The organism is Kribbella sp. NPDC020701 (genome assembly GCF_055562215.1).
In genome coordinates, this window is the sequence record NZ_JBVHFT010000012.1 from 75,625 (window position 1) to 187,282 (window position 111,658).

At 68.2% G+C, this 111,658-nt stretch carries 109 protein-coding genes, 2 tRNA genes and 1 riboswitch (1 of these 112 cut by a window edge); of the genes, 50 read left to right on the forward strand and 61 right to left on the reverse strand.

What is annotated here, in order from left to right:
* The 4 genes from ACZ3HV_RS27230 to ACZ3HV_RS27245 all read right to left on the reverse strand — a co-directional run.
* Positions 1–2,931: ATP-binding protein (locus tag ACZ3HV_RS27230; RefSeq protein WP_465687985.1), on the reverse strand; the 2,931-nt coding region annotated here is incomplete at its 3' end.
* The gene (locus ACZ3HV_RS27235; RefSeq protein ID WP_360369321.1) at positions 2,928–3,503 is read right to left on the reverse strand and encodes a hypothetical protein; all 576 of its coding nucleotides are present in this window, start codon (positions 3,501–3,503) and stop codon (positions 2,928–2,930) included. The genes ACZ3HV_RS27230 and ACZ3HV_RS27235, both read right to left, overlap by 4 nt.
* Positions 3,503–3,790, reverse strand: coding sequence for a hypothetical protein (locus ACZ3HV_RS27240; RefSeq protein WP_465687987.1), 288 nt, complete (start codon positions 3,788–3,790; stop codon positions 3,503–3,505). The genes ACZ3HV_RS27235 and ACZ3HV_RS27240 overlap by 1 nt, the downstream gene beginning before the upstream one ends.
* A gap of 49 nt (positions 3,791–3,839) precedes the next feature.
* On the reverse strand, positions 3,840–4,739 hold the full coding sequence (locus ACZ3HV_RS27245) for a conjugal transfer protein (RefSeq protein WP_465687989.1): 900 nt from the start codon (positions 4,737–4,739) through the stop codon (positions 3,840–3,842).
* Positions 4,740–5,522: 783 nt separating this feature from the next.
* Here ACZ3HV_RS27245 and ACZ3HV_RS27250 point away from each other — a divergent pair.
* Together ACZ3HV_RS27250 and trxA are read left to right on the forward strand one after the other, a co-directional pair.
* Positions 5,523–6,398: an aldo/keto reductase gene (locus ACZ3HV_RS27250; protein ID WP_465687991.1), complete on the forward strand. Its 876-nt coding sequence runs from the start codon at positions 5,523–5,525 to the stop codon at positions 6,396–6,398.
* A gap of 150 nt (positions 6,399–6,548) precedes the next feature.
* Positions 6,549–6,938, forward strand: coding sequence for a thioredoxin (gene trxA / locus ACZ3HV_RS27255; protein ID WP_360369333.1), 390 nt, complete (start codon positions 6,549–6,551; stop codon positions 6,936–6,938).
* Positions 6,939–6,971: 33 nt separating this feature from the next.
* Here the strand turns inward: trxA and ACZ3HV_RS27260 are convergent, their stop codons facing one another.
* From ACZ3HV_RS27260 to ACZ3HV_RS27270, 3 genes are all read right to left on the reverse strand, one after another.
* Positions 6,972–7,655, reverse strand: coding sequence for a hypothetical protein (locus ACZ3HV_RS27260; protein ID WP_465687993.1), 684 nt, complete (start codon positions 7,653–7,655; stop codon positions 6,972–6,974).
* Between the two features lie 297 nt (positions 7,656–7,952).
* Positions 7,953–8,354 carry a VOC family protein gene (locus ACZ3HV_RS27265; RefSeq protein WP_360369339.1) on the reverse strand — a complete coding sequence of 134 codons (402 nt, stop codon included), beginning with the start codon at positions 8,352–8,354 and terminating at the stop codon, positions 7,953–7,955.
* Between the two features lie 374 nt (positions 8,355–8,728).
* A complete protein-coding gene (locus ACZ3HV_RS27270; protein WP_465687995.1) occupies positions 8,729–9,994 on the reverse strand; it encodes an NAD(P)/FAD-dependent oxidoreductase in 1,266 nt (421 codons plus the stop codon).
* A 90-nt stretch (positions 9,995–10,084) separates the two neighbouring features.
* Here ACZ3HV_RS27270 and ACZ3HV_RS27275 point away from each other — a divergent pair, with 90 nt between their 5' ends.
* Complete coding sequence (locus tag ACZ3HV_RS27275) at positions 10,085–11,632, forward strand: helix-turn-helix domain-containing protein (RefSeq protein ID WP_465687997.1); 1,548 nt, start codon at positions 10,085–10,087, stop codon at positions 11,630–11,632.
* 353 nt (positions 11,633–11,985) lie between these two features.
* Here the strand turns inward: ACZ3HV_RS27275 and ACZ3HV_RS27280 are convergent, their stop codons facing one another.
* From ACZ3HV_RS27280 to ACZ3HV_RS27290, 3 genes are read right to left on the reverse strand one after another with little or no spacing between them, the layout of a single operon-like run.
* Positions 11,986–13,035 carry an NAD(P)/FAD-dependent oxidoreductase gene (locus ACZ3HV_RS27280; protein WP_465687999.1) on the reverse strand — a complete coding sequence of 350 codons (1,050 nt, stop codon included), beginning with the start codon at positions 13,033–13,035 and terminating at the stop codon, positions 11,986–11,988.
* Positions 13,032–13,550 (reverse strand): isoprenylcysteine carboxyl methyltransferase family protein, encoded by a 519-nt coding sequence (locus ACZ3HV_RS27285; RefSeq protein WP_360369350.1) that lies wholly within the window; start codon positions 13,548–13,550, stop codon positions 13,032–13,034. Before ACZ3HV_RS27285 ends, ACZ3HV_RS27280 begins: the two co-directional genes overlap by 4 nt.
* Positions 13,550–14,596: a type III polyketide synthase gene (locus ACZ3HV_RS27290; RefSeq protein ID WP_465688001.1), complete on the reverse strand. Its 1,047-nt coding sequence runs from the start codon at positions 14,594–14,596 to the stop codon at positions 13,550–13,552. The genes ACZ3HV_RS27285 and ACZ3HV_RS27290 overlap by 1 nt, the downstream gene beginning before the upstream one ends.
* A gap of 18 nt (positions 14,597–14,614) precedes the next feature.
* Between ACZ3HV_RS27290 and ACZ3HV_RS27295 the strand changes: the two genes are divergently transcribed.
* Positions 14,615–15,427 (forward strand): UbiA family prenyltransferase, encoded by an 813-nt coding sequence (locus ACZ3HV_RS27295; protein ID WP_360369356.1) that lies wholly within the window; start codon positions 14,615–14,617, stop codon positions 15,425–15,427.
* A gap of 84 nt (positions 15,428–15,511) precedes the next feature.
* Here the strand turns inward: ACZ3HV_RS27295 and ACZ3HV_RS27300 are convergent, their stop codons facing one another.
* The gene (locus tag ACZ3HV_RS27300; protein ID WP_465688003.1) at positions 15,512–16,381 is read right to left on the reverse strand and encodes a LysR substrate-binding domain-containing protein; all 870 of its coding nucleotides are present in this window, start codon (positions 16,379–16,381) and stop codon (positions 15,512–15,514) included.
* Between the two features lie 123 nt (positions 16,382–16,504).
* Here ACZ3HV_RS27300 and ACZ3HV_RS27305 point away from each other — a divergent pair, with 123 nt between their 5' ends.
* Complete coding sequence (locus ACZ3HV_RS27305) at positions 16,505–18,025, forward strand: MFS transporter (protein ID WP_465688005.1); 1,521 nt, start codon at positions 16,505–16,507, stop codon at positions 18,023–18,025.
* Between the two features lie 118 nt (positions 18,026–18,143).
* Here ACZ3HV_RS27305 and ACZ3HV_RS27310 read toward each other — a convergent pair whose 3' ends face one another.
* Positions 18,144–19,496: a lysyl oxidase family protein gene (locus ACZ3HV_RS27310; protein ID WP_465688007.1), complete on the reverse strand. Its 1,353-nt coding sequence runs from the start codon at positions 19,494–19,496 to the stop codon at positions 18,144–18,146.
* Positions 19,497–19,874: 378 nt separating this feature from the next.
* On the opposite strand from ACZ3HV_RS27310, the gene ACZ3HV_RS27315 reads away from it, so the two are divergent.
* Together ACZ3HV_RS27315 and ACZ3HV_RS27320 are read left to right on the forward strand one after the other, a co-directional pair.
* A complete protein-coding gene (locus ACZ3HV_RS27315; RefSeq protein WP_465688009.1) occupies positions 19,875–21,935 on the forward strand; it encodes a fibronectin type III domain-containing protein in 2,061 nt (686 codons plus the stop codon).
* Positions 21,936–21,998: 63 nt separating this feature from the next.
* A complete protein-coding gene (locus tag ACZ3HV_RS27320; protein WP_465688011.1) occupies positions 21,999–22,754 on the forward strand; it encodes a DUF427 domain-containing protein in 756 nt (251 codons plus the stop codon).
* Position 22,755: 1 nt separating this feature from the next.
* Here the strand turns inward: ACZ3HV_RS27320 and ACZ3HV_RS27325 are convergent, their stop codons facing one another.
* Together ACZ3HV_RS27325 and ACZ3HV_RS27330 are read right to left on the reverse strand one after the other, a co-directional pair.
* A complete protein-coding gene (locus tag ACZ3HV_RS27325; RefSeq protein ID WP_465688013.1) occupies positions 22,756–23,529 on the reverse strand; it encodes an SDR family NAD(P)-dependent oxidoreductase in 774 nt (257 codons plus the stop codon).
* 23 nt (positions 23,530–23,552) lie between these two features.
* The gene (locus ACZ3HV_RS27330; protein ID WP_465688014.1) at positions 23,553–23,933 is read right to left on the reverse strand and encodes a winged helix-turn-helix transcriptional regulator; all 381 of its coding nucleotides are present in this window, start codon (positions 23,931–23,933) and stop codon (positions 23,553–23,555) included.
* Positions 23,934–24,025: 92 nt separating this feature from the next.
* Between ACZ3HV_RS27330 and ACZ3HV_RS27335 the strand changes: the two genes are divergently transcribed.
* Positions 24,026–25,354, forward strand: a complete 1,329-nt coding sequence (locus ACZ3HV_RS27335) for a nuclear transport factor 2 family protein (RefSeq protein WP_465688016.1) — start codon at positions 24,026–24,028, stop codon at positions 25,352–25,354.
* A gap of 149 nt (positions 25,355–25,503) precedes the next feature.
* Entirely contained in the window at positions 25,504–27,693 is a 2,190-nt protein-coding gene (locus tag ACZ3HV_RS27340) for a bifunctional SulP family inorganic anion transporter/carbonic anhydrase (protein WP_465688018.1), read from the forward strand.
* On the opposite strand, the gene ACZ3HV_RS27345 is transcribed toward ACZ3HV_RS27340, so the two are convergent.
* Positions 27,645–28,457: a phosphatase PAP2 family protein gene (locus ACZ3HV_RS27345; protein WP_465688020.1), complete on the reverse strand. Its 813-nt coding sequence runs from the start codon at positions 28,455–28,457 to the stop codon at positions 27,645–27,647. The genes ACZ3HV_RS27340 and ACZ3HV_RS27345 overlap by 49 nt on opposite strands.
* 257 nt (positions 28,458–28,714) lie before the next feature.
* Here ACZ3HV_RS27345 and ACZ3HV_RS27350 point away from each other — a divergent pair, with 257 nt between their 5' ends.
* Complete coding sequence (locus tag ACZ3HV_RS27350) at positions 28,715–29,902, forward strand: MFS transporter (RefSeq protein WP_465688022.1); 1,188 nt, start codon at positions 28,715–28,717, stop codon at positions 29,900–29,902.
* Here the strand turns inward: ACZ3HV_RS27350 and ACZ3HV_RS27355 are convergent.
* The 3 genes from ACZ3HV_RS27355 to ACZ3HV_RS27365 are packed head-to-tail and all read right to left on the reverse strand — an operon-like array spanning position 29,865 to position 33,691.
* The gene (locus tag ACZ3HV_RS27355) at positions 29,865–30,335 is read right to left on the reverse strand and encodes an aconitase X swivel domain-containing protein (protein WP_465688024.1); all 471 of its coding nucleotides are present in this window, start codon (positions 30,333–30,335) and stop codon (positions 29,865–29,867) included. The genes ACZ3HV_RS27350 and ACZ3HV_RS27355 overlap by 38 nt on opposite strands.
* A complete protein-coding gene (locus ACZ3HV_RS27360; RefSeq protein ID WP_465688026.1) occupies positions 30,332–31,558 on the reverse strand; it encodes an aconitase X in 1,227 nt (408 codons plus the stop codon). Before ACZ3HV_RS27360 ends, ACZ3HV_RS27355 begins: the two co-directional genes overlap by 4 nt.
* 9 nt (positions 31,559–31,567) lie before the next feature.
* On the reverse strand, positions 31,568–33,691 hold the full coding sequence (locus ACZ3HV_RS27365; protein WP_465688028.1) for a S41 family peptidase: 2,124 nt from the start codon (positions 33,689–33,691) through the stop codon (positions 31,568–31,570).
* A 128-nt stretch (positions 33,692–33,819) separates the two neighbouring features.
* Here ACZ3HV_RS27365 and ACZ3HV_RS27370 point away from each other — a divergent pair, with 128 nt between their 5' ends.
* Positions 33,820–34,524, forward strand: coding sequence for a M50 family metallopeptidase (locus ACZ3HV_RS27370; protein WP_465688030.1), 705 nt, complete (start codon positions 33,820–33,822; stop codon positions 34,522–34,524).
* Here ACZ3HV_RS27370 and ACZ3HV_RS27375 read toward each other — a convergent pair.
* Positions 34,521–35,261, reverse strand: coding sequence for a DUF5995 family protein (locus tag ACZ3HV_RS27375; RefSeq protein ID WP_465688031.1), 741 nt, complete (start codon positions 35,259–35,261; stop codon positions 34,521–34,523). The two genes, ACZ3HV_RS27370 and ACZ3HV_RS27375, sit on opposite strands and share 4 nt — an antisense overlap.
* Before the next feature lie 24 nt (positions 35,262–35,285).
* Here ACZ3HV_RS27375 and ACZ3HV_RS27380 point away from each other — a divergent pair, with 24 nt between their 5' ends.
* Positions 35,286–35,900 (forward strand): hypothetical protein, encoded by a 615-nt coding sequence (locus ACZ3HV_RS27380; protein WP_465688032.1) that lies wholly within the window; start codon positions 35,286–35,288, stop codon positions 35,898–35,900.
* Here ACZ3HV_RS27380 and ACZ3HV_RS27385 read toward each other — a convergent pair.
* Positions 35,881–36,912 (reverse strand): aldo/keto reductase, encoded by a 1,032-nt coding sequence (locus ACZ3HV_RS27385; RefSeq protein WP_465688034.1) that lies wholly within the window; start codon positions 36,910–36,912, stop codon positions 35,881–35,883. The genes ACZ3HV_RS27380 and ACZ3HV_RS27385 overlap by 20 nt on opposite strands.
* 50 nt (positions 36,913–36,962) lie before the next feature.
* Between ACZ3HV_RS27385 and ACZ3HV_RS27390 the strand changes: the two genes are divergently transcribed.
* A complete protein-coding gene (locus ACZ3HV_RS27390; RefSeq protein WP_465688036.1) occupies positions 36,963–37,463 on the forward strand; it encodes a mycothiol transferase in 501 nt (166 codons plus the stop codon).
* Here ACZ3HV_RS27390 and ACZ3HV_RS27395 read toward each other — a convergent pair.
* Genes ACZ3HV_RS27395 through ACZ3HV_RS27405 form a run of 3 tightly spaced genes read right to left on the reverse strand, consistent with a single transcriptional unit; the run spans position 37,460 to position 40,255 of the window.
* On the reverse strand, positions 37,460–38,578 hold the full coding sequence (locus ACZ3HV_RS27395; RefSeq protein ID WP_465688038.1) for a hypothetical protein: 1,119 nt from the start codon (positions 38,576–38,578) through the stop codon (positions 37,460–37,462). The genes ACZ3HV_RS27390 and ACZ3HV_RS27395 overlap by 4 nt on opposite strands.
* Complete coding sequence (locus tag ACZ3HV_RS27400; protein WP_465688040.1) at positions 38,578–39,447, reverse strand: exodeoxyribonuclease III; 870 nt, start codon at positions 39,445–39,447, stop codon at positions 38,578–38,580. Before ACZ3HV_RS27400 ends, ACZ3HV_RS27395 begins: the two co-directional genes overlap by 1 nt.
* 31 nt (positions 39,448–39,478) lie before the next feature.
* Positions 39,479–40,255: a uracil-DNA glycosylase family protein gene (locus ACZ3HV_RS27405; protein ID WP_465688042.1), complete on the reverse strand. Its 777-nt coding sequence runs from the start codon at positions 40,253–40,255 to the stop codon at positions 39,479–39,481.
* A 79-nt stretch (positions 40,256–40,334) separates the two neighbouring features.
* On the opposite strand from ACZ3HV_RS27405, the gene ACZ3HV_RS27410 reads away from it, so the two are divergent.
* The 7 genes from ACZ3HV_RS27410 to ACZ3HV_RS27440 all read left to right on the forward strand — a co-directional run bounded on the left by ACZ3HV_RS27410 (position 40,335) and on the right by ACZ3HV_RS27440 (position 45,427).
* Positions 40,335–41,906: an amidohydrolase family protein gene (locus tag ACZ3HV_RS27410; protein ID WP_465688044.1), complete on the forward strand. Its 1,572-nt coding sequence runs from the start codon at positions 40,335–40,337 to the stop codon at positions 41,904–41,906.
* A gap of 47 nt (positions 41,907–41,953) precedes the next feature.
* A complete protein-coding gene (locus tag ACZ3HV_RS27415; RefSeq protein WP_465688046.1) occupies positions 41,954–42,268 on the forward strand; it encodes an ArsR/SmtB family transcription factor in 315 nt (104 codons plus the stop codon).
* Positions 42,265–42,771 (forward strand): SRPBCC family protein, encoded by a 507-nt coding sequence (locus ACZ3HV_RS27420; RefSeq protein WP_465688048.1) that lies wholly within the window; start codon positions 42,265–42,267, stop codon positions 42,769–42,771. Before ACZ3HV_RS27415 ends, ACZ3HV_RS27420 begins: the two co-directional genes overlap by 4 nt.
* 93 nt (positions 42,772–42,864) lie before the next feature.
* Entirely contained in the window at positions 42,865–43,749 is an 885-nt protein-coding gene (locus ACZ3HV_RS27425; RefSeq protein ID WP_465688050.1) for a sigma-70 family RNA polymerase sigma factor, read from the forward strand.
* A gap of 210 nt (positions 43,750–43,959) precedes the next feature.
* Complete coding sequence (locus ACZ3HV_RS27430; protein WP_465688052.1) at positions 43,960–44,499, forward strand: hypothetical protein; 540 nt, start codon at positions 43,960–43,962, stop codon at positions 44,497–44,499.
* A gap of 105 nt (positions 44,500–44,604) precedes the next feature.
* Positions 44,605–44,677: transfer RNA gene (locus ACZ3HV_RS27435), tRNA-Asn, on the forward strand.
* Between the two features lie 183 nt (positions 44,678–44,860).
* Positions 44,861–45,427: a DUF4232 domain-containing protein gene (locus tag ACZ3HV_RS27440; RefSeq protein WP_465688054.1), complete on the forward strand. Its 567-nt coding sequence runs from the start codon at positions 44,861–44,863 to the stop codon at positions 45,425–45,427.
* 81 nt (positions 45,428–45,508) lie between these two features.
* Here the strand turns inward: ACZ3HV_RS27440 and ACZ3HV_RS27445 are convergent, their stop codons facing one another.
* Complete coding sequence (locus ACZ3HV_RS27445) at positions 45,509–45,646, reverse strand: hypothetical protein (protein WP_360379713.1); 138 nt, start codon at positions 45,644–45,646, stop codon at positions 45,509–45,511.
* Between the two features lie 118 nt (positions 45,647–45,764).
* On the opposite strand from ACZ3HV_RS27445, the gene ACZ3HV_RS27450 reads away from it, so the two are divergent.
* From ACZ3HV_RS27450 to ACZ3HV_RS27460, 3 genes are all read left to right on the forward strand, one after another.
* Positions 45,765–45,838: transfer RNA gene (locus ACZ3HV_RS27450), tRNA-Ile, on the forward strand.
* 240 nt (positions 45,839–46,078) lie between these two features.
* Positions 46,079–46,258: a hypothetical protein gene (locus tag ACZ3HV_RS27455; RefSeq protein ID WP_465688057.1), complete on the forward strand. Its 180-nt coding sequence runs from the start codon at positions 46,079–46,081 to the stop codon at positions 46,256–46,258.
* Positions 46,255–47,259 (forward strand): GntR family transcriptional regulator, encoded by a 1,005-nt coding sequence (locus ACZ3HV_RS27460; protein ID WP_465688059.1) that lies wholly within the window; start codon positions 46,255–46,257, stop codon positions 47,257–47,259. The genes ACZ3HV_RS27455 and ACZ3HV_RS27460 overlap by 4 nt, the downstream gene beginning before the upstream one ends.
* A 491-nt stretch (positions 47,260–47,750) precedes the next feature.
* Here the strand turns inward: ACZ3HV_RS27460 and ACZ3HV_RS27465 are convergent, their stop codons facing one another.
* The gene (locus ACZ3HV_RS27465; protein ID WP_465688060.1) at positions 47,751–48,380 is read right to left on the reverse strand and encodes a hypothetical protein; all 630 of its coding nucleotides are present in this window, start codon (positions 48,378–48,380) and stop codon (positions 47,751–47,753) included.
* Between the two features lie 436 nt (positions 48,381–48,816).
* A complete protein-coding gene (locus ACZ3HV_RS27470) occupies positions 48,817–49,902 on the reverse strand; it encodes an ATP-dependent DNA ligase (protein ID WP_465688062.1) in 1,086 nt (361 codons plus the stop codon).
* Positions 49,903–50,029: 127 nt separating this feature from the next.
* Here ACZ3HV_RS27470 and ACZ3HV_RS27475 point away from each other — a divergent pair, with 127 nt between their 5' ends.
* The 3 genes from ACZ3HV_RS27475 (at position 50,030) to ACZ3HV_RS27485 (ending at position 52,407) form a co-directional block, all read left to right on the forward strand.
* Positions 50,030–50,536 carry a SigE family RNA polymerase sigma factor gene (locus tag ACZ3HV_RS27475; protein WP_465688064.1) on the forward strand — a complete coding sequence of 169 codons (507 nt, stop codon included), beginning with the start codon at positions 50,030–50,032 and terminating at the stop codon, positions 50,534–50,536.
* An 11-nt stretch (positions 50,537–50,547) separates the two neighbouring features.
* A complete protein-coding gene (locus tag ACZ3HV_RS27480) occupies positions 50,548–51,621 on the forward strand; it encodes a hypothetical protein (RefSeq protein ID WP_465688066.1) in 1,074 nt (357 codons plus the stop codon).
* A gap of 348 nt (positions 51,622–51,969) precedes the next feature.
* Positions 51,970–52,407, forward strand: coding sequence for an SgcJ/EcaC family oxidoreductase (locus ACZ3HV_RS27485; protein WP_465688068.1), 438 nt, complete (start codon positions 51,970–51,972; stop codon positions 52,405–52,407).
* A 121-nt stretch (positions 52,408–52,528) separates the two neighbouring features.
* Here ACZ3HV_RS27485 and ACZ3HV_RS27490 read toward each other — a convergent pair whose 3' ends face one another.
* Together ACZ3HV_RS27490 and ACZ3HV_RS27495 are read right to left on the reverse strand one after the other, a co-directional pair.
* Entirely contained in the window at positions 52,529–52,696 is a 168-nt protein-coding gene (locus ACZ3HV_RS27490; protein WP_465688070.1) for a hypothetical protein, read from the reverse strand.
* A 170-nt stretch (positions 52,697–52,866) separates the two neighbouring features.
* The gene (locus tag ACZ3HV_RS27495) at positions 52,867–53,076 is read right to left on the reverse strand and encodes a hypothetical protein (RefSeq protein WP_465688072.1); all 210 of its coding nucleotides are present in this window, start codon (positions 53,074–53,076) and stop codon (positions 52,867–52,869) included.
* A gap of 146 nt (positions 53,077–53,222) precedes the next feature.
* Here ACZ3HV_RS27495 and ACZ3HV_RS27500 point away from each other — a divergent pair, with 146 nt between their 5' ends.
* Complete coding sequence (locus ACZ3HV_RS27500; RefSeq protein ID WP_465688074.1) at positions 53,223–53,510, forward strand: SOS response-associated peptidase family protein; 288 nt, start codon at positions 53,223–53,225, stop codon at positions 53,508–53,510.
* A gap of 74 nt (positions 53,511–53,584) precedes the next feature.
* Here ACZ3HV_RS27500 and ACZ3HV_RS27505 read toward each other — a convergent pair whose 3' ends face one another.
* The 3 genes from ACZ3HV_RS27505 to nadA form a co-directional block, all read right to left on the reverse strand.
* A complete protein-coding gene (locus ACZ3HV_RS27505; protein WP_465688076.1) occupies positions 53,585–53,878 on the reverse strand; it encodes a DUF1330 domain-containing protein in 294 nt (97 codons plus the stop codon).
* A gap of 208 nt (positions 53,879–54,086) precedes the next feature.
* A complete protein-coding gene (gene nadB, locus ACZ3HV_RS27510) occupies positions 54,087–55,598 on the reverse strand; it encodes an L-aspartate oxidase (protein WP_465688078.1) in 1,512 nt (503 codons plus the stop codon).
* On the reverse strand, positions 55,595–56,575 hold the full coding sequence (nadA, locus tag ACZ3HV_RS27515) for a quinolinate synthase NadA (RefSeq protein ID WP_465688080.1): 981 nt from the start codon (positions 56,573–56,575) through the stop codon (positions 55,595–55,597). Before nadA ends, nadB begins: the two co-directional genes overlap by 4 nt.
* Before the next feature lie 70 nt (positions 56,576–56,645).
* Here nadA and ACZ3HV_RS27520 point away from each other — a divergent pair, with 70 nt between their 5' ends.
* Positions 56,646–57,350, forward strand: coding sequence for an NUDIX hydrolase (locus ACZ3HV_RS27520; RefSeq protein ID WP_465688082.1), 705 nt, complete (start codon positions 56,646–56,648; stop codon positions 57,348–57,350).
* A gap of 6 nt (positions 57,351–57,356) precedes the next feature.
* Here ACZ3HV_RS27520 and ACZ3HV_RS27525 read toward each other — a convergent pair whose 3' ends face one another.
* On the reverse strand, positions 57,357–57,731 hold the full coding sequence (locus ACZ3HV_RS27525) for a nicotinate-nucleotide diphosphorylase (protein WP_465688084.1): 375 nt from the start codon (positions 57,729–57,731) through the stop codon (positions 57,357–57,359).
* Positions 57,732–58,367: 636 nt separating this feature from the next.
* On the opposite strand from ACZ3HV_RS27525, the gene ACZ3HV_RS27530 reads away from it, so the two are divergent.
* Together ACZ3HV_RS27530 and ACZ3HV_RS27535 are read left to right on the forward strand one after the other, a co-directional pair.
* Positions 58,368–58,778: a ricin-type beta-trefoil lectin domain protein gene (locus tag ACZ3HV_RS27530; protein ID WP_465688085.1), complete on the forward strand. Its 411-nt coding sequence runs from the start codon at positions 58,368–58,370 to the stop codon at positions 58,776–58,778.
* Positions 58,768–59,547, forward strand: a complete 780-nt coding sequence (locus ACZ3HV_RS27535) for a class I SAM-dependent methyltransferase (RefSeq protein ID WP_465688087.1) — start codon at positions 58,768–58,770, stop codon at positions 59,545–59,547. The genes ACZ3HV_RS27530 and ACZ3HV_RS27535 overlap by 11 nt, the downstream gene beginning before the upstream one ends.
* A gap of 52 nt (positions 59,548–59,599) precedes the next feature.
* Here the strand turns inward: ACZ3HV_RS27535 and ACZ3HV_RS27540 are convergent, their stop codons facing one another.
* Together ACZ3HV_RS27540 and ACZ3HV_RS27545 are read right to left on the reverse strand one after the other, a co-directional pair.
* The gene (locus ACZ3HV_RS27540; RefSeq protein ID WP_465688088.1) at positions 59,600–59,827 is read right to left on the reverse strand and encodes a hypothetical protein; all 228 of its coding nucleotides are present in this window, start codon (positions 59,825–59,827) and stop codon (positions 59,600–59,602) included.
* 113 nt (positions 59,828–59,940) lie between these two features.
* A complete protein-coding gene (locus tag ACZ3HV_RS27545; protein ID WP_465688090.1) occupies positions 59,941–60,111 on the reverse strand; it encodes a hypothetical protein in 171 nt (56 codons plus the stop codon).
* A gap of 304 nt (positions 60,112–60,415) precedes the next feature.
* On the opposite strand from ACZ3HV_RS27545, the gene ACZ3HV_RS27550 reads away from it, so the two are divergent.
* Positions 60,416–61,708 carry a chloride channel protein gene (locus ACZ3HV_RS27550; protein ID WP_465688092.1) on the forward strand — a complete coding sequence of 431 codons (1,293 nt, stop codon included), beginning with the start codon at positions 60,416–60,418 and terminating at the stop codon, positions 61,706–61,708.
* A 186-nt stretch (positions 61,709–61,894) separates the two neighbouring features.
* The gene (locus ACZ3HV_RS27555; protein ID WP_465688094.1) at positions 61,895–62,470 is read left to right on the forward strand and encodes a hypothetical protein; all 576 of its coding nucleotides are present in this window, start codon (positions 61,895–61,897) and stop codon (positions 62,468–62,470) included.
* Positions 62,471–62,701: 231 nt separating this feature from the next.
* Here ACZ3HV_RS27555 and ACZ3HV_RS27560 read toward each other — a convergent pair whose 3' ends face one another.
* The 3 genes from ACZ3HV_RS27560 to ACZ3HV_RS27570 are packed head-to-tail and all read right to left on the reverse strand — an operon-like array spanning position 62,702 to position 64,279.
* Entirely contained in the window at positions 62,702–63,079 is a 378-nt protein-coding gene (locus ACZ3HV_RS27560) for a hypothetical protein (RefSeq protein WP_465688096.1), read from the reverse strand.
* Positions 63,079–63,468 carry a VOC family protein gene (locus ACZ3HV_RS27565; RefSeq protein WP_465688098.1) on the reverse strand — a complete coding sequence of 130 codons (390 nt, stop codon included), beginning with the start codon at positions 63,466–63,468 and terminating at the stop codon, positions 63,079–63,081. Before ACZ3HV_RS27565 ends, ACZ3HV_RS27560 begins: the two co-directional genes overlap by 1 nt.
* 22 nt (positions 63,469–63,490) lie before the next feature.
* Positions 63,491–64,279: a helix-turn-helix transcriptional regulator gene (locus tag ACZ3HV_RS27570; protein ID WP_465688100.1), complete on the reverse strand. Its 789-nt coding sequence runs from the start codon at positions 64,277–64,279 to the stop codon at positions 63,491–63,493.
* Between the two features lie 418 nt (positions 64,280–64,697).
* Here ACZ3HV_RS27570 and ACZ3HV_RS27575 point away from each other — a divergent pair, with 418 nt between their 5' ends.
* Positions 64,698–65,225, forward strand: coding sequence for a DinB family protein (locus ACZ3HV_RS27575; RefSeq protein ID WP_465688102.1), 528 nt, complete (start codon positions 64,698–64,700; stop codon positions 65,223–65,225).
* A 285-nt stretch (positions 65,226–65,510) separates the two neighbouring features.
* Here the strand turns inward: ACZ3HV_RS27575 and ACZ3HV_RS27580 are convergent, their stop codons facing one another.
* The 3 genes from ACZ3HV_RS27580 to ACZ3HV_RS27590 form a co-directional block, all read right to left on the reverse strand.
* Positions 65,511–66,674, reverse strand: coding sequence for a phosphotransferase family protein (locus tag ACZ3HV_RS27580; RefSeq protein WP_465688104.1), 1,164 nt, complete (start codon positions 66,672–66,674; stop codon positions 65,511–65,513).
* 119 nt (positions 66,675–66,793) lie between these two features.
* The gene (locus ACZ3HV_RS27585; protein WP_465688106.1) at positions 66,794–67,120 is read right to left on the reverse strand and encodes a hypothetical protein; all 327 of its coding nucleotides are present in this window, start codon (positions 67,118–67,120) and stop codon (positions 66,794–66,796) included.
* Positions 67,121–67,154: 34 nt separating this feature from the next.
* Entirely contained in the window at positions 67,155–67,484 is a 330-nt protein-coding gene (locus tag ACZ3HV_RS27590; RefSeq protein WP_465688108.1) for a hypothetical protein, read from the reverse strand.
* A gap of 390 nt (positions 67,485–67,874) precedes the next feature.
* Between ACZ3HV_RS27590 and ACZ3HV_RS27595 the strand changes: the two genes are divergently transcribed.
* From ACZ3HV_RS27595 to ACZ3HV_RS27605, 3 genes are all read left to right on the forward strand, one after another.
* Entirely contained in the window at positions 67,875–68,069 is a 195-nt protein-coding gene (locus ACZ3HV_RS27595) for a hypothetical protein (protein WP_465688110.1), read from the forward strand.
* A gap of 102 nt (positions 68,070–68,171) precedes the next feature.
* Positions 68,172–68,726, forward strand: coding sequence for a hypothetical protein (locus ACZ3HV_RS27600; RefSeq protein ID WP_465688112.1), 555 nt, complete (start codon positions 68,172–68,174; stop codon positions 68,724–68,726).
* 149 nt (positions 68,727–68,875) lie between these two features.
* Positions 68,876–69,058 (forward strand): hypothetical protein, encoded by a 183-nt coding sequence (locus ACZ3HV_RS27605; RefSeq protein ID WP_465688114.1) that lies wholly within the window; start codon positions 68,876–68,878, stop codon positions 69,056–69,058.
* 18 nt (positions 69,059–69,076) lie between these two features.
* Here ACZ3HV_RS27605 and ACZ3HV_RS27610 read toward each other — a convergent pair whose 3' ends face one another.
* Complete coding sequence (locus ACZ3HV_RS27610; RefSeq protein ID WP_465688116.1) at positions 69,077–70,543, reverse strand: MFS transporter; 1,467 nt, start codon at positions 70,541–70,543, stop codon at positions 69,077–69,079.
* Positions 70,544–70,629: 86 nt separating this feature from the next.
* Here ACZ3HV_RS27610 and ACZ3HV_RS27615 point away from each other — a divergent pair, with 86 nt between their 5' ends.
* Both ACZ3HV_RS27615 and ACZ3HV_RS27620 read left to right on the forward strand, forming a co-directional pair.
* Complete coding sequence (locus tag ACZ3HV_RS27615) at positions 70,630–71,265, forward strand: TetR/AcrR family transcriptional regulator (RefSeq protein WP_465688118.1); 636 nt, start codon at positions 70,630–70,632, stop codon at positions 71,263–71,265.
* A gap of 38 nt (positions 71,266–71,303) precedes the next feature.
* Positions 71,304–71,705, forward strand: a complete 402-nt coding sequence (locus tag ACZ3HV_RS27620) for a sodium:calcium antiporter (RefSeq protein WP_465688120.1) — start codon at positions 71,304–71,306, stop codon at positions 71,703–71,705.
* A gap of 41 nt (positions 71,706–71,746) precedes the next feature.
* Here ACZ3HV_RS27620 and ACZ3HV_RS27625 read toward each other — a convergent pair whose 3' ends face one another.
* From ACZ3HV_RS27625 to dnaG, 4 genes are all read right to left on the reverse strand, one after another.
* Positions 71,747–75,031 (reverse strand): S8 family serine peptidase, encoded by a 3,285-nt coding sequence (locus tag ACZ3HV_RS27625; RefSeq protein ID WP_465688122.1) that lies wholly within the window; start codon positions 75,029–75,031, stop codon positions 71,747–71,749.
* A gap of 163 nt (positions 75,032–75,194) precedes the next feature.
* On the reverse strand, positions 75,195–75,881 hold the full coding sequence (locus ACZ3HV_RS27630; protein WP_465688124.1) for a peptidoglycan-binding domain-containing protein: 687 nt from the start codon (positions 75,879–75,881) through the stop codon (positions 75,195–75,197).
* A 1-nt stretch (position 75,882) separates the two neighbouring features.
* Entirely contained in the window at positions 75,883–76,125 is a 243-nt protein-coding gene (locus tag ACZ3HV_RS27635) for a hypothetical protein (RefSeq protein WP_465688126.1), read from the reverse strand.
* A gap of 174 nt (positions 76,126–76,299) precedes the next feature.
* Positions 76,300–78,213 (reverse strand): DNA primase, encoded by a 1,914-nt coding sequence (gene dnaG, locus ACZ3HV_RS27640; protein ID WP_465688128.1) that lies wholly within the window; start codon positions 78,211–78,213, stop codon positions 76,300–76,302.
* Positions 78,214–78,258: 45 nt separating this feature from the next.
* Between dnaG and ACZ3HV_RS27645 the strand changes: the two genes are divergently transcribed.
* Positions 78,259–79,119 (forward strand): TolB family protein, encoded by an 861-nt coding sequence (locus ACZ3HV_RS27645; RefSeq protein WP_465688130.1) that lies wholly within the window; start codon positions 78,259–78,261, stop codon positions 79,117–79,119.
* Positions 79,120–79,123: 4 nt separating this feature from the next.
* Here the strand turns inward: ACZ3HV_RS27645 and ACZ3HV_RS27650 are convergent, their stop codons facing one another.
* Positions 79,124–80,371, reverse strand: coding sequence for an NAD(P)/FAD-dependent oxidoreductase (locus ACZ3HV_RS27650; protein ID WP_465688132.1), 1,248 nt, complete (start codon positions 80,369–80,371; stop codon positions 79,124–79,126).
* Between the two features lie 76 nt (positions 80,372–80,447).
* Between ACZ3HV_RS27650 and ACZ3HV_RS27655 the strand changes: the two genes are divergently transcribed.
* The gene (locus tag ACZ3HV_RS27655) at positions 80,448–82,382 is read left to right on the forward strand and encodes an exo-alpha-sialidase (protein WP_465688134.1); all 1,935 of its coding nucleotides are present in this window, start codon (positions 80,448–80,450) and stop codon (positions 82,380–82,382) included.
* Here ACZ3HV_RS27655 and ACZ3HV_RS27660 read toward each other — a convergent pair.
* On the reverse strand, positions 82,366–83,601 hold the full coding sequence (locus tag ACZ3HV_RS27660; RefSeq protein ID WP_465688136.1) for a deoxyguanosinetriphosphate triphosphohydrolase: 1,236 nt from the start codon (positions 83,599–83,601) through the stop codon (positions 82,366–82,368). The two genes, ACZ3HV_RS27655 and ACZ3HV_RS27660, sit on opposite strands and share 17 nt — an antisense overlap.
* A 109-nt stretch (positions 83,602–83,710) precedes the next feature.
* Between ACZ3HV_RS27660 and ACZ3HV_RS27665 the strand changes: the two genes are divergently transcribed.
* Complete coding sequence (locus ACZ3HV_RS27665) at positions 83,711–84,436, forward strand: DUF899 family protein (protein ID WP_465688138.1); 726 nt, start codon at positions 83,711–83,713, stop codon at positions 84,434–84,436.
* A gap of 35 nt (positions 84,437–84,471) precedes the next feature.
* On the opposite strand, the gene ACZ3HV_RS27670 is transcribed toward ACZ3HV_RS27665, so the two are convergent.
* Together ACZ3HV_RS27670 and ACZ3HV_RS27675 are read right to left on the reverse strand one after the other, a co-directional pair.
* Positions 84,472–85,077, reverse strand: coding sequence for a dihydrofolate reductase family protein (locus ACZ3HV_RS27670; RefSeq protein WP_465688140.1), 606 nt, complete (start codon positions 85,075–85,077; stop codon positions 84,472–84,474).
* Positions 85,078–85,108: 31 nt separating this feature from the next.
* On the reverse strand, positions 85,109–85,735 hold the full coding sequence (locus ACZ3HV_RS27675) for a TetR/AcrR family transcriptional regulator (protein ID WP_465688142.1): 627 nt from the start codon (positions 85,733–85,735) through the stop codon (positions 85,109–85,111).
* A 103-nt stretch (positions 85,736–85,838) separates the two neighbouring features.
* Here ACZ3HV_RS27675 and ACZ3HV_RS27680 point away from each other — a divergent pair, with 103 nt between their 5' ends.
* Positions 85,839–86,699, forward strand: coding sequence for an alpha/beta hydrolase (locus ACZ3HV_RS27680; RefSeq protein ID WP_465688144.1), 861 nt, complete (start codon positions 85,839–85,841; stop codon positions 86,697–86,699).
* On the opposite strand, the gene ACZ3HV_RS27685 is transcribed toward ACZ3HV_RS27680, so the two are convergent.
* Positions 86,664–88,190, reverse strand: a complete 1,527-nt coding sequence (locus tag ACZ3HV_RS27685; protein ID WP_465688146.1) for a helix-turn-helix domain-containing protein — start codon at positions 88,188–88,190, stop codon at positions 86,664–86,666. The two genes, ACZ3HV_RS27680 and ACZ3HV_RS27685, sit on opposite strands and share 36 nt — an antisense overlap.
* A 170-nt stretch (positions 88,191–88,360) precedes the next feature.
* Here ACZ3HV_RS27685 and ACZ3HV_RS27690 point away from each other — a divergent pair, with 170 nt between their 5' ends.
* Both ACZ3HV_RS27690 and ACZ3HV_RS27695 read left to right on the forward strand, forming a co-directional pair.
* Positions 88,361–89,581, forward strand: coding sequence for a hypothetical protein (locus ACZ3HV_RS27690; protein WP_465688148.1), 1,221 nt, complete (start codon positions 88,361–88,363; stop codon positions 89,579–89,581).
* Positions 89,582–89,608: 27 nt separating this feature from the next.
* Entirely contained in the window at positions 89,609–90,859 is a 1,251-nt protein-coding gene (locus ACZ3HV_RS27695) for an acyl-CoA thioesterase/bile acid-CoA:amino acid N-acyltransferase family protein (protein ID WP_465688150.1), read from the forward strand.
* 5 nt (positions 90,860–90,864) lie between these two features.
* Here the strand turns inward: ACZ3HV_RS27695 and ACZ3HV_RS27700 are convergent, their stop codons facing one another.
* Both ACZ3HV_RS27700 and ppdK read right to left on the reverse strand, forming a co-directional pair.
* Entirely contained in the window at positions 90,865–91,143 is a 279-nt protein-coding gene (locus ACZ3HV_RS27700) for a YciI family protein (RefSeq protein ID WP_465688152.1), read from the reverse strand.
* Positions 91,144–92,017: 874 nt separating this feature from the next.
* Positions 92,018–94,672, reverse strand: coding sequence for a pyruvate, phosphate dikinase (ppdK, locus tag ACZ3HV_RS27705; RefSeq protein WP_465688154.1), 2,655 nt, complete (start codon positions 94,670–94,672; stop codon positions 92,018–92,020).
* A 384-nt stretch (positions 94,673–95,056) separates the two neighbouring features.
* Here ppdK and ACZ3HV_RS27710 point away from each other — a divergent pair, with 384 nt between their 5' ends.
* Together ACZ3HV_RS27710 and metE are read left to right on the forward strand one after the other, a co-directional pair.
* Positions 95,057–95,923: an ABC transporter substrate-binding protein gene (locus tag ACZ3HV_RS27710; RefSeq protein ID WP_465688156.1), complete on the forward strand. Its 867-nt coding sequence runs from the start codon at positions 95,057–95,059 to the stop codon at positions 95,921–95,923.
* 43 nt (positions 95,924–95,966) lie between these two features.
* A riboswitch (cobalamin riboswitch) is annotated at positions 95,967–96,188 on the forward strand.
* Between the two features lie 126 nt (positions 96,189–96,314).
* Positions 96,315–98,555, forward strand: a complete 2,241-nt coding sequence (metE, locus tag ACZ3HV_RS27715) for a 5-methyltetrahydropteroyltriglutamate--homocysteine S-methyltransferase (RefSeq protein WP_465688158.1) — start codon at positions 96,315–96,317, stop codon at positions 98,553–98,555.
* Between the two features lie 42 nt (positions 98,556–98,597).
* On the opposite strand, the gene ACZ3HV_RS27720 is transcribed toward metE, so the two are convergent.
* The 4 genes from ACZ3HV_RS27720 to ACZ3HV_RS27735 all read right to left on the reverse strand — a co-directional run bounded on the left by ACZ3HV_RS27720 (position 98,598) and on the right by ACZ3HV_RS27735 (position 104,122).
* Entirely contained in the window at positions 98,598–100,556 is a 1,959-nt protein-coding gene (locus ACZ3HV_RS27720) for a vWA domain-containing protein (RefSeq protein WP_465688160.1), read from the reverse strand.
* A gap of 120 nt (positions 100,557–100,676) precedes the next feature.
* A complete protein-coding gene (locus ACZ3HV_RS27725) occupies positions 100,677–102,074 on the reverse strand; it encodes an ATP-binding protein (protein WP_465688162.1) in 1,398 nt (465 codons plus the stop codon).
* A gap of 44 nt (positions 102,075–102,118) precedes the next feature.
* Positions 102,119–103,396 (reverse strand): serine hydrolase domain-containing protein, encoded by a 1,278-nt coding sequence (locus ACZ3HV_RS27730; protein WP_465688164.1) that lies wholly within the window; start codon positions 103,394–103,396, stop codon positions 102,119–102,121.
* Between the two features lie 9 nt (positions 103,397–103,405).
* Positions 103,406–104,122, reverse strand: a complete 717-nt coding sequence (locus tag ACZ3HV_RS27735) for a Clp protease N-terminal domain-containing protein (RefSeq protein ID WP_465688166.1) — start codon at positions 104,120–104,122, stop codon at positions 103,406–103,408.
* A 133-nt stretch (positions 104,123–104,255) separates the two neighbouring features.
* On the opposite strand from ACZ3HV_RS27735, the gene mug reads away from it, so the two are divergent.
* Positions 104,256–104,810: a G/U mismatch-specific DNA glycosylase gene (gene mug, locus ACZ3HV_RS27740; protein ID WP_465688168.1), complete on the forward strand. Its 555-nt coding sequence runs from the start codon at positions 104,256–104,258 to the stop codon at positions 104,808–104,810.
* On the opposite strand, the gene ACZ3HV_RS27745 is transcribed toward mug, so the two are convergent.
* The gene (locus ACZ3HV_RS27745) at positions 104,803–105,732 is read right to left on the reverse strand and encodes an alpha/beta hydrolase (protein ID WP_465688170.1); all 930 of its coding nucleotides are present in this window, start codon (positions 105,730–105,732) and stop codon (positions 104,803–104,805) included. The genes mug and ACZ3HV_RS27745 overlap by 8 nt on opposite strands.
* 118 nt (positions 105,733–105,850) lie before the next feature.
* Here ACZ3HV_RS27745 and ACZ3HV_RS27750 point away from each other — a divergent pair, with 118 nt between their 5' ends.
* Entirely contained in the window at positions 105,851–106,423 is a 573-nt protein-coding gene (locus ACZ3HV_RS27750; protein ID WP_465688172.1) for a TetR/AcrR family transcriptional regulator, read from the forward strand.
* 45 nt (positions 106,424–106,468) lie between these two features.
* Here the strand turns inward: ACZ3HV_RS27750 and ACZ3HV_RS27755 are convergent, their stop codons facing one another.
* Positions 106,469–106,828 (reverse strand): hypothetical protein, encoded by a 360-nt coding sequence (locus ACZ3HV_RS27755; RefSeq protein ID WP_465688174.1) that lies wholly within the window; start codon positions 106,826–106,828, stop codon positions 106,469–106,471.
* Positions 106,829–106,929: 101 nt separating this feature from the next.
* Between ACZ3HV_RS27755 and ACZ3HV_RS27760 the strand changes: the two genes are divergently transcribed.
* Positions 106,930–107,286 carry a hypothetical protein gene (locus tag ACZ3HV_RS27760; RefSeq protein WP_465688176.1) on the forward strand — a complete coding sequence of 119 codons (357 nt, stop codon included), beginning with the start codon at positions 106,930–106,932 and terminating at the stop codon, positions 107,284–107,286.
* 72 nt (positions 107,287–107,358) lie between these two features.
* Entirely contained in the window at positions 107,359–109,239 is a 1,881-nt protein-coding gene (locus tag ACZ3HV_RS27765; protein WP_465688178.1) for a hypothetical protein, read from the forward strand.
* Positions 109,240–109,242: 3 nt separating this feature from the next.
* Here the strand turns inward: ACZ3HV_RS27765 and ligD are convergent, their stop codons facing one another.
* The 3 genes from ligD to ACZ3HV_RS27780 all read right to left on the reverse strand — a co-directional run.
* On the reverse strand, positions 109,243–110,223 hold the full coding sequence (ligD, locus tag ACZ3HV_RS27770) for a non-homologous end-joining DNA ligase (RefSeq protein ID WP_465688180.1): 981 nt from the start codon (positions 110,221–110,223) through the stop codon (positions 109,243–109,245).
* A 24-nt stretch (positions 110,224–110,247) separates the two neighbouring features.
* Positions 110,248–111,402: a hypothetical protein gene (locus ACZ3HV_RS27775; protein WP_465688182.1), complete on the reverse strand. Its 1,155-nt coding sequence runs from the start codon at positions 111,400–111,402 to the stop codon at positions 110,248–110,250.
* Positions 111,403–111,545: 143 nt separating this feature from the next.
* On the reverse strand, positions 111,546–111,658 hold the final stretch of the coding sequence (locus ACZ3HV_RS27780; RefSeq protein ID WP_465688184.1) for an acetylxylan esterase. Its footprint extends 736 nt past the window's final position; 113 of the gene's 849 nt are visible here — the last part of the coding sequence; the start codon falls outside the window, past its right edge — the gene reads right to left on this strand; it ends in the stop codon at positions 111,546–111,548.

Genomic DNA, 111,658 nt, shown 5'->3' on the forward strand with positions numbered 1-111,658 from the left:
GGAGTGGCCGTTCGCGGTAGCGGGCTGGCCGTTCGCAGGGGCGGAGTGGCCGTTCGCGGTAGCGGGCTGGCCGTTCGCAGGGGCGGAGTGGCCGTTCGCGGTAGCGGGCTGGCCGTTCGCAGGGGCGGAGTGGCCGTTTGCAGTGGTGGCCTGGCCGTTTGTGGCAGCGGGGTGACCGTTGGCTGTGGCGGGGTGGCCGTTTTGTTGGGCTACGGGGGCGGGTGGGGTTGCCGGCTCGGCTGGGGCCGTCTGGGCGGGCTGAGGTTCCGCGGTTGGAGGCGTCGGTGTTGACGCCGTGGGTGCCGGGGTGGGGGTGGGTGGCGCCATTGGGGCCGGAGGTTCGGGGGTTTGGGTGTGGGCTTCGGCTTGGGCTGTGGCGGTGGCGGCTGGTTCCAGGAGTTCGTCGAAGGCGTCTTCGGCGAAGGGGTCCTCGGGCTCGGGTGCCGTGAGGATGGGCTGGGTGGGCTCGTTCGCGTGTTCGGACTCGGGGGTGGTGCGGAGGAGGGCTGCCACCTGCTGGCTGGGGATGTCGATCTGGACGGTGGCTACTTCGTCCCAGCGGTCGCGCATGATGCAGTGGCCGTGGCGGATGGACTTGCCGTTCGCGGCGGTGTTGATGCCGCGGACCAGGGTTTGGTACGGCGCTGTCTGCGGCCGGCCGAGTAGCTCGAGCAGGGAGTCGACCTGCTCGCGGGAGCGCAGGCTGAAGGCGAACAGGGTGGTGATCTGCTCGACCAGACCGGGCAGCTTCAGGATCGACGCCGGATCCTGGGTGTCCAGGACGAGGGAGGCGCCCAGGGCACGGCCGACACGGGCGATGTAGTCCAGGAAGGACGCACCATCGGGGGTCTTGGTGAGCAGGTGGACCTCGGGGACGATGACGACCTTCGAGCGACCGCGGAACTCGCGGCGGCCCGTCGTACGGATCATCCAGGCGAGGCAGCCGCGCAGGCAGGCCATGCCGACGCGTTCGATCGGGGACCAGGATTCCGGTGCCGACTCGGGCGAGGGCAGGGTGAGGCCTGGCATCTGGACGACCCAGAGACCCGGGTTCGTGGTCAGCGAGGACAGGCCGGACGGCGGACCGGCGACGACCGAACCGAGGCCTGTCTCAGTCAGGTCCCGTAGGGCGAAACCGACCGTACGCGTCGTCTCCGACTCGGAGGCACACAGCCGCTGGATCACACCCCACGACGACGGATCGGGTGACTGGATCTCCGCACGCGTCGCGGCCATGACCGGAGCCTCAGCAGCACCACGCAGATGCGGCGGCAGCAACAGCATCAGCTGCGACGGAGCCTGCAGCAAAGCGTCGTCCACAGGCAGCACACGCAGCAGGTCAGCAGCACCCGAGAACTGCGCCGTGATCTCGATGACAGCAGTGGGCACGCCGTACTCCGCGGCGACCGCGGACACACCGGCCGCGTCACCCTTGAGGTCGAGAAGCGGCACCCAAGCACCGGCGAACGCGGAGTCGAGACCACCCATCATCGCGGCGGTCGTCTTACCTCGACCGGACCGCCCCAAGAACAACGTGGTCGTCGCGTCGCCGAGTGCAGAACCGGCGGCCGCGTCGAAACGCACCAGACCGGGCGTGGACCCGGTCAGATACCCGATCGCGGGACCGGTCGCGTCACCGATCGACGCACCGCCCCAGAACCAGGACCCGAAGAACGCGGTCGACTCCCGGACGTGCCCGAGGTCGGGGACGCGCAACTGGTCACCTGGCAAGGATTCCAGCCAGAGATCACGCTGCTCGTCCGCACCGGCAGCCACGGTGATGCCGCGGTCGGCGTAGTGCGCGATGACGGCGTCGACGTACGCCTCGAGGTCCTCGCGGGTGTCCGCGCTGACCAGTAGACGTGGATGATCCTCGACCAGGGTCAGACCGCTGCGGTTGATGTCGCGCTTGACCTCACGCATCACGCGCTCGGTCTCGACGATCTCGTCGGCGGTCTCCTCCGCGGTGCCCTTGGCTGCGGACCTACGTTGTTCCTTCGCGCTCTTCCGGGTCTCGTCGACCAGGTGCCGCGCGGTCTTCTTGGTCAGTACGCGGAAGCGCACGGACGCCTCGACGGTGACGTCGATCTCCTCGCCGTCGTCATCGATCGCCTTGATCTCCGACAGCGTGCGCAGCCACTCCCCCGCGCCCGGAGTCTCGAGCTCCTCGGGGAAGTCGGTCATCGCCAGCACGGTCGTGTACGCCGCGATCTGGCCACGCGCATCGTAGATCCGCAGGTGATCGGTGTATGGCACCACTCGACCCGACGTCAGCCGGGCCAGCGAGGCGCCGGTGATCAGACCGCGACGAGGCGCGGCCACGGCACCACGGTGCATCTCGCGGCTGATCAGCCAGGAGATCACCTCGGCCGGCGCGGTGTGCGCCCGCCAGACCGTGGAGCCGAGCTGCCGGCCGAGCTTGCGGACGCGTTCGTCCAGGTGGGCGAGCTCACGGGCGCTCACCCGCCACGACGTCGTACCGAGGGCGTCGCTGATCGAGCCCCGAACCTGCGCGGTGGCCCGCGGGTCGCGGTCGCTCAGATGTACGCCGAGGGCGACGTACCGCTCCGGCATCCGCATCTCGTCGATGCGGTCGGCCCGGGTCTGTGCCCACGCGTCGTGGTCGCCGAGGCGGTAGTGACCGCCGACGCTGTCGATGTAGTCCTGGCCGGTGGAGCGGCCCCAGACGACCTTCAGGTGGCTGAGCCGGTCGCCGAGGATGGTCGCGGCGGCGCTCACCGCGGCGTCCAGGGCGGCATCCTGCTCGGCCTCGGTGGCCAGGTCGGTGTTCGCCACGGAGATCAGGAACCACGCCTCGGCACTGCGCTCGGTGACCAGCAGGCCGTCGGCGATGGCGACCAGGCGGGGTGGCGGCAGACCGCGTTCGCGGCCGACCCCCACCAGGTTCAGGAGTTTGTCAGCGATCTTCATCGTTGCCCCTGTCTCTCCGATCGGCCGGACGAGTTCCTGCGACTGACCCGTTGCACGTGGTCCGCCCCGAGGAGGCGGGCACGCTGGTTCACGCTGATGTCCGCGCCGGCGCGGACCATCGGATCCAGCTCCACCACAGCGTCGCGTTCCCATTCCGGGGTCACTCTGGCCTTGGCCAGGTTCGCCACCTTGTGGGTCGCGACGCGCTCACGCCATGGCAGGTACTCCGTCTTGTCGGCGGCCCTGGCGCCGAGACCGATGATCGGGCGGTGGGCGCGCAACGCGTAGCGGACGGCCAGCGCCCACTCGGTCACGCGGCGGCGGCGTTCATGGAACTTGCCGGGCCGCCACCCGAACGCGGTGATCACGAACGGCGGAACGACGTACAGACTCACGGTGCCCTTCTGCGGTACGCCGATGAACGGGAAGAGGATCGCGATCCAGAGCAGGATGATCACCGCGCCGAAGATGATCATCCGGCGCCGGGCGCCTTCTCCGAGGTCGATTCCGAGCAGGTCGTACTGCCGGGTCTCGATCTCGAAGTGGTGGGTCAGGGTACGGCCGACGCGCATCAATTACCTCCGGACAGCAATCCCCAGAAGCCCTTGAGCACATTGATGGTCTGGTTGTTGGCGTAGATCAGCCCACCGACCAGCACTCCGGCCGCGAGGTGGCCGAACAGCTCGCCCCACTCGCGCTTGAAGTAGTGCCCGATGGCGCGCAGCACCAAGATGGCGATGAAGATGTTCCCCGCGATGACCAGGACCCAGTCTTTGAAATCCGCGCCCGTCGGAACGTTGCTGTCGGCCATGGGCACGGCGAGCTGAACCACGCTCGCAGCCAGTTCGTGCGTCATCATTGCGGTGTCTCCCTTGTTGCCTCGGTCATCCGACGGCTGGTCGCTGATGTCATCCGACGGCAGCCACTTGCCATCGTTGTGCTCCGTCCGTGGCGACAGTACGCCTCAACGTGAGCGTGTAGGTCTGGTCGAGGGTGGTCTCTCCCACCCCGTCCCAGGTGACGGCAGCGGTCGCCCGCCGCTCGTCGTCGTTGCCGGTGAAGACCTGCCAGTCCTTCAGCTCGCCGAACTTCACCGCGCCGTTGAGACTGCGGATGGTCGAACCCGGCGCGGTCACCGCCGACACCTTGTTGTCCGACTCTGCGTACGCACCGAAGAACGCCTCCGCGTCCTTCTGCGTCGCCGCGGTCAGATCGTCATCCGGTACGCCGGCCTCCGGCATGTTGTCGGGCAGCGCCGCGCGCTCGTCCGGTACGAACGTCGGCGGCCCGCTGGCCACCACCCGCGACGCGGTCTTGACGACCGGCACCGACAAGCGCTCCCACGAAACCGGGCCGGAAGCCCAGGCGTTGCCCTTCTTCACAAAGGAATGGACTTGCACGCGGACGTCGACGACCGCGGTGAGGCCGTTGGAGTCGGCCTTGACCTCACCCGGGTACGCGACGCCGGCGGTCTGCTTGCCGCGACCGTTCCACCCGCCCCGGGTGTCGAGGCCCGCGGCCAGGTCGAGGCCGATCTGGGCCGGGCGGGCGTCCGCGTTGTTCTCGTCCCACGTGAGGTATGAGACGGCGTACCGGGTCGCGACCGCGCGGGCCTCGTTGGACGGGAAGCTGCTCTGCCCGCTGACCACCGTCTCCGGGGTCCGGTTCGGGCTGATCCACGAACGGATACCGCTGATCGCCGCCAGCAGGAGAACTACGACGACCAGGCCGCGGAAGAACCGGCGGGCCCAGGTGGAGAACGACGATTCGGGCTCGGTCGACCAGGGCGCCTGGCCGGGCTCGAGCACGTCGCGGGTCGGGACGGGCGCCGCGTGCGAGCTGTGTGGAGAGCGCTGTTTCAAACGTTCGGGTGGCCGGTGCCCGGGCTCCGAGCTCTCCGGCGGGCGAGCCGAGGGACGACGAGGTGGCGCCATCACACCACCGGCGGGCGGAGGCTTCTGGGGTGCCGAATACTGCGCCGCTACACCCTGTGCCTGGCGAGGGGTCGGTGACACCGGTCCATCGGGGTGGGACCACCACTCCGGTGCGGTGCTCTGCGAGCGACCCTTACCAGGCTTCTTCGTACGACGTTGGTCCGACCAGTGCTCACCTTTTGGCGGCAGATTCAGTACCGTTCGCCACCAACTCATCGCTACCTGCCCCTCAGACAGCAGTTACGCGGACAGTAGCCGGGACGATACGGCAAGCAACTGTCCTCCGGGAGACCTGAGACCAGGATCCGGATGCTCCATCGCTCCCCGCAGCCATACTGTTACTCCGCTCGCGGGCCGTGTCACGTTCATCGGGCAAGCGTGACACCTTCGGTACCGTCCTCATAGCTCCTCTCCTTTACCCACTCCGGTCCACGGGCAGCGCACACCATGCCACACGCCGCAGACAGGTTCGAAAACCCGTGCAGAACATGGTAAGAGCACAGACCAACAACTGATCACTCATAGTAACCGATCCGTGGCGTTGCCTGTGGAAAACTCTCGCGTGGCGAGGGGTCAACATCGCCTGTGGACAACCGCTTGCCAGCGCCGTACCTGGGCATAGGGTCGAGGTACCCCTGCTACCCCTGGAGGACCAGGATGGAAACTCGCCGACTGGGCAGACTCGGCCACGAGAGCTCGGTACTGATCTATGGCGCCGCGTCGCTCGGCGGGGTCGACCAGGATCGGGCCGACGCCTCGATCCAGGAAGCCCTCGACGCCGGTATCAACCACTTCGACGTAGCCGCGGACTACGGCGACGCCGAGCTCCGGCTCGGTCCGCGGATGCCGGAGATCCGGGACCGCATCTTCCTCGCCACCAAGACCGGCCGCCGGACCTTCGAGGAGGCCTGGAGTGAGATCAACCGATCTTTGGAGCGTTTGCAGACCGATCACGTCGATCTGATCCAGATGCACGCGGTCTGCGATCTGGAGAACCTCGATCTCGTCACCGGCAAGGGCGGATCGCTCGAGGCCGCAATTCGAGCCAAGGACGAAGGAATGGTCCGGGCGATCGGTATCACCGGGCACACCGAGCAGGCACCGTCGGTGCACACCGAGGGTCTGCGCCGGTTCGATTTCGACAGCGTGCTGACGCCGCTGAATTACCGGCTTTCGACGGATCCGCAGTACGCCGCCGATTATGCGGGCCTGGTCGAAGCGGTGAAAGCTTCCGATGCCGCCCTGATGACGATCAAGATGATTGCCCGGCGCAATTGGCGTGAGGGCGAGAACAAGGCGTACGACACGTGGTACCGGCCGTTCGACGAGCAGCGCTACATCACCGCCGCGACAGCCTGGCTGCTGAACGGGCACCCGGAGATCACCGGCCTGGCGACGGCCGGCGAGACCCGGCTGCTGCAGCAGATGATCGTGGCGGAACGTGAGCGGGCCGACCTCACCCCGGAGGCCGCTGCCTCGATCCTCGAGGAGGTGCAGGACTACACGTCACCCTTCGTGGACAGTCCGATCTGAGGGCGTGGCCCAGGTCACAGCCCCGGCTCCGCATTCCGGTCATTTCAAACGGACGTACGACGTGATGCGGCCGCTCCGCCGTACGCCGGGGAACACTCGGGGGCGGTGCGGTGTTGAGATCGCTGTAGTCGTCTATTTTCGGAGGTCGTAGTGGCAACGGTCGAGCTGACCCAGGAGAACTTCAACGAGGTGGTCGGTAAAGACGGCCTCATCCTGGTTGATTTCTGGGCAGAGTGGTGTGGCCCGTGCAAGATGTTCGGACCTGTGTTCGAGAAGTCGTCCGAGGAGCACGGCGACATCACGTTCGGCAAGGTCGACACGGAGGCCCAGGTCGAATTGGCCCAGGCGTTCGACATCCGGTCGATTCCGACTCTGATGGCGGTGCGCGACGGCGTCGTCCTCTACTCCCAGCCCGGCGCCCTTCCGGCCGCCAACCTGGAAGACCTGATCGGCCAGCTCAAGGCGGTCGACATGGAAGAGGTCCGCGCCCAGATTGCCGCCCACGAGGCGGAGCACGGCGCCGAGCCGCACACGCACTGATTCACACACACAGTTCAAGGAATCCGGGGGCTCTCAGCGAGCCCCCGGATTTCTTGTTGCCGGGCGCGGCCAGGTGATCGGGACCCCGGCGAGCTCGCCGATTGCTTCGGCCATGGCGCGCCGGTCGGGAGCGCGCTCGATCTGCGGGTTCGACGCGATCGCCGTGAGCAGCTGGTTGCGTTCGGCGGGCGTGAGGCGCCCCCAACCGTTCCGGACGATCCTCAGGGCGTGGTACTGCTCGTTGCCGGTGAGCGACCGGTTGACCGCGTCGAGCAGCACCCCGCTGTCGATCAGCGAGAGGTCGCCTTCCATCAGGCCGAGGGCAAGCACCCGGACGACAGGCGAGCCGTGCAGGAAGAGGTCTTTGACTTCTTGCTCGTCGAACTTCTCGACCGCGGCGGCCTGTGACACCCGCTGGACGATGCGATCGAGAACCTGTCCGCGGACGGCCTTCAGTTCGGGGCTGTTCAGCTCGGTGTAGATGGTCGCGTAGGCGTCGAGCTCCGGGCCCATCCCGAGCCGCCGCAGCGACTCGGCGGTCTTCCGCGCGCTGTCAGCGATCTGGCGGAGGAGCTCCACCTCGAACGCGCCGAGCTTCAACCTGCGAATCCGATCCACGATCGACGGCATGATCAGGAGCAGCAGGCCGGCCGCGAGCACTGTGATCAGAGCGCCGTCACCGACGTCGGTGAAGAGCCCGACGATTCCGGCAACCACCAACGCACCTCCGAGCAGCAGGCAGAGGATGCGAGCGGCGATGTCGACGACGGGCCGCGCTCTCCCAGTCCAGCGCGGCGCATCTCCCGGTCGGCTCCGGCGTCGTGGCGCCGGCGCAGGACCGGGTTGGGGAGCAGGCCGTGTGGCTTGGCCGGCTTGCGGGCCCGGGGCCGCGGCCGGCGGGCGTTCGTTCACCTCGGGCATCGGCTGCCTCCGTACGTCGTACCGCGTTGTGCCGATGCTCTCCCGGAGAGCCCCGCTCGGCAACAGCTCGTCAGCCCGACCGCGGGAAGGTAGTCAGGAGTCGCGGGAGCTGAGGACGCAGAACTCGTTGCCTTCGGGGTCGGCGAGAACCGTGAAGGAGCCGTCTTTGGGCTGGCCGACGTCGACGTGGGTAGCGCCGAGGGCCTCCAGCCGGGCGATCTCGGCGTCGCGGTCCTGGCTGGTGTGCGGGGCGAAGTCGAAGTGCAGGCGGTTCTTCACGGTCTTGCCCTCCGGCACCGGCACGAACACCATGCCCGGGCCGATCCGCTCCCACGGGGTGTCGCGCATCGCCGCCTCGTCGACCCAGCCGGGGATGTTCACGCACTCGTCGTCGGTCTCGTAGATCGTCTTCCAGCCGAGCGCCTCGGCCCACCAGGCGGCCTGCTTCCGCACGTCGCGGCAATCGACCACCACCGTGTACCACCGCAGCACCATGAGCGCCCCTCCTCGTCGTCGAGGAAACACCATGTCATCCAGCACCGACAGAAAACGCGAAGCGGGCCCTGGGCAGGAGATTTCAGCCAGGGCCCGCTTCGGGGCTGACCAGAGCGGCAGGGGTGAACCGGAGAGACGCGGGCAGGTGAGGCTGGGCCGCCCGGTGGGGATCACCGAGAAATGTGCCGCTCGAGGCGTGGTCAGCGCAGGGTGGAGGGCCTGTGGTCCCTCCGTCGACGTCAGCGCAGGGGATCTCAGTGCAGGAGACGTCAGTGCAGGAGATGTCAGCGCAGGAGACGTCAGTGCAGGAGATGTCAGCGCAGGAGACGTCAGTGCAGGAGATGTCAGCGCAGGAGACGTCAGTGCAGGAGATGTCAGCGCAGCGGATTGAAGGGCCGCAGCTCCTCCGGGGTCGTTCCGGTGGTGATGGTTTCGGCCAGCAGCTGGCCGGTGATCGGGCCGAGGGTGATGCCCCACATTCCGTGACCGCCGGCGGCAAAGACGCGGGGTGACGCGGTCGCGCCGATCAGCGGCAGGCCGTCCGGGGTGCACGGCCGCGGGCCGACCCACTCGAAGGTCCGCGCGTCCAGGTCGGCGTCCCGCAGCAACGGGCGGGCGGCGTCGACGATCGCGTCGATTCGGCGCGGGTCGAGCTTCGCCTCGGGCTTGCGGAACTCCATCATCCCGGCGACCCGGAGCCGGTCGCCCAGCGGCGTGCAGGCGATCCGCTGCGCCGGGAAGTACACCGGGCCGGCCGGCACGTGCGCGATCGGGACGCTGAAGCTGTATCCACGCCCAGCCTGCACAACCGTGCGTACGCCGAAGTCCCGAGCCAGATCGTTCAGCCAGGCACCCGTCGCCATCACGACGGCGTCGAACGGGTCGGTCTCGCCGTCGCCGGTGATCAGGCGGACGCCGCGGATCTCGTCAACGATGTCCAACACGTCGACCCCGCTGATGATCTGCCCGCCGCGCGCGGTCACCGAGTCGGCCAGCAGCTGGACGTACTCGCCCGGGTTGATGAACCGCTGCCCGTGCAACCGGATCGCAGCACCGATCTCGTCGGACAGCGACGGCTCGATCTCGCGGGCGTCGTCACCGGTGATCGCCTCGAACTCGATGCCCTGGCCGGCCGCGTGGATCTGCTCGATCTCCTCGAGCAGCACGCTCCGCTCGGCCGCTGTCCGGTACGCGGCCAGGAAGGACTTGGCCTCGTACGTCTCCGCCTCGACGCCGGCCTTGGCCAGCAGATCGAAGGCGGTCAGCGCCTGCCGGTTGATCGGGACCAGCGACTCCATCGCGGTCTTCCAGCGTCCGGCGGTGCTGTTGCGAGCGAAGCGGGTCAGGAAGTTAAGGAGCCGCGGGCTCGCGGTCGGCGGGACGTACACCGGTGCGGACGGGCTCAGCACCGCACGGACGCCGTACTTGAGGACGGCCGGTTCCGGCAGCGGGGTGGCCAGGCCGGGCGTGAGCCAGCCGGCGTTGCCCCAGGACGCGCCGGCGGCGACGCCTTCGCGATCGAGCACGGTGACCTCGACGCCGGCCTCCTGGAGGAACCAGGCGGTGGCGAGTCCGACCATGCCCGCGCCGACGACTGCGACGCGATCGGGAACAATGTGAGTGGAACCAACAGCGACCATGTATCGATGGTGCGTCGACAATCAGCGGCTGTCATGGTGCGATCACACCATTGAGGGGACAAATGACTGTGCTCAGAGCACAATAACCTCATGATCACCGCGTCTGACCTGGTTGTCGCCGTTGGACCTGCCCTGTTCGAGGTGGTGGTGCCGGGCAAGGGCGATGGCGAGGTCCGTGACGTCTTCCTGGCCGACCCCCAGGAGGCTGCGACCGGTCAGCCGGGCGATCTGGTGCTGGGACTCGGCCTGCGTGATGCAGAGGACGCTGTGGAGCTGGTGGAGCGCTGTGCGGCCGGCAACGCCTCAGGAGTGGTTCTGCGTACGGCGCTCGCCCACGAGCCGACCGTGGTCGCCGCAGCCGAGCGATCGCCGCTCACCCTCGTCGCACTGCAGCCGAGCGTCACCTGGGCGCATGTGGTCTGGCTGCTGCGCGGCGTCATCGACAGAGCCGCCGCACCGGACTCCCCCGCCGCCGGAGACGCCGGAGTACACCAGGAGCTGTTCGCACTGGCAGACGCCGCCGCCGCGATCGTCGATGCGCCAGTGACCATCGAGGACAACCAGTCGCGCGTACTGGCGTACTCCTCCGGCCAGGACTTCACCGACCCCACCCGTGTCTCGACCATCGTCGGCCGGCGAGTGCCCGCCGAGGTGATCGCGCATTTCCGGGCCCGTGGCATCTTTCGCCGGCTGGCCCGGTCGAGCGATCCGTTCCTGGTGCCGGAAGGGGCGAACGGCATCCGCCCGCGCCTCGTCGTACCGGTGCGGGCCGGTGGTGAGTGGCTGGGGTCCATCTGGGCCGTTGTGGACGGTCCGGTGAGTGATGAGGTCACTGCGGAGCTCAGCAACGCTGCATCCGTACTCGCACTCCACCTGCTCCGGCTGCGCGCTCAGGCGGACGTGGCGCGGCGGAGTGCGATCGACCGGCTGCGGACGATCCTTCGGCAGTTCTCCCCCGACAACCCGGTCGACGTACGACTCCCGCCGCAACCATGGCGCGTGGTCGCACTCGGTTCGCCGGAGGGGTACGACGTACCGCAGCAACTCGACCTATGGGAGTCGATCGGTCGTCGGTACGGCTGGAGTGAGCCGCAGTTGGCCGATCTCGACGGGACTGTGCTGGCGGTGGTCACGGACACCGATGGCCCTGGTTCGTGGAACTGGTTGCGCAAGCTCGTCGTGGAGCAGGCCAAGACCACACCGGGCACCTTCGCCGCGGCGGGTGGTCCGGCGCGCGGTCCGGCCGACCTGCCGAGCTCCCGCGCCGAAGCGGTCGAGCTACTCAACCTCGTACGACGGGGTGCCGCACCCGGACCGGCGTTACGCGTGGAAGAGGCGTGGCACGTACTGACTGTTCACCGAGCGGTCACCTCACTCGATACGACGAAGCTGGACGGCCCGCTCGCAACGCTGCTGCGGCACGACATCGAGCACGACACCGGATTCGTGGACACGTTGCAGGCGTGGCTCGACTATCCGGGTCAGCCGCAGCGGGCGGCGCGGGCGCTGCATCTGCACACGAACACCTTGCGGCACCGGATGAAGCGGATCGGCGAGATCGCGGACCTCGATCTGTCGGATCCGCGGGAGCGTCTGGCGTTGCAACTGCAGATCGCGGCGGCGCGGACGGAGCACTGAAATCCCACGCCTCGGAACGCTTCTCGCGAGTTCCCAACAGCGCTGAGATCTATGCCACAGCGCTGCGTAACAAGGCTTCATATTCCGGCAACGGTTGGGCAACATCCGACTGATTAAGTCTTCCTCAGAAACACCGAGCACCACCCCAAGGACTGTCCCAGCTTTTCACCAGGAAGCTGGGGCACCGGTCCAGCCTTTCACCAGGAGGCTGGAACGGCTGGTCCGAGCTTTTCACCAGGAAGCTCGGGCTGCTCGTGGGCCCGGCGATTGTCTGAGCGATCGCCGGGCCCCAAGCATTTCCCCGGCCGGCCGAGCTTCCCAGGCCGGCCGGTTCTTCCCAGGCCGGCTGCTGATCAGGCCAGCCGGTTGACGATGGTCGCGTACACGCCGGGCAGGCGTGCGGCCGCGGGAACGATGCGGGGAGCAAGCAACGATCTGTTGCGAGCCCAGAGCAACGAACCGGTCAGCAGCCGGCACTCCCAGGAGACGCTGCGCCAGGCTGCTTCATAGTCGTCCGGGCGATCGTCCCGAACGCAGTCCACCAACTCGGCCGAGGTCCGGAGCGCCACCGCGATCCCCTCGCCGGTCAGGGCATCGACGTACCCGGCGGCGTCTCCGACCAGCAGGACGCGTCCGGCGACTCGGCCGCTGACGCGCTGGCGGAGCGGGCCGGCGCCCATGACGGTACTCGCCGGCGGGGCGCCGTACAGGCGGCGCTTGAGGGCGGGGAACGCGTCGAGGTGGGAGTCGAAGGTGCCGCGGGCCGAGGTGAGGACGGCGACGCCGACGAGGTCATCCGCCACCGGGGTCACGTACGCCTCCCCGAGCTTGGACCAATAGACCTCGACGAGGTCGGTCCACGGCGCCACCGAGAAGTGCTGCCGAAGCCCGCGCCGAACGTCGGTTGAGCCCGGTCGGCCGAGACCAAGTTGGCGGCGGATCGGTGAATGGAGGCCGTCGGCGGCGGCAAGGTACCGGGCGGTGTGGCCGGCTGCGGTGACCGAGGTGGTGTTCTGGGTGATCGCTCCGACTCGCGCCTGAACCACCGGTACGCCGAGCTCGGCAAGGCGGTCGGTCAGCGCTTGGTGAAGCGTCGTACGGCGAACGCCCAGGCCAGGGCCGGCCCGGAAGCGAGCGTCAACTTGATGCCCGTCGTCGAGATAACGGATGCCGCGGAACGGTCGTCCGGTGAGCTTGACGCCAAGCCGGGTGAAGTAGTCGACGGCGCTGTGCGCGATGCCTTCACCGCAGGCCTTGTCGATGGGAGCTGAGCGAGGCTCGACGACCACGACCGACAGGCCGGCGAGCGCCGCGCGGATCGCCGTGGCCGCGCCGGCGGGTCCGGCGCCGGCCACGAGCAGATCGACCGCAGGCCGCGCCGAGCCGGCGCCGGGTCCGGTCACTTGACCAGGGCGGAGTTCAGGGCAGATTCCTCTGTGCGGATGCGGATGGCGAGCAGAGGGATGTTGAGGACCGTGAAGACCAGGGCGGTGATCCACGCGGTGTGGACCAAGGGCAGGGCGATGCCCTCGGCGACGACGGCCACGTAGTTCGGGTGGCGGATCCATCGATACGGGCCGCGGGCAACCAGCTTGAGTCCGGGGACGACGATCACGCGGGTGTTCCACTGGTGGCCGAGTACGGTGATGCACCACCATCGCAGACCCTGCGCCAGGATCACGACCGCGACCATCGTCCACCCGAGCGCGGGGATGAACGGCCGGTGCAAGGCCTCCACGATGCACGCGCCGAGCAACGCGGTGTGCAGGGCGACCATGAACGGGTAGTGCCTGCGGCCATACTCCACACCGCCTTGCGCGAAGCTCCATTTGGCGTTCCGCACGGAGACCACCAGTTCGGCGACGCGCTCGGCACAGACCAGCAGGATCAGAACCAGATACCAGCCGAATGACGTCATCACCACTCCAGCAGCACGAGCTCGGAACAGAAACCCGGGCCCATCGCGAGCAACAGACCCATACCGGAAGGATCCAGCCGCAGGGTGTCACCGAGCACGTGCAGCACCGAGGAGGACGACAGGTTGCCGACCGCATCGAGTGACTTCCAGGTCAGATCGAGCGCTCCCGGCCGCAGCTCCAGCGTCTCCGCCACCGCCTCCAGCACCTTCGGCCCGCCCGGATGACTCACCCACGTCCCGATCTCCGGCACGGTCAGCCCCTGAGTCGCCAGAAACCCCCGCACGTCATCACCGAGATAGGTCCGCACCACCTCCGGCACATCCGCCCCGAGCACGATCCGGAACCCACCCGATCCGACGTCCCACCCCATCACCCGCTCGGAGTCCGGATACAACCGGCTCCGCGTCGCCACCACGGATGGTCCTGACGCCGACGGATGCTCCGAGCCGGTCAGCACCACCGCCGCCGCGCCGTCGCCGAACAACGCCCCGCCGACAAGATTCGGCAACGACGAGTCGTCCTGCTGCAACGTCAACGAGCACAGCTCCACCGACAGCAGTACGGCGACGTGCGTCGGCCACGCGAGCAGATAGTCGTGCAACCGGGCAATCCCCGCAGCCCCACCCACACACCCGAGCCCGAACAGCGGCAGCCGCTTGACGTCCTCCCGCAACCCGAGCCGCATCGCTACCCGCGCGTCGATCGACGGCGCCGCCACCCCGGTCACCGTGGTGAACATCAGTACGTCGACATCGTCCAGCGTCAGCCCGGCATCCTTGACCGCTCCCGCGACCGCCTCCGCCCCGAGATCCACGGCCGCCGCGATCCACGCGTCGTTCGCGTCCCCGAAGTCCTTGAGTACGGCGTACTGCTCGAGTGGCAATGCGAGATGCCGGAACGACACCCCGGCGTTCGCGTGCAGGCGACGAAGCAGTGCCGTCCCTTTGCCGTCCGGCAGACAGATGTCGGCGAAAGCGGCGGTCAACGCGGATTGCGGATAGCGGTTCGGTGGCAACGCGGGCCGGACCGCTGCGATCCGCGTCATCGTGGCATCGTTACTTCGGTGAGCATCCTGCGGACCGTGCGTGGTCTCGCACTGGCTTGCCACCCGGGACCCACGATCGCCGTCACAGCGCTGGTCACGGCCGTGGCCTGGTCGGCCGGACGAAGTCCGGCCGGGTGTCTCCTCGTCGCAGCAACGATCTTCACCGGCCACCTCTCGATCGGCTGGAGCAATGACGCGATTGATGCCGCCCGCGACACCATTGTGAACCGCCAGGACAAGCCCGTGGTGCGTGGACTGGTGAGTCGTCGTACTCTCGCCATCGGCGCGGGCATCATGCTCGTCGTCACCATCCCGGTCTCGCTGGCCAACGGAATCGCGGCCGGACTGGTGCATCTGCTCTTCGTCGCCTGCGCCTGGGCGTACAACCTCGGGCTCAAGTCGACCGCGATCTCCTGGCTCCCGTACGCCGTCGCGTTCGGCGCACTGCCCTCGTTCGTCACGCTCGGCACCGCCGGGGTCTGGGCTCCGTGGTGGGCGACCGCGGCCGGCGCCCTGCTCGGGATCGGTGCCCATCTGGCGAACGTCGTACCCGACCTGGACGACGACCTCGCGACCGGTGTGCGGGGCTGGCCGCAGCGGCTGGGGCCGTACGCCCGACTGCTCGCGCCGGTGCCGCTGGCGGCAGCGACCGGGCTGCTGGTGATCGCGCCGCCGGGGCCGATCGGAGTGGTCGGCTGGATCGCGCTGGCTGTCGTCGCGGGCTTGCTCGTGGTGATCGTCGCGTGGCGGGACGCGCCGTTCCTGGTCACGATCGCGATCGCCGCCGTCAGCATCCTCGCCCTCGTCCTCCGGGGCGACGCGCTGATCTAGGCGACGCGCCGGCCGACCGCAATGCGCTGGTCGGAGCGATGCGCTGGTCGGAGCGATGCGCTGGTCGACGGCGATTGCGCTGGTCTAGGCGGCGTCCGGCTTGAGCGGTGCGTTGCTGCCGAGGATCGCCGCCGTCAGCGCCTCGGCCGGCTCCTTCGCGGCGCGCGGGTTGGTGATCAGGACCAGGTCGATCGGCGGCAACTCCGGCAACCCTGCGCTCGGCGGCGGCTCGACCAGGTCCGCGGGCATCAGCGACCGCGCGAAGATCGCGATCCCCAGCCCGGCCCGGACCGCCGCGAGTACGCCGTTCACTCCGCGGACGATGCACGTGATCCGGCAGGACCGGCCGGCCTGCTCGAGCGACTGCACCCCGAGCGAGCGGCTGAGGGACGGTGCTTGGTAAGCGACCAGCGGGACCGGACCGTCGGGGGCGATCCGCGTCCCGGCGATCCCGGCCCAGACCAGCGGGTCCCGTCGTACCAGACGTCCGTTCGGCTCGTAGCCGCCGCCACCGTGCTTCACGTAGGCGAGGTCGAGGTGTCCGGACTCGACCCGGCGAAGCAGGTTGGGGCTCTGGGCCACGGTCAGCTCGAGGTCGATCCGCGGGTACAGCTGGCGGAAGTCGCGCAGGATCCGCGGCAGCGGGGTCAGCGCGAGGTCGTCGGTCACTCCGAACCGCAAGCGGCCGCGCAGCTCCGAGCCGGTGAAGTACCCGGCGGCTTCCTCGTGCGCGGCCAGGATGGTCCGGGCGAACCCGGCCATCGCCTCGCCGTCCGCGGTCAGCGTCACCGTCCGGGTGTCCCGCACGAACAGCGGCCGCCCGACGGCCACCTCGAGTTTGCGGACATGTTGGCTCACCGTCGGCTGCCGGATACCCAGCCGCTCGGCCGCCTGGGTGAAGCTGAGCGACTGCGCCACCGCCAGGAACGTCCGCAGCTGGTCCGGGTCGTACATCGATGCACCTCTCATTACGCGACGCAATAAGACTAATACGAGTAATTCGCTGTCGGAATTCAGGACCGAACCGTGAGGATGGAGGTGTCCTCCCCTGACAGTCCACTCCCGTAGGGAACACTCTTGACCACCCGGGCCACCGGTTCTGTTCCGTCCGTCTCCGATTTCCACACCCACCGCACCACCACCCCCGCCGGCCTCCGCGAGACCCAGCGGCGCCCCGGCTTCAAGGACACCTTCAGCGCACTGCAGGTCCGCAACTTCCGCCTCCTGGTCAGCGGGTTGCTGGTCAGTTCGACCGGCGGCTGGATCCAGCGCATCGCCCAGGACTGGCTGGTGCTGACGATCACCGGCAGCGCCACCGCGGTCGGCATCACCACCGCACTGCAGTTCCTCCCCACCCTCCTGCTCGGCCTGTACGGCGGGGTGATCGCGGACCGCTTCCCGAAGCGGAAGATCCTGCTCGTCACCCAGTCCATGATGGGCGCGGCGGCCGGGACCCTGGCCGTGCTCGCGTTCACCGGCCAGGTGCAGGTCTGGCAGGTCTACACGATGGCCCTGTTCCTCGGGCTCGCGACAGCGGTCGACAATCCGACCCGGCAGTCCTTCGTCACCGAACTGGTCGGCAAGGACCGGGTCCGCAACGCGATCAGCATGGTGTCGTCGACGTTCCAGCTCGGCAGCCTGATCGGGCCCGCGCTCGGTGGTGTGCTGCTCGGCTCGATCGGTACCGGCTGGGCGTTCGCACTGAACTCGTGCACGTTCTTCGCCTCGATCAGCGCGCTGCTGCGGATGCGCGAGAGTGAGATGCCCGGGCTGCACGCGGCGCGCAAGGCCAGTGCGGGACTCCGGATCCGGGACGGGCTGCGCGACGGCGTGCGGTACGCGTTCCACGAGCCGGCGGTGCGGTGGGCGATCGCTCTGGTCGGCATCTACGGGATGTTCTGCATCAGCCTGCCGGTGACGCTGACCGCGTTCGCCGACCGGGTCTTCCACACCGGCGCGACCGGGTACGGCGTACTCAACTCGGTGGTCGCGGTCGGGGCGCTGACCGGCGCACTGCTGTCCGCACGGCGGGTGCGCCCGACCCGGCTGCGGAACCTGGTCGGGATCGCGACGCTGCTCACGCTGACCCAGGTCCTGGCCGCGATCCAGCCCTCGTTGTGGACCTTCATTCCGGTGCTCGCCTCGATGGGTATGGCGACGCTGATGTTCCTGACCGCCGCCCAGTCGATGGTCCAGCTGACCACGCCGGACGGGCTCCGCGGGCGGGTGTCGGGGATCTACAACCTGGTGTTCATCGGCGGCGGTGCGATCGGTGGACCGACGGTCGGCTACCTGGCCCAGCACTTCGGCGCGCGGACCGCCCTGCTGCTCGCCGGCCTGATCCCGGCCGTCGCCACCGTGGCGATCGGCCTCCGTCTCCGGCGCGACGGCCGGTTCCGGCTGGTGCTGGTCCGTAGCCGCTCACCCTGGCACCGGGCTCCGCTCCGCCTCGAGCAGACCACGATCCAGCTCGCGGCCCCGACGAGCATCCCGGCGCCGCGCACGTCCCGCCCGTTCGTGCTCGGCCGCCGCCAGCACGCTCGTACCGATTCCCACGCCCGCCCCCTGCGCGCCCGGCGCCGTCCCCAGCACCACTGAGCTCCCGGGGCGGGGCGAGAAGCTGCCTCCCGCCCTGCCCCGGGCCACCTTGAGCACCCACCAACCACTTCCGACCCGGATTCGTGGTTGATCGGTGCTCAAGGTGTCAGCCGAAGGCTCATGGGACGTTGATCACGCCGACCGGCGGGACCTTGACCGTGCGGTGGTGCTTGGTGCCGCCGAGGACGACCTCGCGCAGCGCCACGTTGTTCTTCGTGCTGTACTCGAACAGGCGGTTCTCCGGGTTGGCAACCACCTGGACGTAGTACGTGCCGTTCGGCAGGTCCGTGACGTCGAAGGATTGGCCGGGCAGGGACTGTACGTAGGTGTCGCCGGAACCGACGTCGAGGACCTCGCGGACGGAAAGGGATCCGTGGTTACCGCAGGCCGTGTGCAGGTCGGTGTTCGACGGGTGCCAGTTGGCGTTCTTCACCGTGTAGTCGATGGAGTCCGTCGCGGCCAGGCAGAAGGCCTCCTTCTGGCTGCGGACCACCTCGCTCTGCTTCGAGTTCAGCAGGCTGTAGCGGGCGAAGTCGGTGAAGTGCCAGTGGTTGTGGCCCTCCCGTGCGTCCCACTCCATCGTGCCGGTGTTCTGGTACCCGACCTGCTTACCATTCGCGTCGTAGAAGTACTGATAGGCGTCCATCAGGTCCTTGCCCTGCTGCCGGAAGCCGTCCAGCACGAGCGGCGACGGACCCGCGTTCCACACGGTAGCCGAGAACTGCAGGAAGTCCTTGGCAGCGTCCGGCGTACCCTCCTCGCCGGGCGTGACCTCGATCCCCCACGCGGGCACCGGCCGTAGGTCCGGCTTCGGCCCCTTCGGCACGCTCGCCTTGCCGGTCGGGCGCGCCGCGTTCGGCTTCGGCGCCACCGAGCTCGCCGCGGCCGCAGTCTTCTTCCCGGCGAAGCAACCACGGACGCCATGCCCGCAGTCTTCGCTCTGCCGCACGGTCACGTTCAGCTTCACGGCGCCGTCGTACGCGCCGATCTTGAAGAAGTCCCGGTAGGCCATGTGCACCGTGACCATGGCCTTGTACTTGCCGACGGCAAGCTTCACCGGAGCGCCGTACCCGGTGAACGTGTTCGACGACCAGCCGGTCTGCAGGCCCCACACCGCGCCCTGCGTGAACGGGTTCGCCGAACAGCCTTCCGGGTACGGCGAAGTCGCCGGCGCATCGGGTCGGGTGCGCGACCCGTCACCGTTCAGGCAGAGCGACTGGTCCTGATCCACGACCTTCTTGCCGGATGCATCGGTCAGGGTGATGTGCAGGAACTTCCCCAGTCCGGAGAAGTCCGTGACGAGGCCCTTCGGCAGTACGCGCGTCGCCTTCCCGTTCACGTACTGCTTCGCAACCACCGGTGACTTGTACGACGCCCGCGTCGCGCGCACCTCGATCGGTGCGTTCCCGGCCACCACGTGGGTGCCGAGATCCAGATCGACGCCATAATCCTCGATACTGTCCAGCGTCACGTCGGTACTCCCGGCAACCAGCTTCAACGCCGGCCGCGCGGTCGCGGTGCCCGACGTCGTACTCGATGACGCCGCCGACGCTCCGGCGGCCGCGAGCGCGACCAGTCCGGCCGCACCGGCCGCGGCGATCGCCGTCCGGCCGAACCTCCTTGAAGTATTGATGATGGAACCCCCTCTTGCTCTCGGACCGGGTCCTCACGAGCCGGTCTTCTCGCTCGTACGACGCCCCCGCCGCGGGCCGAAGTTGATGAAGGTTCGATGGCAGTCTCGTCACAGGAAGTCATGAGCGTTGAATACTTGACCAGGTAAATTAAGCCTCCTAGGCTCGGCCGGGTCCGCTCACTCCCCGGTCATCCGGAGGAACACACCGTGTTGAACATGAGACGCCGTACTGCCGCCGCAGCGCTCGCCGCCGTCGCCCTGGTGTCGACGGCCGCCGCGATCGCCCCGGCTGGTGCGGTCCAAACCCCAGCTGTCTCCACTGCTGTCCAGGCCGAGAATCCCGTGCCGGCGAAGTACCCGCAGGTCGCGGCCAAGCCCTACATGGGCTGGAGCAGCTGGAGCCTGCAGTCCACCAACTACCCGGGCGTGAACCCCGACGGTCCCGGCAGCTTCATCAGCGAGAAGAACATCCTCACCCAGGCCCAGGCGCTGGCGACCAAGCTGAAGCCGTACGGCTACGAGTACATCAACGTCGACGCCGGCTGGCAGGACGGCGGCGACGAGTACGGCCGCCCGGTCGCGAGCGCGAAGCGCTTCCCGCGCGGAATGAAGGCGGTCGGCGACGACATCCACAAGCTCGGCCTGAAGTTCGGCATCTACACCGTGGTCGGCCTCGGCATCGACGTCTACCGCGACGGCAACACGCCGATCTACGACGCGCCCGGCTGCTTCACCCGCGACATCGTCTACCCGGACCTGCGCAAGACCAACGGCTGGGACGCGGCGTACAAGATCAACTACGAGAGCCCTTGCGCACAGAAGTACGCCGACTCGATCGCGAAGCTGTTCGCCAGCTGGGGCGTCGATTTCATCAAGATGGACGGCGTCGGCCCGGGCTCCTGGAAGGGCGCACCGGACGACCCGAACCACAACAACACCGAGGACGTCGAGGCGTGGTGGCGCGCGGTGCAGGACGCCGGCCGCCCGATGCAGTACACGCTGTCCTGGTCGCTCAGCCACCGCTACGCCGACACCTGGAAGCAGAACTCGAACGGCTGGCGGATCGATACCGACGTGGAGTGCTACTGCGACACGATCGTCCGCTGGGACGGCTCGGTGAAGCAGCGCTGGTGGGACCTGCCGCAATGGATCGACGACGCCGGACCGGGTCACTGGAACAACCTGGACGCGCTCAACGTCGGCGTCGGCGAGATGGACGGCATCAACGAGGCCGAGCGGCAGAGCTACATGACGTTCTGGGCGATCAACGCCGCGCCGCTGTTCGCCGGTGACGACCTGACCAAGCTGGACGCGTATGGCCTCAAGCTGCTGACCAACCGCGAGGTCATCGCGATCAACCAGTCCGGAAACCCGGCCCGCCCGCTGAACCAGGATCAGCTGCAGCAGACCTGGTACGCCAGGAACGCCGACGGCAGCGTCACGGTCGGACTGTTCAACCTGGCCGAGACCCCGGCCACCGTGACCGGCGACTTCGCCCAGCTCGGCATCGACGGCGAGGCCACCGTCCGCGATATCTGGGCGAACCAGAACACTCGCAACGTCTCCGGCTCGGTCAGCGCAGCTCTGCCCGCGCACGGGTCGAAGCTGTACAAGATCACGCCGAACAGCCGGCCGTCGGTCAGCATCCCGGCCGACGTGACGGCGACCGACGTGAGCCGCACCACGGTGTCGCTGAACTGGCGGCCGAGCACCGGCGCCACGTCGTACAAGGTGTTTGCCAATGGCAAACAGGTGGCGACCAGCACGACCACGAGCGCCGTGGTGACCGGGCTGCTGCCGCAGACGCAGTACACCTTCACCGTGAAGGGTGTGAAGGGCGGCGGTACGTCGGACGGGGGCGCACCGGTAACCATGTTCACCGCGAAGTCGGGTGGCCCGGTCCGGTACGAGGCGGAGGCCGCGAACAGCACGCTGACCGGCAACGCCAGCGCCAACGGGTGCACGCTGTGCTCGGGCGGCAAGAAGATCGGCAACATCGGGTACGACGCCTCGGTGACGCTGAACGACATCACCGTCCCGGCCACCGGCACCTACCTGGTCAAGATCGCCTACACAGACGGCGACACCAGCCGGCAGAGCATGCTCACGGTCAACGACGCCGACACCTACTGGGTCAATTACCACGGCCTCGGCGACAACGACTGGGGTACGCCGCAGGTGACCTACCTCCCGCTGAAGCTGACCGCCGGAGCCAACTCCATCAAGGTCAGCAACCCGTCCGGCTACATCGCCGACATCGACTGGATCACCGTCTGAGGTGTTCAGGAACCGTTCGTCCGATGTCTGCCGTAGTGCCGAGGTATGACGGACGATGGATTCATGAGCGCCTATCCAGAAGCACTCGTGCCTCCCGGCGGAACCGCTCCGGTCCCCCGCCGGGTGCGCGCGACCCTTGACGACCGCGTCGTACTCGACACGAAGGACGCGATCTACCTGTGGGAGTTCCCGCCGTACCCGCAGTACTACCTGCCACTCGCCGACGTGGCGGACGGGGTGCTGACCGACACGGGCGAGACGAAGGAGTTCGCCCACGGTGTCGCCCGGGTGCACACCGCCGGCCGCGGTAAGGCCTGGGTGTACGACGATGGCGTCGCGAAGGACCGGGTCCGGTTTCAGTGGGACGCGCTCGACAGTTGGTTCGAGGAGGACGAGGAGGTCTTCGTCCACCCACGGAACCCGTATGCGCGGTGTGATGCGATCAGATCAACGCGTCACTTCCAGGTGGGGATCGACGGCGAGGTCGTCGCGGACTCCGAGTCGGTCGTGATCGTGTTCGAGACCGGCCTGCCGCCGCGCTACTACTTCCCGCGGACGAGCGTGAACTTCGAGCACCTCACCCCGGTCGACACCGTGACGGCGTGCCCGTACAAGGGCAAGACCTCCGCCTACTGGTCCGCCGCAGGCGTCCCCGACGTCGCGTGGTCCTACGACTTCCCGACCGCACCCCTGCTCCCGATCGCCAACCAGGTCGCGTTCTTCAACGAACACGTCGACATCACGATCGACGACGTACCGCAGGCACGCCCGATCACGCCGTTCACGAACGTCAACCTGCGGAGCGGTCCGCCGAACTGAATCAGATGCCGGCGGTGGTGCCGCCGTCCATGGTGATGATCGAGGCGGTGACGTAGCTGGCGCGTGGGGAGGCGAGGAAGACGGCGACATTGGCGACCTCTTCCGGTTCGCCGGCGCGGCCCATGGGGATCTCCGCGACCAGCTCCTCGAGGAGCTCCTCCTTCGGGCGTCCGGTCGCGCGCACCGCGGCCTCGAGGCCTTCGTCGACGCGACCTGTGCGGGTCGTGCCGGGGTTGATCACGTTGACCCGGACGCCACGTCCGGCGTACGCCTTGGCATAGCCGGCCGACGCCAGCATCAGCGCCGCGTTGGCCGCGCCGCCGCCGATGTGCAGCGGGTTCGCCGCGCGGCCGCCCTGGCCGACCACGTTCACGATCACGCCGCTGCCCCGCGCGGCCATGGCGCCGATGACCGCTTCGGTCGCGTGCATGTAGGTGAAGTACTTCGCGTCCATCGCGGCGTGCAGCGCATTGCTGTCCAGCTCGTCGACCGGAGTACGCCGGGCCGCTCCCGCGCAGTTGATCAGGATGTCCGGTACGCCGATCCGCTCGAAGGCAGCCCTGGTCGCGTCGGGGTCGGTGAGGTCGACCGCCTCGACGTCGTAGCTCAGCCCCTTGGCCGCCAGCGCTTCCTGCGCCTTCGCGAGGTTGCCCGGGTCACGGGAGATCCCGGTCACCTTCACACCCTCCCAGGCCAGCGCCTCGGCGCACGCGAGACCGATTCCTTTGCTCGCTCCGGTGACGACCGCGGTCTTGCCGGACAGTTGCAGATCCACGTGACTCCTCAGGTGCTGGCGTCTCAGCTATTGGCGTCGTACTCGTCGCGGGCGGCGGCGATCTCGTCCATGTGGTCGTAGGCCCAGGTCCGCATCGTCGCGACGGCGGCGGCCAGGCTCAGGCCGAGCGGTGTCAGCGTATAGCTCACGGTCACCGGCACCGTGGCGACGACCGTACGCCGGACGACGCCGTCGCGCTCGAGGTGGCGCAGGGTCTGGGTGAGCATCTTCTGGGTGATGCCCTCGATGATCGACTTGAGCTGGCCGGAGCGCAGCGTGCCGTTCTTCTCCAGCGTGCTGATCACCAGCATCGTCCAGGTGTCGCCGATCCGGCCCAGCACCTGACGTGTCGGGCAGGCGCCTTTGGTGGCGTCCCACTGACCTCTGACCTGGTCGGTATCCATTTGGTACCTAGCGCAGTAATTAGTGCTGTCTTCCGCCGCCACGACGGGGTTCGTAGCGTCATTGGCGAGTCTAAGCGTGAGAGGCAAGGCACATGAGAGCAGTGGTACCCGTCGGACCGGGCGAGGTTGCGGTAGCCGAGGTGGACGAGGTCGAGCCCGCCCCGGGCGAGGTGGTGATCGAGGTGGCCGCGTTCTCGATCAATCGCGGTGAGACCTTCCAGCTGGAGCGGCCGCGGGACGGCTGGCGACCGGGCAAGGACATCGCCGGCGTCGTCGTCGAATCTCCCGCCGACGGGCCGCCGATCGGGTCCAGGGTGGTCGCTCATCTGCCGCATTCGGGGTGGGCCGAGCGCGTGACCGCACCGACCACGCAGGTCGCCGTACTGCCGGACAACGTCTCGTTCCAGCAGGCCGCCGCCCTTCCGCTCGCTGGGCTGACCGCGTTGCGCTTGTTGCGTACGGCGGGCAGCGTGATCGGCCGACGCATCCTGCTCACCGGTGCGTCCGGCGGAGTCGGCCACTACGTCACCGAACTCGCCGCCGCGGCCGGCGCATCCCTCACGGCGGTCGTCTCGTCCCCCGCCCGCGGCGAGCGACTGCTCGAACTCGGCGCCGAAGATCTCGTCTACGACGTGTCGGACGCCCGCGGACCGTTCGACCTGGTGCTCGAATCCGTCGGCGGCGCGAGCCTGCCGATCGCCCTGTCCAAACTCGCGTACGGCGGTCAGCTGATCTGGTTCGGCCAGGCGAGCCGGCAACCGATCGAGCTGGACTTCTTCAGCCTGTTCGACGGACCGGAGAACGCGACCATCCGGCACTTCCACTACACCGACGGCCGCGACGACGAGGACCTCGCGACCCTGGTGCGCCTGGTCGCGACGGGTCGGCTCCACCCGGAGCTCGGCCGGATCGAGGACTGGTCGCAGACGGACGCCGTACTCGATGCCCTACGCAACCGCCGGATCCGCGGCAACGCCGTACTGACTCTGCGGGAGGAGACACCCCGGATGGACCCCAAGACCGTTGTGACCCGGTACGTCGAGGCGGTCGCGGCCGGCGATCTGCCGACGATCCGGAACAGCTTCGCGCCGGACGTCGTCTGGACGTACCCGGGCGATCTCCCGCTGTCCGGCGAGTGGAAGGGCCGGGACACCGTCGTCGACGAGTTCCTCGGTGCGGCCGCGGGCGGTCTGTTCGCCCCCGGTACGCCGGTGATGATCAAGCTGACCAATGTCATCGCGGACGGCGAGCAGGTGTTCGCCGAGTGGACGGCACAGGCGACCGCGCTGGGCGGTGGTGCCTATGACAACAACTGTGGAGCGGTCTTCTCTGTTCGGGACGGTCTGATCGTCGCGGTCCGGGAGTACACCGACACCGACCACGCGCGCCGGGTGCTGTTCCCCGGCAACTCGATGCCCTGAGCAATCGTCATCTTCTGGGCCGTCGGCAACGAATTGGAATTGCCGCTGTTCGGGCCTTGAACGGATCAGTACGATGGGTAATCAGATCGACACTCTTTGTTTCGACGCCTGATGCCCAGAGCACCGACGCCGGAGGACCCGTGCCGACCATGTCAACCTCCCATTCCCCGCCTTCTTCCGATCCTGCTGAGTCCAGGTGGAAGTCGGTCCTTCACCACGACCTCCCGGCCTCGCTGGTGGTCTTCCTGATCGCAGTACCCCTCTCCCTGGGGATCGCCGCCGCCTCCGGCGCCCCGCTGATCGCCGGTCTGGTGGCCGCGGTGGTCGGTGGTGTCGTCGCCGGAGTGCTCGGCGGCTCCCCCTTGCAGGTCAGCGGTCCGGCCGCCGGCCTGACCGTTGTCGTCGCCGGTCTCGTCAGCCAGTTCGGCTGGGCCGCGACCGCCGGCATCACCTGCGCCGCCGGCCTCGTCCAGATCCTGCTGGGCGTCACCCGGATCGGGCGGCTCGCCCTGTCCCTGTCCCCCGCCGTCGTGCACGGCATGCTCGCGGGCATCGGCGTCACGATCGCCGTCCAGCAGTTGCATGTGGTGCTCGGCGGCAAGGCGCAGAGTTCCTTGATCGCCAACGTGGCCGCGCTCCCCGCGGAGCTCATCGCCCACCACGGTCACTCGGTCGTGGTCGGCGTACTGACCGTCGCCATCGTTCTGGTGTGGCCCAGACTGCCCAAGGTCACGGTGATTCCGGCGCCACTGGTCGCCGTGGTCGCGGTGACCGCACTGGCTGCGGTGTTCATGGTCGACGTCACCCGGGTCGACCTGCCGGACCAGCCCCTGAAGGAGCTGATCCTGCCCACGATCCCCGACGGCACCCCGGTCGAGATCCTGACCGCGGTGCTGACCGTTGCCCTGGTCGCCAGTGTCGAGTCGCTGCTGTCGGCCGTTGCCGTGGACAAGCTTCATCGCGGCAAACGCAGCAACCTGGATCGTGAGCTGATCGGCCAGGGCGCCGCGAACGCGGTGTCCGGCGCACTCGGTGGCATGCCGGTGACCGGCGTGATCGTGCGCAGCTCCACCAATGTCGCGGCCGGCGCGCGGACCCGCGCTTCCGCGATCCTGCATGGCATCTGGATCGCCGCGTTCGTCCTCGCGGCCGGCTCGATGCTCGAACAGATCCCGATGGCCGCACTGGCCGGCGTCCTACTCGTCACCGGGTTGCGTCTGGTGCAACTCGCACACATCCGGACGCTGCGCCGGCACGACGAGTTGCTCGTCTACGTCGTGACCGCGGCGGGCGTCGCCGTACTCGGACTGGCCGAAGGTGTCCTGACCGGTCTGGTGCTCGCGATCGCGCGCGTGCTCTACCGGCTGGCCCGAGCCACCGTCATCGCGACCGAAGAGGACGGGCTATGGACCGTGCGGATCCGCGGCACGCTCGTGTTCCTCGGCGTCGCGTCATTGGTACGCGCACTGCGGTCGATTCCGACCGGTGCGCGGGTCCGGGTCGACCTGCACGTCGACCATCTCGACCATGCGGCGTACGAAGCGATCGAGGACTGGCGACGGGGACACATCGCGCGCGGCGGCTCGGTCGAGCTCAACCGCGCGGCGTTCCGGGCCGTGATGCACTCCGACCCGGCCCGGCGGATGCTGCCCTGGCAACCCCAGGTCATCCCCGCGCCCGACCACCGGGTCTCGATGCTCGACGGCATCCGCGCGTTCGAGGCCGCGGCCGACGAGATCCGGCCGATGCTGGCCAAGCTCGCGGCGGACGGGCAGCGGCCGGCCCACCTGTTCATCACCTGTGCGGACTCGCGGATCGTGCCGACGATGATCACCACCAGCGGTCCGGGCGATCAGTTCTGCGTGCGGAACATCGGGAATCTCGTTCCGCCGAAGGGCTCGAACAGCAACTCCGTCGACGCTGCGATCGAGTACGCCGTCGAGGTGCTCGGCGTGCGGTCGATCGTGGTCTGCGGACACTCGCACTGCGGCGCCGCGGCGGCCGCACTGGAGGCCAACGTGCCCGCGGGGTCAGGCCTGCAGAACTGGCTGCGCCACCTCGAACCGTCGGTCCGGCGAGCGGTCGGGCTGCCGGACATCGTCGACCCGGCGACCGGGGTGAAACTCTCCCCGGCCGACAAGCTGTCCGTCGCGAACGTCGGCGTACAACTGGCGAACCTGCGCAGCTTCGCGTGTGTTCGCCAGGCCGAGGCCGAAGGCCGGCTCGAGCTGATCGGGTTGTGGTTCGACATCGGCGCGGCGGCGGCGCGGCTGGTGCTCGAGCGCGAGCCCTACCTGGTCCGCGCCGACGAGGAACTCGCCGCCTCAGGCACACGCTGATCCAACCCACGGACGTCGGCGGGGCCCGGCATTCTTAGTTTGGGCACCCGCCGTACGTCAAAGATCAGGAGCAGCGGTAGCGCGAGGCTGATCGCGACCAGGCCGTCGAGCCAGTAATGGTTGGCGGTCACGACGACGACCGTGAACGTGAGCAGTGGGTGCGCGATCCACAGCCACCGCCAGCGTGAGTGGGTCGCCCGGATCAGGAACACCGCGACCATGAACGCCCAGCCGACGTGCAGACTCGGCATCGCGGCGAACTGGTTCGCCACTCCTGAGTCGGTGCTCGGTCCGTACACGGACTGCCCGAGCAGTACGCCGGTGTCCACCCAGCCCGGCATCATCCGCGGCGGTGCGAGCGGGAAGAACATGTGCCCGATCAACGCCAGCCCGGTCAGCGACGCGAGCGCCCAGCGCGCCTTTCCGTACTCGGCCGGGCGCCGGATCATCAACCAGAGCAGTACGGCCGCGGTCAGCGGGAAGTGCACGCTGGCGTAGAACACGTTGGCGATGTCAGCCAAACCGTGGATCCGCAACGCCTGCCGCTGCACGGTCGCCTCGCTCGGCAGGCCCAGCCAGTTCTCCCACCGGATCAGCTCGTCGGCGTGTCTGTACGCCGATCCCGTGTGATCCGCGGACAGGAACCGGCCGAGGTTGTAGGCCCCGAACAGCACTGCCAGCAATGCAATCTCGCGCACGATCCGCCAGATCCCGCGATGAGTTGTGGCCGCCGGGAGCGGCTGTCCCACGCGCTCCAGAGTCATCTGCGCCACGTCGACCCCCACATCAAACCGAACGCTCGTTCTCTGAACATCCACCCTGCGCCGCGGACCGTCCCGAAATCAAGAACGGTCATTCGTTTTCCACTGTGATCCTTGGCACTCTTTCAAATTATCGCAACCTGCTGATAGTTGCGAACCATATGAACCAACTCACACAAAGGAAAGAACCCCCCTCGCTTCGCTCGGGGCGGCGGGGGTTTCGGAGGACGGTGGTGGTGTGGGGCCGGGAGGCTGCCTGAATGGTGACGGTGTTCATCCGGTGGACGTGGATGCGGGCGGTCCTGCACAACGGGTGGTGGTTGGTCACCAGCGTTTATCTGGTGGCGGATGCCGGCCTCTCGCCTGCCGAGCTCGTGCTGATCGGGTCGGTGCAGGGGGTGTTCGCGCTGGTTTGCGAGATCCCGGCGGGCGTCTTCGCCGATACCGTCAGCCGGAAGTGGTCCCTGGTGATCTCGCAGCTCCTGATGGGTACGGCGATGCTCACCACCGGACTGTTCGAGTCGTTCCCCGCCCTCGTCGCGACCCAGGTGCTGTGGGGGATCTCGTGGACGTTCGCGAGTGGTTCGGACGTCGCCTGGATCACCGACGAACTCGACCAGCCGGACCAGATCACGGCCGTTCTCGCCCGTGCCGCCCGCGCTCAGCTGACCGGCGCCGCGACCGGGCTGATCGTTCTCGGCCTGCTCGCCTGGGCGACCCGCCGCGACCTCACCATCGTCATCGCCGGCGCCGCGATGATGTCACTCGCGCTCTACGTCGCTCTCCGCTTCACCGAGCACAACTTCGTCCCGATCCGGACCGCCCGCTGGTCGGCGTCCTGGACCACGTTCCGCCGCGGTCTCACGCTCGTACGGCGGAGTCGCGCGATCCTCCTCATCTTCGCGGCCACGTTCCTGGTCAACGGCGCCTCGGACGCGGCCGGCCGGCTCACCCAGAAGCAGCTCCTCGACCTCGGGCTGCCCAGCGATCCCGATCCGATCGTGTGGTTCACCGCCCTCGGCGTGATCGGCCTGATCGTCGGCGCGATCGCGCTTCGCCTGGTGACCCACCGGATCGACGGCGCCCACGCCCGGACGGACTACGCGCTGGCGGCCGTGGCCGGCGTACTCAGCATGCTCATGCTCGCCTTCGCCCGCGACCCGGTCGTCGGCGCGATCGCCGTCGTACTGCTCGCCGGCATCGTCACCCCACTCACGCGAGTGATCAGCACGATCTGGGTCAACGCGCGGACGACCGCGGATGTCCGCGCCACCACGCACTCGTTCCTGGCCCAACTCGAGTATCTCGGCGAAATCATCTGCGGCCTCACCATCGCCGCCATCGCCCGCCTGACCACGCTTCCGCTGGCCCTCACCGCCTGCGCGGCCCTCTTCGCGGCAACCGCCGTACTCATGCGTCAGCCGACCAAGGCCGAGTCCGCCGTGTAGGTATTGCAGGCACCGGGCCCGGCCAGCTGATGGTGGCTTGGGTGGGGCCGGCCTCGACCTGCAGGATTGCGTTGGTCGGCAGAGCGTCGTACGTCGGTTGGTCGACGACGATCACGGGAGTCGCCAGGTCGTAGAGCTCGCGGGCGATCAGGGCGCCGAGGGGGATGATCGGGTCGGGGCGGGCCAGGATGACGGCGGCGGGGGCGGTGCGTGCGCGGATCTGCTCGGCGAGGACGCTGGACGACGAGCTGGAGCCGCGCCCGGATTCCATCATCAGGATTCGGCCGGCCAGGATCGCACCGCATTGCGGGTGATGCGCGTCGACGATGCGGCCGTGCTCGTCGGTGCCGCCCCAGAAGGACAGCGGCGCGGTGAGGCGGATCGGGTCGCCGGATGCCGTGCCGGGGTGAAGAGTGCGGGCCGAAACGATCATGCGTCGAGCACCACCTGTCCGGCCCGGGCGGACGCGACGCATTCCTCGAGCGACCCCAGAACGGCCGACACGTTGATGTTGCCGGGGGCATAGTGCGCCCACTTGCCCGAGTTCGTCATCACGTTCTTCCAACCGGGCGACAGGATCGACGTCACGTAGGTGCAGGTGTCGACCACCACAGTCACCCCCGCGGCCTCGAGGACCTGCAGTATGCCGGTCTCCTCCGCGCGTGCTCGCGTCACCCGGCCAGTCGACAGGTAGAACGGCACCTTCAACGCAGGCCCGCTTCCAACGAGTTCCGCCAGTCGGGCACATTCGGCGTACGACGCATGCGGCGTACCGACGCTGATCGCATCGAGCTCGCCCGAGGAGAACGTCGACAACGACCGTCGCACCTCGCGCAGTGTGGTGAGGTCGACCTCGCGGACCGGCAGGCCGGACACCTCCGTCGGCGCCTCCGGCGTGACCCCCACAGCGTGGAACAGCGCGACTCCTCCAGCCGAAGCAGCCGCCGCCCCGAGAGCCTTCAGCCTGTCCTCGCTCACGTCCGCCGGAATCCCCAGCAGCACAGGGATTCCGGCACCGACCACCGAGCCGACGTGATGCCCGAGCAGCGGGTACGCCAGCTCCGACTCCAGGAACCTGCCCAACGGACGGCAGTCGAACACCACGGTCCCCCGCCGTGCCTCGGTCGTCTGGAGTCCGGCGTACGGCGCTCGCCCGGTGATGGCGGCGCAGATGTCGAGGAAGTCGCCGTACCGGTCGGTCCGCGCGCCGAGCACGGAGTTCGCGAACACGATCGCGTTCGACTCCGCCCACGCGACGTGCTCACCGAGCCCGGGACGGTTCGGCAGCTGGTACGGCGCACACGTGAAGCTCGGCGTACACCCGAGCGCGACGTAGGCCGACATCAGCTCACGACCCGCGTCCGCGAGGTCACGGTCACGGACCAGCTCGGGATGCAGGAGATCCAGCGAGCCGACGTTGAGCGTGGTCGGGACGCGCACCTTGGCGCCGAGGTCGACCAGCCGGTGCGCGAAGTCGAGGCTGACCTGACCGTGGTACAGGCACGAGTCGACGTGCGCGGAGGTGATCTCGACCAGCCGGGGTGCCTCGGAGATCTGCGCCAGGCTGACGATCACGCGCATCGCGAGCGCGACGCCGTCTCCCTCCTGACCGCCGAGCATCGCTTCTTCCTCGGCGGTCAGGTGGAGGCTTTGCATGCCTTGAAACTAGACCTTCATTCGGCGAGAGGAGACGAGGGCCCCGGACTCGAAGCCGTCGGCACGCAGGAGCTGGCCGGGGGTGACCTCGAGGATGTCGATGCTGAGCGGCACCCCGGTCAGGTCCTCGGAGCTGATCGGCCGGTCGTCGAGGTAGATGTCGACCCGATCGATGCCCTGGACATCGATCTCGACGATGAGCGTCGTACCGCTGAAGGACGTCTTCAGGTCGAGCCGGCGGACCGGCATCGCCGCGAGCAGCGCACCAGCCCGGTTCAGCAGGTCGACGTTGCCGTCGAGCAGGTCGGCACGGGTGATCCGGTGGGTCTCCGTCGGCTTGACCCCGAGGTCCTCGACCGGCGTGCCGGACAGGTCGCCGACGCGCAAGGTGCGCCGGATCGCGACCCGCATGTTCGCCCCGTTCGGCAGGGCGACGTACGGCGAGGTCTCGTCGGGTGGCGGTGGTTCGTTCAGCAACGCGGCGAGCAACCCGTGGGTCCACACGTTCGCGCCGCCCGCGCCGGTGTTGTCGTCGACGCCGAGGATCGTGCCGATGGCGTGGTCGGCGAACCCGGCGGCGAAGATGTCGGTCGCCGAGTACACCCGGGCGTCGGTGATCAGCACCACCGGGCCGTGGTACGTCTGACCGATGTCGTTCGCGCCGTCCTCCGGAGTGATCGCCTTCGCGGCCGAGTACGGTGATCCGGTCTCGGTGGCCAGGTCGAGCGAGCCGAACCACGGACCGAGGTCGATGCCGGCCGGGTTGTCCTGGTGCCGGCGGCAGATCCTGAGGTTGAGCGGCGTACTGATGAACTGCACCGGCTCCGGCGAGATGTGCCGCGGCGTCATCGTCTGCAGGGTGAACTCGCTGGCGTAGATGTGCCCGCCGCCGTTGTCGCGGACATCCACGATCAGGCCGTTCTGCGGCAGCAGGCCGGCCAGCCGGATGAACTCGTCCCGGAACGCGACCGGGTCCTGCACGCTGAACGTGAAGATGCGCAGATGCCCGAAGGTCCCGGACGGGGTGCTGACCTGGCGGGCCCGGAAGACGCCGGGCATCGTGGTCGGGACGTCGGCCCCGCTGACCGCGGCCGGGGTGCTCAGCTCGGCGGAGCTCTGGCCGCGTTCCAGGTCGACGACGTCGCGGACGTACAGCGCCTTCTTCGCGCGCGCCTTCTCGTCGGAGTCCAGGTCCAGACCCATCAACGCGGACGCCTCGCTGATCGCGTCCAGGTCCGTCATCGGCGGGAGGTTGGTGGTGACCTTCCACTGCTCACGCAGTTCCTGCTTTGAGCCGTCGAGACCGATGTAGGACAGCGTCACCCAGTCCTCGTCCGGCGGTGCCTGGATCACCAGCGGGCGCAGCGTGAGCGACTCCAGGCCGCGGGCCAGGTTGGCCGCGTCGTTGCTGCCGGCGAACACGGCGCCGTTCAACGCGACAGCGCGAGCGATCGGCGTACCGTTCCAGTGCGTCACCTCGGCCCCCGGTCCGAACTGCGGCGCCGAGTAGCCGGTGATGGTCCGGGTGATCAGGTAGTGCTCGTCACCGGAATCGTCGGAGCACTTCTCGATCATGAACGGCAGGAACGCGATCTTCCCGGCGAACGGCACCGGCAGCAGGTAATTGGTGTGCAGGTCGCGGACCGAGTGGAAGATGCTCGACATCGCGCGGTGGAAGATCCACTCGGCTTCCATCGTGGCGGGGGTCTGGCGTTCCATCCGGGCCCGCATCACGCGCAGGCGCTGCAACGGATTGACCGCGTGCATCGCGACCTTCAGCGGCAGATGCACGTAGTTCTCGCTGAGCAGCAGGAGTGCCTGGTCGACCAGGAGCTTGCGCTGATCGAGGGTCAAGGTGCCCGCCGATTCCAGGAAGTCGGTCAGCGGCACGAGGGCGGCCTGTTCCGTCACGGCCGTCGACGTAGGGGTTCTGGTCGTACTCGCGACGGATGCGCGGGCGGCGCGTTTCGTCCCCGTCGCCGTCTTCGCCGGCTCCCGCCGGGCGGTGGTCTTCTTCGCTGCGGATGTCTTCTTCGCGGCGGTGGTCTTCTTCGCTGTGGTGGTTTTCTTGACTGCGGTCTTCCTTGGTGCGGCGGTCTTCTTCGCCGCGGTCGTCTTCCCCGTGCCCTTCATGCTGCGTGGCTGAGACATGACTCCCCCAATACAGCGCCCCTCCCCGGGTCGCGATCTCTCAACCGTCGTCCGCGCACCCGGTGATGTCAACGGTCAGTGGTTGACCGCCCGGCTGCAAGGATGGGCGGGTGAGTGAGTTCTGGGACAGCATCACGTCGGCACAGGCGGATCCATCGCTGCGGGTGGTGATCGGTACGGGCGTCGTCGCCCTGCTGCTGATCGCGTGGCGACCGTTCTGGCGGTTGACACGGCAGGTCGTGACGATCGCCCACGAAGGCGCGCACGGTCTGATCGCCGCACTGGTCGGACGCAAGCTGGCCGGGATTCGCTTGCATTCGGACACGTCCGGAGTCACCGTGTCGCGCGGCCATCCGACCGGTCCGGGGATGATCGCCGTACTGCTCGCCGGCTATCCCGGTCCCGCCCTCTTCGGCCTCGCCGCCGCGTTCGTACTGAGCCGTGGGTACCCCGTTGCCTTGCTCTGGGGACTGTTGGTCGCGCTGGTGATCCTGCTGCTCCAGATCCGCAATCTCTACGGGCTTTGGTCGGTCGTGGTCTTCGGTGCGGTGGTCTTCGGGGTGACGTGGTGGGGTTCACCGTCGGTCCAGTCCGCGTTCGCTCAACTGCTTACGTGGTTCCTTCTGCTGGCTGCGCCGCGCGCCGTACTGGAGTTGCAGCACTCACGGCGTGGTGGGCAGGGGCGGAGTTCGGACGCGGATCAGCTTCGGCGGCTTACCGGCGTACCGGCGGTGATGTGGGTCGGCGTGTTCGGACTGGTAACGCTTGGGTGTTTGGCGCTTGGCGTGGTGTGGTCCGGGGTGCTGCCGGGCTAGACCGGTGGTGGCAGGGTCACACCGAAGCCGGTGAGTGCCAGGCGGAGCAGGACTTGTCCTGGCCTGAGCAGGTCGGCAACCTTCGCGGCGCTCAACAACTCCAGCTCCGCCAGACGTTGTGCGTAGGTGCCTTGCACACGTGCCTTCTGCAGTTCGATGGTGTTGTGCCAGACCTTCTGCCGGGACTCGCGCAAGAACCGTCGTGAGGACAAGCGGTTGAGCGGCGTCAGCACCTGATCGAGCAGACTCTTCGGCCCGGTGGCCGCAAGCTCGCCGTCCTCCGCACCCACCCGCTCGGCCAGGACACCGTCGATCCGCTCATGGTCTCGTCGCCGCCGATCCATCAGGAACGGATCCAGGAAGTCGTCGTCGCTGATGACGGCCAGCAGCGCCTGCGGCAGGTCGTAGTTGACGTGCGCATTGATGCCGAGCAGCACATGCGCCAGCCCGGGCAGGTCCGCCGACGCATCGAACGCCAACCGCCAGGGCCGGGGGACACCGCCTCCGTTGAGGTCCGCATCATGGGCGTGCAGGTACAGCTCGGCGAACTTCACGTCCCAGTCCTCGACCCAGTCCGGGTCCTCGAAGCGGGCCCGGTCGATCGCTGCCCCGACCGCCTGCGTCGTCCGCAGGTAGGTCCCGAGGAAGACCCGGCGGTGCGCGAGTCCGTCCGGCAGATCGTCCATTCGCTGCCGCATCCGCGCGACCACACCGGCTATCGGACTACCATCGTTCATCGGATCTCCTCAGGGGGAGGGATCATGCGGGGCACCAGAACAAGTCCACTGTCCTTCGACCCAGTGGTCGTCGGCAACCGTGAAACCGACGCCTGGGCGTCCTACTACCGGCACGAGTGGCGGCGGTTCATGGTCGCATCAGTCGGAATGGTCGCGGCCGGATTCGGGATGTCACCGCGCCGGACCCTGGCCGGAGCCTGGTACGTGCTGCGGGCCAACCAGATGTGGTCGCCGTTCCCGGACAACCAGCCGGATGCGGCCCGCGCGTACATGCGCCGCTTCTACGAGCTCGTCCGAGACTCGGATGGACTCCTGTTCGACCCGGCGCGGGCCGCCTGGCTGGAGGTCGAGTGGTGGCGGGTCCATCGGGCCAACCAGCACGACGAGTCGGTCACCGAGGAGCAGCTCGAGAACGCGCTGATCGATCTGTACGCGTATGTGTACGACGGCGGCGATCGCGAGGCGATGCGCTCGGCGGCGCGCAAACGGGTCGAGGCGATGTTGCTGTCCGACCGCTGGGTCCAGGCCGGGCGCCGGCTCGACGATCCGCTGCTCGCGGAGGAGCGGCGCGCACTGGTCGCGTCGTACGCCGCCCTCCGCGCTGCGGTGGAGCCAGTGGTCAGCCGCGACCCCCGATGATCGGGCGGTCGCGCTGCGCGACGCCGGGGCCGCCGTACGGGTAGTCCGCCGCACCGGGATCGCTGGCCCGGTCGAGCTTGTCGGTCTCGTCCGCGGTCAGGTGCAGGTCCGCGGCGGCGAGGTTGTCGTCGAGCTGTTCCAGCGTGCGGGCGCCGAGGATCACCGACGTCATCGCCGGGCGGTCGACGAGCCAGGCGAGAGCGACCTGCGCCATCGAGATGCCACGAGCTTCCGCGATCTCCCGGACCGCGCCGACCACGTCGCGCACGCGCTGGTTCTGGCTGCGGCGATGCCACGACTCGACACCGCGATCCGGGTTCTCGCCGAGCCGGGTGGCGCCGGTCGGCAGCTCGTCGAAGGAGTACTTCCCGGTCAGCCAGCCGCCGCCGAGCGGCGACCACGGCAACAGGCCTAGTCCGTTCTCCTGCGCGGCCGGGACGATCTCCCACTCGATCTCACGGACCAGCAGGTTGTACTGCGGCTGCAGCGTGACGAGCGGCGACCAGCCACGGTGGGCGATCAGGTCGCACGCCTTCTGCAGCTGCCACCCGGTGAAGTTCGACAGGCCGCCGTACGAGATCTTCCCGGCGCGGACGGCGTCCTCCAGGAAGCTGAGCGTCTCCTCGAGCGGCGTGACCGGATCCCACGCGTGCAGCTGGTAGAGGTCGATGTGATCGACGCCGAGGCGGCTCAGCGACGCCTCCAGAGCGCGGCGGAGGTGGCGGCGCGACGTACCGACGTCGTTGGGTCCGTCGCCGGTCGGGAACCGGCCCTTGGTGGCGAGTACGACGCTGTCGCGCGCGGAACTCTTCGCCAGCCAGCGACCGACGATGTCCTCGGACACGCCGGCCGTGTAGACGTCAGCGGTGTCGATGAAATTGCCGCCGGCTTCGACGTACCGGTCCAGCTGCGCGTGCGAGCCGGGCTCGTCAGTCTCGTTGCCGAACGTCATGGTGCCGAGCGCGTACGTCGAGACGACGGCGCCACTCGTACCGAGAGTGCGGTATTCCACGGTTGCTCCCTCTCATAGAACTGTCCGTGTTGAAGACTACGGTGGCCGTCATGAAGACAAGTGAACTGCTCATCGACGCACACAGCCGGATCCAGGAGGTCGTGCACGACGTCGTGGAGGGTCTCGACGACAAGACGCTCGCGACCCGGCCCGGGGACACGGCCAACTCGATCGCGTGGCTGGTCTGGCACCTGACCCGGGTCCAGGACGACCACCTCGCCGACGCCGGCGGGTATGAGCAGGTCCACACCGCGGACGGCTGGCACGAGCGGCTCGGGCTGCCCCTCGACGCGGCCGACACCGGGTATGCGCACTCCTCGGACCAGGTGGCGCTGGTCCAGCTCTCGGCCGAGCAACTGCTCGGGTACTACGACGCCGTGCACGCGCGCACGGTGGAGTTCCTGAAGACGGTCACCGATGAGGGTCTCGACCGGATCGTCGACCGCCGGTGGAACCCGCCGGTCACGCTCGGCGTGCGGCTGGTCAGCGTGATCGACGACTGCGCCCAGCACTCCGGTCAGGCGGCGTACGTGAAGGGTCTGCTCAGCTAGCTGAGGGTGGTTTCCCACAGGGAGGTGCCGGCGATCAGGTAGAGCTTGTGGTTCGGCAGCAGGACCGCGTCGGTGACCTGCCCCTCCGGGCCTTGCGACTCCTGCGTGGTCCAGTGACCATCCTGGCCCGTCAGCACCTTCACCTTGTTGTCCTGAGCAACGATCTGGACGACCTTGTCGCCGTCGACGACCGGCGGCGGCAGCTTGTCCTTGTCGCCCACCGGGATCGCCGGGACGTCCTTGAGCCGCGTGGCCTGGCCGGTGTGGTCCAGCTGCCAGATCGCGAGCTTCCCGTCGACGTACCCGGAGATGACGCAATCCTTGTCGCAGGTCGCGGTGTTCGCCTGACTGCGGTTGCCTGGGTCCGGAAGCGCGATCCGGGACCAGCCCTGGTTGAGCTTGGTGGATCGCCAGACGGCTGCCTCCTGGGCGACCACATTCGGCGCGAGGCGGACCTGGGAGCCGACCAGGACGATGCTCTCGCCGAGCGTCGTACCGAAGCCGGGGCCGACCAGGAGGGACGGCGTACTCTGCAGGGCGGTCTTGGCCGGATTCTGCCGGGTCCACTTGGCGTCGCCCTGCGGTAGCCACACCATGGCGTCGTTGCCGGTCTCCACACCGCCCCACGAACCGAGCAGCGCCCGGCCGCTCGGGGTGATGACCGCGCTGTACAGGTCACCCGCGGTTTGGCCGCCGAACGTGAAGAAGTCCTGCGGACGCTCGATGAGTCCGGTCTGGGGCGTCCCGGTCCACACCGTCCAGCGCGTGTTGGAGTGCGCGCCGCCGGCCGCTCCCCCGAGGGCGAGCAACTGCTTGCCGTCATACGCGATCGAGTACCAGATGGCTTCGAAGGCGTAGGGGCTCGCGGGGTTCGGTCTGACCGCGATCGGCGTGCGTTTGTCTCCGTCGAGCAGGAGGAGCTCCGGGACGACCTTGGCGCCACGGTGTCGCAGGCCCACGAGCAGTTGGTCGCCGTGTTCCGTGAGTACGACGGGCTCCGCCGTACCGACGTCGACCTTCGACCACGCGACCGCCGGCGGTGCTGCCGGGGACTTGTCATTCGTGCAGGCTGCGAGGGCCGCTAGCAGGAGCGCGACCGCGACGACGCGCCGCATCAGCGGTTCTGAGGGAGCTTGGTGGTGGTCTTGCGGCCGGTCCGCGGCGCGGACGGCGGTGGTACAACCGGGCCGATGTCGCCGTCGGGCGCGACGTCGAGGTCGATGATCACCGGCGCATGGTCGCTCGGTCCGGTCCCCTTGCGGGCCTTGCGATCGATCCACGCCGCCTTGACCCGCTCGGCCACCGGATCGGTCGCGAGCATCAGGTCGATCCGCATACCGAGGTCCTGGTGGAACATGCCGGCGCGGTAGTCCCAGTAGCTGAAGACACGCTGGTCGGGCCAGCGATCGCGGACGACGTCGTGCAGCCCCTTGGCGGCCATCAGGTCCGCGAGCGCCTGCCGCTCGGGCGCGGTCACATGCGTCTCACCGACGTACGCCGCTGGGTCGAAGACGTCGGCGTCGGTCGGGGCGATGTTCATGTCGCCACAGACGATCTGGTCGGCCGGACCGGCTGCGATGACGTCTTTCAGCGCTTCGAGCCAGGCCAGCTTGTACTGGTAGTGATCGGAGTCCGGGACGCGACCGTTCGGCACGTAGAGCGAGTGGATCCGGATGCCACCACAGGTCGCCGCGACCGCCCGGGCCTCGGGATTGGGGAATCCCGGCGCTCCTGCCACCCCGGTCGCCACGTCCTCGAGGCCGACCTTGGACAGCAGGGCGACGCCGTTCCACTGCACTTCGCCGTACAGGGCGGTCTCGTAACCGCGTTCCGCCAGCTCGTCGCCGAGCAGCGCGGTGAACGCGTCGTCGGCCAGCTTCGTCTCCTGCAGGCACACCACGTCGGGCTGCCGCTCATCCAGCCAGCCCAACAACCGGGGCATCCGCTGCTTGACCGAGTTCACATTCCAGGTAGCCACTCGCACTGGATCACGGTAAACCCAGCAACGGACCATTTCAGCCCAGTTTGGGAGCCCGCCAGACCAATGTGTTGAGGAGATCCTCCTCCGGGCGCTCGACGCTGTTGTTGTGGCGCGGTTTGTCCTTACGGCCCCACGCGTCGTCACCGAGCCACGGCGGTACGCCGAACGGCAGGTCGCGCGGCGGGATCGGCGCGTAGTCGGTCTCGAGGAACTTCGGGCCGTAGTTCGGTACGGCGGGATCTCCGTCGAGGTCCGGGGTGACGACGGCCCGCAACTCGGTCACGGCCTGCCGCCAACTGTCGACCAGGGCCTGTGGATCGCGGCTGGACGGATGCGGCACCTCGAAGATCGGCAGGTTCGGCTTGTCGTCCCAGAGCCGCACTGCGGACCGTGCCTGCGCCCCGAACGCGACGATCGCCTGCAACTCCGGCCCGGTGATCATCCGCAGCAGCGTGTTGCGCCAGTCCAACTGGTCCGGCCGGGACAGCAGCGGCGCGGCTTGCATGGCGCGCGAGGGCCGCAGTGCGTACGCGTAGGCGTTGACGAGCGCGTAGCTCTGGGTCAGGCCGAGCTTCGTCAGGAATCCCTGCACGCGTTGACCCGCGTCGCCGACCAGCGTGCGTCCGGCGACGCGTTCGGTCGGTCCGGGATCGGACGCGATCGCGAGCAACCGGGCGGTGCGGTTCAGCCGGCCGCGATAGAACACCGGCCCCCAGTCGTACCAGAACAATTCCCGATAGTCCGCATAACTGGGCACTTTCGCGAAGTGCCGCGCCACCAGGGCGGGCGGGCCGGGATCGAAGTCAGCCATCGAAATACCTCCCCCTCGACGATGCGTGACTTACGCTCGTGAACAGGGCGGCAATGGGGATTGTACGGGAGGGAAAGCCATGTTCGTACTGCGTGGAACCGTGGTGACGATGCGGCCGGACGGGCAGGTGCTTCCGAAAGGCGCGGTCTATGTCGGCGACGACGGCCTGATCGCGGCGGTCACGCCGATCGACGCAGAACCGCCGGGTTTCGAGAACGCCGCGCGGATCACGGCGGGTGGGCTGATCTTTCCCGGGCTGATCGATCTACACAATCATTTGATGTACAACAGCCTGCCCTTGTGGACCGAGCCTTCGCGCAAGGTTCCGTGGACCTCGCACAACCAGTGGGGGCGGGCGCCGACGTACAGCGCGCAGATCAGCCAGCCGGCCCGGCTGCTCGGTGCGGCCGCCGGCCGAGCCTTGCTGAGGTACGTCGAGACGCGGGCGATCGTCGGCGGTACGACGTCGATCCAGGGCAACCCGCGGGGCGCCGTACCGCCGGACAACGACCTGATCCGGAACGTCGACTCCGAGAAACTCGGCACCCATGACGACTTCATCCGGGTCAGCACACTGGTTGCCGACAGCAAGGAAGCGCTGGCGCCCTATGCGGAGGCGGTCGAGCTCGGCCGCGGATTCATCGCGCACTCGGCCGAGGGGTCGGATCCGAAACTGCGCTCGGAGTTCGGGTTGCTCGAGCAGGTCGGGGTGGTGAAACCGCAACTGGTGGCGATTCACGGGGGCGCGTTGAACGCTGACGATTTCGCCGCGATGAAGGCGGGGAATTCGAGCCTGGTGTGGTCGCCGTTCTCCAACCTCTGGCTGTACGGCGCGACGGCGGACGTGCGCACCGCTCACGCGGCCGGCGTACGACTGTGCATCGGGTCGGACTGGGGACCGTCGGGGACGCGCAATGTGCTGTGGGAGTTGAAGGTCGCCGACCTGTGGAACAAGGCCGAGTCGGTGTTCACCGATGAGGAATTGGTGCGGATGACAACGTCCAACCCAGGCGAGGCGTTGTCCGGCGTCTGGCCGCATCCGGTCGGACAGCTCGCCCGTGGCGCGCTGGCCGATCTGATCGTCGTACGGCGGTCTGGCACCGACGTCCACCGCAGCCTGATCGAGGCCACCGAGGCGGGCATCCGGCTCGTGGTGGTCGGCGGACGGGCACGCTACGGCCTGCGCTCATTGATGAAACCCCTGGCTCCGTCGGCAACCCAGATCACGGTCGGCAAGCTCTCCCGCAGCATCGACTACGGCGACCCGGCCGTGACGTGGAAGACGGTGATCGCCGAGCTGGAGCAGATCCGCTCCGACCCCTCGGGCGCCGCCAACCGAGCCGCAACGACCTTCGCCGCATTGGCTGACCAAGGCGTGTTCGACGGCCTCGTCTCCGGTGGCGCAGACCCCGCCACCTTCGACACCTTCAGCGCCACGGACGTCGGCGCTGACGGCTTCGTGCTTCTCCCGGACATGCCCGCACCTGAGCTCGACGTCCAGGTCCGCCGCCGCGGCCCGGCCGGCGCCACCCCGGAGGCCGTCACCATCCCACCGCTCGAACCGCTGACCACCGGGACCAGCTGGTTCGACGCGGTCGACGCCAACCCCTTCCACCACGGCCTACTCAGCGGCCTCCGCGCGTACGCCTGAGACATATCACTTGAAGTGTATATACGCCTTCTGTAATACTTCTGGCCATGGATGTGTTCGAGGCGATCGCTGAGCCGAGCCGACGGGAAGTTCTGGACCTCCTCGCCGAGCGGGATCGACCGGCCGGTGAGCTGGTCGCGCACCTGGACCGGCTGACCCAGCCGGCGGTGTCGCGGCATCTGCGGATCCTGCGCGAGGTCGGCCTGGTCGAGGTCCGGCCGGACGGCCGGCGGCGGATCTACGCCCTGCGCGCGGACCGGCTGCTCGAGATCGAGACCTGGATCAGCCAGTACCGCAAGTACTGGCCGCGGCACCTCGACGCCCTCGAGCAGCACCTCGACCAGAAGGAGTCCACCGAATGAGCCTGACCGACCGCTACGGCGACCTGACCATCGACGGCCACCGCGCCACCATGACGTTCCGGCGCCACCTCCCCCATCCGATCGAGGTCGTGTGGGCGGCGCTCACCGATCCGCTCGAACGGAAGGCGTGGTTCGGCGAGACCGTCATCGACGGCCGCACCGGCGGCAGGATCGAGATGATGCCCGACGAGCCACCGGCCGCTCCCGACGCCAAGCGGCTGACCGGGCGAATCCTCGTCTGGGACCCGCCGCACGTCCTCGAGCACGAGTGGCGCCAGCGGATCGTCGAGGACAGCGCCGTCCGCTACGAACTCACCCCCGACGGCGACGGCACGCTGCTCACCTTCACCCACACCGGCCTGTCCGTCACCAACGCCCGCGGCTTCATCCCCGGCACCCACGCCTTCTTCGACCGCCTCGACGCCCACCTCGCCGGCACCGACCTCCCCAACTGGTCGGACCGGTACGCCGAAGTCGCGCCGTCGTACTCGGCCTGGAACTGACTGCTGCAGCAAGTAGTTATCCACATACGGAAAGTCACCCGGTTCCCGGTGGTCTGATCACGGCACTCTCTTTGTCAGGAGAGAGGGGAACGGATGGCTGAACTGGACTGCGAGCCGGCGGATGTGACAGCGCTGGTGGCGTATCTGCGCGACATCGGGCGGCACGAACTACTGACTCTGGAAGAGGTGCACGAGCACTCGTACTGGATCGAGGCAGGATTGCTGGCGGCCGAACGGCTGAGTGACGAACCGGGGCGTCACGATCCGGCCGACCTGCGACAGGTGGTCGCGCTCGGGAAGCAGTCGTGGCGACGGATGATCGAGGGCAACCTGCGACTGGTCGTATCGCTGGCCCGGCGATACACCGGCAAGGGCATCTCGCTCCTGGATCTGATCCAGGAGGGCAACATCGGCCTGATGCGGGCCGTTGAGCGCTTCGACCACCGACTGGGCCACCGGTTCTCGACGTACGCGATCTGGTGGATCCGGCAGTCGATCGGCCGCGCCATCTCTGACCGCTCCCGGCTGGTCCGGATGCCCGCCCAGGCGTACGCCGACGCCTGCCGGATCGCGTCCCTCCGCCACGACCTGACCCAGTCGCTGGGCCGCGAACCAACCACCGCAGACCTGGCCACCGCAAGCGCCCTCACCGTAGCCCGCGTCGAACGCGCCCAGGCCTGGCGAATCCACCCCGAGACCCTGGACCTGGACGACTCCGAGCCAGTCATCGACGACGACGCGATCGTCCTCCGCGCCGCCCTCCGCCGCGACATCGCCCACCACCTCCAATTCCTGGACGACCTCCACCAGTCAGTCCTCCACCACCGCTACGGCCTGGAGGGCCACACCCCCAGCACCCCAGAAGAAGCGGCCACCGCCCTCAACCTCCACCCCGACCAAATCCGAACCCTGGAAAAAGAAGCCCTCCGCCTCCTACGCCGCCGCCCCCACCACCACCTCCGCGACTACGCCGCCTAGCCAGATCGGCCCGGAAGCCCCACCCACAGGCGCGAACCCAACCGCCCGCCTGAATCGAACTGCTCCCGTTCGGTGCTTTGCCTAGCCACCAACGGCAACCCGACCACCAACCTGCAAAGCACCGAACGGGAGCTACCCGCACCAGCCCACCCCGCCCGCGGCAGCAAGCCCACCCACACCGAGATTTGCCCCAACTGGAATGATGAAGACGTGAAACTCCGGCGTAGTTCCTGGCCTCGCGAGCTGACCGAGGCGGTGAACGCAGCCTCCAGACACACCACCCACGGCAACGAACACATCCTCGCCGCCGTGGAACTAACCGACGCCCACTGGGTAGCAGGCACCCGTTCAGCCGTCTACCTCCCAACCGACTCCCCCAACACCGTCCGCCGAGTTGGCTGGGAGAAGATCGAACGCGCCAGCTGGGACTCGGAAGCCTCCGTCCTCACCGTCTTCGAGACCACCGACTTCGGCACCCCGCTCCGCGCGACCGAACTCAAAGTCGACGACCCCGGCCGCTTCGGCCAGCTCCTCCGCGAGCGCGTCGACGCAAGCATCGTCGTCCAACGCCACGTCCCCCTCGCGGGCAAGCGCGGCGTCCGGATCGTCGGCCGCCGCAACCCCGCCACCACCGACGCCGCGGTCACCTGGAACTTCGTTCTGGACAAGGGATTGGAGCCCGACCAGCCCGGCGTACTCGATGCCGCCGAAGCAGCCCTCAAACAGGTCCGCGACGAGTTCGGAATCTGACCCGGAAGCCAGCCTCCAGGCACCCGAATCCCGTTTTTGTAGTTCGCCCCCGGCCTGCTAACCTACTCAGGTCCTCGGGGTTCGGAGGGCAGGTAACACCACCGATCCCGCGTAGCTCAATTGGCAGAGCAGCCGGCTGTTAACCGGCAGGTTACTGGTTCGAGTCCAGTCGCGGGAGCAGCAGACACAAGCATCGACTCAGAGGCCGGCTCCACTGGAGCCGGTCTTTCTCGTACCCCCACATCCGGTGACGCGCCGCTTCAGCAATTTGGCCTAGACCACGTAATCCCGTACCGTCACCCCAGAATCCCGAGGGACTCTTCACGTCACATCCAGTCGGCGACTGGGAAGGGGTCAGGGAGTGAAGAGACGGGGCTGGGCGGGACTGACCGCCGTACTGCTCGTCCTGAGTGGATGCGGTACCGAGACCGCGGCCGGCGGAATCCCCAAGCGCACACCGACCCAGCACGCAACACCCACACGTCGACCGACACCCACCCCGCCACCACGCACCTGCCCCAGCTCGGGGGTGTCGATCTCAGTCGGCGACTTCGACGCGTCGGTGGGCCACCGGGCCGTCATCGCCAGGCTCACCAACTGCCGCTCTGAGCCGATCACCGTCACCGGCTACCCCGACGTGACCGTCCTGGACAGCAAACGCACGACGATGAAGGTGACCGTCACCCACGGCACGTCGTACATGGCCATCGACCCCGGTCCCACCAAGCTCCGCCTACGAAAAGGCGAGTCCGCACAGGCGGCCATCGCGTGGTCCGGCACCGTAGAAATCGGCGGCGACAACCAAACCGGCGCCTACCTCTCCGTCGCACGTGCCAAGCACGAGAAGCCCACAGTCTGGCCAGTAGTCACCGATATCGGCACCACAGCCAAGATCACCCTCACCGCCTGGAGCCTGAAGCGTCCCTGACGCGCCCGCACCGCACGCGGACAAGCCGTCGTACTGCATGAACCAGCAGCACGACGGCGACCCCATCTCAAGGCCGAGCGCCTACTTACCCTTCTTCCGATCGATGGCACGCTGAATACGCTGCTGCGGCTGCCCAGTCAGCTTCGCGATCAACGGCACCCGATACTTGTACGCCGCGATCGCACCCACCACGAGCACGAGGAAAATGAACCAGCCCATCGATCTTCCCTTCGTCCGGACCTACGTCCATCATGCCCGCTCCACCCCAACCACCCCTCAGTCAAACCCCTGACCCGCCCCTGGTTTCCCCCACCCACCAGATACGATCACCCGACACGGGGCGGTAGCTCAGCTGGTTAGAGCAGGGGACTCATAATCCCTGGGTCGCGGGTTCGAGTCCCGCCCGCCCTACCCCGCATCACCGCAGGTCACGGCCACATTCGGCCGTGACCTGCGACAGATCGAGCCCCGTCCGTGACATCTCTCGTGACATGAACGCATGTTGTTAACGTCGCAGCAGGGCTGCATCGGGGAAGCCGCGGGAACGGCCGCCTGGCAACATCACGCCGCTGCCTTCCGGGGCGCTGCGAGTGCGGGTGTACGCCGGCCAAGACCCTGTAACGAAGAAGCCCTTCTACCCTGACATCGACCGTGCCACCCGGCCCGCGGCAGGACCAGGAGGCGGAGAAGCTCAAGACCCGTTTCCTCAACCAGGTCGACGAAGGGCGGAACCCAAAGACCCGCGCCACTGTCGGCCAGCTCATCGTCAAGTACTTCGAGGTTGTCGACGTCGACGTACTGACGTTACGGGGAGGGGATGGATGGCGGTGAATCCCGCCGAGCATGCGAGCAAGCCAGGATTGCCAACGGCCGACCCGCACCCGCCGACCGTTGACGAGGTCGGTCGCCTGCTCACAGAGGCCTGGGAAGAGGACGAGGACTGGGGCGCCTTCCTGTCAACGAAGACAACGACCGGCAATCGCCGCGGGGAGATGTGCGGGCTGCGGTGGAGCGATCGCACGCGCAGGGAAGGCGCCACGTCGGTCCTCAGCGTCCGGCGCTCGATCTTCGTGAACGACGCCGGCCAACTCGAGGAGAAGGACACCAAGACGCACCAACAGCGGCGGATCGTCATGGACCGTGAACCCGACGCAGTCCTCGACGAACATGAAGCACGCTGCCGCCAGCGCGCCGACGAGCTCGGCATCCCGTTCGACCCGAACGGGTACATCTTCTCTTCAGCGCCGGACGGAAGTCGGCCGCTACATCCGGACTCCGTCAGCAAACGCTATGCGAGGCTCGCGAAGCGACTCGGGATCGATACCGAGCTCAAGAACCACCGCCACTACAACGCAACCGAGCTGATCATGGCGGGCTACAACGTGCGCTCCGCCGCTGGCCGCTCGGGTCACTCGGGCGGTGGCACCACGACACTGCGGGTCTACACGGCCTGGTGGTCCGAAGCAGATCAGCGCGCGGCAGGAGCCTCGCCCGTGCGCCTTCCCGCCAGGCCTGCGGCGCGTGACACCAAGGCCTCGAAGCCCGCCGTCCCTGATGTCACGGACGAAGACTTGAAGCCATACGAGCGCATCGCCGCCGATCTCCGTGGCGCGATTGACGCCGGCATTCTGGCTCATGGCGAACCGTTGCCACCGGAGAAGATCCTGGCCGCCCGGTACGGCGTCGCCGCCAGCACGGCCCACCGCGCGGTGGCACTGCTGGTGGCGGCAGGTCTTGTCACCGCGTCCCGCGGGAAGCGTGCGACGGTTGCTACCGGCGACGATCCGCCTTTGGCCTCCGTCACCGAACTCAAGCCGGCATCCCCGTCATAGCGGCAACCTGGGCGAGGCGGCCAACAGGTCGGGGATCAACGAACGGAGCACAGCGTCGAGCGGACGACCTTCTCATTACGAGGAGGACGCTCAGCGTCGCATACGCTCTCTACAAGCGGTTTCGCTAACACGGTCGTCCGCACCACGCCTGGATTTCCCCAGTGGTATCCGTCATTTCGCACCACGATCGGCACCACGGCCGGGCCGTGAGATTCAAAGTTGCTGATCGACCGTCCATCCGGGTCTATGCCGCCTGGCTGCGAGCCGTCTCTGATCTGAGCGTGGAACCCGACTCCCTCGTCCCTGCCTGTCTGCCGCAATCCACACCGCCTGTTAGCAAGTCCGTTAGCGAGATGGGCAGGTTGACCTGCTCATTGCGGGTCCATCCGGCGCCCCGCCGACAGCCGCATGATTCCTGATGCTGAGCGCCGAACAGGCTCAGTGGTCACGGGTTGATGGCTGTTCAGCGTTGTCCGGGGGTCTGTGGGGCCTCAGTGATCGCGAGGAGGCGCATCTCTTGCCTGTCGAGTGATGCCGAACGGCACGATAGCGGTGACCATGATGAGGCCGGCGACTGGCCACAGCCACTGAGGGTTGTCCGGCCAGGCCAGGAGTACGGCCGGAATGGTGAGGGCGATGGCGAGGCCGGCGGCGGCCAAGAGGTCGACAACGCGCTGCCTGGTGGGGCCTTCCCGGGTCTCCGCGTAAGAACCGTCGGGGGCCTCGCCTTGATTGCTCGATGGCCGGGTCTGCGCCCAGTAGGTGATCAGGCTGGCCGCGCGGTCCTGGGCGATCTGGGACTTGTGCAAGGCGAAGGCGGTGCAACGGCGACCATCTCGCCGAATGATGACAACTCCGCGGGAGCCGGACTTGGCCGAAACGACGTTGTCTCTGGCGATTCGGTGAGTCCGCAACCGATTGCGCACAACCAGCTCGTCGGGTGACAGCCAGACCGCGGGCCGTATCGCGCCAAACCACCAGAGCGCCGCGTATATCGCGATCGCCGTGAGCGGGTCGCTGATCGGGTGGTCGTCTTGCATCGCGGTGGAGATCAGGGCGATCGCGCCGGTAGCGACGACTGCCGCTCCCGTGCCGAGCCGGATGGCCAGGCCACCCGCCAACAGCGGCTGGCCGCACCCTCGGCCATTCGCGGTTGCACGTGACGGTCGGTGTTCACTCACGAATCATCGCAGGCATGCGCCTGCGAGCGGGCACCGCCGCGAATCTCTCGGATCCCCCTGCGCGGACACAAGGCAGGCACCGCTGAAGACCTGCAGTACGCATGGGACATATCGTACGACCTGATACGGCGCTGAATGCGGGAAACTCTTGCGAGCGAAGGCATCGTGATCGATGAGCTCGTCTCCTAACACCGCGCCGCCACTCCTGCGCCGTCCCCTAATGCTGCCAAACCCAGGACAACGCGGCGCACGTCAAGAGTCGGCTCGCCGATCCAGTAAGGACGCCGCAGGCGCTCTCGATGTGCGTCGTGGTGACCGTACGATCGAGCGACCGGGGGAAGGGGCTGACCGGTCGTCCGCCTGCGGGCTGGGTCATTCAGCCGGGTGAAGGGACGCGCGGCAGATCCTGCGGCTGCAGGTCCGGGCGCAGACGGACAAAGCGCATCCCGTGCCGCACCTGGCCGGCCTGTGTTGCGGCGTCGGCGGTAACCTCGGCCACGACAGTCGGTTCGACCTTGGTCAGTGGCTTCTTGGAGTCGGGGCCGCCCCACCGGTAGGAGGTGATCTCGTCCGGCCAGGGATGACCGCGTCGCGCGGGAGTCAGAACGGCGGCGAGCTGGGCCGACTGCTCGGGTTTGAGGGCGACCGCGCGCCCAATGGTCACCAGCTCGCCGTCGGTGGTGTAGAGGCCAGCGATGATGACCTCAGGGTGGCTGATCGAGCCGAGGACGCCGCCGACGATGACCTCGCGGGTCTCGCGATGTTTGACCTTGATCCAGGCGTCGCGGCGACCGGGGGTATAGCGGGTGGCCGCGCCCTTGACGACCAGTCCCTCGACGCCCATCGCGGCGGGCAGCACCTCGAACCACTCGGTCGCCTCATCGAGGTCGGCGGTGACCGGGGTCAGCTGCAGCGGCGGCACCCAGTCGCCCGCCAGCTGCTCGAGGCGCTGCCGGCGCACCGTCCAGCGTTCGGTGCGCAGATCGACCCCGTTGGCCGCGAGGAGGTCGAACGCGGCAAAAGAGGCGGGTAGCTCGGCGGCCTTCGCGCGGGCCCTCGCGGGGCCGGTGACAAGTCGCTGCTGGAGCGCGTCGAAACTCAGCCGGCCGTCCGCGCCGAGAATGACCAGCTCGCCGTCGAGCACGACGCCGTCCGGCAGCTGCCGCGTCGCGGCGGTGACGATGTCGGGGAACCGGTCACTGATCTCGTGGCGGTTGCGGGTCCACAGCCGCGCCCCATCACCAGAGCGGACGATCGCGACCCGGCTAGTTGACTGAACTCTTTCAGACGACAGTTGGCGTCTCGAGGTGGTATCTGGAGAGGGGTACTGGTGGTCGCTGACTGGGCCGGGTGGTCGAGTACGGGGTTGGTTCGCGGTGGCGGGTGCTGTTCCCGGAACTTGAGCACGTCGTGGCTTCCGGATTCCTTCGCGACCTGGCCGACTCCGACTCGCAGCCGACACGCGATCGGCGGCGCCGATCCAGACAGCGCGGGGCCTACCGCAGCGTCTCTCAGAATTCCGCCTTGGGAATGCAACCAGAAGGAGCGGGCCTCCCGTCTTGAGGGGGACATGGAGAGTGGAGGCGCGGATGGCGGAGCGGGACAAGGCGTTCGTCGAGTTCGTGGAGGCGGCGATTCCGTCGCTACGGAGGACGGCGTACCTGATCGGCGGCGACCGGCACAAGGCGGACGACGTCGTCCAGGAGACGCTCTACAAGGTGTACCTCGCCTGGCCGAAGGTACAACGGGCCGGCAACCCGTTCGCCTACGCCCGCCGGATGCTGGTCAATGTCGCGTACGACGGTGGCCGGCGTCCCTGGCGCCGGGAGGTCACCAGCGCCGAGGTCCCGGAGCACGCCGTCCAGAACGGCGACTTCGCGGCCGGGCACGCTGACCGTGACGAGATGCTCGAAGCGCTGCGAGCACTGGGGCCACGGCAGCGTGCCTGCGTCGTCCTGCGGTACTACGAGGACCTCTCGGTCGAGCAGACCGCGGAGATCCTCGGGTGCTCGGAGGGCACGGTGAAAAGCCAGGCCGCCCGCGGCCTCGAGACTCTCCGCAAGGCCATCGATCGGCGACGGAGTCCGGCGCTGTGAAGGAGAACGAGATGGAAGACACCCGCGAGGTCAGCGCTGAACTACACCGCCTGGCCGACACCGCACCACTGGATCACTTCGACACCGGAACGGTCCTCACCCGAGGCCACCGCGGCCTCCGGCGCCGCCGCCTCCTGGCCGCGGGCGGCGCCATCGCCGGCGTCGCAGCAGCAGCCCTCGCTGTCACCCTCATCCCCAACCTCACCGCCACCGGCAACGACCCCGGCGTGGCCGGCACCCAAACCGAGACCTCCCAGTTCAGCCCGGTCCCGGGTGTCCCCCGCGGCGAGGACGGCGCCGGCCAGCGGATCTCCAAGCAGGAGGCCGAACGCCGCTGCGCGCTGCGGTACCCCGGTACGAAGGGCTCGATGAAGGGAAGCACCGGCTTCCGATCCGTGAGCTCACAGGCCTACATCCATAACATCTCTGCCGGTTCCCCGGTGACCCCGTTCTGCACGATCCCCGGCGGGGACAAACCGTCCGCCGCACTGGTCGCTGCCGCGAAGGCGGATCCGTTCCCGAAGGACGCCGCCGACCAGCTTCGCAACTGCTCGGTGAACGCATGGGTCGACATGACCAAATGGCACATCCTGGTCTCCGACCGTCTGAGTCTGGATAACGAGAAAAACTACCGCGGATTCAACCGCGAACTGCTGATCGCGATCTCACCGTCTGGCAAGACAGCGATCGCCTGCCAGTTGCCGGTGAACGATATCCGAGGCGCCGGCTACGGCTGGGGGGTCACCGCCTTGCGCCTCGACGACCTCGGTACCGACTACCCGCGGCTCCTGTTACCTGACGGGACCCGCGGCAAGGACATCGCCGCGATTCTTCCCGAGGGCACGGACTGCAACGGCAACATCTGCGGCCGGTCGCTGCCCACCGGTTGGGGGCGAGCACCGGCGAACACCGCCAAGATCGTCGTACAGATCGGCTCCGGCCCGAAGTACGAGTCACCGCTCAAGGACGGCTGGTACACCTTCACCGCGCTCGACAAGAACAGCCACTCCAACAACGAGTCGCTGAAGGTCAGAGCGTACGACAAGGACGGAAAGCTCCTCAGCAAGCTCTACCCCGAGAAGTGATCGAGGCGCCGGCCCGGGACTGGCCCGGGCCGGCGTTCTATCAGCGGATGCGACGTTTCAGGGTTGCGATGCCGAGGGTAAGGGCGGCGAGGATGCAGCCCACTCGGTGGTGCAACGGCCATCGCGGCCTCCCAGGCAGTCGGTGACGACGGCACCTTCACCGAGACCCGTATTCGCGCGGGAGATCCTCGACGCGATCGAGGCCCCTGCAGCGCGCGACGCCTCGCTCAGCCCCACCAGTTGAACTCCAGCCCTGCCCCACGCCGGCTTGACTAGTCCAGTGAAGGCTAGTTGACTGACCTCTTCCCCGCTTGACCTCAAGTCAACTTGAGCTACTTCACTGCTCGTATGACCGCAGCAGAGCAGACAGATCAGGCCGACGTCGAGGCGATCAAGCAGGTAGTCGCCACTGTGGAACATGCCCAGCGGAATGAACTCCCAGAGGAGTTCCTCGGCTTGTTCCGGGCCGACGCGATTTGGACGACCGGGGGTGGCAAGCGTCTGTTCGGCCTCGAGGAGATCTCGGCGTTCACCCGTCAGGCCCTACCCGGTGGAATGAAGGGAAAGGGCTTGTCGGTTGCGATGGAGGTGGCACACGTCCTGTTCATCCGCCCTGATGTCGCAGCCGTCAAGGTACGCCAGCAGTACAGCAACCTCGACGGCTCGTTTGTGAACAACCAGGACATCGTCTTCAACGAAGGCACCCCATTGTTCGTCATGGCCAAGGAGGACGGCCAATGGCGCCTAGTGGCCTGCCAGAACACCGAGGTCGTCGAGGGCTCCTAGTCACATGTTGGCGCGCGTCGCGGCGTTCCGCGGGGACTTCGTGCCGGTCTCGCCTCGACGGGGTCGGGGTAACGGAACCTCAACGACGACACCGTCCGCAGAGCTCTGCCGATTGACAAGTTCAGTGAAGGTAGCCGTCCCACTTCACCTCGTACCGTGACCCGCCCGGCAGCGCGTTGGGTGCCGGAATCTGGTCCACGGACCGGGCCAGCGCAACCTCGACCGGGCCGGCCAGCTCGGCCGGGATCCGCACCCCGGCGGGCTCGGCACGCCGCCGTGCCGGCGTCACCTGCTACCTCCGCGTGTCCGGGCGAGCGACGGCCACTCCACGACCAGCACCCGCTTCACCGGGGCGGTGTGTCGCGGTGTGGGCAGAACCGGTGGTGCTCGGGCACAGCAGCGCCATCACACTTCCCGCACCGCCACACGCTCGCCACGGCACCAGCATGCGCCCCGCGGTCAGCTCATGTCGCCGTACGGCAACCGGTTGGCCGGCGCCAGCGAAATGCCCTCCGAGCGCGCCTTCGACCGGATCGAGTCCTGGCTGCGCCCGAGCTTGATGCTCATCACGCCGACCGGTGTGTTGCCGTCCGCGAGCTCCTGCAGCTGCTGCACCTGTTCGGCGGTCCAGGCCCGGCGACCGTTGCGGCTGGATGTTGCCTCGGGCATCACATACCTCCTGCTCCGTCGTCGATGACCACCCTGCCGGTACCCAGTTGGCAGGCCGGGTCACGCTGTCGTGGCAGGCGTCAGCACGGTCGATGACTGCTCCTGTGGCACCGCGACCGTCGGCTGGATCTGGCAGGCTGGCAGTTATGTGCGGACGCTATGCATCCACTCGGAGCCGCGAGGACCTACTGGAGACCTTCAAGATAGAGGAGGCGCTGGCTGACGAGGAGAAGGCGCCGGACTACAACGTCGCGCCGACCAAGACCAGCCCGACCCCGTATTGGCCCGGCCGCCGCGCGGCGCAGACGAGGACGCCGGGACGCAGACCCCCGGGGCCCACTCAGTTGCAGGCTGCGCCGGCTTCCCGAACTGGGCATTGCAGTTCGACCACCACGTTGTCGGGGTTGTGCGAGTCGAGCTGGAGTTGGCGGTGAACGCCATAGGACTCGGGAGCGGGCCGGTATACCCAGAATCCTGCTGCTTCAGTGAAGATCCGGCTGGACCTCGGTCAGTCGATGCCTTCGACGATGCGGAAGTCGCGCTCGACGCCGTCGGAGAGGGCGACCAGCGCCTCCTGGTAGGCCGCACTCTCGTGCGCCGCGACGGCGTGCTCGAAGCTGTCGAACTCGATCAGGACGGTGCGCTCGGCGATTCCGGCGTCATGCGCCACGACCCGGCTGCCGCGGGTGAGGACCCGACCGCCCCCGGCCCTGATGGCCGGAGGGGCCAGCTTGTTGTAAGCAGCCAGTTTCTCAGGGTCTGAAATGGTGCGGTAGGCGCTGACCCAGTAGCCCTTGGGCATGGAACCTCCAGTGTTGGGATGAGTGCATCTGACTTACGGGTTGGTCTCGGACGAGCGTCGGCGGGCGAGAGCGAGGCTTGTCAGCGTCGTGATCGCCATGGCGCCGATGCCGACCAGCGCCGCGGTGGTGTAGGCGCTGTCGTCGGGGAAGAGGTGGCCGGGGCCGGTGCCGCCGATGGGGCTGCCCAGGGAGTACCCGACGCGGAGCTCAGGTTGCGGCTGAGTGGAGAAGCTGACGCACAGCTGGGCGACCCTCCTCGTCGAGACGGATGACAAGATGCCGGTTCCACCGTTCGTCGGTACGGGGGTGGTCGGAGCGCCAGTGACACCCGCGGCTGTCCTCCCGGGTGATCGCTGCTGCGACGACCGCTCGCGCGACCGTGGCCAGGGGGCCGTCTCCCGCCGAGTCGAGCTCGTCGAGGGCGGTCTGCAATCCGGCGCCGTCGCGGCGGATACCGGCGTGTTCAGTCAGGATCGCCCGGATCCTGTCCGGTTCGCGGTCCTCTCCCAAGGTCAGCCAACTGCGCTGCTCGTACGACTCCGCGGGCAGGTCGAGGGTCAGAGCCGTGGCGACGCGCCGCCCGAAGACCAGGCCTTCGAGCAGGCTGTTGGATGCCAGTCTGTTGGCTCCGTGGACGCCACCGCCCGCGGCCTCGCCGACGGCGTAGAGACCCGGCACATCGGTTGCGCCGTCGCGGTTCGTCCGGATTCCGCCGCACAGGAAGTGTTCGGCCGGGGCTACCGGGATCGGCTCGCTCAGCATGTCGACGCCGATTCGCCGGCAGGACGCCAGGACGGTCGGGAACCGCCGGCGGATGGTGTCCTCCGGGATCGACCGGGCGTCCAGCCACACGTGCTCGCACCCGTCGCGCCGCATCGTCGACTCGATGGCCCGGGCAACGATGTCCCGCGGAGCGAGGTCGGCACACGGGTGCACGTCGGTCATGATCCTGCGGCCGCGCAGGTCACGGAGTACGGCGCCTTCACCGCGGACGGCCTCGGTGACCAAGGGGAGCTGACCTGTGCTGTCGCCGGTGAAGAGTGCGGTCGGATGGAACTGTACGAACTCCATGTCGACCAGCGACGCCCCGGCCTGCAGCGCCAAGGCGATGCCGTCGCCGCGGACGGTCGACGGATTCGTGCTGGCCAGGTAGGCGTTGCCGATCCCGCCGGTGGCCAGCACGACGGCGCGAGCGTCGATCTGGCTGACGTCCGCGTCCTCCTCGACGAGTACGCCGGCGATGTGTCCGGAGCCCGACTTGATCAGGCCGACGGCCCGTCCTGTCACCGTCCGGACGCCGGCGAGCTGCACTGCCTGGTGGAGCACGCGATGAACTTCGACGCCGCTGGCATCGCCGCCGGCATGGACGACCCGGTGGCGGTCGTGGCCACCTTCGAGGGTTCTCGACAGTGAACCGTTGCTGTCGCGGTCGAAACGAGCGCCCACGGCGATCAGTTCGGCCAGGCGCTGTGGACCTTCCTCGACGAGTGCGCGGACATTGCGCGGGTCGCAGAATCCTGCGCCGGCGATCTCGGTGTCGTGGGCGTGGTCGAACGGGTCGTCGTCGCCGTACGCGGCGGCGATCCCGCCCTGTGCCCACGGTGTACTCCCGGAACCGGCACTGACAAGGAGTATGTTCCGGGTCGCCGCGAGGCCCAGCGCGGCCGACAGGCCGGCCGCACCGCTGCCGATGACGACGATGTCGGCGGATCGTCTCACCGAGCACCACCGGGTCTGCCGATGGCAACCATCCGCTCGACCGACTGCCGGGCACGCTCGGCCACGTCGAATGGCACCTCCACCTCGTCGCGGCCCTCGCGGAGGCACCGCAGCAGCAGTTCGGGCGTGATCATCTTCATGAAGCGGCACGAGGCCTTCGGGTTCACCGGCCGGAAAGTCGTACGCTGGTTGACCTTGCGCAACTGATGGAGCATGCCGATCTCCGTCGCGATCAGCGCCGTCTTCGCCGTCATGTCGCGAGCGGCGCCGAGCATCCCGGAGGTGGACAGAATCCGGGTCCGGTCCGCGGGCAGGTCACCGACGCCGGCGAGCCAGATCGCCGAGGACGCGCAGCCGCACTCCGGATGCACCAGAACCTCGGCCGTCGGATCGGCCGCCACCTGAGCCCGCAGATCGGCCGCACTGATCCCGGCGTGGACGTGGCATTCACCCATCCAGACGTGGATGTTGTCGCGCCCTGTCTGCCGTCGCACGTGGTTGCCGAGGAACTGGTCGGGCAGGAACAGGATCGGCTGGTCCGCCGGGATCGACTCCACCACGTCCACAGCATTCGACGACGTGCAGCACACGTCGGCTTCCGCCTTGACCGCGGCGCTGGTGTTGACATAGGCAACCACCGCGGCCCCGGGATGCTCGGCCTTCCAGCTCCGCAGCTGATCGGCGTCGATCGTGTCGGCCAGCGAACACCCGGCCTGAGCCGTGGGGATCAGCACGGTCTTGTTCGGACTGAGGAGCTTCGCGGTCTCGGCCATGAAGTGCACGCCGCAGAAGACGATGGTCGATGCGTCGGTGCTGGCGGCGATCCGCGACAGTTCGAGCGAGTCGCCGACGTGATCGGCCACATCCTGGATCGCGGGGTCCTGATAGTTGTGGGCGAGGACGACCGCGTCCCGCTCGCGGGCCAGGCGTCGCACCTCTTCCGGCCAGGTCGTCGCAGTGCTCTGGGCAACGGACATTGCCTGTTCCCTTCCTTCGGCTAGTTTTCGCCTGTTAGGCGATAACTAGGGTGACGGTACCATCGGCGACATGCCCGTCGCCAAGAAAAGTGATCCGGTCAACATCCCCAGCTATCCGCACGAGGTGCTGGCCGTGGTGCTTTCCGTCCGTGACGGCAATCTGTGCGTCCTGCTGTGGCGGCGCGGGCAGAGCCCGTTCAGGTATCGCTGGGCGCTGCCCGGGGGTGGCGTGCAGCCCACGGAACGGCTCAGGGAGGCGATCACCGGTCATCTCGCAGCGAAGGTCGATGTGCGTGATGTCGCCCATCTGGAGCAGTTGGCCACCCACAGTGCGATCGATCGAGATCCGCGGGCGCGGGTCCTCGCGACCGCGTACCTCGGGCTCGCTCCGTCCGACGTACAACCGAATTTGCCGGCCGACACGGCCTGGCACCGGGTGGACGAGTTGCCGCGTACGGCGTTCGACCACCACTACTTCATCGACGCGGCCGTGGGGCGGCTACGGGCGAAGCTCTCGTACACGAACATCGGGTTCGCTCTGGCTCCGGCTGAGTTCACCATCGCCGAGCTACGCGACCTGTTCAGTGCCGCCTTGGGCTATGAGCTCGGCGCGACCAATCTGACCCGAGTTCTGACCCGGCGAAAGGTCATCGGCCCGACCGAGCGGACCGCCCGGCCCGGACAGTCCGGCGGGCGCCCCGCCGCGGTCTACAAGTTCGTGGCCCGCGAGTTGACGGTGACCGACCCGTTCGCCGTACTGCGCCCACCCCGATGATCCGGCTCACGGCCGCACAGTCTGCTCCTGAGGCTCGAACGGACTGATCAGCAGGCTGCTGTCGAGCGCCGGTGCCGAGTGCGTCAGCGCGCCGACAGACAGGGCGTCGACTCCGCTGGCGGCGATGTCGGCGACAGTCTCGAGACTGATGGTGCCGGAGGCCTCGAGCCGGCATCCGGATCCGGATGCGTCACGCTGCTCGACCACTGACCTGATGACGTCGGTGGACATGTTGTCGAGCATGATCCACTCGACCTGGCAGTCCAATGCCTCGGCCAGCGTGGCGACTTCGACCTCGACGGCCAGGTGCCGGCGGGTCGCAGCCATGCCGTCGCGGACCCTTCGGACGGCTGAGCGGACGCCACCTGCGGCGACTGTCACCCGAACCCGATCGACTGACCTGAGCCGTCGCCGCGGCGGCGCAGCGGCCGGGCGACCACTCGATCGCGCCGCGCCCGCTGATCATCTCGATTCGCTGGGGGTCGAACCACCACTGCCGGTCCTGGAAGACGGCAGTTTCTCTTCCGAGGCCAGCTGGGTGACGTAGATGGCGGTGAGCCCCAATCGTGCAGCGGTCTGTTTGGTGTTGAGGTAGCCGGGTGGGCCTGCGGGGTGCCGGATCGGCGGTTGGGGTTTCGCGGCCGTGATGGCCGCGAGGTCGGCCGGGTAGACCGTCGACTTCGTGCCAGGGACGAGTCGCAGGTGGCCGTCGGCGACGAGCTCGAGGGTGGCCTTGAGCGATCGCCCCCAGCCTGCGGGCGGCGTCTTTCAGCGGGATCGGTTCGCCCTTGTCGCGCAGCGCCTCGACCTCCGACAGCAGCAGCGGAGCGGCCGTTGTTCGGCGGGCCGTGCCGGGGCACCCGGCCGAGCGCGATGAACCGGTGGACCTGTGCGGGTTTCTTGCCCAGGACAACGGCTACGTGCGTGAGAGAGATCCGGGGGTCGTCGACCAGCCGGGGCTGGCCGAGCAGTGGATCGACGGGGAGTTCGCCCGGTTCTTCGCCCTGATCGGCCGCCATGCACCAAGCCTCACACGATCAAGATGGCGCGGCAGCACGCTTCGCAGGCTTCGGCGCCGGGGCCCTGGGCGCGGGCAACCAACCCTGGAACGTCGAGGGCAACGAGCTGCGCATCTACGGCACCAACTGCATGACCGTGGGCCGCTCCGGCGGGACGGCCGGCGACCCGGTCGTCATCACCGACTGCACGGGCGCCACGTCGCAGCAGTGGACCGCCAACGCCAACCAGTCCATCACCAGCGTCGCGAACCTGGCCCTGCGCCTGAACGCGGCGGGCACCGGGAAACGGCTCCCCGGTCAATGTCGCGACCTGCAACGGAGACAGCAACCAGGCCTGGACCAGAAGCTGCAGGTATGGGGCCCGGCGGCGATCGTCGCCGGGGCGCTACCGTATGCCCGTGAGCGTTGATCCGGTAGCGCACAACCGCGCGGCGTGGGACCTTCAGGTCGAGAGCGGCAACGAGTGGTCGCGCCCGGTCACTCCCGAGACCGTCGCGCGGGCACGCGCCGGTGACTGGTCCGTCGTGCTCATCGGGTACCGGCCGGTCGACCGGGCGTGGTTCCCCGCCGACCTGTCCGATGTAGACATTCTCTGCCTGGCCTCGGGCGGTGGGCAGCAAGGCCCGACGCTCGCTGCGGCCGGCGCGCGGGTCACGGTCTTCGACAACTCGCCGCGTCAGCTCGCCCAGGATCAGATGGTCGCGGAGCGCGAGGGTCTGGAGCTGCGCACAGTACTGGGCGACATGCGCGACCTGACGGAGTTCGGCGACTCCTCGTTCGACCTCGTCCTCAACCCGATCTCGAACCTGTTCGTGCCCGAGCTCGCACCCGTGTGGCGCGAGTGCTTCCGCGTGCTGCGGCCGGGCGGCGCGCTGCTGTGCGGCTTCCTCAACCCTGACGTGTACCTGTTCGACCACGAGGCCATGGACACCCGCGGCGAGCTCGTCGTCCGCCACCGCCTGCCGTACAGCGACCTCACGCACGTCCCGGCCGAGGAGCGCGAGCGGCTGTGGGGAGCCAACGCGCCGCTGGAGTACAGCCACACGATGGCCGAGCAGATCGGCGGGCAGCTCGCCGCCGGCTTCGTGATCACCGGGTTCGACGAGGCCCCGCACCATTCCAACGCCACCGCAGGCTGGCTGCCCGGCTACTACGCCACCCGCGCCCTCAAACCCTGAGATAGGGGGCTACCGCGACGGGCGTCGCGGCAGCTCGAATCCAGGATTTTGTCTAGACGGAGCGGGCCAGTCGGTCGGCGAGCAGGCACGTGAAGCGGGGCGGGTCGGCGAGCAGCGCCATGCCGTAGAGCAGCTCGGCGACCTCGGCCAGCGCCGGGTCGTCGGCGTTGGCCTCGTGCGCGGTGCGCAGCCCGGTGACGAGCGCGTGCTCCGAGTTGAGTTCCAGGATCCGCTTGGTGCGCGGCAACTCCTGCCCCATCGCGCGCCGTGATCGACACATCGCGCGTCATCCAGCACGCCTGCTACGCGCCGGTGGGCATGCAGGCCTGTCTACTGTGCGCTTTTGCATGGAGACTCGATACCAGCTCGCCGGCGGCCGCTGCGGCCGCGTGCTCAGTCGGTCTCTGCCGGCAGCTTGGTCACCTCGTGGGTCCGTGGTGTTCCGCCCAGCGTCCTGAGCTTGTCTGCCACTGCATCGGCGTCGAAGTCCCAGGCGAGCACTCCTACTGCTGCGTGATCTGCGTCGAGTTCGCTGCTGATCCGCGCGGCATCGTCCTCCGTCATCTTGAGGCCCTTGTGGAAGAACTTGCCGATGACTCCGCCGCCGACGACACCTGCGGCTGCACCGCCGAGCAGGGAGAGGCCGCCTGTCGGTGTCGCCGCGAGCCGCCCGCCTGGTATGCCGCGTCACCCCTAGCGGATGACCCGGCCCGATCCGACATTCCGCGATTCCGGTACCCGAACGGCGGCAGGTTGTCGGCATGTCGCGCCGAGGGCGGGTCGGTGGACACTGAGTGAGACAACGGGGCCGGGGGACGTCTCTATTGAAGGGGGCCCAGATGCGGACGAGGCAGAGGAAACACACCTCATGAACGCCACCTCAGGATCGGCGCCGGCACCGCCGTTCCCTCAGACACCACAGTTCTGGGTACTCATGGTGAACGCACTCGGACTCGGCGTCTTCGGCGCCTGCGCCGCCCTGCTGTTCATGGGACTGCTCGGGCTCGGAGACAACTGGTACACGGTCTCGGATCCGGGCTGGTTCGGCGGGCAGTGGTGGTGGCTGGGGGTCACGGCCGCCGCGGGAGTCGTGGTCGGCCTCCTGCGCCGGTGGACCCACCTGCCAGACAAGATCCCGAGCTTGATCGACGACCTTGAGCACGGGCACGTTGACGGCCGATCGGTACCCGGGATCGTGGTCGTCTCGGCGGCCTCGCTGATCGGCGGCGCAAGCCTAGGCCCCGAGCAGGCGCTCGGAGCCATGGGCGGTGGCGCCGCCGGGTGGATCGGCCGGAGGCGACGGCTCAACGACGAGGACGGCAAGGTGAACACGCTGGCCGGGTTCGCCGGCACCTACGGCGGACTGTTCTCCAGCACGCTGATCGTGGTCATGCTCATCCTGGAGGTTGCCCGCCCGGGCGGGCAACGGATGACCAAGACGCTGGCTGCCACCATCGTCTCCTCCAGCGTCTCGTTCGCGATCTACTTCGTCGTCGCGGGCGCCTTCTTCCTTGACGCCTACGCGGTGCCCGCCTTCACCTTCGAGGACTGGCAGCTGCTCGCCGGTATCGGCCTGGGCCTGTTCGCGGCGGTAGTGGTGACGCTGCTGGCCACCGCGATGAAGCTGGCAGCAAGGATGTTCAGCCAACTCAAAGTGCCGGCCATCGTTCGGCCAATGATCGGCGGCCTGGTGTTCGGCCTCGTCGGCGTGATCCTGCCGCTGACCATGTTCACAGGCAGCGATCAACTCACCACAGTCCTGCAAACCGGCGGGACACTCGGCGCCGGTCTACTGGCCGCCCTCGTCGTCGCCAAGATCATCACCTTCGCCGTCTGTGAAGCCAGTGGATTCGTCGGCGGGCCGATCTTCCCAGCGCTCTTCATCGGCGGGACGGCGGGCGTATTCGTGCACCAAGTGTTCCCCGACATGCCCCTGGGACTGGCCTTCACATGCATGCTCGCCGCAGTTCCCGGATCGCTGGTCTCCGCGCCCTTCGCGCTCGTACTGCTTGCCGCGTTCATGAGCCAACTGGGCGCACTGCAGACCGCACCCATCCTGCTCGCCGTCATCACCGCCTTCCTCGCGATGGAGTCGGTGAAATACGTCGCAGCCAATCGCCCCAAGACCAGCCCATCAACCAGTCGGGAGACAAACCCATAATCCCTCGACGGTGGATGTGATCGAATATCACTCTTTCGGACATGATCTCGGAATCCTGAACAGATTTCGGTGAGAGTGAAGTCCGGCGGACTCTGACAGACCATTGCGCACCGCATGGACCAGGCGTATGCCAGGAAATGGGGTCAGCTTCGGAGTGCCTCCCACCAACCACCCGGGAGGGACATCATGGGGCGATCTCGTGCGATGACAAATGCGGTCGCATCACTGGCCGGCTTGGCCTTGGCCACGGTCGGTACGGCGGGCGCCTCGGCCGCGCCGACCGAGTGGCAGCCTTTCCACGACACGTATGGCGACGTCACCGAAGACTTCTGTGACGTGGCCGGTCTCACCGTCCAGCTCGAGGGCGCGTCTGAGGGTCGGGACAAGTTCACCCCACGCGGCGCCGACGGTCTGCCCCACCTTCAGGTACAGGCGCAAGACACGGACGTCTACACCAACCCGGCGAACGGGAAGTCGGTGACCCAGGTCAGCGAGAGGCAGGGCCAGGAGCTCCACGTTACGGATAACGGCGATGGCACGCTGACGTTCGTCGTGAACAACACCGGCACCGTCGTGCTGTACGCCGAGGACGGTAAGACGCTCGCCCGTCAGGCCGGTCTGTTCCGCTACCAGATCGTGTACGACTATGCCGGCACGCTGACGGACCGGTCCGACGACGTCAAGATCGGGCGCCCTGACATTCTCCTGCAGACCGGCCGGCAGGACGACCTCTGCGCGGCAATGGTTCCGGCGCTCAGCTAGCGGCGGCCAAGCGGTCAGGCCAGGTCCGGTGAATAGTGCGCGGCGTACGCCCCGCCGCGCGGCACCTCGCTTTGTCTCCGCGTCGTTCGTCGTACGACGCATGAGTTCGGGCGACCACTTGTCCACGGCCACAATATTGCAGACCCACCCCAACCGGCTGGGATTGCAGGGGGCCGGCCGGGTCGGGAATCTGGTGAGTGATTACTCAGCGATCGACGGCGGCGTCTACATTCACCGCTCGTCGCGTAGTGACTTCCGCGCGAAGTCGACGGCTTCGGTGAGCAAGATGCGCCATAGCTCGGGATCGCCGGTGGGGATCGAGACCCACTCGCGGAAGACCTTGCCGGCGGGCGCGAACGGGTCGCCGTCACCATCGTCGACGAGCTCGCCAACCCGCTCGTGAGGCAGCTTCACGACTAGGGAGCCCGCCTTGTCGTCGTAGGCGGCGAGGAATCGTCCGGCCAACCGTACGCACGGGTGTCCCATCATCGTTGCCCGGCCGATGGCGGGGTCGTAGAGCAGGTCGTCGGTGAGTTCGTCGTACAGGTCGCGGGCGTAGTCCCCGACGGATGGCCCCGACGGGGACGTGCCCTTCCGGCTTTCAGCCATCAGGCCGCCGGTGGGGTGAAGACGCCGAACGTGTTGCCCGCCGGGTCGCGCAGATAGGCGAACGTCGGCGCGCCCGGGCCGGGGTCAAGGTGCTTGCTCAGCACCGAGCCGCCGAGCTGCTCGGCGTCAGCGCAGGTGGCCTCGACGTCGGCGACCAGGATGTAGAACACGGCGTGACCGGGCACCTGGCCACCGGTGCCGAAGATGCCGCCCATCGGGCGGTCGGCACCGGAGGCCTTGATGTTGCGGTAGTCCATGTCGCCGGACGCCGCAGGACCGTCGGCCTCGAAGCTCCAGTCGAAGAGGCTGCCGTAGAACTTCTGGGCACCGTCGGGGTCGCTGGTGGCGACCTCGAACCAGGCGAGGGTTCCGGGAGCGGGGTTGGTCATGACGATCTCCTTATGCCTCGGTTCACCCACCGGGGCGGCGGGTCACACCTACCGTCTCAACCCCTCGCGACAGCCCTATGTCGGTGTTTGGCAGAAGATCTTCGGGACGCAACGCCGACGCCGGCAGCTTGGTCTCGTGGCCGTCAACGAACAGTTCCGGGACGACACGCTGCGGGCGCGGCGCCGACGCCGCCCTCGCGGCGCGGGTGATGCGGTCCATCCGGAACACTCGGTCGTCTCGCCGCAGATGGCACCAGGCCGTCAGGTACGAGCCGTTGGGGCCGACCACGACATGCTGGGGCTCGACCTCGCGCTCGGTCTCGATCCCGCCGACGTCGATGTAGTGGATGCGCAGCACGGTGTTGTCGCGCACAGCGCGCCAGATCGTCTCGGCGATCTCGGCGTCGGGGTCGGGCACCGGGTGAACCAGCAACCGCACCTTCTCGGCAGCGGCACGCGCTTCCGCGAGTGCTCGCTCCGGCATCGCCGCGACGATCTTCTGCAGTGCGCTGCGGGCGTCCTTGGTGAAGAGCACGTGCTCGCTGCGGCTCAGCGCCACGGCCACGGCCGCCGCCTCGCCCGGAGTAAAGTTCAGCGGCGGGAGGCTCATCGAGCGGTCCAGCGTGAACCCGCCCCCTCGGCCCTGCTTGGTCGCGAGCGGAACGCCGGCCTGCCCAAGCGCACTGAGGTCGCGCTCGATGGTACGGATGCTTACCTCGAAATGCCTGGCCAGCTGCCGCGCCGTACGGCCACGGGCACCCGCCGCCCGCAGCTCCTCGACCACGGCGTACAAACGGTCGATGCGGTTCATGCTCGCAGCGTAGGCGCGAGCGGGGACATTTGCTGAGATTCTGGGTCAAAGGCGTCCTGATAAGCCTCCGGCCGTTCGTCAGTAGGTTGAAGCGGGATCGGCCCGCGGAATCGAACGAGTTCGGATGAACCCGTGAGGATGCGGTTGATCCGGTCGGCGTCGGTGTCGTACTGGGTCGAGACCGTTCATGATCAATCCTCATGCCACGTTGTACTCGCGGACGTTGCCGTGGCACTCCATGATCAACAGTTGCCCGCAAGAGGATCCACCACCGGTCAGACGGATAAACCGTTGCCTTCGGGTCAGTTGGCGAGCCGCCCGCACTGAACGCCGAGCTCGGCCTGGCATACGTTGAGACCAACCGCATCTGATTCCCGGCGCTGCCACCCGGAACCATCACGGAAGGATCAACGCCTAGATGTCCGTGGACGAAGCACAGTTCTACCCCGACCTCGACGCTGACGAGCGAACCACCCTCAGCCAGTTTCTTGATCAGTATCGTCATCGGGTGCTCACCCGATTCGGGAGGCTGACGGACGAGCAGGCGCAATCCAAGTCTCTGCCGGCAACCAATCTGACACCAGGCGCTGTGGTGAAGCATCTCGCGCACATGGAGGACCACTGGTTCATCGCGCGCGTCGGCGGCGGTGATTTGCCTGAGCCCTGGGCGTCCGCGCCGTTCGACACGCAGCCGGAGTGGGACCTCGAGTCCGCGGCCGACGACACCGTCGGGGAAATCGTCGAGCTCTACCGTGCCGCGTGCGCGCGCAGCCGCGGCGTCGCAAGTCGACTTCCTAGCCTCGACACGACCGCGCCCCGGCCATCATTCGGCAAGGGTCCCGTGACACTTCGCTGGGTGATGGTGCACATGCTGGAAGAGACCGCATGCCATGTCGGCCATTTGGACCTCTTAACCGACCCGCTGTCCGTACGCAACGCCCGATAGGCGTTCCCGACTGGACACGACCGGCCGGACGCGCGCGAGATGTCCTTGGCCCACGGCCAGCACCGTCTCAGATAGGTGGTTCGGTGAAAGGCTCGATTGTCGGGGGGTAACCGTACCCGAGGTCTGCAGTGACCCGATCGGCGAGCATGGTGTGATGACATGCCCCGGCTGGTGGCTCTACTGGGCTAGTTATTAGCCGGTGATTGATGCGAGTGCGACCGGCCTTCGTGCAGGGGTCTGTGCGGCATGCCAGAACCGGAAGGGCGAACAGCAGGGAACCCGCAGTTATCCGAGGCGCCGTAGCGCTGTCTCGATAGCGACCTCGACCCGGGAAGTCATGCCGGGCACATCGACGGGACGGCGCCCAGCGACCTGACCACGGATCCACTTCGGCCCGCTATCGTTATAGTGCAGCAGGGCATACAGGTCCCACCACGGATCGAGAGTCACCCCGGCGATCGACTCATAGAGCGACCGAAGCTGCTCCGACCACTCGGGCGAGTAGAGCGCCGCCAAGTATCGCCGACAGTGCCCGACGTCAATCGCGCGCGCCCCCCGATGGATGGAGTTCCAGTCGGTCAGTCCAGTAATCCTCCCGCGCGACCACAGCATGTTGACAGGCAGGAGATCGCAGTGCAGAAAGACGGCAGTGTCCTTTGGCGGCGGCGCCGCCATGACACCAAACGCCGCCTTCCACACAGCCGGCTTCTGTGCGTCGACCGGCACCTGAAACCCGTCTAGAGGAGCGATCCAAGAATCCGTCCAAGGTCTGAACATCTTCGCGGGGAGATCGAGGGAATGCAGCAATACGGCAATCTCCGCGATCCTCGTCATCCACGACCGAGGTTCCGCCGGATTGAGGTGCACATGCCCCGGTAACCGTGTCATCAGCAACGATGGCGCGCCCACCGTCGAAGCACCAGCAACATCAGTAGCCAGGATGCTCGGAACCGGGAGCCCGCTTCCCACCACCACGCCAAGGTTGGCGATCTCCTTCTCCAAGCTCCCCTGCAGGCCAAGCCCTCCCGGGTACTGCCGCAGTACGACGAACGTTCGCATTCCACGTCGCTCGACAGTCAGCCGATGCACGGCGGAGCAGACGCCACCGGTCAATCGGCGATAGCCAACGACGCGACTGCCCCGACCCATCGACGCCGCAACCCAGGCGAGAGTCTCCACGGAGGGCCGACGCTGCCTGAACCCGCCATCCCTCCAGTCGCCGTCGGTCATGAGCGCGAGCCTATTCGTCAGGGGCCTGCGGCGATAAGGGTTTTCTAGTCCGGCGATACCAGGTCGACTCAGTGCCGGCGCAGCGAGAGTGTCCCGCGAGGTGCCGATGGCGTGGGGCCAACTGGAGTCAAATGGTGTGGGCAGAGTGGCCAGATCAGGTCGAGCCACGAACTCTCGGAGCCTCAAGTTGGTCCGTGTGGCAACAGCCGTCGGATTCATTATCTCTGGATCGCGGGTTCGAGTCCCGCCCGCCCTACCACGAAGACCCGCCGGGCAGAGTTCTACGCGGGTGACACGGATGCGTCGTACCTGGTGGGCGCGCAGGTACGGCGACTCGTTTAGATGTCCGGTGCATGGCGGCGGTGGTACAGCCACATGGCGGCGAATGCGAGGCCGGCGGTGCCGAGTGCGGATGCGCCCGCCTGTCGGGCCTCGGCTCCGCCGTCGTTCGACGGGCCCGGGTCGAGCGCCGCCTCGGCGGGAAGCCCCGGCAGCGGGGGCTCCTTGCAGGCAGGGTGGTAGGCCCAGTGGCAGTCCGGCATTGTTATGGACCCGGACCCGGACCCTGGCTCCGGGGCTAGTCGTGCCGACGCTTCGGTAGCGGTGAGCGTGGCAGCGCCCAGTGCGAGCGCGGACCCTGCGATGGCCCAGTACTTGCGGTTCATGATTCCTCCTTTCAGGTGGTCGCGGCGTACGAGTTCAGGTCGGGTGCGGCGCCGAGTGGTCGCGGCGTCGCTGTACGCCGAGGGTGATGCCGAGCGCGGCTCCACCGAGGGCGATGCCGCCGAGTGCGCCGAGAGCGATCGAGGTGGTATCGAGTGCAGTCGCTTGATTGACCGGTTCGACTGGTGCCGGTCCTGTGGCCGGCTGGTCGGCGTACCCGGGATAGCCGGACCCCTCGTCCGGCCACGGAGTAACTTGCTGCGTCGGCTGGGGATCGCCCGGACTCGCCGTCGCCGGTCCGCCAGTTGCGAAGGCGAAAGCGAAGGCGAAGGGGATGACTGCGATCGCCGTGATGCGGTGGTTCATGATTCGGTCTCCCTGTCCTCGAGTCCGGCGGGGCCGCTCGCTGCGGTCCGGGTACGCCGGTCGCTCGGTGTTCCTGTTGTCGCGCAAGGTGGTATCGCGACGCCTGAGCGCGGTATCACGGCGGTAACTCGGCCGTTGACGACCTGCTGTGGGAGGCCGACAGTCGAGGAGTGGGCATCGATGTACTGGGCCCGCTCACGATCGAGGGGGATCAGAAGGCTCTCGGGCGACGTGACCAAGTCGTGGTCGCAGCGGTGGCGGTGAACCCTGGGGAGGTCGTCAGTGCAGAGCAGCTCGCCGACGTGTTGTGGGGCGGCGAGCTGCTGCCGCCGTCATGGCAGAAGATCGTGCAGGGCTGTGTGGTCCGGCTTCGCAAGGTTCTCGGCGCGCATGCGATCGAAACGTTGCCGCTGGGGTACCGGCTCGTCGTTCCGCTCGATGAGATCGATGCGCAGCGATTCGATCGCGCGGTGGTACGGGCTCGTGAGCTGCTGGCGGCCGGCGAACCTGGCCGGGCGGAATCTCAGTGCGGACGAGTGGAGTCAGGCCTTCGGCGATCGGCCGTACGAGAAGACCTGCCCCTGAAGGGGCGTACGCCGGCCATCTGCGGGATCGGTGGTGTCGAAGGTCGGGTGTCCATTCGATCGACCGGTCGACCGATCTGCATCTGTGGGGAAGGAAACAGCTATGCAACAAACGCGTACATCCGGCCGCTGGCGGCGGTCGGTGAGACGGCTTGCCGCCGTGGCGGCCGTGTTGGTCCCGGTGGCGGCGGTCTCGGTCGTTGGTGCGGAGTCCGCCCAGGCGACGGGGTGCCGAACCAACGGGCACGTCTACCTGACGTCGGTGTACCCGACGAGCGTGCGGACCGAGGATCAGCCGGTCGACGGTGGCACTGACGACTACCAGATGTTCACCGGCGACTGGACTTCGTTCCGGGTCGGTGGCAATGGCCTGCGTTCGTACACCTCGCCGGCGTGGACCGTCGAGAGCAACGTGAGCGGGTCGTTCGTCTTCAATGGCCGAGTCGCCGGAAGCAACTGCGTCGCGAACGAGACGACGGTCGGCCTTGCCAGGCACACCGTTGCAGGAGAGGTCTGGACGGTCCGAGCGAACTACCTCACGGGCAACTCGGGGCGGTTCATCCAGAACCAGGCGCATTTCCGCATCTTCTTCGTCGACCCGCCCCCGCCCGACCCGTGGTATGAGCCGCCGTGCTACTACGCCGAGGCGTGCTTCTGAGCATGGAAGAACATCTGTGTGAGCCGAGCCGCGGACCGGCTCACACAGGTCCGGACGCCAGTACGAATCTGACGCAACAACTGCGCAGTCCAGCAGTTCATCTGTTCCGAATCACTGTCAGGGCCAACACCGAACTGAGGAGGGTCAGCATGTGCACGACACCCGAACACCGAACGATAGTGGCGATGCTGGCCGCGGGCAGTCCCGTTTGGTACGTCGCCGCGTTGACGAAAAGCGACCGGCACTACATCTACACAGTTGGTGCTCAGCACGGCTATCCGGATCGTGCCGCGATGACGCAGTCCCTCCGGCAATTCGCCGAGCCACGCTGAACCACCAGCCGATGGGGATCAGTGCGAGGCGCCGGCTCGGGCCGTCTTGGGGAGCAGGAAGCCGACCGCGAACGCGAGCAGGATTCCGCCGACGGTTGCGAGGAGCGCGGCCAGGGTCCCGTCGAGCGCAGCCAGGGCGCGGGTGGAGGGCTCTTCGTGGGCGACCTTGCCCATGAAGATGGAACCGATCACCGCGATACCGAGCGCGATACCCACCTGCTCGAGCGAGCCCAGCAGGCCCGTGGCCGAGCCGACCTCTTCGTCCCGGACGCCGCCCAGGATGATGTCGAACAGCGGGACGAAGACCATCCCCATACCGGCTCCGCCGATCAGGTTGGGCACCGCGAGATCCCAGTGCCCGACGTTCAGGCCGGCCAGCGTCAGTACGACGTACAGACCGATGAGGCCGATCGCCATCAGCGCGAGGCCGATGTGGAGCAGTTTGCGACCGTACTTCTGCATCGTGATCCCGGAGACCGCCGAGCCGATCAACGCCCCGAAGGCCCACGGCGCCATCGCCAGGCTCGCGTGGATCGGGGTGTAGCCGAGGCCGACCTGGAGGAACATGCCCAGGACGAACGTGCCGGCCATCGCACCGAAGAAGACCACCGCGAAGAACACGCCGGACAGGTACGAGCGACTCCGCAGCAGACGGGGCTCGATCAGAGCGCCGATGCGCTGCCGGCGGGACTGGTAGACGCCGAACCCGGCGAGCATCGGCACCGAGGCGACCAGGAGCGCCTTCGACCACAGCGGCCAGCCGATCTCGTGACCCTGCACCAGCGGATAGACCAGGGCGACCAGGCCGGCGCCGGCGATCAGCAGTCCGGGAACGTCCAGCGAGATCCGGCGGCCGGTGGGCTGGATGTTCGGCAGGTACTTGGCCGCGACGACGAAGGTGAAGATGCCGACCGGGATGTTCACCAGGAAGATCGCCCGCCAGCCGATCCCCAGCAGATCCGCGTCGAGCAGCGTGCCGCCGACGATCGGGCCGATCACCGCCGACAGACCCATCACCGGACCGAAGAACCCGAACGCCTTGGCTCGCTCGACCGGTTCGAACAGGTCCCGGGCCAGTCCGAAGCCCTGCGGCAACATGATCGCGGCGAACGCGCCCTGAGCGACGCGCGCGGCGATCAGCATCTCCGACGACACCGCCAGGCCGCACAGGAACGAGGTCACGGTGAATCCGCCGACGCCGATCAGCAGCGCGTGCTTGCGGCCGAGCAGGTCGCCGAGGCGGCCGCCGACGAGGAGCAGGACCGCCAGGGCCATCGTGTACCCGGCGGCCATCCACTGAAGGCTCGCGTAGGAGCCGCCGAGGTCGGCGCGGATGGCGGGGGCGGCGACGTTCATGACGGTCGAGTCGAGGAGATCCATCACCGACGCGGTGATGACCGCGGAGAAGGCGAACCAGCGGCTGCGGGGGCGACGCGGGGCCAGCTCGAGAGCGGAGCTACCGGGGAGTTCTGCGACTGCGGTCATCATCGGCTCCAGATCCAAACGGAACGAAATGTTCTGTTCCAACTCTAGCGGAACGGAGCATTCCGTTCAAGTGGTATCCTGGTGACATGACGAGAGCTCTCAGTGGCCGGCAGGCGCAGGCGGCCCGCAACGACGAAGTGATCCTGGCCGCGGCCCGGGCGGTGTTCATCGCCGATCCCGGTGCCCCGATCGCCGCCGTGGCGGAGCGCGCCGGTGTCGGTATCAGCGCGCTCTATCGGCGGTACGCGAGCAAGGAGGAGTTGCTCCGCAAACTCTGCAGCGATGGGCTGGGCAGGTACATCGAGGAGTCGGAGAAGGCTCTCGCCGATGACCGCGAGCCCTGGGTTGCGTTCGGAGCGTTCCTGCACGCGCTGGTCGACGCGGACACCAACTCACTGACCCAACGGCTCGCGGGAACGTTCACCCCGACGCCCGGCCTCTGGCAGGACGCCGCTCGGGCGGCTGAGCTGAACCAGGCCATCTACGCGCGGACGAAGGAGTACCTCCGGCCGGGGATCGTGGTCGAGGACTTCGCGGTGATCCTGGAGCAGATCACGTCGATCAAACTCGGCGACGAGGCTCGGACGAACCAGCTCCGGCATCGGTATCTCACCCTGATGCTGGAGGCGATGCATCGGCCCGGGGAACGACCGGGCAGCGGTTCGGAACTCCCGGGACCGCCACCCAGCAATGACGAACTGACCGACCGCTGGCGGGCCTGACTGGCGGGCCGGCAGGTGCTTGGCCCGCTGTCGGGGGCGTGAGACGGTGGGTTGATGTCGAGCGCTCTGCTGATCGTGGGTTCGGAGTCAGCGATGCCATCATCGGCCTGACCATCATCGCGATCGGTACGTCGGCCCCCGAACTGGTCACCACGATCGTCTCCACGCTCCGAGGCAACCGCGACATTGCCCTAGGCAACCTCCTCGGCTCCAGCGTCTACAACATCGCCATCATCCTCGGCGTCACGATCCTCGTAGCACCAGGCGCAGTCGAAGTCCCCGACGAGATCCTCGGCGGCGACCTCCTCCTCATGGTCGGCGCCGCAGTCGCCTGCATACCGGTCTTCATGTCAGGCCGCCGAATCACCCGAATCGAAGGCGGCGTGTTCGTCGCCGCGTACGTCGCCTACCTCGCCTGGCTCCTCGTCTCCCGTGCCTGAGCCGTCGGCGGGCGCGGGTGCGTCCGCCGACGGCTCACGGGTTAGGGACCGGTGACAGAGTTGACGATGACTGAGCCGGTGCCGATGGTGGCGTTGGTGTCGGTTTGGACCGTGAGGGTGCCGGTGATGGTGCGGCCGGCGCCGGGGTCGGCGTTGACGGTCAGGGTCGCGGTGGTTGACCACGACGAGCCGGATGGGTGATTGGCGTTGGTGTCTGGGCTCACCAGACTGCCGAGCGCCGGCGAGACGTAGGAGTCGACCAGGTCGTACGCCGTACTGCCGCTCGGCACGTTGAAGCCGTCTACCTCGATCCGGTAGAGGGCCGCTACCGGGTTGGCCAGCGTGACCTGTTCGACAGCTGTTGCGCCGCCGCTGGCGCCTACCAGGACGCACGTGGGAGCGCACCGATAGACGAGCAGGTCGATGTCCGCCTGTGGATCGGACGCGTTCCCGGTACGGATCGTGTACGACGTGACGCCCGCCGGCACCGTGACGTCGAACGTCTGCGTTGCCAGGTGGCCGATCGTCGGACGCTGGGTCTGTGCGCTGGCCAAGGCACCGCCACCAACAAGCCGGCCGGTGAATCCGGCGAGCTGGTTGGAGACCGTGTAATTACGGACGACCGGTACACCAAGCGCCGCGGACGACACCACGTCCGGGTTCGGCGAGATCGTCGTACCGAGGACGGTCGCGGACAGGTCGAACGGCGCCTCCTTGACGTCCGAGGTACGGCGTGCCTCGACGACGAGCTCCCAGACACCCGGCTGAGGGTTGACGACCGTACGGCTGTGCGGCGATCCACCGGCGCAGCCGGCGCCCGCATCCGGGTCGTAGCAACTCGTACTCGCGTTGCTGTCCACCGGCAGGCCCTGCGGGCTGTACCGCAGGAAGCGGATCTGTCCCGCGCCGGCCTGAGTGCCGCCGCCGGTCAGGTCGACCTTGAGCGCGCTCGCGCCGGGCGGCACCCGGACGAAGTAGCTGCGAGTCGCGTCCCGCCCGACCTTGCCGCTGGCTTGGAACGTGTACGCGTTGGCCGCCGTCAGGTCGGTCGGTACGAACACCGAGTTCATGGTCATCAGGTCGATGCCCGGTGTGGTCGGGTCGTCGAGTTGCAGGACCGCCGAGTGCGCGCCCGTACTGAACGGATTGATCTGCACGGCGAACGAAACCGGCTGGTTCAACGGCAGGAAGACCGCGGGTAGCGACGTAAAGGTGCCGTCGTTGCCCACCCACCGCACCAGGTGCGGCATCGGCAGGTTGCGCCCTGTCGTCCGGGTCAGCGTGTACGTGCGGACGTACTTGACCCCACGGGTGACGCCCTCACGATCGTGGATGCCGACACCGACGTTCGGCGTCGCCAGCTGACCGCTGAGCACCGTCTTCACCGGAACGGACGCGGTGATCGCGTTCGGCCGCTGCCCAGCACGAAGCTCCTTCCAAGCATCCGTCACCTGGACCAGGCCCGCGCCCTGCTCGTAGGCGCCAAGCTGACTTTGGTACGCCGCACTCGACCGGATCGCACTCCGCAACGCGGCCGCGGTCGGACGAGTCCCGAACGTCGCCTTGTAGGCACTGACCAGCAACGCGCCCGCGCCAGTGGTCTCCGGGGCGGCCATCGACGTGCCGTTCAGCATCGAGTAGCCGGGCGGCAGCGTGTACGTGCCGGCCACCGGACCACCGGGCTGCCAGAGCGGCGTGGTGGAGATCGCCGAACCCGGCGCGATGACGTCCGGCTTGAAGCCGCCGTCCTCCCGCGGGCCACGCGACGAGAACGGGTGCAAACCCTTGTTGTTCAAGGGATCTGAGCCATAGTTCGCGAGCCAGGTCGCCTTGGTGATGTACGACCCGACGGCGATCGAGTTGGTGGCCACCGCCGGATCGCCGACGGAGTTCGCCCCGGCGCCGCTGTTGCCGGCCGAGAGGAAGATCTGCATGTTGAACTCGTCGATCGTCCGGTTGTAGAGCTCCGCCCGGGCGTTGTTGCCGTCGTTGAGCCCCGGCAGACCGCCGATCGAGATGTTCACGACGTCGGCGCCGTTGTGCGCGGCGTACAGCACACCGTCGATCAGGCCGCTGCTGGTGCAGGAGGTGGTGGTCAGGCAGACCTTGACCGCCATCAGTTGTGCACCCGGGGCAGCACCGCTCATCTGGCCGCCGAACAGTCCGTTGGCCGCGGTGATACCGGCAACGTGGGTGCCGTGCTGCGCACCGGCGATGCCCAGGTTGACCACCGAGCCCGCATCCGAGTCCGGGTTGTACACCGATCGATCGGTCACCACGACGAACGGGACGCTCTCGTTGACGGCCGTCGCCGGGTTGTCGGTGCCGAGGTGACCCGTGTCGCGGTTGACCTTGAAGTCGATCATCGAGGTCTGGTCGGTGAAGTCGCCGTCCTGGTCGGTATCGACGTACACGCGTTTCGTCGTGCGGTCCTGCAGTACGCCGATCGCCTCAGCGGTCACGCCGTCCCGGTCGACGTCCCCGCCGAGCTCGCCCTGGGCCAGTTCGCCCGCCGCCTCACGGAGCAGACCGAGGGCGTACGGACCACCGGTCGCCGGCGCGGTCCAGGTCCGGCCGCCGGCCGTGAACGTGCCGTTGAATCGTCCGGTCGTACTGATCCACGTCGCGTCACCCGAGGTCGGGGAGTTCGCGTTGTACCAGTCAACGATCTTCGGCAGACCCGTCGTCGTGGTCTTCAGGGCCGGTACGTCGAGATCGATACCCGAGTCCAGGATCGCGATCTTGGTGCCGCGACCGTCCCACTTCGGGTTCGCCAGCGCGAACTGCGCGGCCTGCGTGTCACCGGTCGGCAGGTATGGGTTGACGCGCGGTGTGGTCGCGCTGGGCGGCGTCTGCGGGATCGGCAGCTGAGTCCCGTCCGGCTGCGGATCGTCCATCTTGAACAGGCCGTCGACGTCGACCGCCTCGACCGCGCTCGCCTTGGCGGCTTGCTCGGCCTTCCCGACGGGCATCTCGACCTTGAGGTAGTCGACGGCGGCGTCGGACTTCAGCACGACGCCACCGAGAGCGCGGAGTTGGTCCGCGGCGGCCGACAAGTGGTCGCGTTCAGCCGCGACCAACAGCGTCACGGTCTTCTTGCCCGCGGCCTGTGCCGCGGCGAGCCTGGCCCGGTCGGCATCGCCGAGGTCCTGGTCCGATTTCGGATGTGGATCGGTTGCGGTGGCGGCGGCACTGCCGGTTCCCCCCGGTCGTGCCGCGGCCCCTGGAACTGTGGTGACGGTGGCGGTTGCCAACCCGAGCACCGCGGCGAACACGGCCGCAAGCCGCGCCTTCCGGCGGTACGCAGGCATCGTTGACAGAGACATGGTGGCGGTCCTCCCCTGGCCCGATGAGCTGCCAGCAGTGGACCTTGTCACCCTCACGAGCGCAAGACCTGGCCCCAAACTGCTTCGCCGTACGCTCGCGCCGGCAAGGCACGGCGAACCGACGGCGGACGTGGCACCGCCCGCCGTCGGTTCTGTCGTGCGGTCAGTCGATGACGCGGAAGCCGTTGCGTGCGCCCAGTTTCGTCAGGCTCTGCCTCCCTGGGATGCCGTCGAACGGCGGTGGGACCGTGGCCTTCTGGAAGAGCGCGTAGGCCTTGCGGAACTCGGTACCGGCGTAGCCGTCGACGAACTCCGCCGCCTTGAGGCCCTGGTGCCGCAGCGCCTTCTCGACGATCAGTACGTCGCGCTCGTGCAGCCCGTCCCCACTCGGACGGAACTGGTCACGGCGGGCGGCGTCGATGACGTTGCTGAGGTCGACGACCGGCAGCTGTGCTGGGGCATTGGGCCGCCAGACCCGGACTCCGTTGACGTCCTCGCTCCAGCCACGGTACCGGTGTCCCCAGGTGCGGGTGATGAACGAGATCGCGACCTTGTCGATCTTGCCGTGCCGCTTGATGTCGTTGCTGAAGCACATCCCGTCGCCGGCGCTGATGGCGACGTGGCCGTCACCTCCGTTGGTCCACCAGACGGGGACTCCGAGCGGTGGCGTACCGGTTGTGCCGTGCCTGAGATCGGCCCCGAAGTAGCCCTTCTCGGCCGACCCGTACAGCGGTCCGACGTTGAAGCAACGCCGGACGAAGACCAGACACTGGCGGAACCAATCCTGGGACGGGTTGGCCACCTGTCCCTTCGCGAAGTCGATCGCGGCCTGCCCGGTGCGGATCGCCATCTCACTCATCCCCTTCCGGATCGACCTCGTCGGCCGACTTCACGACATCGTCGGGCCGCGTCTCCTGACCAGGCTCCTCGCCCGGTTCCAGCGCGGTCTCATCGCTGTTCCCGACCGGCTCGGCGAACTCGCTGTCGAGCGCCGGGTCATCGGCCATCACTCCCGCCGACTTGCTCAACGGCAGCAGCGTACTTTCGTCCAGCACGTCGACAGATTGCGAACTGTCGACCACTACTTCGCTCATTGCGAAACCTCCCCCTGTTTGCTGTTCCTCCCACAACTACGCTCACGCCACCCCTGCGACATCCGAGGGAAACCCTCAGATCGGCGGCAAGAACCCTCAGATTCTCAGCCGGCCTCAAACCGCTTTGCACGCCGAGCAGGCGGCCAGGCTCGTGTCACACCTGGGCGGCAAGGACTAGAGGGCGCCGGAGATGGCGGTCTTGCGGAGGTCGGCGCGGTAGGCCTCCAGCGCGATCAGCTCGCCGAACATCCGGTTGTAGTCGTCGGCGCGATCGATCGGATTCGTGCGCTGCAGCTTGGATTTCAGGTCCTGGATCCGGCGCGCACAGGTCAGCTCCTGCAACCGGGCGAGCAACGCCTGCGCGTACGGTTCGTCGGGTTCACGCCCGAGCCGCAACGGATCCACAGCCAGCGCGCTCACCACCGCCGCGGCCGGATCGTTGCCAATGGCATCGCGTACGGCGACCACCCACGCCTCACCGGGAGCCGCGGCCGCCGGACCACCCGCCTTCGCCATCGCGACCCGGACGGCGGCCAGCCACGGATGCGTGAAGTCGTGGTCGTCGAGCTCGTCGAAGGCGACCCCGACCAGCAGCGGATACTGCATCGCGACCTTCAGCGCGTCCCACTCGATCACGAACCGCTGGTCCCGCGGCGACGGGATCTCGACGCGAGGAGGCGGCGGCTGAGCCCCCTCCAGCGGCTGCCCGCCCTGACCACGATCATTGTGAACACGGTCGGTCGGTGCCGCACCTCGCGAGGCCGCCCGGTGGACCTCGGACCGGACCTGGTCGACCTCCATGCCGAGCTGCCCGGCCAGTTCGCGGGTGAAGGCGTCCACCTTCGACCGGTCGCGGATGCTGATCACCAGACGCGCCGCCTCCCGCAGCGCGTCGATCCGCGTGTCCGCGCGATCCAGGTCGTACTTCGACAGCACATTCGTCAGCACGAAGCGGTACAGCGGAACCCGCCGGCCGATGAGCTCCCGGACCGCGGCATCACCCTTCTGCAGCCGCAGGTCGCACGGATCCAGTCCGTCCGGCTCGACCGCGACGTACGTCTGCGAGGCGAAGGCCTGGTCGCCGGCGAAGGCCTTGAGCGCCGCGCGCTGACCGGCCTCGTCACCATCGAAGGTGAAGATCACCTCGCCGCGGAACTGGTCGTGGTCGAGCAGCAACTGCCGCAGGACCCGCGCGTGATCCTCGCCGAACGACGTCCCACACGTGGCGACCGCCGTCTGTACGCCGGCCAGGTGGCAGGCCATCACGTCGGTGTAGCCCTCGACGACCACGGCCTGGCGGCCCTTCGCGATCTCGCGGCGGGCGAGGTCGACGCCGTACAGGACCTTGGACTTCTTGTAGATCGGGGTCTCGGGAGTGTTCAGGTACTTCGCTTCGATCCGGTCGTCGTCGAAGAGCCGGCGGGCACCGAACCCGATCACGTCCGAGGACGCGTCCCGGATCGGCCACATCAGCCGGCCGCGGAACCGGTCGTACAGGCCGCGCTGACCCTCGGCGGACAAGCCGGACGAGACCAGCTCCGCGTTCGTGAAGCCGCGGCCGCGCAGGTGGTTGGTCAGCGCCTCACCACCGCGCGGCGAGAACCCGACCCCGAAGTGGACGGCGGCGTCCTTGTCGAAGCCGCGCTGGTCCAGGAACTGCCGGCCGGACGACGCGTCGGCCGCGCCGAACAGCTGCTCGACGTAATACTCCGCGGCGACCTTGTGCGCCTCGACCAGCCGGGGCCGCTGGTTGCCCGGGCCCCGCTGGATCGGCGCGCCGGAGTCGTCGTACCGCAACTGGATGCCGACCTTCGAGGCCAGGGTCTCGACCGCTTCGGAGAAGCTGATCTGGTCGATCTTCTGGATGAAGTCGATGACGTCGCCGCCCTCTTGGCAGCCGAAGCAGTAGAAGAACCCGCGCGCCGGGGTGACGTTGAACGACGGCGATTTCTCGTCGTGGAACGGGCACAACCCCTTGAGCGAACCACCGCCGGCGTTCTTCAAGGTCACGTACGAGCCGACGATGTCGTCGATCCGGGCCCGCTCGCGCACCAGCGCGATGTCCTCGTCCTTGATCCGGCCTGCCACCCCGCGAGTCTACGACGCGGGCGGGGTGGACTTAACCTGGATACCGTGCCGCGTACTCTTCGCCCTGGTCAAAAGTCCGAGCTCTACGTCGTCGAGGTGGACACCGGCGAGCGCCGCCTGGTCTACAGCTCCGCCGATCTCCTCTTCGAAGCGCCCAACTGGACGCCCGGCGGGGAGCTGATCGTCAACGGGGACGGACGGCTGTTCCGGGTCGACGGTGGGCTCGAGGAGATCGATCTCGGCGGGGTGCCGGCGATCAACAACGACCACGTGGTCAGTCCGGACGGGACGACGGTCTACGTGTCGGCAGACGACGGACATCTGTACGCCGTACCGCTCGAAGGCGGATTGCCTCGCCGGGTGACCAACGATCGGGGACCCGGGTTTCACCACTACCTGCATGGGGTTTCGCCGGACGGCGCGACGTTGGCGTACATCGGGTTGGAGCAGGTGGACGGTCGCCGGATCACCAATGTGTGGACGATTCCGGCGGCCGGCGGGGACGACGTACAGCTCACCGATGACGAGCACGCGGACGACGGGTCCGAGTACAGCCCGGACGGGAAGTGGATCTACTTCAACTCTGAGCGGGCGTCGACCACGCCGGGACACGCGCAGCTGTTCCGGATCGCGGCCGGCGGTGGCGCGGCCGAGCAACTGACGTTCGACGAGCGGGTCAACTGGTTCCCGCATCCCGCGCCGGACGGGTCGGCGATCGTCTACGTCAGCTTCCCTCCCGGTGTCCAGGGGCATCCAGCTGACATTGCCGACGTACGCCTGCGGCTGCTCACCGCCGAGGGCGAGATCCGGGAGATCGCGACGCTGTTCGGCGGCCAGGGCACGATGAACGTGCCGAGCTGGTCGCCGGACAGCAGACAGTTCGCGTACGTCGCTTACCCGATCTAGGGGCTTAGATGTCCACGAGCTCCACCGAGGTGTCGGCGAGGCGGGCCGGGTCGACCTGCTTGCCGGAGCGGATCAGGTCCTGGATGGCGTCGGTCGCGCCCCAGGTGTTGACGTGCATGCCGGCCAGCACGTGCCGGTCGTCGTCCACCCAGAACGCGACGTAGGCGCCGGACTTCGGGTCACCCCGCAGCACGACCTGGTACGACGTTCCGTGCGGGACGTAGCCGGCGTACTCCATGCCCAGGTCGAACTGGTCGGTGAAGAAGAACGGGATCGCGTCGTGCGCGACGTCCTGGCCGAGCATCGCCTTGGCCGCCGACTTGCCGGTGTCCTTGGCGTTCTGCCAGTGCTCGACCCGCACCGGCCCGCCGAACAGCGGGTGGTCCCAGCGCACCACATCGCCCGCGGCGTACACGTCCTCGGCCGACGTCCGCAGATCCGGACCGGTCACGATGCCCGAGCCGTTCTCACGGGTCGCGACCTCGATGCCGGCGTCCGCGGCCAGCTCGACGTTCGGCTGGACGCCGACGCCGACGACCACCAGTTCCGCCGGAAGCACCTCGTCGCCGGCGAGCCGCACCCCGGTCACCTTGTCGGTGCCCTCGAAGCCCTCGACCCTGGCGCCGAACCGGAACTGGACCCCGTGCTGCCGGTGGAACTCGGCGAACAACTCCCCGACCTCCTCCCCGAGGACCGCGGCCAGCGCAGTCGACTGCGGCTCGACGACCGTGACCTCGCAGCCGCGCTCTCGGGCGGCCGATGCCGCCTCCAGCCCGATCCAGCCGGCGCCGACCACGACGACGCGCGGCTTGGCGGCGTACGCGTCGGTCAGCGCCTGCGACTCCTCGGCCGTCCGCAGGTAGTTGATGCCCGGCAGGTCGGCACCCGGTACGTCGAGCTTCCGGACCCGGCTGCCCGTGGAGATCAGCAGCTTGCCGTACGACACCTGTGAACCGTCGTCCACGGTGACGGTGTGGGCCGCGGGGTCGATCGCCGTGACGGTCCGGCCGAGACGCAGTTCGACGTTGTTGTCGTCGTACCACTGCTGGTCATGCAACTGGGCGACGTCGGTCTGGTCCTTGCCGAGCAGCACCCCCTTGGACAACGGCGGTCGCTCGTACGGCAGTGCGCTCTCACTGCCGATCAGGACGATGCCGCCGGTCCAGCCTTCGGTCCGCAGCGTCTCCGCCGCGGTCGCACCCGCAAGGCTCGCACCAACGATGACCATGGCCTGCTGATCTGCGTCACTCATGCAGCCGACTCTAGTGCGCGAAGCCTTGTCGCGTGGTCACTGAGTCACTACCGTGGCGGAGGACATCATACGTCCTATGTCCTCCGGGAGTCTCATGCGCGCCTTCCCACCCGGCCGCCTCGCGGCCGCCGCCCTGTTCGTGCTCGGATCCCTCACCACACTCACCACCTTCGCCGCCTCGCCGCCGGCCGCGGTCGCAGTCGCCGCGCAGCCCGCGACGCCCGACGCCTCGGCGCCGTTCGTCGAGGACAACGTGCTGTTCCAGCAGAAGACCGACGGGTACTCGTGCTTCCGCATCCCCGCGATCGTCCGCGCGAAGGACGGCACGGTGCTCGCGTTCGCCGAGGGCCGGGTCGCGGACTGTGGCGACGACGGCGACATCGACATCGTCCTGCGCAAGTCACCGGACGGCGGCAAGACCTGGGGACCACTCCAGGTGGTCTCGGACGGCAACGGCGGTACGCACGGCAACCCGGTGCCGATTGTTGACAATCAGACTGGTCGGATTGTCCTCATTACTACGCACAACGGCCCCGAGCCCTGCACGAACGGTTGCGATCGCGACCCGTACGTCCAGACCAGCGACGACTCCGGCACGACCTGGACGGCGCCTCGCGAGCTCACCGACGCCAAGCTGCCGAGCTGGAACTTCTGGTACGCGACCGGCCCGATGCACGGCATCCAGCTCCAGCACGGCGAGCACGCCGGCCGACTGGTCGTCGGCGCCAACTTCGAGACGTACGACGGCGTCGGTCCGCACGTCTACGGCACGCATCTGCTCTACAGCGACGACTCCGGCCAGAGCTGGCACATCGGCGCGACCACCTCCCGCGACGACGGCACGGTGATCGCCCAGGAGGTGACCGTGGTCGAGTTGACCGACGGCCGGATCTACGCGCTGGCCCGCGAACGCGGCACCGACCCGGGCAGTCGCGCGTACGCGATCAGCAGCGATGGCGGCGACACCTTCGACGCACGCTTCCGGACGTTGCCAAAACTCGTGATGCCCGATGTCCAAGGTTCCTTGCTGCGCTTCAGCGCCCGCAACGAAGGCGATCGGCGCAACCGGATCCTGTTCTCCGCGCCGGCCCATCCGGCGGCCCGCGAGGTGATGACGGTGCGTTCGTCGTACGACGAGGCTCGGACCTGGGACACGTGGCAGCAGGGCAAGGTCTTCTACTGGGGTCCGACGGCGTACTCGGACATGGTCCGGCTCGACGGCGACCAGGCCGGGCTGCTCTACGAGGCGGGCGTCGCGAACCCGTACGAGACGATCCGGTACGCACGCTTCAACGAGGCGTACCTGTCGACACCGAACGGCACTCCCCCGGGCATTCCGGGGCCGCCCGCACCCGGGCCGCTCACACCTGACGTGGGCCCGGCCCACAATCCGGCGTACGTCCGTGGTGGGGCGACTGTTGCCCCGGGCAAGTTCGGCACCGGCCTGGCGCTCGATGGGGTGGACGATCGGGTCGAGGTGCCGTTCGACCGCTCGATCGATCTCGGCGCGGACGACTTCACGATGATGGCGTGGATCAAGTACGGCGCCACCACCGGATCCCACGCGATCCTGTGGGCCTTCCGCACCGGGTCGGGAACAACACCGCAGGTCTGGCTGCGAGCAGAGCCGGAGAGCAACCGAATCCGGGCGCTTCTGGCGGTCGACCGTTTCAACATCACTGTGCAGTCGGCGTCGGCGTACAACGACAACCAATGGCACCACGTGGTGCTCCAACGGACCGGGGGGAAGTTGAGATTGCTGGTCGACGGGGTCGAGGTCGGCTCCGCCACCGCACCACCCGGGTCGGTGACGGCCGGCAAGGAGTTCGGTGTGCAAGGCATCCATATCGGACAGCGAGTCGATGGTGTCAACCGCTTCCAGGGCAGCGTCGACGAGGTCCGCGTCTACCGCCGCGCACTCTCCACGACCGAGCTCGACCAGATCCGCCAGACCAACAAGCCCATCCGCTCGCAGCTCGGCCTCGATCTCCCGTTCAGCTCGGTCGGCTGACCAACTGTGAGTGCCAGGCCTGGGCCGAGGGGTCGGTGAGGGAGGCTACCTGGTCGACGATGACGCGGAGACGAGCGTGATCGTCGGTGGCCTCGGTGAAGTCGCTACGGAAGGCGGCGTCCAGGTGCAGGGGCGCCGTCTTCCACAAGGCTTCGACGAGCTCGGTGAGCAGCTCGCGCTGCAAGGCGCGGCGGGCCTGGCGTTCGGGTGAGTTGAGGACGTGGAACATGCCGATGCCCTTGAGCAGCCCGATCTCTACCCGGACGCCGTCGGGGACGACCAGGTCGGCCTCGTAGCGGATCAGGCGGGAGCGGCCGAAGACGGCGTGCGTGGCCTGCTCGGCCGCGGTGGCGAAGCGGCCGATCAGTTGGCTGGTCAGGTCTTTCAGCCCACCGAGCGCTCGCCGGCTGTCGTCGAACGGGCCGCCCGGCCAGTAGTTCAGCGACGTGAGCCGCGTCCACCCCTCGTCCAGGTCCGCGTCGGTTGCCTCTGGCAAGTACAACTGCCGGACGATCTCCCAGTACGGCGCCCGGTCGGCGCCGACCGCGGCGAGATCGATGTGGTGGGCAACGATCCCGTCCTCGACGTCGTGCACCGAGTAGGCCACGTCGTCGGCGAAATCCATCACCTGCGCCTCCAGGCAGCGGCGCTCGCCGACGCCCGGACGCAACCACGTGAAGACCGCGAGATCGTCGTCGTACACCCCGAACTTGCGCTCGCCGGCCCGCCGCGGCCACGGATACTTCGTCGCGGCGTCAAGCGTCGCGCGGCTGAGGTTGAGGCCGACACTGCGGCCGTCGGAGTCGAAGGTCTTCGACTCCAGCCGGGTCAGCAATCGCAACGTCTGCGCGTTCCCCTCGAACCCGCCGATCTCCGCGGCGACCTGGTCGAGCGCCCGCTCGCCGTTGTGCCCGAACGGCGGATGCCCCAGGTCGTGCGACAGGCAAGCGGCGTCCACGATGTCCGGATCGCAGCCGAGCGTCGCGGCCAGCTCGCGACCGATCTGCGCGACCTCGAGGCTGTGGGTCAAACGATTGCGGACGAAGTCGTCACTACCGGCCGTCACCACCTGCGTCTTGGCCGCCAGCCGCCGCAACGCCGCACTGTGCAGTACGCGCGCGCGATCACGAGCGAAGGCTGTCCGCCCCGGCCGCTTGACCGGCTCGGCGACCCATCGCTCGGCGTCATGCTCGTCGTACCACTCATGCTGCTTCCTCATCACTGCTCACAGTAGCGGCCATCACCGACAGTTCGGTGAACACATGTCACGCAGAGCGCATCGGCTCCGACGTTCCGGGTACCAGGTAATCGACGGAAGGAAAGTAGTCGTGGTTGACGAACGAAGGTCAAGCCTGCCGGAGGTAGTCGATCGGACCGCGTTCGAGACGGAACTGGACGCTCTGCGCGTACGGGAGAAGGCACACACCCACGAGGGTGATGCGATCGCGGCGGCTCGCCGGCGCCTCCCCATGGTCGAGGTGGACGCGCGCATCGAACTGGTCGGACCCAAGGGACCACTCACCCTGCTCGACGCCTTCGAAGGACGCAAGCAACTCATCGCCTACTACTTCATGTGGCACACCGGCCACCCCGCGGCCGAGCAGTGCCAGGGCTGCACGTGGTGCAACGGCAACGTCGCGGAACTGTCCTACCTGCACTCCCGCGACATCACGTACGCCGTCTTCTGCCAGGGCCCGTACGACGAGAGCCGCCGCTACCGCGATTTCATGGGCTGGACGATGCCGTGGTACTCGGCCGTGGACTCCCTCGACGAACTCCTCGTCGGGCGCAGGATCGGCAACATGCACCTGGTCTGTTACGTCCGCGACGGCGATCGCGTGTTCGAGACCTGGTGGACCACCATCCGCGGCGTCGAGGTGATGGACAACAGCTACTCGCTGATGGACCTCACCGTGTACGGGCGCCAGGAAGTACACGAGGACTCCCCCGACGGCCGGCCGCAGCAGTGGGAGGTCGGTGGCCTGACCGGCAACGGCCGCCCCATCTCGCAGTGGTCACGCCTGGAGGCCGGCCGCTCTGACGATCTCACCTGAGGGGCGTGAGTCGCCAGAGCGGTCTCCATCGGGCGTCAGGTGGAGACGCAGTAGCGGAGCCAGACGACGCCGCCCTCGAATACCTCGGTGCCGACCGGGTGCAGGTTCAGCTTCCGGGTGTCGCACCAGCGTCGGCCGGTGCCAACGAGCACCGGGTGGACCAGCAGGGCGAGCTCGTCGACCAGCCCGAGGTCGAGGAGCGCATTGACGAGCGCACCGCCGGAGTCGACGCGAACAGTCTGCACCCCACGCCGACCGAGGACATCGAGCACCTCGGCCAGGTCAACGTGCTCGTAGCCGGTGACGAGCTCGCGGGTCGTCGCATCAGGCGGTCGCGCCGGGGTCTGATCGGCGTACAAGGCAAGGACGTCGGACCAGTAGCCGAGCTGTCGCAGCGTCTCCCACTCGCGGACCCGCGCGCGACTGTCCACCACCGCGAGCAACGGACCATCGGGCTTCGGCCCTGGCCGAGGAGCGGCCCGTACGGCGATCTCCTGCGCGAGGATCGTGTCGGCGCCGGCCAGCGTGACGTCCTCCTGCCACAAGGTCGCGAGCGCGTAGAACCGCGCGAGGTCGACATCGAACCCCGACGTCACCCCGTCCAGCGAGACCGCCACCTGAGCCACCACCTGAGGCCGCATGCCGCCAACCTAGAGAAGCCCACCGACAACCTCACCAGGGCAACGTTGTGCCCGCAGTAGCTGCTGACTCCAGTCGGAAGCGGACCGCATGACGGGCCTGGTCGTAGGTGGTGTTGTCCTCGTGCAGGATCGACGCGAGGTTCGCCGCCTCGTAGTACGCGTTGAGGTCAAAGGCCAGGAGCTTCGGATCCCCGGCCAGCTCGCCGCGCTCGATCGCCTCGCTGATCATGGTCTCGATCAGATCCATCCACTCGCGATGCACAGCGGCGAGTGAGTCTTGCACCGCTCCCCCACGGGCCGCGTACTCGTGAGAGACCTTCTGGAAGAAGCACCCGCCCGGGAACACCCGGCTCTGCGAGTAGTCGAGCCAGTGCGCACTCAACGCCCAGACCCGCCCGAGCCCGGGCTCGACCTCGAACGCAGGCGTCACCACGTTGTCGGCGTAGATCCGTCGCGCGGCCCGGATCGTTGCGAGCTGCAACTCCTCCTTCGAGCCGAAGTGCGCGAACAGCCCGCTCTTGCTGATCCCCAGCTCGGTCGCGAGCCGCCCGATCGACAGCCCTTCGAGTCCGTCGACCGACGCGATGTCGACCGCCCGGCGCAGGACCGCGCGCCGGGTCTGGTCACCCCGCACCAACCGTCCGTCGACCTTCTCCACGGTTCCCGATCCTAGTGGTGTTGACGTTCGCGTCCCGACAAACTAATAATACGACCGTTCGTATAGTTTGCCAGAGATCAACGCCACGGAGCCGAGGAGCGCCATGAAGAAGCTAGTCAGAACCGGATTGTCGACAATCGGATCGTTGTCACCCCGGCTGGCCGGGCGCCTCGCATTCGCACTCTGGCGCCGCCCCTTCGCCCGCGGCCAGGTCCGCGACTCCGAGCGCAAGATCCACGAGGCCGCGCGGGTCGAGGTCGTCGACGGGGTCGTCACCTACGCGTGGGGCGACGGTCGCCGGCCGGTGCTGCTCGTGCACGGCTGGCGCTCCCGCGCGTCCCGGTACGCCGGGTTCGTCACCAAGCTGCTCGAGCTCGGCTACAGCCCGATCTCGTACGACGCTCCCGGCCACGGCGACTCCGCGGGGCCGATCGTGTCGATCCTCGGCCACCAGCGCATCATCCGCGGACTGGAGGAACGGCACGGCCCGTTCGAAGGCGTGATCGCCCACTCCCTCGGCGTACCGTTCGCCCTGTACGCCGTCCGCGAAGGGGTCGCCGCCCGCCGGCTGGTCACGATCAGCGGCGTCGCCGAGTTCGCCTACCTGGCGGACACCTTCTGCCGCGAGCTGGGTCTGGGCCCGAAGATCAACCGAGAGCTCCGGCGCCGCATCGAGCGCGGGTACTTCGATGGCGACGACGGGATCTGGACCCGGTTCTCGGTGGCCACCGGCGACATCGATCTGCTGGTGATCCACAACGACGAGGACGAGGTGGTTGATCCGCAGCAGGCGCGAGTGCTCTTGAGGGCCTACGGGCCGCGGGCGCATTTCCTGCCGACGAGCGGCCTCGGTCACAGCCGGATCCTGGCCGGTCCGGAAGTGATCACCGAGGCCGTCGCCTTCCTGCAGGACTCAGACGTCCAGGACTCAGATGTCCCGGAACGTCTCGATCTGGGCGCCTAGCGAGTTCAGCCGGGCGGCGAGGTCCTCGTAGCCGCGGTTGATCACGTAGACGCTGCGCAGGACCGACGTACCCTTCGCGGCCATCATCGCGATCAGCGTGACCACGGCCGGGCGCAGCGCCGGCGGGCACATGATCTCCGCACCCGAGAAGTGTGTCGGGCCTTCGACCATCACCCGGTGCGGGTCGAGCAGCTTGACCCGGCCGCCGAGCTTGTTCAGGTCGGTCAGGTAGATCGCCCGGTTCTCGTAGACCCAGTCATGGATCAGCGTCTGACCGGTCGCCTTCGCCGCGATCACCGCGAAGAACGGCAGGTTGTCGATGTTCAGGCCGGGGAACGGCATCGGGTGGATCTTGTCGATCGGCGCGTGCAGCTTCGACGGCCGGGTGGTCAGGTCGACCAGCCGGGTCCGCCCGTTCTCGGCCAGGTACTCGTCGGTGCGGCTGTAGTCGAAGCCCATCTCCTCGAGCAGCGCAAGCTCGATCTCGAGGAACTCCACCGGCGCCCGCCGGATGGTGATCTCCGAGCCGGTCACGATCGCCGCGGTGAGCAGGCTCATCGCCTCGATCGGGTCCTCGGACGGCGCGTAGTCGACGTCCACGTCGATCTCGGCCTTGCCGTGCACGGTCAGCGTGGTGGAACCGACGCCGTCGATCTTCACGCCGAGCAGGTCGAGGTAGAAGCACAGGTCCTGGACCATGTAGTTCGAGCTGGCATTGCGGATCACCGTGACACCGTCGTACCGGGCCGCGGCCATGATCGCGTTCTCGGTCACGGTGTCGCCGCGCTCGGTCAGCACGATCGGCTTGCCCGGGCTCAGCGCCCGATTCACCACCGCGTGGTACTCACCGCCGGTCGCCTTCACCTCCAGCCCGAACGGACGCAGCGCGGCCATGTGCGGCTCGACGGTCCGCGTGCCCAGGTCGCAGCCACCGGCGTACGGCAACTGGAAAGTGTCCTCGCGGTGCAGCAGCGGGCCGAGGAACATGATGATCGAGCGGGTACGCCGTGCCGCCTCGGCATCCATCGCGGCCAGGTCGAGGTGGGCCGGCGGGACGATCTCCAGGTCGCCGGCGTCGTTCAGCCAGGTGGTCCGCACGCCGATCGAGTTCAGGACCTCGAGCAGCCGGTTGACCTCCTCGATCCGGGCCACCTTGCGCAGCGTCGTACGGCCCTTGTTCAGCAGGCTGGCACACAGCAGCGCGACACCGGCGTTCTTGCTCGACTTCACGTCGATGGACCCGGACAACCGCACTCCGCCCACGACGCGGAGGTGGACCGGCCCGCCGCCGAGAGAGACAATTTCGGAGTCGAGTGCCTCGCCGATCCGGGCGAGCATCTCGAGGGTGAGGTTCTGATGACCCTTTTCGATCCTGTTCACCGCACTCTGGCTGGTGTTCAGTACTTCCGCGAGTTGCGTCTGCGTCCAGCCGCGGTGCTTGCGGGCGTCCCGGATGAGATTTCCGATCCGGCTCAGGTAGTCATCGGTCATGCGCCGGACCTTATCTCACATGTGAGATACCTCTGCATCGACCCGCCGGTGCCAGCGTAGCCAATGTCACGCCGGCCCTCACACCGGCCCCCGACGGACCCACTACCGTCCGTCGAAACGACCGCCGCCTACAGTTACTCCAACTCCGGCCGCCAGGAGAGGATCAGCAGATGCCCGACGACACCTCCGCCGCGGTGGTCAGCGAGTTCGAGGCGGAGTCGTGGCCGCTCGAGGCAGCCGCGGACAGCCTGCACCAGGTCATCGAGGGATTCCACAACGGCGACACCCGGCCGCTGGTGATCGGTGACGGCGACCAGCCGGTGCTGGTGGTGCTCGCGATCGCGGACCTGGCCGACTTCCGGGCGCGGATCGCGGAGCTGCTGGCGAGCCCGGTCGACGCGGGCTGGCTGCGGTACTACCTGCGCTCGAACTTCGACATGAGCTCGGAGCGCCTGGTCGAGCTGCTCGGTGTCGACGGCGACCACGGGCTCTCGTCGCTCGCGAGTCAGGTGAACGTCGAGCAGGCCGCCGTACTGATGCCCGATCATCTGCGCCGGACCGAGGCCGGCGGCAACCCGCTGATGCTGATCGGCGACGGGATGATGGCGACCGCGGCGCTGGTCGCGTTCCCGGCGTTCCAGGTGCTGCTCGCGATGGAGGGCGAGGGCAAGGTCGAGGACGACTCCTGCGCGCACGACGACGAGGAGAAGCCGACCACGCCGCTGGAGGTGCTGGCCGAGCGGCTCGGGCCGGTGTCGACCCAGCTCGTCGCGCAGATCAACACCGGCCGCGAGGCGCACCTGCCGCGCTACGAGCTGCACTTCGAGGACGACCTGGTCGAGCACCTGCGGGATCTGGAGACGCGGGCGCAGAAGGCTCCCGGCGGTGGCGCGTACGACGAACTGAACGACCTCCTGCACGACTTCGACCGGATGCGCAGCGGGCTCGTCGAGGTCGAGTCCGACGAGGAGCCGGGCGAGGCGCCGTACCTGGAAGCCTCCGATCTGAGGGCCGCGCTGCCGGACATCCGCGACAACTTCCGCGACGGCTCCGACGACCCGTACCTGATCGGCCTCGACGGCCGCCCGCTCGCCGGGCTGATCACCTTCGACCTCTACGAGGAACTGCAGAAGGTCTCGGTCGAACTGGGCGGAACCGACGAAGCGCCGGTACTCCCGCTCCCCGAGCCGCGCTGGGAGAACGGGCCGCGCCTGCTGCCGTTCGAGCTCGCCCTCGAGCTGTGCGAGGCGGTCATCGAGGACATCGCCAACGGCGAAGCCTCGATGCTCTTCATCGCCGACGAAGACGGCGAACCGGAACTGGTGCTCGCCCCACTCGTCTGGCTCTGGGCCTACGTCGACCACCTGGACCTGGAAGGCGCCGACATCTGACCCCGGATCTGCGCGAACATGCTGGCTATGGTCCGGATCCGCGCGAGCATGCTGGCCACGACTGTCTGCCTGGTCGCGGCCGGGTGTTCGCCCGGCGCTGACCACGCGGTCATTCACGTCGATCATGCGGTCGCACTCGCCGACCAGGCCGTCCACCTCACGGTGACGGGCCTCACATCGCACGCGAAGGTGACCGTCGGCGCCGAGGCCGTCGATCATGACGGCAAGAAGTGGCACGGCGAGGCGAGCTTCACCGCCGACGACCACGGGACGATCTACCTCGATCGCGCCAAGCCGTCCTCCGGCAGCTACCAGGACACCGACGGGATGGGCCTGTTCTGGTCGATGAACCCGCCCGATGGCGACCCCGACGCGCAGTCCTACGTCCCGCCGGACGAGGACGGCCGCCCAGTCGAGCACCTCGACGTCTTCGTCCACAAGGACGGCAAGGAGGTCGTGCGCACGACCTTGACCAGACAGTGGGTTGGCCCGGGCGTCACGACGAGGCCAGTCAGCCTGACCAAGGACAAGGTCAGCGGCATGTACGTCGCTCCGCCACCCGATCACGCGAAGCACCCCGCCGTACTGATGTTCGGGGGTTCCGAGGGTGGTCTCGGCCTGCTGTCGACCGCGGACCTGGTGGCATCGCACGGCTACCCCGCACTGACCGTGGCCTACTTCCATGCACCGGGCCTGCCGGACGACCTCCGCAACATCCCGTTGGAGTACTTCGCGTCCGCAGCACGGCTGCTGGCACGGCAGCCCGGGGTCGACCCGAACCGCGTGATCGTCCTCACCGCGTCCCGCGGGACGGAAGCCGCCCTCCTGCTGTGCCAGAACTTCCCGAGCCTGGTCCACGGCGCCGTGCTGTATGCGCCGAGCGCCGTGATCCACGGGTCATTCCCCACCCCGAACGGCTCGGCCTGGACGCTGCACGGGCAGCAGCTGCCGGAGGACCTGATCCCGGTCGACCAGGTCGACGGTCCCGTCCTCGCGGTCGCCGGGACCGACGACCTGGTCTGGCTATCGAACCCGGCGGCATCGCTGATCGTCGCCAAGCTCGACCAGGCCGGCAAGCGATTCCGGCACGAGGCTCTGGTCGTCCCGAACGCCGGTCACGGTGTCAGCGGAGCGCCGTACCTTCCGCACGGGACGAGCGTCATGCATCCGGTCACCGGCCGGCTGCTCCCGCTCGGCGGCACCCGCGCCGCCAACGAGTCCGCCCTTCGGCAGGGCTGGACGCGGGTGCTCGCCTTGCTCGCTTCCCTTCAGCACTGACCCCGTCAGCTGAACGGGAACAGCGGCTGCCACTCCGCCAGAGTTGCGATCTCATACACGTTGGCCGGGGTGTACGGGTCCTTCGCGAGGATGTCGCGCAGCTCGGCCTCGTCGGCGACGTCGTACACGAGGAGGGCGCCGGTCTGGTCGGCGAAGAGTCCGGCGGCGACGAGCTTGCCGACGGCCTTCAGCTCGGTGAGGTACTCGCGGTGGGCCGGACGGACCTCCATCCGGCGGTCGGTCTCGGCAAGGTCGAAGCGCAGCTGCACGACATAGAGGGCCATGCAGAAAACCCTACAACGGCCTTGAAAACAAGAAGTTTGGTGCGGGAAGGGAGTCACGAGCCGCCACAGCGGCTGGTTCAGGTCAGACCCGAAAGTCGACGAGTGATCGCCCTTCCCGCCCGCACATTCTCGCCACCCGGAGAGCGCTTACGCAAGGGGTTGGTTAAGAGAAATTATGCGGACAGCTCCCACCCGTAACGCACAGTGTTCGCCGTGCCGATCCAATCTCTGAGAACCTCGATCCCGCTCTACGGACGGTCACACCCAGCCACTGTCAAGCAATCCACGAAGCAATCCACCACGGTCCATTCGAGGGGATATCCGTCCGACTTGCCCCTTCTCCGCTCTTATACGGGGGGAGAAGGGACAAGCTGAGGGGATATCCGGCTCTTGTGACGCATCCTTGGGTGGTTCGTTGGCCTTCTTCGCGTCCGGGCAGCTGGTCTTGTTCTGCCGTCTGCCGCCGGGGTGGGGAGGATCTCGTCCCGGATCGGGAGGCAGATCCTCCCCAGCCTGACCCGGGCTGCCTGCCCACGGGGCTCGACCCGGGCGGACGTGGCGCACTCACCAACCGGTCCAGCCACCGACTGCTCGCGGCCGAGCCTGGCAGCTCCGGCATCGCGCTGCTTGATGAGTGGTGCGGGCCGCTGGTGAGTGGTGCAGACCCGGACAAGCGGCCCGGCATCGCCATACCCGGCACCGCCTCGGGGCGGGAGGGGGTGGCCGGACCTCCGGGCCATCACAATCACTGAGACGCCGCGACCGCTCGCGGGAAGCCGTCGCATTCGCGGTGTTGTGATGGCCTGGCGATCCGGCCGAAACACCCACGGAACCGATCGGAGCGCCGGATATCCCCTCGAACGGTGCCGGGCGGTCAGTCGAGTGCTGCGCGGCCGGCCTCCAGGCGCGCGACCGGGATGCGGAACGGCGAGCAGGAGACGTAGTCCAGGCCCACCTCGTGGAAGAAGTGGATGCTGTCGGGGTCACCGCCGTGCTCACCGCAGATGCCGAGTTTGAGGTCGGGCTTGGTGGCGCGGCCGCGCTCGACGCCGGTGCGGACCAGCGCGCCGACCCCCTCGCGGTCGATCGACTCGAACGGCGACACCGCGAAGATGCCCTTCTCGAGGTAGCGGGAGAAGAACGCGCCCTCGACGTCGTCGCGGCTGAAGCCCCAGGTGGTCTGGGTCAGGTCGTTCGTCCCGAACGAGAAGAAGTCGGCCGCCTCGGCGATCTGGTCCGCGATCACCGCGGCCCGCGGCAGCTCGATCATCGTGCCGATCGGGATGGTCCAGTCGACACCCACGTCGGCGAGCACCCGCTCCACCTCGTCCCGGACCAGATGCAGCTCCTGGACCGCGCCGACCAGCGGGATCATGATCTCCGGCCGCGGGTCGTTGCCCTGTCCACGGAGTTCCACCGCCGCCGACGCGATCGCCCGCACCTGCATCGCGAACAGGCCGGGGACGACCAGGCCGAGCCGGACACCGCGCAGGCCGAGCATCGGGTTCTCCTCGTGCAGCCGCTCGACCGCGGTCAGCAGCGCGGCGTCGTGCCCGGGCTCCTCACCACGTTCGCGCGCCAGTGCGACCTTCACGGCGAGCTCCTCCATCGACGGCAGGAACTCGTGCAAAGGCGGGTCGATCAGCCGGATCGTCACCGGCTGCCCGTCCATCGCGGCCAGCAACTCGAGGAAGTCGCCACGCTGCAACGGCTCGAGCTCCGCGAGCGCCGCCGCGAGATCGGCGTCGTTGTCCGCCAGGATCAACCGCTCGACCGACTCGCGCCGCTCCCCCAGGAACATGTGCTCGGTCCGGCACAGCCCGATCCCCTCCGCGCCGAACCGCCGCGCGCGGGCCGCGTCGTCCGCGGTGTCCGCATTGGTCCGTACGCCGAGCCGCCGTACCTCGTCGGCATGCGTCATCAACCGGTGTACGGCGGCCACCAGTTCGTCCCCGGCGTCCGGGGCCAGCGAGCCCTCGAAGTACTGGACGACCGGCGACGGCACGACCGGGACCTCGCCGCGGAACACCTCGCCGGTGGTGCCGTCGATCGAGATCGTCTCGCCGGCCCCGATCACGATGCCGTTGACCTTGATGGTGCCCTGGGCAACATTCACGTCGAGTTCCTCGGCGCCGCAGACACAGGTCTTGCCCATGCCGCGGGCGACCACGGCCGCGTGCGAGGTCTTGCCGCCGCGGCTGGTCAGGATGCCCTGCGCCGCGATCATGCCGTGCAGGTCGTCCGGGTTCGTCTCGCGGCGGACCAGGATCACCTTCTCGCCCTTGTCCGCCGCCTCGACCGCGGCCGCGGAGGTGAATACGACCGTGCCCGAGGCCGCACCCGGCGACGCGCCGATCGCCTTGGTGATCAGGTCCTTGTCCGCGTCCGTGTCGAACCGCGGGAACATCAGCTGCGCGAGCTGCGCGCCCTTGACCCGGCGCAGCGCCTCGTCGGTGTCGATCACGCCCTCGTCGATCAGGCTGGTCGCGATCCGGAAGGCCGCGGCCGCGGTCCGCTTGCCGACCCGGGTCTGCAGCATCCACAGCTTCCCGCGCTCGACGGTGAACTCGATGTCGCACAGGTCACGGTAGTGCCCCTCGAGCTTGGCCATGATCGCCATCAGATCGTCGTACGACGTCTTGTCGATCTGCTCCAGGTCCGCCAGCGGGACCGTGTTGCGGATGCCGGCCACCACGTCCTCGCCTTGCGCGTTCTGCAGGTAGTCGCCGTACACACCCGGCTGGCCGCTCGACGGGTCGCGGGTGAACGCGACGCCGGTGCCGGAGTCCATGCCGAGGTTGCCGAACACCATCGAGCAGATGTTGACCGCGGTTCCGAGGTCGGTGGCGATCCGCTCCTGGCGGCGGTACAGGATGGCGCGGTCGGAGTTCCACGAGCCGAAGACGGCCTCGATCGCGAGGTCCATCTGGGTCCGCGGGTCCTGCGGGAACTCGCGGCCGGTGTGCTCGTGCACGGCCTGCTTGAACGCCTCGACCAGGCCCTTCAGGTCGTCGGCGTCCAGGTCGAGGTCGGTGCCGGCACCCCTGGCCTCCTTGGCCGCGTCGAGCGCCTGCTCGAAGACCTCGCCCTCCATGCCGAGCACGGTCTTGCCGAACATCTGGATCAGCCGCCGGTACGCGTCCCAGGCGAACCGCGGGTTGCCGGAGTGGTGCGCCAACCCGTTCACCGAGTCGTCGTTGAGGCCGACGTTGAGGACAGTCTCCATCATCCCGGGCATCGACGCGGCCGCGCCGGACCGCACCGAGACCAGCAGCGGGTCGTCGGCCTGGCCGAGCTTCTTGCCCATCTTCTGCTGTAGCACGTCGACGTAGTGGTCGATCTCGTCTGCGAGCTCCGGCGGCACCGAGCCGGTCGTCAGGTACGCGCGGCACGCGTCGGTGGTGATGGTGAAACCGGGTGGCACGGGCAGGCCGAGATTGGTCATCTCAGCCAGGTTCGCCCCCTTGCCGCCGAGCAGCTCCTTCATGTCCTTGTTGCCTTCGGCGAAGTCGTAGACGAGTTTCGGCACTGTCACTCCCAAGGTTGCGGGCGGTGCTGGTGAGTCGCGGCGTGTGGTCCGCTGGCCCATCGACTCCGATGGCGGGGGCGTCTTTTCAGGGTAAGCCAGAAAACCAGTCCAGTTGAACACTGGTCTCACGATGCCGACGTGACCCTGCCCACAGGTCGAAGGCCGGAAAACCCTTCCCTCATTGACAACGCAAGACAATCGTCGCGTTCGCCGATGAATCCTCGCGCCAACCCAAACAGGACTTTTCGGCAAGGCTCACCCGCCCTGCGGGGCGGGGTCGTGTGGCCTGCGGGCCGGGGGTGTGAGGGTTGCGAGGTGGGGTCAGGGGGCTTGCGGGATCGGGGCGCGGGGCTTGCGGGGCCGGGTGGCGGATAAGGTCGTTAGGTGCGGATCGTTTCGTTGCTGCCGTCTGCGACCGAGATCTGCTTCGCGCTGGGTGCCGGTGATGATGTGGTCGGCGTGACGTTCGAGTGCGACCATCCGGCGGCGGCGCGGGCTCGGCGGATCGTGTCGACGACCGCGCTGCCCGACGAGCTGACGCCGGGTGAGATCGACGCGTTGGTCCGGCAGCGGGTCGCGGCCGGCGAGGATCTCTATCGCCTCGACGCGGGTGCCTTGCGCGAACTCGACCCGGATGTCGTCATCACCCAGGACCTGTGCAAGGTCTGCGCGATCGACGTGACCGACGTAGCCGACGCCCTCAGCTACCTGGGCTGCCAAGCCGAGGTGGTCACCACCGACCCACACAACCTCGAAGAGGTCCTCACCTCGATCGAAACCATGGCCAAAGCAATCGACCGAGACCCCATCCCGCTCCTGGACAACCTCCGTCGCCGGCTGCGCGCCGCGGCAGTCCGAGCCAACCGCACGCGGCCGCGGGTGGCGTTGCTCGAGTGGACGGATCCGCCGTACGCGCCAGGACACTGGTTGCCGGAGATGGTGGCGCTGGCGGGTGGCACCAACGTCCTGGGCGCCGCGGGTCAGCGTTCGACCCCGATCACCTGGGAGGCGGTCGCCGGCGCGCGACCGGACGTGATCGTCTCAGCTCCGTGTGGGTACGACCTCGACGGTGCCGCCCGACTGACAGCCGACCTCTTGAATCTCCTCCCACCGAGCATCCCGGTGTGGGCGGTCGACGCGAACGGGTACTTCGCCCGGCCGGGTCCCCGGCTCGTCGACGGGATCGAGCTGCTCGCCGCCCTCCTCCACGACAAGACCCCGGATCAGAAGATCGCTCGACGACTGCGGTAGTGGCGTTCGTCTCGACGTACGGCGATCCGCGGCCGGCGCGCGTACGCTCGGGTACGCCGACGGTTCGCGTGGTCATGTGGTTGTGATCGCGCGAGGCAAGAGGGAACCCGGTGGGAATCCGGGACTGCCCCGCAGCGGTGAACGGGAACGACCGCCGTCACATGCACTGGACGCCCAGCGTCCGGGAAGCGACGGCCAGTAGGTCCACCGGTCAGCGACCGGTCCGCCCGTGAGTCCGAAGACCTGCCGCCGGTGCGCGCACCAACCCGGTGCGCGCGGGAACGGCGGTCTCGTGGGAGGACCCTGCCCGGTCGGCCGCATCCAACCGACCCCACCGGCACGGTCTCTCCGCGAACCGCCGAACCATCGGCACGCTCGCGAGGAGAGAGACGTGAACACCATCAAGACGGTGCTGGGCTACCCACGGATCGGCCCGGCCCGCGAACTCAAGAAGGCCGTCGAGAAGTACTGGTCCGGCGACAGCAACGCGGCCGAGCTGGAGGCAGCCGCCCACCGGCTACGGGCCGACACCTGGCGCGACCTGGCCGGCCGCGGCCTCGACGTGCTCCCCGGCAACACCTTCTCGTACTACGACCAGATGCTCGACCACGTGCAACTCTTCGGCATCGTCCCCGACCGCTTCCGGGGCCTCTCCAAGCTCGACACGTACTTCGCGATGGCCCGCGGCCGGGACGAGGTCGCGCCGCTGGAGCTGACGAAGTGGTTCGATACCAACTACCACTACCTGGTCCCCGAGCTCACCGAGGACACCGTCTTCCAGCTCGACGCGACCAAGCCGCTCGAGGACCTGGCGGCCGCACGCGAGCTCGGCGTCGACACCCGCCCGGTCCTGATCGGACCACTGACCTTCCTGCTGCTCTCGAAGTCCGTCACGCCTGGGTTCGAACCGCTCAGCCTGCTCGACCGCCTAGTGGATGCGTACGCCGACCTGCTCAACCAACTCGAATCCGCCGGAGCGGAATGGGTGCAGCTGGACGAGCCGGCCCTGGTCCAGGACCGCACCCCCGCCGAGCTCGACGCTCTCCGTCGCGCCTACGACCGCCTGGCCACACTCACCGACCGCCCACGACTCCTGATCGCGACGTACTTCGGTGACCCCGGCCCCGCGTTGCCAGTACTGACGTCGACCGCCATCGACGGTCTCGCGGTCGACCTCGTGTCCGCCCCCGGGCTTGTCGACCAACTCGCCGTACTGCCGAGTCTGCGGCGCAAGACCGTGGTCGCCGGAGTGGTCGACGGCCGCAACGTCTGGCGCACGCCGTTGGGCGACGCACTCTCCACCTGCGCGAAGTTGCTCGACTCGGTCGGGCAGCTGGTCGTCTCCACTTCCTGCTCGCTGCTGCACGTCCCGTACGACGTGGAGGCCGAGGACGAGCTGGATCCGCGCGTCCGCGAGCGGCTCGCCTTCGTACGGCAGAAGGTCGACGAGGTCGTCGTACTCGGCCGAGCCCTCAGCGAAGGGGTCCTGGTCGACCTCGGCAACCCGCCGGGCGGACCGGTCGAGGAGTCCGGCCTCGCCCGCGAACAGGCGGTCCGCGAACGGGCGGCCGCGATTCGTCCCGCGGATCGACAGCGGCCGTCGTACGACGAACGCCGTACCGCGCAGGAGTCGATCGGGCTGCCGGCGCTCGCAACCACCACGATCGGGTCCTTCCCGCAGACCGCGGACATCCGCCGGACCCGTGCCGATCTGCGGGTCGGTCGGATCGACTCAGCGACGTACGACGAGCGGATGCGGGCCGAGATCGCACGGGTGATCGGGCTGCAGGAGGAGCTCGGGCTCGACGTACTTGTGCATGGTGAGCCCGAGCGCAACGACATGGTCCAGTACTTCGCTGAGCAACTGGACGGCTTCGCGACCACCAAACACGGCTGGGTGCAGTCGTACGGCAGCCGCTGCGTCCGTCCGCCGATCCTGCACGGCGAGGTGTCGCGACCGGCCCCGATGACCGTGCCGTGGGCGTCGTACGCGCAGTCCCTGACCGAGCGACCCGTGAAGGGGATGTTGACCGGGCCGGTGACGATCCTGGCGTGGTCGTTCGTCCGGGACGACCAGCCGCTTGCCACCACGGCCGACCAGGTCGCGTTGGCGCTCCGCGACGAACTGGCCGACCTGGTCTCGGCCGGGATCAGGATCGTGCAGGTCGATGAGCCTGCGTTGCGCGAACTGCTGCCGCTCCGGGCCGCGGAACAGAAGGCGTATCTGGACTGGGCGGTCGGTGCGTTCCGGCTGGCGACGGGTGGAGCAGCGGCGGGCGTCCAGATCCACACGCACCTGTGCTATTCGGAGTTCGGTGCGGTGATCGCCGGGATCGACGGGCTGGACGCGGACGTCACCACGATCGAGGCGGCGCGCTCGCGGATGGAGGTGTTGGCGGATCTCGCCGCCGTCGGCTTCCGGCGCGGGGTCGGGCCTGGCGTGTACGACATCCACTCACCACGGGTCCCGAGCACCGAGGAACTCACCGCCCTGATCCAGGCCGCCCTCGCTACCACCTCCGCCGAGCAACTGTGGATCAACCCGGACTGTGGCCTGAAGACGCGCGGGTACGACGAGGTCGTCCCCGCCCTGCGGCACCTGGTCGAGGCAGCGCGGGCCGCCAGGTCCTGATCGAATGATGTTGCTGTGGGCACCTATCAAGGTGCCCACAGCTCACAGTTTCCGGCGAGTGCGCAGGTAGTCCCCGACCACCGCGGCACCGAGGCCGTCCGAGTCGGGCGCCAGCACCCGCCCGCCACTACGGCGGGCGAGCAGGTCGACGAACGCGTTCAGGCGCGGGTCATCACCAAGCCGGAACACGGTCAGCGAAGCACCGAGCTTGGCCAGCCGGTCCACCTCGAAGATCGTCTTCCGCAACGTCGCCGGCTCGGGCGGGTACGAGAACTCCGCCGTACCGTCCGGCTCGAGGTGCGCGGTCGGCTCGCCATCGGTCACCATCAGCACGACCGGCTGCGCGTCCGGATGCCGGCGCAGGTGACGGCCGGCCAGCAGCAGGGCGTGATGCGCGTTGGTGCCCTGTTCCCAGGTGCCTTCCATCCCGATCAACTGCGGCAGCTCGACGACTCCGGCGTACCGGCCGAAGGTGATCAACTGCAGCGCGTCGTTGCGGTAGCGCGTCGAAATGAGTTGGTGCAGCGCGAGCGCCGTCCGCTTCATCGGCAGCCAGCGACCCTCCTGGACCATCGACCAGGACGTGTCGACCAGCAACGCGACCGCGGCCCGGGCCCGGTGCTCGGTCTCCGCGATCTCAACATCTGCGACGTCCAGCTTGACGGACCCGCTGCGCGAAGCCGTCCGCAGTACGGCGTTCCGCACCGTCCGGGGAACGTCCCACGGCTGGGTGTCGCCGAACTCCCACTGCCGCGTGGACCCGCTCAGCTCACCGGCCGCGCCCGCATTGGCTGCGTCGCGTTCACCGGATCCCCGGGCAGTCCGCAGTACGTCGGCCAACGCAGTCTGACCGAGTTGCCGCAACGCCTTCGGTGACAACCGCAACGATCCGTCGGGCGCCCGTTCCAGCAAACCCTGATCGCGAAGCTGCCGCTCGAGCTCGGACAGCCGACGGGCATCAACCGTTGCCTCGTCACCCAACTGCCGCGTGAGCGCGTCGAGATCGATGTCCTCCAACCGCGCACCCGGGTACGACTGCGCCAGCTGCTCGGCCAACGCGTCCAGCTCGGCGAGATCCGACATCGCCCGCGCACCATCGGCGAGACCGAGCGGATCGTCACCGCTCATCCGCTCCGATCCGGACCAGTCCTCGCCCGGCCGGAGCGCCTGCAACTGCGCGTCGAGCTGCGACAGCTGCTGCGCGAGCTGCGGGCTGCCGAACGCCTGCTGTGACAGCTCCATCAGCTCGGCCCGCTGCTCGGGCGTCATCGAGTTCAGCATCCGTTGCGCCGCGGCTGCCCGCTGCGCGAGGATGTCGATCAGTTCGTCGACGTTCCGCGGATTCTCCGGGAAGAACTCGCCGTGCTTAGCCATGAATTCCTCGAACAGCTCCGGCACCTCCGGCCGGCCCTGTGCGTGCGCCGCGAGCAATGCGTTGAGGTCGGTGAGCATCTCGTTGATGGCCTCGACGTCCTCGGGCGTGGTCTGCTGCAGCGCCTCCTTCATGCCCTCGAACCGTGACCCGAGCAACTCACGCCCGAGCAACTCCCGGATCTCCTCGTACTTCTCCCGAGCCTCCGGCGACTGCCAGTCGTAGGTGGCCAGCTCCCGGACGGCGGCCGCCGTACCGGACGGGAGCGCGTCGAGCTGAGCCTCCCGGAACCGGGCGTCGTCGGACGGGTTCGGGAACAGCTCGTGCCGCTCGGCCTCGAGCGCCTCGTCGAGCAACCGCTGGACGTCCCGCAGCGTGCCGTCGAGGTTGTGCCGCCGCTGGATCTCGCGGCGGCGCTCCCACAACCGGCGGCTGAGATCGTCCAGGCCCTGGGTGTTCCGGGTTCCGCGCCGGAGCAGCTCCTCCAGCGCGGACCGCGGCGACGAACCGCTCATCACGTCGCGGCCGATCTCGTCCAGCGCGTCCCGCAGATCCGCCGGCGCCTTGAGTGGATCAGGCCCGTCATGCCACGGCCCGTAGGACCAGCCTTCCGGTATGGACGCGGTCATGGGGCCTCCCGGCCTGGACTGAGGAGCGCAGGGAGCGCAGCGACCGGAGCGAGGAGGGAAGGCCGGGAGTCAAAGCCCCATGCCCCCCGCGCCGGAGGCGCGGCATTCAACATTGCCATGTCAGACCCCGTAGATGGTGGTGTCGTCGTCGGCGTCCTTGGCGACTCGTTTGGACAGGTAGAGCGCCTCCAGGGCGAGCTCGACCGCGGCGGCGATCCGGCCCGGCGACTCGTCCGGCTCGACGCCGGCGCGGGCCGCGACGTCGTGGAGCACGGGCAGCTCGGGCAACGCCGCGAGTACGTCGCGGCCGGGCACCCGCTCGCCGGTCGTCACAAGGTTGCCATCGGCAATCGCGTGGGCGAGCGGGCTGAGGTCGAGGCCGGCGAACCGCTCCCGCGCTGTGTCCGCGACCGAGCGGCGCAGCAGGTACTCGAGCAGTTCGATCTCGCGCCCTTCCTCGCCGGGCTCGAACTCGAGCTTGCCGCGCAGCACAGCGGGCACGGCCTCGAGGTCGACCGGACGCGCGACGGCCGGCTCCTCACCGGTGATCGCGCTGCGGCGCAACGCGGCGGCGGCGATCGTCTCGGCCGCGGCGACCGCGAACCGGGCCGACACGCCCGAGCGCTGGTCGATAGCGGTCGACTCCCGCAGATGCCGGACGAACCGGGCCAGCACCTCCAGCAGCGGCTCGCCCACCTCGGCGGTGAACTCGGCCTCCTGCCGGATCACGTCCACCTCGGCATCGATGTCGAGCGGGTAGTGAGTCCGGACCTCCGCCCCGAACCGGTCCTTCAGCGGCGTGATGATCCGGCCGCGGTTGGTGTAGTCCTCCGGGTTGGCCGTTGCCACCAGCAACACGTCGAGCGGCAGCCGCAGCGTGTACCCACGGACCTGGATGTCGCGCTCCTCCATCACGTTGAGCAGCGCGACCTGGATCCGCTCGGCCAGGTCAGGCAGCTCGTTGATCGCCACGATGCCGCGGTGCGCCCGCGGGACCAGACCGAAGTGGATGGTTTCCGGGTCACCGAGGCTGCGGCCCTCGGCCACCTTCACCGGGTCCACGTCACCGATCAGGTCGCCGACCGAGGTGTCCGGGGTCGCGAGCTTCTCGGCGTACCGCAGGCTGCGGTGCAGCCACGCGACCGGCAGGTCGTCGCCCAGCTCGGCGGCGCGGCGGCGCGAGGCGGGGGTGATCGGGTCGAGCGGGTGTTCGGGGAGCTCGGCCCCTTCGATCACGGGGGTCCACTCGTCCAGCAGGCCGACCAGGGTGCGCAGCAGCCGGGTCTTGCCCTGACCACGCTCACCCAGCAGGACGACGTCGTGGCCCGCGAGCAGGGCTCGTTCGAGTTGCGGAATCACCGTCCGGGTGAATCCGACGATGCCGGGCCAGGGATCACGCCCGGCCCGGAGCTCTGTCAGGAGGTTGTCACGAAGTTCGGCCTTGATCGACCGAGGGAGATATCCGGCGGCCCGGAGGTCACCGGCCTTACGGGGAAGTTCAGCAGGTGCACTAGTCACCCTGAAGACGTTAGCTCGGTCTCCCCAGCAACGCCCGCGGTATTTCAGACCCTGGGCGTGACGCGGCCCGACGTGAAGACGTGGGCCGGAGTGAAGGTGACCGGGATCCACGGGTGCGTCGGCGCCTCCCGGGTGACGAAATGGTCGCCGTCGGCAGGCTCCGTCGGGCGCAGCTCGTACTCGTGCGACGGCTGGTCGGTGAACGTCAGCCGGTCGCCCGTCGCCTGGTAGATCATGACCAGGCGGCCCTCCCGGCGTACGACGTCCAGCCGCACGTTGGCCCGTTCGAAGCGGCCGACGTGGCGGTCGTCGATCGGGGCGTCGATCGGCTGCGGTGGAGCCGGGTGAGCGACACCGGTGAAGTGGGTGAAGACCTCGGTGGCCAGCGGCTCGAACAGCGTCGTACCGTTGCCGGAGTTGGTCAGCAGGCACATGATCAGCCGGGCCTCAGGGTCGATCCGCAGGAACGCCTGCTGCGAGATCGTCGTACCGTCGTGACCGAACAGGCGGCGGCCGTCCCAGTCGTAGATCCGCCAGGCCAGGCCGAGGTCGTTGAAGCCGCCGATGCCACCCGCGTACGGGACCTGCGGCTCCTGCATCGCGGCGTAGCGGTCGTCGGTCAGGTGCATCCGGGCGAACTCGAGAACGTCGCTCGCACTCGCCGTGATCAGGCCGGCCGGACCGATACTGCGGGGCAATTGCCACGTCTTCACCGGGGTGCTGTCACTGGCAAGGTGACCGAGCGCGGCGCGGTGCAGGATCGCTTCCTCCGGGAGGGTGACCGTCTTCGTCAGGCCGAGCGGCTCGACCAGGCGGGCCTTGAGCGACTCGTCCCAGGTGCGGCCGTCGAGGACCTCGATGATCCGGCCGAGCAGCACGAATCCGGCGTTGCAGTAGGAGTACGCCGTACCGGGATCGAAGAGACGGTCGACGTCGGCGAGGAGAGCGACGTACCGCTCGACGCAGTCGTCACCGCGGCCGGTGTCGGTGAACACGTCGCCGTCGATGCCGCTGGTGTGGGTGAGCAGGTGACGCACCGTGACCCGCGGATCGATCGGCGCCTCGGGCAACAGTTTCACCACCGGATCATCGAGCGTCAGCCGGCCCTCGGCGGCGAGCTGGACGATCATCGTGGCGGTCCACGGCTTGGTCACCGAGCCGATCTGGAACAGCGAGTCGGCGGTGGTCTCGACCCCGGTCCCGGCGTTCAGAACGCCGTACGGCGCGATCGTCGTCTCACCGTCGTGCCAGATCCCGAGCACCGCTCCGGGAACCTCCCCCGCCACCGCCAGTTCACTCAACCGCGCAGACCAGTCAGGCATGCGGCCAACCTACTTCGTGGCCTCCTCGAGCAATGCACGGAGGGCGGTCCAGGCGGCGTTCTCGTCGAAGCCCTGCGCCAGCAGGATCTTCGTCGCCAGGCCACCCTGATCCCGGTAGAACGCGAGCAGCAGGTGCTCGGTGCCGACATAGTTGTGGCCGAGCGTCAGAGCCTCCCCCACGGCTCCTTGCAGTACGTGCGCGGTCCGCCGGGTGAATGGAGGTCGCGCGGCGTCGAGCATCTTCGGCGGGTCTGTCGGCTCCTCGGCGGGATTGACCTCGTGGACTGCCGCGCGGACGCTCTCTTCGGTGAGGCCGTGCTGGAGCAGCGCCTTCGTGGCCAGCGATTCGGGCTGGGTGAAGAACGCGAGCAGCAGATGCTCGGTGCCGATGTAGTCGTGGTTGTCCGCGCCGGCGACGTCCGCCGCGGCCTTCACCACGGCCATCGCGCGCTGGGTGTACCGATTGAAGGCGGGCTTCGTCGTCCAGGAGTCGGCGAACCGCTTGTGCGCGGCCTGCTTGCTCACCCCGAGCACCGCGCTGATCTCGACCCACGACTTCCCCGCGCCGCGGGCCCGATCCACGAAGAACCCGAGCGCCGCGTCACTCGTGCCGGTCAGTTCACTGATCGTCGTCGCCGCGGTCGCGAGCTGCTCGAGCTCGTCGTCGGTCCCCGCGTCGGCCTTGATGATGTCGATGAGCTGCTGCAGATCCGGTCCAGGAGTCATGCCGTCAACCTTAGGTTGACGATCCATTCGCCGTCAACCCTGGGTTGACGGCGTCAGCCTCCGCCCCCTGGTGGTTGTACCGAAGGACGGGTAGTGGTCGGCTCCGGCCGGCCTCCGCAGGAGCGCTGCAGGCGTGGAGTCGGCCGAGCGTGACGACCACTACCCGTTCTTCGGTACGGTGTGGCGCGTGCAACCCCTGCCGGATGTGATCGACGACAGATTGCGCGTGCTGTTCTCCGGGATCAACCCCGGGCTGATGTCCGCGGCGACCGGGCACCACTTCGCCCGACCGGGGAATCGGTTCTGGCCAGCGCTGCACCTCAGCGGGTTCACGCCGCGGCAGTTGCAACCGGCCGAGCAGGCTGAGCTGCTGACCTACCGGCTCGGGATCACCAACGTCGTCGACCGCCCGTCCGCGCGAGCCGACGAGCTCACCCGGGCGGAGTACCTGGCCGGCGGGGAGAACCTGGTGAAGAAGGTGCTCCACTATCGGCCCGAATGGCTTGCCGTCGTCGGCGTCACGGCGTACCGGGATGCTTTCGGCGAACGGACGGCCCAGATCGGGCGGCAGGAGCGGCTGATCGGCACCACCCGGGTCTGGATCCTGCCGAACCCGAGTGGCCTCAACGCCCACTACACACTGCCGAAGCTGGCCGCCGCGTTCGCCGAACTCGCGCAGGTCAGTTGAGGGCCTTCCGCAACGTCGAGATGGCCAGCTCGATAGCCGCACCCGCCGCGTGGGTTTCGCGGAGCGCGTCCAGCATCACGAAGTCGTGGATGATCGCGGCGAACCGTACGGCGGTCGTCGGAACGCCGGCCTCGAGCAGCTTGGCGGCGTACGCCTCACCCTCGTCACGCAGTACGTCGGCCGCGCCCGTGATCACCAGCGCCGGGGGCAGGCCCGTCAGCTGCTCGGTGGTCGCGCGCAGCGGGGACGCGGTGATCTGGTTCCGCTCGTTCTCGTCGGTCGTGTACTGGTCCCAGAACCACTTCATGCCGTCCCGCATGAGGAAGTAGCCCTCGGCGAACTGCTTGTACGAGTCGGTGTCGAACGAGGCGTCGGTGACCGGGTAGAACAGCACCTGCTGGACGAACTTCACGTCGCCCCGCTCCTTGGCGAGCAGCGTCACCGCCGCGGTCATGTTCCCGCCGACCGAGTCGCCGGCGATCGCGAGCCGCTCCGCGTCCAAGCCATGATCCTTGCCCGAGGCAATGATCCAGCGCGCCACCGCGTAGTTCTGCTCGAGCGCGTGCGGGTACCGGACCTCCGGCGAGAGGTCGTACTCCGGGAACACAACGGCCGCACCCGCGCCGACCGCGAGCTCACGGACCAGCCGGTCGTGCGTGTGCGCGTTGCCGAACACCCAGCCCGCGCCGTGGATGTAGAGGATAACGGGCAGCACACCGGTGGCGCCCTGGGGCTTCACGATGCGGGCCTTGGTGCCGTCGGCGGCGGTCACCCACTCCTCGTCGACCGGGAGCTTCGGGTAGTCGGTGGTCTGCACCTCGTCGACCGCCTTGCGGCCTTCCTCCGGGGTCAACTGGAACAGGTACGGCGGCTTGGCGGTGGCGTCGGCGAAGGCCTGGGCGGCGGGCTCGAGCACGGTCATGACGATCTCCTCTGGGTGGATTTTCGATGGAGAGAACGCACGTTCTCACCAATGTCCTGTACTCTAGGAGAACGATGGTTCTCCGCGCAAGGTGGCGCGGGTCACGCGGGAGGAACAGATGGCTCTGGACACGGCGACGGCACAGCAGCAGGTGCTCGACGCGGCCGACGCGCTGTTCTACGAGCGCGGTGTGCAGGCGGTCGGGATGGACGCGATCCGTTCGGCGTCCGGGGTGTCGCTGAAGCGCCTGTACCAACTCTTCCCGTCCAAGGACAAGCTGATCGAGGCCTACCTCGACCGCCGCGAGATTCTCTGGCAGACGATGCTCGCCGACCACGTCGACGCGAAGACCGACCCGCGCGAGCGGATCCTGGCAGTGTTCGACTTCCTCTACACCTGGTCGAGCCAGCGCGACTACCGTGGCTGCGCGTTCATCAACGCGTTCGGCGAGCTCGGGTCCGTCTCGCCGAGGGTCGCCGAGATGGCGCTGCAGCACAAGGAAGGCTTCCGGCAGGCGCTGATCAAGCTCGCCGCGGAGGCCAACGCGACCGATCCCGACCGGTTGGCCGACCACCTCATCCTGCTCAGCGAAGGCGCGATCACCCGCGCCGCGATCTCCGGCTCCCCCGACCCCGCGATCCGCGCCCGCGAGGCCGCCGGGCTGCTGCTGGACGCCACCCTGCCGTCCTGACCTGACACCGGGGGTCGGCAGGATTGGCCCATGCGTGCGAGTGAGCTACTGCGGTCGATCGACGGTCTCTCGTACGGGCAACGGGCGCGGCTGCTCGGTGGCCGGGCGCAACAACTGACCGGGCTTCTCGACGAGTTGGGCCGGGGCGGCGCGTTCGAGCGGACGCTCGGTCTCCAGATCGCCGAGGCCGCGCGCGAGACGTCGTACGTCACCAGGATGCTGCGCGACCCCGAGCCGGCGGTCCAGAGCCGAGCACTGGCCGCCGTGTCCCGCGGTGTACCCGTGTCCGACGACGACCTCCGGATCCTGTACGACGACGCACCCGCGGCACTGCGGACCAAACTCGTCTCGCTGGTACGGCGGACGCGGCGCGAGCACCTCGCCACCCGCCTCATCGACGAGCACCGAGCCCGCTGGGGCGACGAAGCCGCGGACGGCCTGCTCGAAGCTCCGAGGAACTGCTCGACGTCCTCCCGCGTGCGACGCGGCACGAGCAGGCCAGGCGGATGCTCGACCTCCCGACCGTCGCGGAGGACACGCTCCACCGCTGGCGGGTGCTGGCTCAGCTGCCGTACGACGAGGCCTTCGCGGCACTCGAGTCCGAGGTACGACGACCGGACGCGGACTACCGGGCCGGTGTCTATCGCGCGGTGATTCGCGCGGCGGGGCGGTCACGGCGGAGCGACCAGCTGGCGAGTGCCCTGACCTGGGCGGCGGAGCGCGTTCGCAACGACCGCGACGGCGTCCGGGTGGCGGTGCTCGATGCGTTGACCGCCGTACCTCGGTCGCTGCTCGGTGACGAGCATGTCGATCAGCTGCAAGCTTTGCTCACCGACGCTCTGGAGGCGCGGGACACTTCGTGAGCGACCAGGCGGGCGCTCACCACGCTGGCCGAGCATGCCGTCGTACAAGGTGCCCTGGGCAACCGATCCGCGTTGCTGGACTGGGGTTTGCAGGCGCACGCGCGGCTGTCCGAGAACCGCGGCTCGCTCAGCCTGTACGGACTGATCGACGGTCTCCGCCGAGGCCGTGAGACCGAGGTGTACGACGTACTCCGGCCGTCCATCGAGGCTGCGGCCAAGCGCAACGAGTTCGGGCTGGCCTTCGCCGTGGCCGCCGCGTTTGGTCGCCGGGGCTGGTCCCTGACTCATCTGCACGAGCTGCTCGAGCAGGCTGTCTGGTCGAACCAGGAGAACACGGTTCAGCAGGCCTGCAGGTACTGGCTGGATCCGCCGCGGACGCGTCACGACCGGACTGCGGGGATCATCGACCGCGATGTCCGGCTGGCTCGTTGGCATCCGGTCTGGTGGGTGGTCACTGAGATCCACACCGACCTTCTCGACCCGGTGTTCGCCGCTGCGGACCAGATCCGCCGCTTCGACCGGAACAGCCCGGCCTGGGACGTGCCGGACTACGCCGTACGGGTTTGGCTCCCTCGCCAGCAGGCGCGGTATGCCGAGCTTCTCGTCGGTGCTGCCCGTGACGAACGGATGCCCGAGTGGTACCGGGCTTCGGCCGTCAAGGCGTTGGGACACATACCTGGGGCTGTTCTGCAACAGTTCCTCGATAGTGACGATGTCCTGCTTCAGGAGGCCGCGCTCGCCGGGCTGGCGTGGACCGATCGGCCGGACCTCGCTCTGCCGTTGCTGCTCGCGCACGCCGGTGACGATCGCGCGAGAGTCGCGATGTACGCCGCCTCCCGCGCGGCACGGTATGTCCGGCCGAGTCTGCTGCCTCGCCTGCTGCAGCCGCTGCTGACCGGGGACGGCGCCAAAGTGACCTCCCGGAAGGAGGCAGTCCGGCTACTCGGAGAGCTGCGCGCACCGGGCGCCGGCGCCATCCTGACCGAGGCCTGGCCGACTGCGCATCGGGATGTCCGGGCAACGATCGCCAGCACGGTGTCGCAGTACCTGCTGTACGACGCGGCCGCGTGGGCGGTGCTGGAGCAGGCCGTCCACGACTCGGCAGCGACGGCCATCGTCCTGACCGAGCGACGCGCGTACGCCGTGCCGACCGCCTACCGATCGCGGTATGCGGACCTGTTGATCGCGGTCACGACCCGGAGCGAGCCGGAAGTCGTCGGGCCGTCCCTGCTCGCACTGCGGCAGTGGGCCCGCTACAACCGCGCCGCGGCCCGCGTCTGCGGCGACTTCATCACCGATCTGACGAACCGAAGCGCCATCTGGTCCGACGCCGTCACCGCACTCGTCGGTATCGTGGCCACCAACCCGCCCGACGGCCTGGACGACCTGATCGACGTGGTCCGATCGCTGGTCCGCCTCGAGGACGATCCGCACCTGCCAAACGCCACCGCAGACCGCGACCACCCCGCCCGCCAACGCCTGACCCTCCTGGTACGCCGCCTGTCGACCCAACTGACCGGCCGATCGGAACAGACCCGCCAAGTCCTCAAGCCGATCCCTTCCGAGCTGACCGGCCCAGACTTCCTCCAGCTCCGCCTGGAACTCCTGATCACCGCTCTGCAGACCTCGCGCCTCGCAGCCGAACTGACCGAGTTGCGTCAGATTGTCGACAATCGCCCGCTCGCCGCCCTGACCGCCGCCGAGATCGTCCGCAACCGCCTCGCAGCAACCGAGCCGGCCTGGACTCCGCCAACCTTCCTGGCCGTCGCCACCCCACTGACCCAAGCCACCGACCTAACCTCCGGCCTCCTGGCCCACGCCCTCATCGCAGCCGCAGCCCCCCGCGCCGGCTGGCCCCGCGAATGGCGCCACCAACTACATGCCCTACGCAACCACCCACACCCGGACATCCGCCAACGCGCCCTCGACCTAACCACTGCTGCCGAGAGCTAGGACTTATTCCGGCTTGGGGTGTTCGGCGGCTTCGCGGGCTCGTTTGCGGCGTTTGCCTTCGTGCATGGCTATTACGCGGGCGATGGGGATGCCTCGGCCTTCCTCGAGGAGGTCTTCGGGGAGGGTTTGGGGTGCTGGGAGTTGGTCGGCCCAGCGGTCAGCATCGCCTAGTTGGTCGACTGCTGTGCGGACGGTGAAGTCGCGCGGCGTGACGCGGTCCAGGTCGTCCCACCCGACCGGGAACGACACCGGCGTACCAGGCCTGACACGCGGACTATAGGCGGCAACGACCGTCGCGCCACCGGAGCGCGTCGAGTCGACGAAGACCTTCCCGTGCCGGTCCTCCTTGATGTACGCCGTGGTCGCCACGTCCGGGTCGATCCGCTCAGCTCGGGCCGCGATCGCACGGGTCGCGGTCGCGGCGTCCTCCGTCGTCATCGAGTCGGCGATCGGAACGATGACGTGCACGCCCTTCGCGCCACTGGTCTTGACCGCACCCGTCAACCCGGCGTCGGTCAGCGCCTGCCGAACCAGGAACGCCGCCTGCACCGCCTTCGAGAACGTCTCGTCACCTTCAGGCGGGTCGAGGTCCAGCACGAGATGCGTGACGTGGTCCCAACGGTCGGCGCGCACCAGCGTCGGGTGGTACTCCACAGCACGCTGGTTCGCGAACCACAGCAACGTCCGCCGGTCGTCGCACAACGCGTACGACACCTCCCGCTTGGACGCCTCCGCCCACACCGGCACGGTCTTCACCCAGTCAGGCGTGTACTTGGGCACGTTCTTCTGCATGAACGCCGGCTGCCCCGGCCGAATCCGGATCACCGACAGCGGCCGGTTCCGCAACTCGAGCAGGATCCGCTCGTGCACCGCGTCCAGGTAGTCGACCAGATCCCGCTTGGTCGCGTCCGCCCCGTCGAACAGCGGCTGGTCCAGGTTGGTCAGGTCAACCCCGTCACGCGTCTCATCCGGCTTGCTCGCCATCCCCAGAGCTTAGGCCGTACAGGTTCACGAGACACGGCTCAGCAACCTGGCCAGGGCATCGAGAACCACTACGTCCTCTCCGGGTTCAAGCGTCTGCGGGTTGAGCGCGATCGAGTCGTCGGGTACGCGGAACGTGCCGACCGCGATCCGCGGATCCCCGTCCCACAACGCCTGTACGAGCGCATCCCTTGTCCATTTGCAGGTTGTCGACAATCGGACGATGGCACGCCCGTGCGGTTGGCCCGCCTCACTCGGATACCGGCGCTCGACCACCACGCCCGGCAACCCGCTGAGACCGACAATCCACCTGTCGACAATCTGCTCGTAGCCCGCGATGACGGCCTCCTCGTCCTGCTCGAGCGTCCACTCGACCGCGGCGAGCAACGCGAGGAGTTCTTCCTTGCCGACCTTCATCCCGCGCCCGATCTCCTGGTACGGCGACGCATGGGCCCGGCACCTGTCGACAATCCACTGCTTCCCCAGCACCAACCCACTGGCCTGCGGTCCACGCAGCCCCTTCCCGCCACTGAAGATCACCGCATCCGCCCCGACATCACGAGTAAATCGCCACAGCGAAGAAACCGGCGGAATCTGAGCAGCCGCATCAACAATCACCGGCACCCCCGCCGGCCCAGCGGAGGCCGGACTGTTGGCGGCCGGACTGTTGGCGGCCGAGCTGTTGGGGGCCTGTGGGTCGAGTTCGCGGGCGGCTCGGACGACGTCCTCGATCGGCAGTGCGCCGGTGGCCAGGTGGGCTCCGGCGAACCACAGTACGCACGCGGGACGTCGTACCAGCGCCTCCTGCAGCTCGGCCATCGACGGACCGATCTCCACGATGCGCGCACCCGTGATGCGGGCGGAGTAGTCGTACCCGTTGCGTTGGCCGGCGAACATCACCACCTCGGCGTCGGTCGGGAACGCCTGCGCCGGCTCGCCGATGCACGACGCGACGGTGAGGGTGATCGCCGCGGCGGCGCCGGACGTCACGCAGGCCGCCTCGTTGTGGGTGAGCTCGGCCAAGCGTTCGCCGACACGGTCGTGCAGTTCGGGAAGGTCGACGAAGTGCGCGGCCGCGTCGGCCATCGCCTTCAGCGCCGGCGGCGGCATCAGCGACCCACCGAGCACGGTCAACGTGGCGGATGCGTTGATGACAGAACGCACCCCGAACGGATTGGTCATACCGGACACCTCCGGGCTGCAGTGATCATGCCGAAAGCCTCCGGGGTGAGGTGGTCATGCCGAAAGCCTCCCGGGCTGGTGTGGTCCCGCCGAAAGCCTCCCGGGCTGGGGTGGTCCCGCCAAAGCCTCCCCGGCTGGGGTGGTCATGTGGTGATGAACCTCGAGAGGGGTGGGACGCCGGAGAGTTTGGCCAGCCAGGCGTCGAGGAAGTCGTTGTCCGTGACGTCGAGGTGGGTCAGCTGATAGACGTCCGCGG

Excerpts from the sequence above, each read along its gene's own strand:
- ACZ3HV_RS27235 (WP_360369321.1), bottom strand. The coding sequence starts at position 3,503 with ATGCGCGTCGGCCGTACCCTGACCCACCACTTCGAGATCGAGACCCGG.
- ACZ3HV_RS27240 (WP_465687987.1), bottom strand. The coding sequence starts at position 3,790 with ATGATGACGCACGAACTGGCTGCGAGCGTGGTTCAGCTCGCCGTGCCC.
- ACZ3HV_RS27250 (WP_465687991.1), top strand. The coding sequence starts at position 5,523 with ATGGAAACTCGCCGACTGGGCAGACTCGGCCACGAGAGCTCGGTACTG.
- ACZ3HV_RS27265 (WP_360369339.1), bottom strand. The coding sequence starts at position 8,354 with ATGGTGCTGCGGTGGTACACGGTGGTGGTCGATTGCCGCGACGTGCGG.
- ACZ3HV_RS27270 (WP_465687995.1), bottom strand. The coding sequence starts at position 9,994 with ATGGTCGCTGTTGGTTCCACTCACATTGTTCCCGATCGCGTCGCAGTC.
- ACZ3HV_RS27275 (WP_465687997.1), top strand. The coding sequence starts at position 10,085 with ATGATCACCGCGTCTGACCTGGTTGTCGCCGTTGGACCTGCCCTGTTC.
- ACZ3HV_RS27285 (WP_360369350.1), bottom strand. The coding sequence starts at position 13,550 with ATGACGTCATTCGGCTGGTATCTGGTTCTGATCCTGCTGGTCTGTGCC.
- ACZ3HV_RS27290 (WP_465688001.1), bottom strand. The coding sequence starts at position 14,596 with ATGACGCGGATCGCAGCGGTCCGGCCCGCGTTGCCACCGAACCGCTAT.
- ACZ3HV_RS27300 (WP_465688003.1), bottom strand. The coding sequence starts at position 16,381 with ATGTACGACCCGGACCAGCTGCGGACGTTCCTGGCGGTGGCGCAGTCG.
- ACZ3HV_RS27315 (WP_465688009.1), top strand. The coding sequence starts at position 19,875 with ATGAGACGCCGTACTGCCGCCGCAGCGCTCGCCGCCGTCGCCCTGGTG.
- ACZ3HV_RS27320 (WP_465688011.1), top strand. The coding sequence starts at position 21,999 with ATGAGCGCCTATCCAGAAGCACTCGTGCCTCCCGGCGGAACCGCTCCG.
- ACZ3HV_RS27330 (WP_465688014.1), bottom strand. The coding sequence starts at position 23,933 with ATGGATACCGACCAGGTCAGAGGTCAGTGGGACGCCACCAAAGGCGCC.
- ACZ3HV_RS27335 (WP_465688016.1), top strand. The coding sequence starts at position 24,026 with ATGAGAGCAGTGGTACCCGTCGGACCGGGCGAGGTTGCGGTAGCCGAG.
- ACZ3HV_RS27340 (WP_465688018.1), top strand. The coding sequence starts at position 25,504 with ATGTCAACCTCCCATTCCCCGCCTTCTTCCGATCCTGCTGAGTCCAGG.
- ACZ3HV_RS27345 (WP_465688020.1), bottom strand. The coding sequence starts at position 28,457 with ATGACTCTGGAGCGCGTGGGACAGCCGCTCCCGGCGGCCACAACTCAT.
- ACZ3HV_RS27350 (WP_465688022.1), top strand. The coding sequence starts at position 28,715 with ATGGTGACGGTGTTCATCCGGTGGACGTGGATGCGGGCGGTCCTGCAC.
- ACZ3HV_RS27355 (WP_465688024.1), bottom strand. The coding sequence starts at position 30,335 with ATGATCGTTTCGGCCCGCACTCTTCACCCCGGCACGGCATCCGGCGAC.
- ACZ3HV_RS27360 (WP_465688026.1), bottom strand. The coding sequence starts at position 31,558 with ATGCAAAGCCTCCACCTGACCGCCGAGGAAGAAGCGATGCTCGGCGGT.
- ACZ3HV_RS27365 (WP_465688028.1), bottom strand. The coding sequence starts at position 33,691 with ATGAAGGGCACGGGGAAGACGACCGCGGCGAAGAAGACCGCCGCACCA.
- ACZ3HV_RS27375 (WP_465688031.1), bottom strand. The coding sequence starts at position 35,261 with ATGAACGATGGTAGTCCGATAGCCGGTGTGGTCGCGCGGATGCGGCAG.
- ACZ3HV_RS27380 (WP_465688032.1), top strand. The coding sequence starts at position 35,286 with ATGCGGGGCACCAGAACAAGTCCACTGTCCTTCGACCCAGTGGTCGTC.
- ACZ3HV_RS27390 (WP_465688036.1), top strand. The coding sequence starts at position 36,963 with ATGAAGACAAGTGAACTGCTCATCGACGCACACAGCCGGATCCAGGAG.
- ACZ3HV_RS27395 (WP_465688038.1), bottom strand. The coding sequence starts at position 38,578 with ATGCGGCGCGTCGTCGCGGTCGCGCTCCTGCTAGCGGCCCTCGCAGCC.
- ACZ3HV_RS27405 (WP_465688042.1), bottom strand. The coding sequence starts at position 40,255 with ATGGCTGACTTCGATCCCGGCCCGCCCGCCCTGGTGGCGCGGCACTTC.
- ACZ3HV_RS27410 (WP_465688044.1), top strand. The coding sequence starts at position 40,335 with ATGTTCGTACTGCGTGGAACCGTGGTGACGATGCGGCCGGACGGGCAG.
- ACZ3HV_RS27415 (WP_465688046.1), top strand. The coding sequence starts at position 41,954 with ATGGATGTGTTCGAGGCGATCGCTGAGCCGAGCCGACGGGAAGTTCTG.
- ACZ3HV_RS27420 (WP_465688048.1), top strand. The coding sequence starts at position 42,265 with ATGAGCCTGACCGACCGCTACGGCGACCTGACCATCGACGGCCACCGC.
- ACZ3HV_RS27425 (WP_465688050.1), top strand. The coding sequence starts at position 42,865 with ATGGCTGAACTGGACTGCGAGCCGGCGGATGTGACAGCGCTGGTGGCG.
- ACZ3HV_RS27445 (WP_360379713.1), bottom strand. The coding sequence starts at position 45,646 with ATGGGCTGGTTCATTTTCCTCGTGCTCGTGGTGGGTGCGATCGCGGCG.
- ACZ3HV_RS27475 (WP_465688064.1), top strand. The coding sequence starts at position 50,030 with ATGGCGGAGCGGGACAAGGCGTTCGTCGAGTTCGTGGAGGCGGCGATT.
- ACZ3HV_RS27480 (WP_465688066.1), top strand. The coding sequence starts at position 50,548 with ATGGAAGACACCCGCGAGGTCAGCGCTGAACTACACCGCCTGGCCGAC.
- ACZ3HV_RS27485 (WP_465688068.1), top strand. The coding sequence starts at position 51,970 with ATGACCGCAGCAGAGCAGACAGATCAGGCCGACGTCGAGGCGATCAAG.
- ACZ3HV_RS27495 (WP_465688072.1), bottom strand. The coding sequence starts at position 53,076 with ATGCCCGAGGCAACATCCAGCCGCAACGGTCGCCGGGCCTGGACCGCC.
- ACZ3HV_RS27500 (WP_465688074.1), top strand. The coding sequence starts at position 53,223 with ATGTGCGGACGCTATGCATCCACTCGGAGCCGCGAGGACCTACTGGAG.
- ACZ3HV_RS27505 (WP_465688076.1), bottom strand. The coding sequence starts at position 53,878 with ATGCCCAAGGGCTACTGGGTCAGCGCCTACCGCACCATTTCAGACCCT.
- nadA (WP_465688080.1), bottom strand. The coding sequence starts at position 56,575 with ATGTCCGTTGCCCAGAGCACTGCGACGACCTGGCCGGAAGAGGTGCGA.
- ACZ3HV_RS27520 (WP_465688082.1), top strand. The coding sequence starts at position 56,646 with ATGCCCGTCGCCAAGAAAAGTGATCCGGTCAACATCCCCAGCTATCCG.
- ACZ3HV_RS27530 (WP_465688085.1), top strand. The coding sequence starts at position 58,368 with ATGCACCAAGCCTCACACGATCAAGATGGCGCGGCAGCACGCTTCGCA.
- ACZ3HV_RS27540 (WP_465688088.1), bottom strand. The coding sequence starts at position 59,827 with ATGTGTCGATCACGGCGCGCGATGGGGCAGGAGTTGCCGCGCACCAAG.
- ACZ3HV_RS27545 (WP_465688090.1), bottom strand. The coding sequence starts at position 60,111 with ATGACGGAGGACGATGCCGCGCGGATCAGCAGCGAACTCGACGCAGAT.
- ACZ3HV_RS27550 (WP_465688092.1), top strand. The coding sequence starts at position 60,416 with ATGAACGCCACCTCAGGATCGGCGCCGGCACCGCCGTTCCCTCAGACA.
- ACZ3HV_RS27555 (WP_465688094.1), top strand. The coding sequence starts at position 61,895 with ATGGGGCGATCTCGTGCGATGACAAATGCGGTCGCATCACTGGCCGGC.
- ACZ3HV_RS27560 (WP_465688096.1), bottom strand. The coding sequence starts at position 63,079 with ATGGCTGAAAGCCGGAAGGGCACGTCCCCGTCGGGGCCATCCGTCGGG.
- ACZ3HV_RS27565 (WP_465688098.1), bottom strand. The coding sequence starts at position 63,468 with ATGACCAACCCCGCTCCCGGAACCCTCGCCTGGTTCGAGGTCGCCACC.
- ACZ3HV_RS27570 (WP_465688100.1), bottom strand. The coding sequence starts at position 64,279 with ATGAACCGCATCGACCGTTTGTACGCCGTGGTCGAGGAGCTGCGGGCG.
- ACZ3HV_RS27575 (WP_465688102.1), top strand. The coding sequence starts at position 64,698 with ATGTCCGTGGACGAAGCACAGTTCTACCCCGACCTCGACGCTGACGAG.
- ACZ3HV_RS27580 (WP_465688104.1), bottom strand. The coding sequence starts at position 66,674 with ATGAATCCGACGGCTGTTGCCACACGGACCAACTTGAGGCTCCGAGAG.
- ACZ3HV_RS27585 (WP_465688106.1), bottom strand. The coding sequence starts at position 67,120 with ATGAACCGCAAGTACTGGGCCATCGCAGGGTCCGCGCTCGCACTGGGC.
- ACZ3HV_RS27590 (WP_465688108.1), bottom strand. The coding sequence starts at position 67,484 with ATGAACCACCGCATCACGGCGATCGCAGTCATCCCCTTCGCCTTCGCT.
- ACZ3HV_RS27595 (WP_465688110.1), top strand. The coding sequence starts at position 67,875 with ATGCGATCGAAACGTTGCCGCTGGGGTACCGGCTCGTCGTTCCGCTCG.
- ACZ3HV_RS27600 (WP_465688112.1), top strand. The coding sequence starts at position 68,172 with ATGCAACAAACGCGTACATCCGGCCGCTGGCGGCGGTCGGTGAGACGG.
- ACZ3HV_RS27605 (WP_465688114.1), top strand. The coding sequence starts at position 68,876 with ATGTGCACGACACCCGAACACCGAACGATAGTGGCGATGCTGGCCGCG.
- ACZ3HV_RS27610 (WP_465688116.1), bottom strand. The coding sequence starts at position 70,543 with ATGACCGCAGTCGCAGAACTCCCCGGTAGCTCCGCTCTCGAGCTGGCC.
- ACZ3HV_RS27615 (WP_465688118.1), top strand. The coding sequence starts at position 70,630 with ATGACGAGAGCTCTCAGTGGCCGGCAGGCGCAGGCGGCCCGCAACGAC.
- ACZ3HV_RS27625 (WP_465688122.1), bottom strand. The coding sequence starts at position 75,031 with ATGTCTCTGTCAACGATGCCTGCGTACCGCCGGAAGGCGCGGCTTGCG.
- ACZ3HV_RS27630 (WP_465688124.1), bottom strand. The coding sequence starts at position 75,881 with ATGGCGATCCGCACCGGGCAGGCCGCGATCGACTTCGCGAAGGGACAG.
- ACZ3HV_RS27635 (WP_465688126.1), bottom strand. The coding sequence starts at position 76,125 with ATGAGCGAAGTAGTGGTCGACAGTTCGCAATCTGTCGACGTGCTGGAC.
- ACZ3HV_RS27650 (WP_465688132.1), bottom strand. The coding sequence starts at position 80,371 with ATGAGTGACGCAGATCAGCAGGCCATGGTCATCGTTGGTGCGAGCCTT.
- ACZ3HV_RS27655 (WP_465688134.1), top strand. The coding sequence starts at position 80,448 with ATGTCCTCCGGGAGTCTCATGCGCGCCTTCCCACCCGGCCGCCTCGCG.
- ACZ3HV_RS27660 (WP_465688136.1), bottom strand. The coding sequence starts at position 83,601 with ATGAGGAAGCAGCATGAGTGGTACGACGAGCATGACGCCGAGCGATGG.
- ACZ3HV_RS27670 (WP_465688140.1), bottom strand. The coding sequence starts at position 85,077 with ATGCGGCCTCAGGTGGTGGCTCAGGTGGCGGTCTCGCTGGACGGGGTG.
- ACZ3HV_RS27680 (WP_465688144.1), top strand. The coding sequence starts at position 85,839 with ATGAAGAAGCTAGTCAGAACCGGATTGTCGACAATCGGATCGTTGTCA.
- ACZ3HV_RS27685 (WP_465688146.1), bottom strand. The coding sequence starts at position 88,190 with ATGACCGATGACTACCTGAGCCGGATCGGAAATCTCATCCGGGACGCC.
- ACZ3HV_RS27690 (WP_465688148.1), top strand. The coding sequence starts at position 88,361 with ATGCCCGACGACACCTCCGCCGCGGTGGTCAGCGAGTTCGAGGCGGAG.
- ACZ3HV_RS27695 (WP_465688150.1), top strand. The coding sequence starts at position 89,609 with ATGGTCCGGATCCGCGCGAGCATGCTGGCCACGACTGTCTGCCTGGTC.
- ACZ3HV_RS27700 (WP_465688152.1), bottom strand. The coding sequence starts at position 91,143 with ATGGCCCTCTATGTCGTGCAGCTGCGCTTCGACCTTGCCGAGACCGAC.
- ACZ3HV_RS27720 (WP_465688160.1), bottom strand. The coding sequence starts at position 100,556 with ATGACCGCGTCCATACCGGAAGGCTGGTCCTACGGGCCGTGGCATGAC.
- ACZ3HV_RS27730 (WP_465688164.1), bottom strand. The coding sequence starts at position 103,396 with ATGCCTGACTGGTCTGCGCGGTTGAGTGAACTGGCGGTGGCGGGGGAG.
- ACZ3HV_RS27735 (WP_465688166.1), bottom strand. The coding sequence starts at position 104,122 with ATGACTCCTGGACCGGATCTGCAGCAGCTCATCGACATCATCAAGGCC.
- ACZ3HV_RS27745 (WP_465688170.1), bottom strand. The coding sequence starts at position 105,732 with ATGACCGTGCTCGAGCCCGCCGCCCAGGCCTTCGCCGACGCCACCGCC.
- ACZ3HV_RS27750 (WP_465688172.1), top strand. The coding sequence starts at position 105,851 with ATGGCTCTGGACACGGCGACGGCACAGCAGCAGGTGCTCGACGCGGCC.
- ACZ3HV_RS27760 (WP_465688176.1), top strand. The coding sequence starts at position 106,930 with ATGCTCGACCTCCCGACCGTCGCGGAGGACACGCTCCACCGCTGGCGG.
- ligD (WP_465688180.1), bottom strand. The coding sequence starts at position 110,223 with ATGGCGAGCAAGCCGGATGAGACGCGTGACGGGGTTGACCTGACCAAC.
- ACZ3HV_RS27775 (WP_465688182.1), bottom strand. The coding sequence starts at position 111,402 with ATGACCAATCCGTTCGGGGTGCGTTCTGTCATCAACGCATCCGCCACG.